The following is a 115343-nucleotide window of genomic DNA, read 5'->3' on the forward strand; positions in this document are numbered from 1 at the left end:
GCGGCGGAAGTTCCTGTGCCTGCGCGGCCAACGCCGGGATGCCGGCACCTAGCAGCCACGCTATGCCGAGGGTGGCGCGTGCCCGGCTGGACCGCCTCCTTATTGGCGCTGCCATTGCCCGTTCACCTCGCGCACCACGGCGGGCAATTCGCCGGGCAGACCCAGCGAGAGCCAGCGGCCGCTATCGTGGTTGAGCGTGATCGTGCGGGCGCGCACGCGGGCCGGGTCGATGCCGGCCTGGGTCGCCCACTGGCGGATGCGGGTGTCGTCCCCGCGACTGCCTACCATGTAGAGGTCGAACGGCGTGCCGGCGGCCTGGAGTTGCCGCACGCGCTGCTCGCAGGGCGTACAGTCGGCCTTGATGAACACCGCCATCCGCCCGGAACCTGTATTGCCGACGTTCGGCGCCTGGGTGCCGGGCAGGCTCACGCGCGGCTGGCCGGGAAAGAGCCGCCGCCAGGCCGCGTCGTAGGCGCGCTGGTAAGCCAGCGTCTTGTCCACGCGCCGAGCCTCGGCCTGCACCTGCAACTCCGCGTAGCGGTTGCGCTCCTCGACGTTGCGCGCCTCGATGCCGAGAGCGGTCAACGGGTCGAGGTTGGGCGAATAGACGCCGAGCGGTCCCTGCATCAACTGGCGGTAGCGCGCCCACTCCTCGGCGCGCAGACCCCAATCGCGCGCCTGGCGCTCGTCGAGCGCCTCGTCCGTGCTGGCCTGCGCCTGGCTGAGGTTCGTGCGGGAGGTCGCCGTCGGAGCCGACTGCGCGCTGGCAGGTAAGGACGCCACGCCCAAGGCCCAGGCAAGGCAGGCGGCGATGGCAGGCTGTCGCATCATGGCCGTCCTACGGCAGCGCCACGCGCTGCGACTGGCCGTTGACAAGGAACAGCGCGGCGTGTGCTTCGATGGATTGGAGTTGCCAGCCGCCATCGCTGTCGCCTTCGCGCAGCAGCCGGACGTTCGCCAGCGAGTTCGTGGCCGGTGCCGCGATCGACAGGAAACGCTCGCCGCCACGCAGTTCCAGGCCGACGACACGGAACGGCGGTGTCGGCACCTTGGGCTTGACTGCCACCGGCACACGCGGGCGAAGCGTGGCGGGCGTCGCCGAACGGAGTTCCTGCTGGTGGGTTTCGACGGCGCCGACGCGGTCCTGCAACGCTTGCAGGTCGCTCGCGTGGGCGGCATCGGCTTGCGCCTGTTCGAGGCTGGTAAGGCGCGTTTCCAGCGCCTGCCGTGCGGCGGCGACCTCGGCCTGGCTTGCCAGCTTGGGTTGGCGCTTGCCGGCTTCGGCCTGCTGGGCCAGTTCCGCGACCTGTTCGGCGAGCGCCTTGATCTGCGTTTCCTGCGTGTCGCGGCGGGCCTGCTCGGTGAGGCGGGAGAGTCCGACGCTGTTGACGACGGCGATCAGGCTGATGAGCAGCAGCCAGATTCCCGCGGCAATCTTGAACCAGTGTGTGCGGCGACCTGCTTCGGGGGCTTGGGGAAAGGTCATGGCAGCGCCTCCCAGGGTTGAAGTGCATCGACGGAATCGCTCTCGGATTCAGCAGGAGCGACGGCGGGTGTGGTCGTGGCCGGTGGCGGCGTGGCGCGGCGGTTGAAGCACACCTGCCGGGTGGCGTCGTCGATCGACAGATCCCAGGCGTCGGAGCCGGCGAGCGTCAGCAAGGCATCACGCAGCGACAATGGCCCGAGATGCAGATGCGCGGCCGGTAACGGCAAGGCGAAGAGCGTGCCGGCATCCGGGGTATCGCAGAGCCGATAGCCGGAGCGCAGGAGCACATAGCGCAGCGCGTCGCCCACGGTTGCGTCGAAGGCGGACGGAATGGAAATGTCCACCACTTGCTGCATCAGGTCGCGCTGCGCCTGGTCGGGAACCAGCTCGACCAGGGTGTAACGACCGTAACGGACCACCGGGACGAACTCGGCTGAAAGTGCCGGTGCGACAGCGGCTGGCGGTTCGGGCGGCGCCGGTGGCGGGGGCGTCGTCGCACAACCACTGGCCAACAACGACCACAGCAGGCCGAGGGGCCCCAGGAGCGGCCCACGGCCGGAATGGCGAAACAATGGATGGGAGGGGCACATGGCTCGGCGTCCTGAAACATCGAGCCCTCACCATCGCCGCGGCGGCTTCGCGCAGCAGCAAACAAAGCGCACCGCGCACCGTCCGATTTGCTGGCAGTACCTTCCTCAAAGAAAAGCCCCGAGCTCGGGCCTGTGAAAGTGGATTTCGTACGCTTCGTCGTCCATGTCCATGCCCATGCGCTCGCGCATTTCGGCGGCGAACGCCTCGGGGTCCATCAGGCCATAACGTGCCAGCCGCAGGGGAATGTCTTCAAGGTTGAGGTCCCCGTCGTCGATGCGCTGTCGCAGGAAATCCGCGATCTCGGCTTCGAGCTTCAGGCGAGTGTTGATGGCTTCGGAGGGTTGGGTGTTGGTCTTCATGAATATCTCCTTGGGATGAAAAGAAACGCAGCCACGTCCACGGAGACCGTGGGCGTGGCTGCAAGGTGGGAACAACGGAAAGCCGGCGGCGCGAGGCCGGCGTTGGCGTGGGGATCAGGCGGCGACCAGTTGCCGGGCCAGTGCGACCTCGACGGAATCACCGTCCTGGTTGAGCACATCCAGGCCCGATTCGGGCACGTCGCCCGATGTGGACTGCGAGACCATGATCTTCTTGGCCATCAGTTCCAGGCAGGTCATCTGCGAGGAACCGGCGTAGCCGAGGTAGATCACGCGCACCGGCTGTTTCTGTCCGATGCGCCAGGAGCGGCGTGCCGCCTGCTGGAGCGAGTACACGTTGTAGCCCGACTGCATGAAAACGATCGTCGGGAAGTCCAACAGGTCCAATCCCGTCTTGACCAGCTCGGGGTTGGTGATGAGCACGTCGATGCCACGATCCAGTTGCTCGGCGATCCAGTCCTCGCGGCGGCTGGCGTCCACGCTTGCGCGCAGCACCGCCACCCGAAAACCTTCCTGCTCCAGCAGCATCTTCAGGCGCGACGTGGTGTCGCGCGTGCCGGTATAGACCGTGTAGGCCAGGACCTTGCGGCCATGCGCCTTCTCTTCCTTGCAAATGTCGATCAGCTCGCGCTCTTTCGGCGTCACCTCGAACTCGTTGAACTGAGCCGGGATGAACGCCAAGGTGTTGCGCGTGCGCGGATGCACCACGGTCTCCGACCGGAAGCAGCAGTCCGGCCAGGCCAGCAGCACGTTGAGCACCACACCCAGCAGCGTCGTATCGCGTCGCGCCAGAGCCTGTTTCAGCTCCGCGGTCAGCCGACCCGCCAGATCGCGGTAGGCAGCGGCTTGCGCCGTATCCATCGCGACTTCACGGAACTCTTCGTCATACGGCGGCAGGACATTGCCACCGATGTCTCGGAGCTTGAGGAAGATCGTGAACGGCAGGATGCAGCGCAGTACGCCCTTGGGGCCGAAGCCCGGGGCCTTGACCGTGCGCACCGATACCTTGGTGCCCTTGGCCGTCTTGTGCGCCGTGCCGGTGCTCTCGGAATAGATGTCCTTCAAGACGCCGTGATCGCGCATGAACGCCATCGCGGCCGAAGTCATGCTCCCGCTCGTGGTCGGGCGGTAGCCGTCTTCGATCATCCGTCCTGGCAGTGCCCGGAACAGTAGGTAGAACAGGTCGTCCCCATAGCCGCCCATCAGCGTGCCGGTCAGCAGCAAGGTCTTGCGAGCCTTCGCCGCCAGCACGCCCATGGCCTGGCCCTGGGCGCTGCCACCGTTCTTGTACTCATGCGCCTCGTCTGCGATGCACAAGTCGAACGTGCCTTGCGGCAGGTAGCGTTTGATGAACTCGGACGGCTGATAGCCGCCCTCGCCAAACCCAAACTCCATGTTGGCCATCGCACGCTCCATGCGCGTGGCTTGACGGTCGGAAAACACCAGGTCGCCGTTGCTGTCCATGAGGTTGATGAACTCATGAATGTTGTCGCCCAGCATCGACGCCAGGAACCCGTCGCCGAACTTCTGCATCAGCTTCTGCGCGGTGACTTCCCCGATGGTCGGTATGCGCTTGAGGGCTTTCAGCACGGTCGAGGACTGGTCGCTGCCGGACAGGCTGCGCGGGCGGATCAGCGTCCACAGGGGCGCGGCGCAATGGCTGCACTTCCTGCGGTATTCCTCGGCTTGGAGCGCGACCGGGTTGACCGGCTCCCCATCGAGGTCGGTGATGACCGTGCCGCAGTCCGGGCACGCCGCCACGTTGCCGTGACGGGTACGCCGCTGGGTGGAGACGGGCTTCCAATGGAACCCCATCCGCATCCGCACGCGGCCCAGGACAAAGAACTCCTGGCCCGTGGACTGGACGTTCAACTGTTCGCGCAGCTTGATGAGCTTGACGAGCGTGTCCGGCCCGTTGAGCACCCACACCTTGGCGCCCGCCACCGTCTCCTGGATCTCGCGCCGCCACTTGTAAACAAGGTGCGGCGGCGAAAGAACCAGGGTGCGGCGGTAGCCTTCGGCGTTGAGCACAGCGGCCGTGGCGATGCCGACGGTCGTCTTGCCGCAGCCCATTTCGCCATTGACGATCGCGGCGCGTTCGCCACGATCGATCAGCAGCTCGGCGGCGGCGTGGACGACTTCGGCCTGGGCCGGGAACAGCTTGCGCTTGAGGCTGGCGACGACGAGTTGCCGGTGCGCCTGCGGCTGGCCGTTATAGACCGGCGGATTTGCGCTATTGAGGGCGTCGAGCAGTTCGTCGCCGAACTCGCCGACGAAATCCTGAAGGCTCAGGGTCAGAGGGGAAGATTCCGCATCGAGCAGTTCGCCCTGTACGGGCGCCGCTTCAGCGGCAGTGGTTTCGAGATCGAGGGACATGGTGATGCTCCAATGAAAAATGGGGCATGCATCACCCCCAGCGGGGCAATGGCATGCCCCGCAGTGGGAAGGAAATCGGCGCTTGGCCGAGGTGGTCGAAGTTGCCGGCCGTGGCGGCCTGCTGGTGAATCGTGCTCAGTCTTCGGACGGCAGCACGATGACGGTGGCGCTGCGCTGCGCATCGGTGACGATGCGGATGGCCAGCCCCGGATGGATCACGTAGCGGGATTCCAGCGATGCACCGGATTGCAGTGCAGTGCTGTTGGCCTGCCATTGCTGGATGTTGACGTCGCCCCAGTCGCCACGGGTGTGGCGCCTGAAGTACGGGATCGGGTCGAGGCGACCCGTGCGGATCAGGCGATCGATGCCCCTGCTGAAGATGAGCGCACCGATGGGAAACGCCAGCCTGTGGCAGTAGGTTTCAATGCGATGTGATGCCATGGGCTCCTCCTTGATGAGTCATTGAGCCACTTCACCCCTGGCGGAGTGAAGTGGCTCCGGCAGGTGGATGAAGACGACGATGGTGCTGTCAGATCATGTCCCGTTCTTCGGGAAGCTGGATCACCGTGGTCTGGTGGTCCTCGCTGGTTTTGACGATCAACACCAGTTCGGGCGTGATCCTGAAGTGGGAGATCATCGGATCGTCCGCACCGATTGCGACATCGTTGGCTTGACGGGTGGCCTCATCGGTCTCGCCCCAGTCACCGCGCACATGGCGCTGGACAAGAGCCAAGGGGTCGATCAGGCCTTTGCGGGCCAGCCAATGCACCTTCTCGCTCAACTGCAACGTACCTGGTGCGAACAACGGTTGCTTCTGCGGCGCGGGCCGCTTGAACAGGCTTGAGAACATGGGTGTTTCTCCTTCGATGTGGTACAGCAGGACGGCAGCGCGTCCGGTGGATTAACGGATGGTCAGGACCTCGCCCCGTGTAGCGGAGCCGGGCGTCATGTCCCACGCGCGGATGACAGGCACGAACTTGTCGGTGAGGATGCGGGTCTCGGCGATGGAGCCGTCTTCGCGTTCGGTGAATTCGCGTTGAAGCGTCTTGTCCTTGTGGGTGTCACCTTTGACGACGAGCACGCGCCCGGTCTTGGAGCGCACAACCCCCGAGATCGCGCCCGCGGCCAGGGCCAGGGCGAGATGCCAGTGGGACAAGGCACGCGCCGGTGGACGCAGCGACTGCTGCGCGGCCCCCAGGTGCGTGTCCTGCGACGGCCAGAGGCCTTGCAGCCGGCCGACTTCATCGGCGAACTGCTCCGGCTCCATCGTCACGCGGAAAAAATGCTCCGGCTCGGCCGGACTGGCGGGGACGATGTACGGCAGGAACGGCCATTCGCTCGGCAGCTCCTCGGCTTCGACTTCACCAAGCCCGACCTGCAGCAGCAGATTACGCACGGCCTTGAGACCATCGGGTGCCAGCTCGCGCTGACGCACCCTGCGGCCAAAGATCACCACCTGCTTGAACTGCGTCTCCACCGCTCGGTAGATCCGCAGGTCCGTGTAGTGGCGCGTCAGCCAGCCGACCAGCTCGGCGTCGAGCACGTAGCCTGGGACGATGAAGACCAGCACACCGCCGTACTGCAACAACGATAGGCTGCGCTGGTAGAACAGTTTCTCGAAGCGGGGACGGCCCTGGCCCTGATAGCCGATGTTGCCGTTGACGTCCTTGGACAGATCGCCATACGGCGGGTTGAGCCAGAGCAGCCCGAACGACTGCTTGGAGATCATCATGTCCATCAGGTCCGCATGCAGGCAGTGATCGACCAGGCCGCGGGCATGGCGTGCCCGTTCCGCGTCGAACTCGACGGCGAACGCCTTGGCCTGCTCGCGCCCGAGGGCATGAGCAGCTTCGGCGATCGCCACGCCTTCGCCGGCGCAGGGATCGAGGATGCACATCGGGCCATCGCTGGGCATCAGTGCGTTGAGGGCTCTTTCGAGCGTGGGTTCATCGGTCGGGTAATACCCGTTCTTGGCGAAATTGCGGGCGAGCCGCGGGAACATGAGAGCCATGGAAATCTCCGGGTTGGCGGGGATGAAGTGCGAAAGCACGCCTTGGCGTGCTCTCGCGGGTGGGTCAAGCCGCTACCGCTTCCGGCGTCCAAATCTTGGCCGGATAGGGATAGGCGGTGAGCACGTCACTGCGGATCAGGGAGCCCAGCGCCAGGGTCAGCGCCGGCACGTCGATGGCGAGCCGATGGCCTTCCAGCGGCCCGAGGGCGAACGGAAGACGGGCCAGCATCTCGCGGGTCTGTAGCAGCTCCAGCACGGTTTCGCGCCAGTGGTCGAGCAGCGGCAGTGGGCAGGTGTCCCGTACCAGCATCCACAGGCGGTCAAGCCGGTGGGCGCTGCCCTTGGGCAGCAATGCCAGTGCGCTGGCGTTGGCCTTGTCGGGCTTGACGCAGCGGCGATCGAACAGCCACACGTTGGACAGCGAACCGAACAGCGTTCGCCGGTAGGCGCGGGTCATGCGCTTTTCCAGGCGATCGACGTTGCTGATGAACACCGGGACGCTGCCGCCCTGGTCGGTGATGACGTGGAACTGGTCCAGGCCCTGTTCGTCGCGCCCGAGGGTCAGACGAGCGAGGAACTGCTGGACGGCGGTGTCGCGCGCCCAGATCGACAGGAAGATCAGGTTGCCCTGGTCATCGCCGACGCAAGCGTCGGCCATCACGTCGGAGCATTCGTCGATGCGATACAGCGTGGTGGAAGAAGTGTTTGCGGGCATGGTGGTGTCCTCGGATGAACGGGAACAGCACTGCCCGCTAGGGCAAGTACTGCCCCAAGGGGTGGAAGAAAGACGCTCAGTCCGGCTCGAACTGCCGGGTGTGCGGGTTGAAGTGAAGCGCCTCATCTACCGAAGTGATTGGCGTGAAGCCCTCCAGGTAGATGTTGTTGAGGTACTGGTCGCGGTAGGTCAGTGCCTGCCGCGCCTGTTCCTCGGTGAGGCCGTTGCTGATGAAGTACTGCAGCATTTCCTCGTCCGAAGAAACTTCGTCGTTGGACAAACTCCCTTCAACGAGCTTCAACAGCGCGGGCGGGAGCGCAGCCAGGATCGGGTCCATGTCGGTTCCTCCTGGCTCAGGCCATCAGCGCTGCGGTGGGTGCCGCAGGTGCCGTGGGTGTGCGCCGCCGTGCGTGGTAGGCGCGAACGCCTGCACGCCAGTCGGTGGACTGCTCCGGTGCGAGGTCCAGATAGGACAGTGGGCACGTGTAGTAGTACGGGTGCATGGACTCGTCCAGCGGCTTGTAGCCCCACCGGCCGCCGCTGCGTTCGAGCAGATCGCAGCGGATGTAGCGCAGGGATTGGCCCGGCGCCAGATGACGATGCACACCTTCGACCTTGGCCGTCACTTCCGTGACGGACCAGAGGACGTTGCCGCGCAGCGCGTGGGCGATGACCTTGACGCTGGCGCGCTCGGTCTCTTGCGGTGCGATCAGTTCCGCGATCAGTTCAGACCGCGATTGGGGGGAGAAATACCAGCCCATGAGAGGCCTCCTGAAAAGTGGAGCCGGAGGCCTCCCCGTGGGGGAGAGCCCCCAGCGGGTGATGGAATGCCGCGCGCGCGGCGATGGAGTCCGGTGCGGACTAGGAGCCGCAACCGGCTGGGCAGTAGCCCAGTTCGATGCCATGGGAGCAGTAGCCGTTTGCAGCGTTCCATTCCTGCGTTCCCTGCCGTTCGGCAGGCGTTGCGTAGTCCCATTCCTGGGTCGCGATTTCCAGGGCCCGAGCCCGCTGGCTTTCCGGCAACCGACTGGCTTGCGCGTCGATCTCCGAACTGAAAAGCGTGACCCAGTGATCCCAGGACAGGCCGCAACCACGCTGGGCGTGCTCGGCGGCCGTCTTGCAGACAGCGCGCCACGCGGGTTCGTCCAGCGTGGAATGAGGTGCATCGCAAGCGATGGTGGACATGATGGAGACCTCCAGAAGAAAGCCGGAGCCTCCCCCGCATGGGGAAGGAACCCCGGCGGGCGGATGAAGAACACCGCGGATGCGGCGTCTGCGATCACGCAGGTTGCAGTTCGGCCTGGCGGCTCCACTCCTGCGTCTTGAAGTCCAGCGCATAGCCCAGTTCACCCAGGCGGGCGATCTGCGCGCGCAGGGTGCGGCGGTCGATGGTCGAATCCAGTTTCACGGACTCTCCCAGCGGCCAGAGCAGCCCGAACAGCGCGGCGTCGCCATCTTCGGTGCTGCCGGGGGCAGCAGCCGCAGCGGGCGGCGGGGCATCCACACCAAAAGGCGTGGTATCGATCAGCGGGTCCGCAGACGCCTGCACGGGTGCGGGCTTGGCGGGTCTGGATGCATTGGCGGGCTTGGCCGGCGTTGCCGCAGGCTGCGCGCCCAGTTCTTCATCGAGCGGATCGACTTCCTGGGTGGTGAAGCTGCGTGCCTCGTCACGGCTCAGTTTGTCGATGCCGTTGAGCGTCATCCCGTCCAGGTTGGCACGGATCTCGAACCGCATGCCGTCGCCGACGGGATAGGACTTCGGGAAGATGTAGCGGATGACGAACTCTCCGTCGTACTTGCCTTCGGGGTACTGCTCCAGCTCCGCATCCTTCACCGCGAACTTGCCGATGGGGGTGACAAGTCGGCCGACGTTGAAAGGGCCGTTTCTTCCGCGGATCGTGCGCAGCGTGAGTTGGCCTGGGACGGTGATGGGCGAACCCGACTGCTCGGGCGCCGATGTGACTGCCATGATGGTTCTCCTTGGGGAATAGGAAAAAGGCAAGGCCCCGTGAGGGGCCATGCCGGATCAGAACGAAGTAGCCAATGCCGGCTCCTGCTCCTCGACTTCACCTGCGGGCTCGCGCTCGGCGGGCTCGACAGGCTGGTCGGCAGCGGTGTCGGCGGCAACCTCGGCTTCGGGCGCGGGTGCGTCCTCGGCTTGCGGCGCCTCGGCCTGCGCCTGGCTCGTCGGATAGACCTGGGTGCCGTCGATCTTGATGAGGCCGATGTGGACCAGCGTCGATTCCAGGCTCGCTCCCGGTTCCCCGGCGCGCTCGCCCTTGGTGCGGATGTACGGATCGATCTTCATGTCGTTCAGACGGAAGGCGATCAGCACCTTGCGGTCCCCTTCGATGGCCTGCACGCACCGGCGAACCAGGTGCTCGGCTTCAGGGGTGGCGACGATGGTGTCGAAGTACCGATATTCCGGTTCACCGACAGGTCCGGCCAGCGCCGCGACGCAGCACGACAGGAACGGATCGCCATCCTTGGGGGAGACGTCCTTCGGACGGCTGAGGTAGCCGATGCCGCGGGTGATCAGCTCGTGCTGCTTGATCGAAGCCAGTTCGGCCCGGTCAAGCGGCTCGGCCTTCAGCAGTCGCGCCTTCAGAGACGCGGCGGCCTGGCCCTTGTGCTCACCCTTGTCGCGGATGTACGCATCGCCCCAGAGGTCGCCGAGGCGGAAGCGCACCAGCGGCCGCTGCTTGGGATCGTCAACGCCGATGTAGCGCTCGACCAGTTTCTTGGCCTCGGCACCCGAGACCTTGACGTCGAAGTACCGGTAGCTGGGGTCCTTGGCGGAACCGACCAGCGCGGCGATGGTGCATGCCAGGAAGGGCTGCGCACGGCGGCCGCCCCGGACGGGAACCTCGCGGGCACGCTGGATGTAGCCGATGCCCGAGGTGTGGAGGTCGAAATACGATTTCTCGTTGGACGTGGTGCTCATGGTGAATCTCCATTGGGATGAAGCGGAGACACACCGGCCCCACGCATGCGGGGAAAGGTGCGTAACCCCGCGGTGGGTTGATAAGGCGAAAGCATCCGCCACCAGGACTGGTGGCCGCTCGCGGATGGATGCGGTGCGAGCTGGCTCGGTCACGCAGTGGGAACTGCGCGGCAACCTCGAAGACCGATGGTTGCCTGGCATGTCGCTGACAACGTCAGCAGGCATGGGGGCAGCATGTCCAGGCCTCGCGCGCGCGGCAGCAATCAATCGGCATCCGGGTGTTTCCCTTTGTCCGGGTCGCCAAGTTCTGCCAAAAAGAAAGCCCCCAAACTGGGGGCTTCGAGGGGTATGCAGAGATTTTTTAGCTATGCCGATTCCACCGCCACCAGTGACAGGTACGTCGAGGTGGCGGACAGCTCCAGATCATCCGAACTTTGCAGAATACGGGTGAAAACGCGGTCCTTCGGGTCGAAGAATTCGCCGAAGTCGTCGCCACCCAGCTCGGCGCGCGCCAGTTCCCACCAGTCGTCAAACGGGTCGGTATCCGGGTTGCAGCCGACGGCATAGGCCAGCAGCTTCACGCGGCCATCGGGACGGCGCTCTCCCTGCTCGGCCAGGAAGTACACGCCCTGGTCCTTGGCGAGGACGACGCGGCATTGGTTGGCAACGGCCTCGGCCAGCACGGGGCGCAGGTCGGAACCTTTGAATCGCAGTGACATGGTTGATCTCCTGAAGAAAAAGGCCCTCCACCCGAATGGATGGAAGGCCTATGGGGGCAAGTCGCCGATAGGCTGCGATCAGCCGTAGCGCCGCTTGGTTGCCTTGGCGTCGATGACGCTCACGTCGATCAGGCGCCAGTGCCCGTCATCGATAAGCCGCTCCAGCACTTCACCGAGCATGTCGAAATACACCTCGTCGTGCCGATCGACCAGTTCGCCGTCGCGGCGCAGCTCCACCACGTAGGTGTCGCCGCCGCGGTCATAGAGGATCGTCACCTGGCCCTCGAACTTCGAGGTCGAAACCGAGAAGCTGATCGCCGGGGGCGTCTCGATGATCTTGGACGGCTTCGGATCGACCCAGGTGAAGTCGCGGGCGCCCGCATCGACCAGCATGTGGGTGATGCGCCGGAACCCATCGGGAGCCGGCATTTCCTCCAACTGCTGGATGAGCTGCCCCAGTTCCATGCACTGCGGCTCGGGGATGGGCAGCTTGGCAGGCGCGGAGCCGAGGATGTGCCTGGTGATGGTGTAGGGAACACCGTCCGCGGTCTTCTCGGTGATTACTTCCGGGGTGTCCGCGCGCAGGCCGTCGAAGCGGCGGCGGGCATACGGTTGGACATGCACCTTGGCGCCTTCGCTGGGAACGGTAGTCACCAGGTGGGGATCGAGCACCGCGAACTCGCTGGGCTTGAGCTTGACGACGATGGCGTCGTCGTTGGCCGCGACCACCTTGCCGTCGAAGGGCTGGGGGTCGATGGCGAAGCCCAGCGTCGAGGACTGTGGCTGATCATCGAACACGCGATACTTGAACGACCGCACGTTGCGGGGCACATGGCCTGCGACAAGCGAAGGCATCATGGATTTGATGAGGGAACGGTCCATGGGAATCTCCTTGAGGAAGAACAAGGGATTCCCCGCCCGCAAGGGAGAGGTCCCTTGTGGGTGGATGGACGCGGTGCGTCCGTAGGAAGAAACGACCAGCACGGCTTCCCGCGCTTGCAGCCTCGAAGGTCTCGGCTGACTGGGCATGTGTCGGCAACGCCGACGAACATGGGGGCAAGGATGGCTCTGGGCCGGGCTACCCGCCCGCATGAAACGGCACTGCGCCGCCCCCGGTTTTCCTGCGCTGAGGGCAAGAAAAAGCCCCTCGAAAGGGGCTGGTTGGGTCAGGCTTCGTACACGAAGTAGTGCTCACGCTGACGCGGGAAGAAGACATGCTTCCACGTGTCGCCGCTGGTGTTGCCACCGTCGAACACGACCATCTCGTAGTCGTCGATGTCGGTGTCCACCAAGTCGGCGCTGGCGATATGGCGCATGTGCAGCGTGCCGTGCGTGCGCTCGAATACCAGGATCTGGCCGATGGCGTCGTCCTGGCCCATGGCGGTGACGCAGGCCCCGAGCTGGTGCTCGAAGTCGGGTGCGCGGGAAATGAGATCGGGGAACATGAGGTTGCTCCTATGAAAATGGACCAGCCCGGCTCCTGGCGGGAGACGGGCTGGCATGGGGGACAAAGAGGAAGGCTGGCGCGTCGCGCGGCTGCTAGGGCTCGGCCAGCGGCAGGCCCAGCAGCGCGGGGGCGTCCGCATCGATGATCAGGATGCGCACATCGGCCTGGCCAGCCAGGTCAAGGATGTTCGCCAGGTCGTCCGGCATGCCCTTGCTTCGGTGCTCCTGCCGAAGCTGCTCGGCGGTGATGTTCTCGGCGTGCTCCAGGTTCTGGTCAGTCCAGGGCGTGGAAATCAGCTTGACGCCGATCGCCGGGCTGTACGGCACCCGGAAGGCGATGAACAGCATTGCCTCCGGCGTGGCGAGGTCCGCCAGGTTGGCGAGGTAGTGCCAGGTATCGACCGTGATGTGCTCACGACTGATCTCCCAGCACCGGCTGTAATAGCCGGTCTCGAAACTCAGGCGCTGCACGGCTTCCCGCGCGGCCTCGGCCGAATAGGCATCACCGACGTGGACTGGGCGGCCGTCGAAGTCCTCGCCATGGATGGCATAGACCACGGCTCCGATCACGCCTTCGCCGCTGACGCCTTCACCGGCATCGCATTCAGCCGATCCCTCGGCGCTCAGGGGTTCAGGGCCATTCGTGACCACCGCGAAATCGCTGGTGACGATGCAGGACGATGAAACCAGTTCCTCGTCGGAGAGGTGCTCTTGGCTCGCGTGGATGTTTCGCCAGACATGTGGGCTTCCATCGTCATGGCTGATGCACAGCGTGCGGACGATTTTCAGATTCCAATAGCCGCGAAGAAAGGGATTAGGATTCTGGGACATGGGATCTCTCCAGATTGAATAATGGAGCCAATCCCCGCCACCGGGAATTGGACCCGGTGGGTTGAAATGGGAAATGCTTCAGGCGGCGCTGACCTTGGCGTTGTCAGCACTGCGCGGGACGACGAAAGATGAATTGAGGGACATGGCCTCATGGGCGCATGTCCCTCATTGGGAGTAAACGAAAACGCAGTGGTATGCCGGAGACCGGCTCACCAGCCGCAGTAGTTCACCAGCAGGTCGGCAATGACCTTGCGGCGTTGCAGATCGAGACCGTCGAAGTCCGACAGTCCGTGGAAGTGGCAGCGCTTGAGCATGGCACCGCCCTCGCGCGCGTTGTAGAAACTGACCATGGCGGACAGGAACATGCGTTCCCCGCTGCTCAGGACGCCAAGGGCATCGTTGAGCTGCAGCATGTTGGGACGAAGATCCCACTTGCCCTTGGCCTGGCTCAGATCTTCACGGGTGCCGTCGCCGAACCATTCGGGGCCAGCGATCTCGACGCCGCGCTTCCAGGCCTCGAAAAAGGCTTGAGGCGCGGCAGCGAAATGCTGTTCTTCCCGCACGATCTGATCGACGACTTCCCGCGGCAGTAGCTGGTTCATGACGTGATTCCTCCAGTTGGATCAGGGAATGGCGAGCTGGGACCAGCCGCCTCTTTCGAGGGCACGTTGAGCCGCGGCGTAGCTGCGGAAGTACTCGCGGGATTCCCGCGAAACGGGGCCTTCGGTATCGCGCGTGCCGATGTAGTGGCCGGCGGCGCTTTGCAGGACTTCGAGCGGCAGGAACTTGCCGCAGTAGGTCAGGGCCAGTTGGCCGAAAGAGGCTTGCTGGGACATGGACGGGCTCCTCGGAAAAAGCGGGGCCACGTCCCTCACGGGATGGCAGCTCCCGCACGCGGTTGATAAAAAAGCATCGACGTCGCGGGGACGCGCGTCCGTGACTTGATGCGATGCGGACTGGTGGGCAACGCGGGAGAGACCCGCGGCAGCCTGAAACCCTGGCTGCTGGCATGTGCTGACGAATCAGCGAACATGCGGGCAGCTTCGTGTGCGGGCCGCGCTGCGTCAGTTGGAAAACGGCATCCGGCCCACCCCCGATTGATGCGCACAGAGAAGAAGAAACCCCGCATCGAGTGCGGGGCTGTCAGGAGAGTGCGTCGGTGCTGGGTTAGTCGGGCTTGTCGCCCAGGACATGCTGCTTCCACAGCTCGAATGCCTGCTCGGGCGCAAGCTCGGCGAGGATGACGATGGGCTGGGCCTGCCGAGCGCGCAGCGAAGCGAAGTAAGCCTTGCGGTCGGCGATGGCCTTGAGCTTGATGCCCTTGATGAACAGCAATTTGCCGTCCTTGATGAACAGCACCTTGTTGCCGATGTCGCGGTTGAACGCGGCTCGCACCTTGCGTTCCGCGTGCATGGCGTCGGCCAGTTCATCGACCAGGAAGTCGAGCGTCATGTCGATGTAGTGAGGGTCTTCGCCCTCCTGGCCGAGGTCGAGCGGCGCAGGCGGCAGGCCCTTGGCGAAGGCTTCGGCCTGCGCCAGCAGCAGCGCCTTGCCGTTGAGCGCGTGGAGGAAAGTCGAGCCGCCGTGGCCGTCGTTGCGGGCCTCGGCGATGGGAGTGCCGTCGAACACGACGGTGGCGCTGAAGCACATCGTTTCCTCGCTGGCGAAGTCGGCCACCTTGAGGTTCTTTAGCGTGATGCGGTCTTGCATGGTGATGTTGTCCATGGGAAGTCCTGAAATCGACCGGGTGGCGACATGCCCCCGACGGGACGTGGCGGCCATCCCGTGGGTTGGAGAAAAGAGGCATCGATGCCCCGGTGGGCAGCGTTCGCCGGTGAGATGCCGAGGCGAACTGGTGGGTGGCACGGGTGAAACCCGCGGCAGCCTTGACACCCTGGCTGCGGGCTGCTGCCGATACATCGGCAATGCAGGAGGGAGAATGGCGCGGCCCGCAGGCTGCGTCGCCGATCAATCCGAAGCGGTCGAGCCCGTCTTGTGCAGGCACTGCACTAGGCGCTGGCCCAGCCATGCCATGCACGGGACAGCCATGGAGTTGCCGATCGCCTTGTAGCGTGGAGCGTCGGCGGCGGGCTTGCCGCGATACGGAATCAGCGTGTAGTCGTCGGGCATGCCTTGCAGCCGCTCGCACTCCACGGGCATCAGCCGCCGCACCCGCCAATGCGACCAGTCGCCGGGGCCAGGGTCGTTCCAGTCGTAGCGGAAATGCGCCTCGAAGTCGGGAGCCAGGACATAGGGCTTGTCCGCGCCGCCGCCGCTGGTACGCAGTGCGCCCGCTACGGTGCCGCCCAGCTCGGCGGCAAGACCCTGCTCGCGGCCGCGCAGAGACACGCAGGCCACCATCGGCACGCCGTAGCCCGGCTTGCCGTTGGACAGCACGGTGCAAGCGACCTGGCCATGGCCCGACTCGAAGCGCACTTCACCGCGGTTGTTCTGCGCGAACGCGATGGCGGGCACGACCCCGGCGTTCGCATGGCTGTTGCGATGGCCGCCAGCGCGCAGCGTCGGCGTCAGGTCGAGTGTGGCATCCGCGCCGCTGCCCTGGGCGGTGAAGGCGATGATCGGAACGCCCTTGCCGGTGCCGTCCTCGCTGCTGCCCTTGCCGTTGTTGGCGGTGTCGAGAGTGTGGGTGATGCTGCCGGCGACCGACTGCACCATGAACGTCTCGGTGCGAATGTCGTGCTTGGGGCCTGCGGCCATCAAGCATGCGGCCACATCGACGGGGCCAATGCCGCCGCTGAATCCGAACGTCGTCGTGACCTTGCCGTAGGGCTGCTTCAGTCCTGCGAATCCTGCAGGTCCTGCGCATGCGCCTGCTGCTTCAGCACCCGGTCCAGCATCGTGGGCAGCTTCTTGCCACGGCGCGCGGCCCGCACAAGAATCCCCGAGCAGGCCTGCGCGCTCAAAAAGTACTTCTGCGGGATCGAGGTCATCTCCACCACTTGCCACAAGAAACACGCGCTTGCGGCGTTGGGCGACACCGAAATATTGAGCGTCGAGCACGCGCCACGCGATGCGGCGGCGGGGTCCAGACACACAACCAGCGTGCGCCCACCGATCCCCTGGTGGCTGGAGCGTACGGCTTTCTCCGGCCAGTGCCCCCAGGAAATGCCCAAAGGCATTACTGCGGTCGTTGAGGACGCCGGGGACGTTTTCCCAGACGAGCGTTGCCGGTGGGCGGCGGTCTTGGCGGCGGATTTGGTCAATGGCATTGGCAAGCTCCACATAGGCAAGGGTCAAGGCGCCGCGCGGGTCATCCAGCCCGCGCCGCGCGCCGGCAACGCTGAACGACTGGCAGGGCGTGCCGCCGACCAGGATGTCAGGCGCCGGCACGGTGCCGGCGCGCACCTGGCGGGCGATCGCAGTCATGTCGCCCAGGTTGGGCACGCGGGGGTAACGGTGGGCGAGCACGGCGCTCGGGAACGGCTCGATCTCGGCGAACCACGCGGCTTCGAGGCCGAGGGGTTGCCAGGCGAGGCTCACGGCCTCGATGCCGCTACACACGCTGCCGTACAGCAGTGGCGCGGCCTGGGGCGCACCGCGTGGGGTGCGAGGTTGCGGGTTCATGGCGGGTCTCCTGTTCGTGTGGCCCTGAACCGTGTGGCCGGGCCGGGACGTTGATCGGCAGGAGAAAGGCGCCGAAGGCCTTGCGGCCTCCGGCTCGGGAGGACGGAACCACCCGTGGGCTGATTGGCAGGCCCGGTCGTCGCTAGAACCGCCTGCTGTCAGCAATCGCACCCGGCGCATGTCGTGGTTGGCGCCGGCATCTTCTGGCGCACATCCGCGCACAAAAGGAGCCCAGTTTTTCGCCGTTGGGCACGGCATCGAATACCGCGGACCACGAAGGGTCTCCGGGTGACTCGCAGACTGGCAAGCCATCGGGGGACCCTTCGTAGAGGCGGAAAAATGCAGATCAGCAGAACGCGCGGGTGGCGGTTCGCGGAGAAGCTACCTTCAGGCCCCGCAGCCGGGGACGGCTGGGCGGGACGCGCACACGGACAGGAGAAGGCGTTGCGCGCTGGGTGTCCCGCAGGGCGTGCGGGACATGGGCCACGCCGCCGATGGCGGGCACGGCTCTCGGGGAGCGGGGTCGGTCAGGAGCCCTTGCGGCCGCTAGTGCGCGGGCGCGAGGCACCGCGCTTGGACGTGCCGGAATCGACCGGCAGCGTGCCTTTGCAGTCGGGGTAGCGACTGCACGACCAAAAGGGGCCGGTTTTGCCGGTGCGCTGGCGCGTCGTTGCGCCGCACTGCGGGCAAGCGGGTCCCTGGGGAACCTTGATGGACAGCGAAGTGCTGCCGTACTGCGCGATCAGTTGCGAAATCCATGCGGCCTGCTTGCCGATGAACACATCCAGGGTGAGCTGTCCGGCCTCGATCATGTCGAGCGCCTGCTCCCACACGGCGGTGGTTCCGGGGTCGGCAATCGCCGTGGGCACGGCGTCGATCAACGTGAATGCTGCATCCGATGCGCGAATCGAGCGTCCTTTCTTCACGAGGTAGCCGCGGGCGATCAACCCACTGATGATGTTCGCCCGTGTCGCCTCGGTGCCGATGCCGACCGTTTCCTTGAGCTTCTGCTTCAGGCGTGGGTCCGTCACCAGCTTGGCGACCCCCTTCATGGACTTGACCAGTTCGCCTTGCGTGTACGGCTTGGGCGGCATCGTCTTGAGCGCCTTGATTTCGGCCTCGGCCACCTGGCACGCCATGCCCTCGCGCAGCGCGGGGAGTACCTGGCTGCGCGCGGCGTCGTCGCCATCCTCGTCCGCTTGCGGCTCGGCCAGCACCAGACGCCAACCCTGGGCGACCACCTGCTTTCCGGTGGCCGCCAGCTTCTGCTGGCCGCAGGACAGCTCGGCGACAGTGCGGTCGAACTCGTGGTGAGGGAGGAACTGCGCGAGGTAATGCGCGCGGATCAGGCGGTACACCGCCAGCTCCTTCTCGCTCATCACAGAGAGGTTCGCGGGTTCAAGCGTCGGGATGATGCCGTGGTGCGCCGTCACCTTGCCGTCGTTCCAGGCGCGTGAGCGCTGCGAGCGATCGAGCTGGCCCATGATGGGGCGCAGCGAGGGATCGGTCTTGAGCAAGCTGTCTAGGACAGTCGGTACTTCTGCGAACATGCTTTCGGGCAGGTAGCCCGAATCGGAGCGTGGGTACGTCGTGGCCTTGTGCGTCTCGTACAGGGCCTGGGCGATCTCCAGGGTCTCCTGCACATCCAGTCCAAGCTGCTTGGAACAAACCTCCTGAAGTGTTCCCAGGTCGAACAGCAGCGGTGGGCCTTCGCGCACGCGCTTTGTCTCGACCGATACCACCTGGGCGCTGCCCGCAGCGCGGATCTGCTGCGCGGCCTGCTGGGCGACCGGCTGCTGCAGGCAGCGGCCTGCGTCGTCGATGCAGCCGTCGGGCGGAACCCACTGCGCGCTGAAAGCCTGTCCACCTGCGGACAGGGACACGTCGATGGCCCAGAACGGCACCGACTTGAAGGCCGCGATCTCGCGGTCGCGGTCCACGACGAGCTTCAGGGTCGGCGTCTGAACGCGGCCGACAGACAGCACGCCGTCGTAGCCCGCTTGCCGCCCGAGCACGGTGAACAACCGGCTGAGGTTCATGCCCACGAGCCAGTCGGCGCGCGAGCGCGCCTGTGCCGAGTAGTACATCGGCAGCGTGTCGGAAGACGGCCGCAACTTACCGAGCGCGGTGCGGATCGACGCATCGTTGAGTGCCGACAGCCATAGCCGCTCGATGGGGCCGCGGTAGCCGCACAGGTCGATGATCTCGCGGGCGATCAGCTCGCCCTCGCGGTCGGCATCGGTGGCGATGACCAGATGGGTCGCCTTCGCCAGAAGGGCCTTGACGACCTTGAATTGCGTGGCGGTCTTCGGTTTGACCTCGACCCGCCATTGCTGAGGAATGATGGGCAACTGCTCCAGCGACCAGCGCTTGAGCGCCGCGTCATAGACCTCGGGAGCTGCCGCTTCTACGAGATGGCCGATGCACCAGGTGACGATGACGCCGGAGCCGCTGAGACAGCCTTCACCGCGCTGCGTCGCGCCGAGAATCCGGCCGATGTCCTTGCCCTGGGAGGGCTTCTCGCACAAGAACAGCCGCATGTCCGTCCATCCGATTTCCGTGGTTCATTGAGTTGCTGGAATCGAGGATGCCGAGCACCACCAGGGGCGGCAGCAAACAAGCCGCATGCGGTGGCGACCACTTTCACGGGATGGAATGGCTGCGACGGGAGTGGCGTGCGGCCGGGGATGTGCGGGCCGGGAGCCGCGATTTGGGGAGCGCGTGGAAGCCGGTGGACGTTGATGGAGCTATCCCCTGGGGATAGCTCGCAAGAGCATGGGGCGGCGGACAGCGACCGCCCCATGTCGGGTTACTTCTTGCGCTTCGTCTCCTTCGGTGCCGTCGATTCCTGGGCAGCCTGGGCAGGCTGATCTGCCTCCTGCGGCTTCGGGCTGAGGGCCACTGACTCGATGCGGTATGGGAGGATTCCGACGCTGCGCGCGTTGATCTGCCAGGTCTCGCGCGGCTGATCTTCGTTGTCCGTCCAAGGTTCGCGCTCCATGCGGCCGACGACCAGTACGCGCATGCCTTTGTGGTAGAGGTCCTTCCAGTGATCGGCGTCGCGGTGCCAGATTTCCACCGGCGCCCAGAAGCCGCCGCGGTCCTCGAAGTCGCCGCCCTTGGTAGGAACGGGGTTGTCGAAATAGACGTTCAGCCGCAGCAAGCGCCGCGGCTCGTCGTTGCCGTTGGGAAACTCCCGGTAATCGGGGGGCGAGCCGATGTTGCCCTCGCCAGAAAAATGCGTGCTCATGTTGCAATCTCCGTGGTGGTTGAAATACCCGCACCTGGTTGGCGGCGGGCGCGTGCTGGGGGGCCTGGCGCGATCACCGATCGCGCATGGCGGATGGCATGGACTTGAGCCGGCGCAGGTAGGCGTCTTCCGCGTCGGCGGCCTTGCTGGCGCACTCCTGGGCCTGCCTGCCCAAGGTGTGCAACAGGCTGATCTGCATGTTCAGCGTGATGCGCTGAAGCTCGATCGCGTGCAGGTCGGCCAGGAGGTTGACCGGCGTGCTGGTGCTCGCCATCAGTTCTTGCCACAAGGCGACGCCCATGGCTGACCTGTCGTGCTTGCGCCAGCGCAAAAACACCGTGCCTGCGCCAGTGGTCTGCTGGGCCAACTCGATGGGAAGCAGGTGGAAGGGATGCCCGACCGCCTGTGGCAGCACCTGTCGCTGCGCCAAGCCAATCAACTCGTCGCGCATGGCGAAGCACTGGCTGGCCCAGACCTCCAAGTCCCCTTTACCTTTAAAGGGCTTTAAAAGGCCTTTTAGAGAGCCTGCGTGTTCCAGCCGCATGAAGGCGGTCTGTTGCAGCGGGCGGAAGTAGCGGCTGTCGCGGTCCGGGTCGCTCATGCCTGCGCGTCCTCGCCCGCGGTGGTCTCGGGTGCCTCGGTGGTGGCGGCCTCGTCGCTGGGCGATGCGGCTGCGGCAGGACCGTCGCTGCGCTGCTGCTGACCACGGCGCACGATCGGCGGCGCGAACTTCGAACGGCGCGTGCCTTCCAGCACGTCCTGCGGCAACTCGCCGTATTTCTCCAGCGCTGCCCGCGCTGCGGCATTCTTGGCGGCGAAGTCGTCGCGTGTGCAGCCCGAGTAGCGGTACTGCTGGGCCAGCGAGAACAGGCTGCGCAGCGCGTGCGCGCCCTCGTTGAGCCAGCGCTCCAAGGTGTTGCGATCGATGAGTGCGGTGTGGTGCGCGAGGATCAGCTTGCGGGCGATGTCGTCGTAGTCGGCCAGCAGATACACCGCGGCAAAGCCCAACTGCGCATTGACGAACAGCGGCAGCTTGACGGGCTGCACGTTGAGGTTCTCGCCCAGGGTGAGTGCCGGCGGCACGCTCGCCAGGGCCTGGTCCACCTGCTCGCGCAGCGATTGCAGCGTAGCCTTCGTCTGGTCGAGCTTGTCCTCGATGCGCAGCATCCAGAAGTCGCTGTACGGGTCGTCCTGCTCCGAGCCGCGCCGCATCTTGTTCATCTGGGCGATGTAGCCGTTCAGGCCGACGATGCCCGGTCGCCCCTCGGCGGCGGCGCGGCCGTGCCAGATGCGCGAGGCGTGGTGCGTGTGCAGCGTCAGCGACATCGCGCTGCGCAAGGAGCCGAGATTCAGTTGCAGGGGTTCGTTGGTGGTTGCCATGGTGTCCGCTCGTTGTTGGAAAAGAGCGGACAGCTTCGGCAGGTGGCGGAAGGCAGTCAGTCAACAAACCGAAACCCGCCCGTCCCCGGTTCAGGGCGCGGCGGGCGCATGCGGCGCGAGCTATCCCCAGGGGATAGCTCCATGGAACGCCAAGGAACGCTGCATGCCCGGATCAGTGCGGACAAGGCCGATCCCGCGGCAGGCGATCGGGGCGTGGCGTGTATCGGTTCGACGTCGTAGCCATTAGTGGAACTATCCCCAGGGGATAGTTCTGCTGAAAGCCACCGGCATCCACTTCACCGCCTTGCACATCCGATCACTTGCTGGCGAGCAGATTGCGCAGTCGCTCGATGTGCTGCTTGGCGACTTCTGGCGGCACAGGCTTGCCCTGGGACTGGGATGGTGGCGGTGCTGGTGGTGGCCGCTCATTGGGTGGAGCAGGTGCCGACTGCGCGTCTTTCTTGGCCCAGGCGTTGAATTCACCATGAATGGCCCGCTGGATGATGCCGAACAGATACCCCGCAGGATTGCGGATGCCGTGGCTGCTGCATCGCGTGGCCCATTCGTCCAGCACGGCCTGCCTCAGCGAGGCATCGACCTGCTGCAATGCCACCCTAGCGCCTGTCTGCTGCTCTGCCTTCAGTTCCGCGAAGCGCTTGGGCCATTGCAGATCGCCTAGCGCGTGCGCCTGCGCGGTAGTACGTACTTCATTAATACGGCTACTACGTACTGTACGGGCCTGCTTCGGATTCCGAAGAGAGGCGTCTGACGCGGGTTTCAGCCCTGCTTCGGATTCCGAAGTGGGGTCATCGGGATTCCGAAGAAGGTTCGTCGGCCCTTCTTCGGAATCGTGAGTGGCATCTTCTTGTGGATAACTTTCGGTCGCCGTGCTGCCTTGGCTGGCGAGGCGTTCGGCCAGGACCTGCAGCCGTGACGGCAGCGTCCGGCCGGACAGCAGCGGGTCTTCCGCGATTTCCTTGAGCGTGTTCAGGCCGACCATCTGGACGGCCTTGGCCGAGTGGCCAAGGGACTGGCTGACCAGCGCCAGGTAATCGGCGTCGAGCTGCATCGCTTCAAAGGGCGTCAGCGGCTCGTCGTGCAGGACATAGAGGTTGCCGAGGATGCGGCCGGTCTTGGGGTCGCGGCGGCGCCGCACCAGGCTCAACCATCGGGTGAGGCGCAGAAGCGTCAGGGCTCGCGCCACGGTTTCGTGCGAGGCTTGCCCGGCGCAGGGCATCGACGCCAGCCAGGGCCGAAGCTGTTCATACGTCGGGAACGCCGTCACGCCATCGTCGTTGAGCATCAGCCGGAAGACCTGCCAGGCGTTGCGCTCCAGCGGCGTCAGGCGACGGTCGAGGAACAGCCGTCGCGGTACGGTCTCGTGCCGGTTGCCGCTGAACAGGAAGGCATCGCCAGACGCCGGGCCCGTGGGCATCGCGACAGGCGTGGCTGTGGGCGGGGGCGCGTCGGCGTTGGGCTTGGGCACAAGGTCTTTCAGCGCAGCGTCGAACAGATCTGCGAGTGCGATGGGGCCACGACGTGGTGCGGTGTCGTCCACGGCCATGGTCAACCCAATCCTTGATCGACCCAGCTCTTGATCGAAGCCCAGACCACCGACAGAGGCAGCGACATGCCTTCGGCCAAGTCCATGGCGGCATCGAGGATGGAGGTGTCGTCTTCGAGATCGACGTTCCTGCTGCTGGTCACGGCTTTCCATTGCCGCCACAGCTCCGTGTCCTGCTTCTCGTCCAGCACGGGATGGCGACCCTTGCGCTTGGGCAGGCCGAGGATTTCACGGCGAAGCGCCACTTCCTGGTGGGTCAGGCCGTAGAAGCGGCTGACCATTTCGGTGCTCGCGCCGAGGCGCAGCATGCGATCGACCGTGGCGATCTCCTTCTCCACGTCCTGCGCCTGCCTGAGCAGACGCCGGAGCACTTCGCGGTTGACCGTCACGGAGCACCACGAGACGTTGGCGTTGGCCAGCACGCTGATCAGCGCGGGATGCTTGAGGGCGTCCAGCTCTTCCTCGCCAAACCCCATCAGCTTGCAGCGGCGCAGTTGCCCATTGCGCAGGTCATAGAGGGCCTGCGCAATGACGGCTTGGTTGAGTGGGTGTGGTGCGGACATGCTGGCGTCCCTCGGTCACGTTCCAGGGTCCGCAGCGCCGGCGTCCAGGTCGAGCAGACGGCGGGCCAGCCGCAGCAGCCGGAACAGCTTGACCAGCGCTGTGTCGCTCAGTCGCCGGGTTGCGTCGTCCTGTCCGTGCAGCAGCGCCGGCAGGTCGATGACGAATTGCCCGTTATCCAGGCCAACGTCGGCGGGCTGCTGACCGGCCAGGCACGCCAGCAGCGCCAGGGCGGCACGGCTCAGCGGCCCCAGGTCTTGGGCGCGGGCATGGCAGGCGAAACCGATGCCGACTGGACGGTCATCGATGCACTCGTCCAGGCCGGCTTCACCCGCGATCTCGCGGGCGAACTGCGCGACATGAATGCGCAGGCGCTCGGGCGTGTCCAGGCTCGCGTCGATGTACCAGACATCGGAGATCGGATAGAGCCCGCCGGCCTGCACGGGGATGGACTGCAAGACGTTCGCCGAGAAGTCAGGCGGCAGCGCATCGCCCAACTGGTCGGCGACCATGCGCTGGATGGACTGGAGCCGTTCGGTCGTCGGTGCCGGCGAGACGACGTGCTTCTGAAGCAGATCGTCATCCGCTGTCGGACTGGCCGTGCCCGCCTCGTTGGCATCTGCGTCGCTCTCCGGCGTTGAGGTGGAAGACGCAGGGCCTGCAGGCGGCGCTACCGGTGCAGGCCCTGTGATGGGCGGCGAGGCGTTGGCAGGTGGGCGCGCGATAAGCCCAGCCTTCGGCAAGGCGGGCGGTGTCGAGGATGGCGTCGGATCGCTGAGCAGAGCGCGCTGGCGGCTCTCGGATTCGGTCATGTCCAGCGCGAGCACGTCGTAATCGACGCCCAGCAGCTCGGCCATCTGACCGATCAGTTCGTCCTGTACGCGCTGCGCGGAGAACTCGTCGGCCTGCACATCAAACTGAGACAAGACTTCCTGGAAGAATTCGTCGAAGTCCTGGACCAGCGTGCGGCCCTTGGCGTAGCGCTCCCACGCGAATATGCAGGCCTTGCGCATGACCGACAGGCGTTCGACCTGGTGGCGGCCGAGGCCGCCATAGAGCACGGCGGGGATTGCCGGCAGCAGATAGCGCACCGCGTCGTTCATGCGGCTGATGTGCGACTGCTGGACCGGGAAGCCATCGGCGGCCAGGCGGCGGGCCAGTTCGGACTGGCTCAGGGCGGCGCCGCTTTCCTGCTCGTAGAACTCGCGCGCCTTCTCGACGCCGAGGGCGCGCTCGATGAAGGTGAGGCCGCCGCGCAGTTCGTTCTCGGCCAGGTGGCCGGTCAGCATGACGACTTCGCCGCGGCTGGGCCACGGCCGGAACAGGCACGATATGCGGAAAAACTGCTCGTCCTTGGTCTCCGACCACAGTTCACGCAGGATCGCCAGCCGCGTGTTGCCGCCGTTGCGGATGATGTAGTGGTCCTCGCCAGGCCGTCGGGTGATGGCCGGTGCCGCATCCAAGCCGCGCTCGCGGATAGACGCCTTGATGTCCTCATAGGCCGGATTGCGCTTCTTGCGCGGGTCATGGTCGTAGGGGCGTAACTGGTCCAGGGTCACGACCATGGGTGTGTCGGCGATCGGGTCGCTCAAGGCCGACGCGGCCGGGCCGCTGCGCTCGAACCCGGCCGCGAGCAGCTTGCCGGCCATTTGCTGGGAGGTGATCTCAGCCATGGCTGCCTCCCTGCGCCTGGGATCGGGCCTCACGCTCGGCGCGGCGGATCTGCGCTCGGGCATTGAGGGCGGCGCGGTGGTCGCTGGCCGTCGAACTGGTGTAGATCGCGGCGCAGCCTGCCTTGGTGAATTTGAGGTGGCCGCCCGGCGTGCGCTTGACGTGCCAGCCTTCACCGACAGCGAACTCGATCAGGGCGCGCAGCCGTTTGTGGCCTCGGGCCAGTTCATGTGCGTGCGCCATGGGGCCTCCCGGTATCAAGAGGGACTGGCGGACGGCCGGACACCGTGGCAAATCGGTGTTGCCATTGCGGGAACAGCTCGCCAGCGAGGCCGCGCATGGTGTCGAGCGCGGCGGGGGCGACTCTGCCCGGTGGCTGGCGGTGCTCGACCCGATGCACCGGCAGGCCGTGCGTCGCGGCGCGCGGATAGGCTTCGATAGCCGGCACGTCGGTGGCCAGCACGCGGATGCCGGCGTGGTCCTGGAACAAATCGCGCAAGGCCTGCTGAATCAGCCGGGCGTTCGTCGACACCGGGTGGACGCGGTTAATGAGCAGGTGCAGCGGCGGTGGTTCGATGCCTAGGTGCCGGTACGGCGCGATGTCTTCGAGCAATTGCACGGTGCCGCGCCGCAGCTCGCGGGCCGCGAGGATTTCCGGGGTCACGGGCGACAGCGCAACGTCGGAGGCGAGAACCGCCATCTCCAGCAGCACGGAGCGCGCGCCCTGGGTGTCGATAAGCACCAGGTCATATAGGGAGGCCAGGACCGGCAGCAGGTGTCGCAGCCGCAGGCGCCCATCCGGCGCGTGCAGCAGCAAGGTGTTCAACTCACCCCGGTGGTCGTTGGACAGCACCAGGTCCAGGCCCGTGATGATTGTGCGGGACACGAGTTGGCCGAGGTCGCGCTCGTTGAAGGCCAGCAGCTCATAGATGCCGCCAGGCGCGCGGTGACCCAGCTCGTAGTAGGACGACAAGGTGGGCTGAACGTCGAGATCGAGCAGTAGCACGCGCAGCCCCGCGTCGGCGGCGAGCCCGCCCAGGTTCGCGGCCGTGGTGGTCTTGCCGACGCCACCTTTCGTTGAAATGATGGATACAACCTGCATGGCGTTCTCCGTGTGAGCATGGAAGGTCCGCGGAAGAACGGGTCAGGCCCGGTTGTTGACGCGCTCGGCGATCCATTGATCGATTTCGATGGAATCCCAGCCGACGGCGCGCACGCCCAGGCGCAGCGCCTGCGGGAACTGGCGCTTTTTCATCAGGTTGTAGATGTGGGCACGCTTGAAGCCGGACTTCGCTTCGACTTCTTCCAGGCGCAGGATGCGGCGCTCGTTCGGCGGCAGTACGGGTGTTTGCGACATGGCGGTCACTCCTGAACGCTCAGTGGCGTTTGTTGGCGTGACCTCTATTCAATAGACATGGCTGCGGAAAGACATTGCAAATGCAATCTCGCCGACTGCACATACATGCTGGTATGCCGCGTCACACCGCGCTATGGAGGCTGCGCCGCGCGATGGCGAACTTGCCATTGAGTGTCCGTTCTGTGATACCCATGCTTCCCCTGTAGTTCGCGACTAGTGCGCTGACGATGGCTTCCTGTGTTCGAAATCTCGAGTATGCGACGCCCGACGGGGACCGCCCGAGCATCAGTTCGACCATGCCACCGATGATGTGCAGATACGTCGTTTCAGCACGGTCACTGACGCCACATGGATTGCACGTGGCATTGATGGACGGGTGCCGCAGCAACGCTCCGTGCTTCTCTTGAAGTTCGTGCAGTTGATGGCGGCAATAGTCGAGTTCGCTCTTGATCGCCTGACGTTCGACAAGCATTGCTTGGCCGGCTTCCAATGTGATGATCGGATGGGCAATGCGCTCGCAGCGGCTGAACAGAAAGGGTGGCCGGTGTTCGGGATAGTGCGCGCGCATCCAGCGTTTCAAGTCCAGATGGCGAATGGTCAACTCGGGTGAACGGAGGAGGGATTCGTCTTTAAGCGTGATTCCATTACGCCCGAAAGGCAACTCGCCATTGTCGATGGCGTCGTATATTCGATGAGTGTACAGCCGCAACTCGCGCCATCGCGGACATTCGTGTCTAAGGGGCAAGTCCCTCGGCGAGGGAACGGCGGCTAAGATTTCCCATTCGTGCTTTAGCAGACCGGCCCAGCGTATTGCCGCTTCAATGGGTCGGTAGAAAACCTTTGATATCGCTGGCTCCATATGCATGCGTCCGTCTCCTTTTGGGAGTGCTACATCACCGACTCCTCTTCCCGCCAATCGCTGGACTGCCCTGTAGCGACTGCGTGGCTTGACGCGTCATAGCGCGAGACTGGGATGGTCAATATCTGTTGCCGTTCCCGGCGCGGCCGATAGCCATGGCGCGATGTGTATGGGAAAATCAACCGGCCCAGCGGAGAGCAGTCAGGAACGCTCTTTCTTCAGTCTTTTCGCGTCCCGTGAGCGTCACGGATCTATGCAATCTCATCAAGCCCGATTCGTTATCACTTGTGCTTTATCAGGTCAGAGCACAGGGCGAAGCAGCGGCTTCTTCGCCTCATTCCCAGACATGAGGACAGCCTGGCGGGTGATGTGAGACCTATCCGAAATGCTGATAGACCGACATAGCAATTGGTACGCGTCCAAGCAGCTGTCGCCGTGAAGCCGGCAGGTTGGGCGCGTGTCAGTCGGGTATGGTTGTATCCGGTCAAGGATCAGTTGGTCCTGACTGCTCTTGCTGGGCGGTCGCGTCGATAGCACTCAGGGCAGTGGACTTGAGGAGCAGAAGCGGCGTTTGTTCGGTAGCTGCCCATAGACGTTGCTAGAACTTTATGGACGGTGTTCGTTGACGACATGCGAAAACAAGGCTAGAATTGAGGTCTTCGCTGCTTGAGGTGGCGAAGAGAAGCATTGGGAAACATAGACTTAGCGCTCCAGTGTTAGTCTCGTTTCCCGCTCCAGTTTATGATCTACAGACCTCAGCTGACGTCTGTAAGACATTGAAAAAAGGACCTTCGGGTCCTTTTTTCGTTTCAGCGCTATCCACTGTAAACCATCTGCAGCCACGACTTTTAAGTCCCATCAATACGGGAGTGGCGGTTTCCGGATAGTCCCTGGTGGAGCGAGGTCGACGCGGCAATGATTTGGTCCTGACCGAAAGTTCAGGAGCTGGAGCATCGCACTCTCCGATCTGGTTGTCCGGCAGGCGAAAACGACCGGCAAGGCGTACACCCTCAACGATCTCGACGGGCTGTCTCTGGCCGTCTCACCCACTGGCGGCAAGTCGTGGCACTTCCGCTACTACTGGGCGGAAAAGCAGAAGCGCATGTCACTGGGCACATACCCCGAGGTCAGTCTCCGGGATGCACGGGTGTTGCGCGACGGCGCCCGGGTTCTGTTGACCAAGGGCGTCAACCCCCGCGTCCACCGTAAGCAGAAGCGGCAATTCGTCCAGCTCGCAGACCAGAGCACGTTCAAGGTGGTGTTCGACAAGTGGGTGGTGCACCGCAGCCTCGTGCTCAAGGAAGGGCGGCAAAGTACGCTGTCGCAAATCCAGCGCATCTTTGCCAAAGATGTGTTGCCCGCGCTCGGACGTTGCTCAATCTACGACATCCAGCGCCCTGACCTGCTGGACGTCCTGGCGAGGATCGAGCGCAGAAAAGCGCTCACCACGGCTGAAAAGGTCCGTACCTGGTTTCGCCAGATCTTCCGTTATGCCCTGGTGATCGTTCCCGGGCTGTCGCAGAACCCTGCCTTCGATCTGGATGTCATCGCGCTGCCTCAACCTCCCGTGCGCCATAACCCGTTCCTGCGCCTGCCCGAGCTACCGGCCATGCTTCAGAAACTCCGCCAGTATCCTGGTAAGCTGCAGACCCAGCTGGGTCTTCGCTTGCTGCTGTTGACCGGAGTGCGCACCGGAGAGTTGCGGCTGGCCACGCCGGACCAGTTCCATCTCGACAAGGGTCTCTGGATCATCCCGCCTGAAGTGGTAAAGCAGTTGCAGCTCGAACTGCGCAAGGAGGGTAGGGGATCCCGCGATATCCCGGCCTACATCGTGCCGCTGTCAGTCCAGGCCCTGGAGGTCGTTCGCCACCTGCTCGGTCAAGTCAAGCCGGCCCAGACTTACCTGCTTGCCCACTACAGTGACTTGAAAAAGCGCATCAGCGAAAACACCCTCAACGCCGCGCTGACAAGGATCGGGTACAAGGATCAGCTGACAGGGCATGGCATCAGAGGGACACTGTCCACCGCCCTCAACGAAATGGGTTATCCAAAAGTCTGGATCGACGCGCAACTCTCGCATGCCGATCCTGACAAGGTGAGCGCGGCATACAACCATGCCGAATACGTGGAGCAACGCCGCAGGATGATGCAGGATTGGGCCGACCGTCTCGACTTGCTCGAACAGGGGCACGTGGGGAAAGCCAGCCGGCATCTGACCATTCAGATTAATGGCGTCCCGGCTTTGCTTGACGCAGACCCTGGTGCGGTGTCACACGGGGCTGATCGGAGTGAGGATGAGAGGTCGTCCTTGGACAGGTCTAAAACCCAGGTGCCGCTGAAAGGCGACGGGGTTGTGGTCCGGCGGCTGGCCGCCGTGCAGGTCAAGCCTGAACCGGTGGCGAAGTTGCCAGTTTCCAACCTGCAGCGCGAGCGTATGGAAATGCTTGAAACCTACGAGGCGCCTGGCAATCTGCCGGTGTCGCAGTTCGCCAAGCTGGCTGGAAAATCCCGGGACCAGGTCAATCGCGAGATCAAAGCAGGCAAGCTGCTGACGCTCACCATGGGCAATCGCGGTCAGCGAATCCCGGAGTGGCAACTCGATCCGCTAAAACATCAACTGATCCATGGGGTTCTCCAGCAGACTGCCAGCGTCGATACCTGGCTGGTATACAGGACCTTGTCGCAGCCGATGGATTGCTTAGGTGGGCGGTCAGCCGTTGAGGCTATCACTCCGGATAATTTCCGCGAGACCACCGAAATGGTGTGTGATGCTCTCAGCATTTAGGAGGGTTATTGTGGCGATGTGAGGATTACTCCGCTCGTTCAATGAAGCGGCCGCTAGGGCGGCGCTGCAAAGAGTCATAATTTATCTGCGCGACCACTTGTCGACCAGTGAAGTAATGACCGCTTCAGCAGCGACGTGAATAGAAAATTTGGTGAACTCTTCAGCCCTGACGCGGCCATCAAACTAACTCTGTATTCTGGGAGCCGTGAAGAGCTACAGAACTTCAACTTCAAACTGGTTGAAGGAAAGGAAATTTTTTGCCAAGGATGGCAGCCTCCAGCAAGACTGGTTTATCGCCAACTGGATGTATCCGAAATGGGGGCTAGTGGCGTGGACGCGTTCTGCAAGGATGAGCCTAGCTAAAGTATTCGTCTTCCGCTGACCTGCTTCTCCTGCAGCCCGAAGCTAGCGGGTCAGCCCTGCTGGTAAAATCATGCGAATTCAAAAACACTAACGAGACATCGAATGACAGATTTAGAAGAGGAAATGCGCCGAGCGCTTTTCGGCAATGCAGAGGTCTCTGCTCCAATCATCCCCATTGCCGTAAAAGAAACCATCCCGGATGTCATAATCGCGCCGGCAGCTTCAGCCGTTGCGAAAAAGAAAGTGGTGAAGGCTTTCACCCCGAGGCTCCGGGTGACGCTGCGAGTAGGGAACGAGTTTGAAGGTGAGACGCAAGAGATGACTCATGAAGCAGATACTCTGAGCACTCTTCTCGCTGAGCAAGAGGCGGTGAAGGCAGCCCGGAAAAAATTCAGGTACGTGGAAATGTTATCGGTGAAATCGATGTAACAGCACTACCGTTTATGACACCGGTGCCATGCTACTTGCCTTACAGCTCGCCCTTAGATCGCGATGTATCCAAGGGCTGGGAAACTGACTGAGGTGTAGTTCGCCATACCACTATTCGCCATACTGGAGTCGGCGCTGGCAGCGTTTTAAAGATGCTTTTGGACGGTGGACGAAAGAGGAGTAACCGAATGAGAAATGAACTGGACTGGGAGCTTGTTGATGTCCTGAGGCGAATCGACTCAGGCGAAACTCACTTCGAACCGGCGGACTCTTCAAGGCAGGCAATGAAGGATTTCCAGCCATTGGCCTGCACCATCGTCGAGGCCAAGCGATTAGGCTACATCGAAAATGTCTTCCCTAACCAAGAGTCCAACGGCGGCTCTCTGGAGTACAACTGGGTTTTGACCGCTGGCGGACTGACCCACCGGGGTAGGCAGCTGCTCAAAGAGGCCCTAGGCCACGCAACACCCACCGATCTATCGCTGGACGATATTTTTACGCGCTTACCCGACCAGCATTTACGTTCGCAGTGGGAGAAAACTTTGAGTCGCCGACATACTGATCCCAGCGGAGCCGTCACTGCTGCCAGGAGCTTTTTGGAGTCAACACAGAAATGGATTTTGGCACAAGGTGGCAAGCCAGAACCTAAACCGAACCAGCTATTTTCCGCAACTATTCAGGAGCTTGGTCTGACGGACCAGGCGAAGGCTATGCCTGAACTGCTTCAGAACATCGACAATTTGCTGTTGAGCATCAAGAACGTACGACACAAACATGGGGATGCACATGGCCCAGGCGATGGATCTCTGAACCTTTCAAATGCTGACGCAGCATTATGCGTCAATCTTGCTGGAGCTCTTGGTCTTTTCTTACTTGAGTGCCATGAGTCGCAGTCGAGATAATGTGGGCTTCAAGCTCGCATCGTTGAAGCCTCGGTTCATGTGAGGATGACCCTTGGCCGAACATCTACATCCTGTAGCTCAAAATGATTAGACTCGATGCATTTGTTCTGGCCCGTTTGTCTTTGCAGATTATTCGGCGCTGAGCGCGCCGAGGTACTCGCTTATAAACTCTGCTGCGGCCCCTAAAAACTCGTTTGATCGTTCAAAAGGCAGTTTGCCAGCACCGAGCTATGCTTCCCATTCCGCAGTATTTCAAGGAGAGATCCGATGTCTGCCGTTCAGGACCAAGGCGTACCCGTTGTCAACGAGTTTGAAGCATGGCTTGGTGAGCGAAGCCGTTGGTTGCAAACAGCAGCCAAGAACCTCATCGATACCAAAAGGCCTCCTACGGATGACGAAATTGCAGAGCTGGCTCGGCTTTGCATGATCGAATCAAGCAAAGCTGACGACCCAGGGTTTGGCATCGTGGCGCCGGGCTCCCTGGCCCTAGCTGCAAACCGTCCACCCATCCGAATCGACGGCATTTCAGAGGTATATGGATTAAACGCCATAAAAGCTGGAGCAGAGCTCCCATTTGGCGCTGGGAACATCACTGTGTTCTATGGCCAGAACGGCTCAGGAAAAAGCGGCTACGCACGACTTCTAAAACAAGCTTGTGGCTCCAGGTCGAAGGACGACATTCACCCCAACGTGTTCACCGAGGAACCAGAGCCCTGCCGAGCTCACTTCCATCTTTCAGTTGGAGGAAAAGCTGGAACAATCGAGTGGACTCTCGCAGACGGAGCGCATTCGAAGCTTCGCCACTCTCAGATTTTTGACTCTAGAACAGCCACCCAGTACATGGGCAAGAACGAGGCAAGCTACGAGCCTAGCCAGATGAAATTCGTGGCAGCGCTGATCGCGGTATCAGACCGAGTGAGCGACCATTTAGGAACACAAAAAAAAGCACTGGTAAGTTCGTTGCCCCAATTTCCATTGGATTTAGGCGTTACCGAAGAAAGTAAATGGCTTGTCGGACTTAAGCCAGCAACAACTACGGCAGTTGTCGACAAAACCTGTCTGTACACCCAGGAGCAGGACTCGGAACGAGTAGGTATCGAAGGTGCATTGGCACAGAAAGATGTAGCCGGACGATTGGCTGCAATCACAAAAGAAAAACAAGGGTTGGCTAATGTTCAGTTGTCGATGAATTCGCTCAAGAGCAAGCTTTCCGATGACGCTGCCCAAGCAGTTATAAATGCTCGATCCGACGCGAAAGCTAAACGTGAGGCAGCACAGAAATCAGCTCAACAACTATTCGCTGAAGCCCCTCTCGAAGGTGTAGGTGAAACGATGTGGCAACAGCTATGGGCACAAGCTCGACTGTTCTCCCAAACGCACGCCTATCCAGGCGAGGCATTCCCTGTTGTTGGTGATGAGGCGAGATGTGTGCTCTGCCAACAGGAGCTCAAAGACGGCTCTGCTGATCGGTTAAGGCACTTCGAACAGTTTGTCGTCGACGGCCTGGAACGTGCGGCAAAGGATGCGGAAGACAAACTCAAAGGCTTGCTGCGCGCACGCCCACAATCACCTGCCGAGCAAGATTGGTTGGCGCACATGTCACTACTCAAGATAGACCATCAACACGCCATTGATCTGCACGCGGCGTTGGTAAAAAGGCGGGCCGATTTGGATACGGCAGAGCAAATAAAAGCCGTTGCTGGGTTCGATTGGTCGACTGTAGATCAGGCATTGGCCGAACAATTCCAAACGCTAGGTACGGAAGAAAAATCGCTAAACGAACTGCTTCAAGATGGCCAACGTCAGCATATGGAGGAACGAGTCCGCCAACTGAAAGGGATTCAATGGTTGGCTCAGAACAAGCAGTCAATCCTGGCTGAGCGAGATCGGCTGATAGCCGTTGACCTCTACGGAAAAGCGATTCGGCTGGCCGCGACAAACTCGCTCACGACAAAGAATAACGACCTGGCAAGATCCGAGGTGGAGGCTGGCTATCAAACTCGTTTTTCCGCCGAACTCAAACTACTAGGTGGTTTGAGGCTGCCTGTAGCTCCGCAAAGTAAGACAGTCGGCAAAGGTCGAACTACTTTTGGCTTGGCGCTCGTCGGAGCCAAAGGCGTCCGACCGCCGGAACAAATCCTGAGTGAAGGAGAAACACGGATTGTTGCGCTCGCTGCCTTCTTGGCAGACATCACCGGTTCGAACCAGGTAGCTCCTTTCATCTTCGACGACCCAATCTCGTCACTCGACCAAGACTTTGAAGAGCGAGTTGTCGCGCGCCTCGTAGATCTTGCACAGACCCGCCAGGTCATCATCTTCACGCACAGATTGTCATTGGTCACCCTGCTAGACGCCGCTGTGAAGAAAGTAGCAGATCATCCGGATATTCCGAATATTGTCCATGAGGTTAAAACCCTTCGACGTCTCGACAAAACATCAGGAATTTTGACTGGACAAAGCGCCCGTGACTCAAAACCTAAGACAGCTATTAACAAGCTCTTGAATGAGTATTTGCCCAAGCTAAAAAAACACCAGGTCGATGGCGATGCAGAGAGTTATGACCTAATGGCCAAGAGCGTTTGCAGCGACTTCCGGATAATCGTAGAGCGTGCTGTCGAGATAGTCTTGCTGAACACTGTCGTGCTGCGGTTTAGGCGCGAGGTGATGACCAAAGGTCTCATCAGACAGCTGAGTAATATTACCCAGAAGGACTGCGATCTGATCGACGATCTGATGACCCGATATTCAGTCTACGAACACTCACAATCAGATGATCTGCCGGCCGTTCCACCGGAGCTAGACCAGCTCGAGTCAGATATGAAATTGCTCTCAGATTGGATGGGAGAATACTCAAAACGAGTGGCATAACCTCTCTCCAAACGAATCGGCCACAGACGAAAAATCTGTGGTTTTTTTGGTGTCAAAATCTCTGGTACCGCTCGATATTTTGGATGTGACCGGACGGGTAAGTGATCTACCTCCTACGTGGATACGCGTTCACTTGTCGTTGCAGCCGCGCCGCTTTGTATTATTCCGCGCTGCCACAGTTCGCGGTGGCAGTCTATAGAAAATTAGATAGTAATCTTCGATGGGGGAGCGGCGAGGGAACACCGTGCGGTTTTGCCTACTAACGTAGAAGGAGTCTTGAAATTCGGATGCTCATAGCCATCGCTTGCACGCGAGCTTAGCTTTTTTTGGCGAAAGCGGCAGATTTTGGACAAATTAACGCAGCAAGCCATCTGACTCGCTGATAAATAATTCCCAACCATCAATTACTCATGGACTATAGGCACCATTTGGCGGCCTCTTCATGAGGCCAGCGCTCGTAGCTCCAGGAGCCCGTGAATGAATATCAAGATTGAGGCGCTGATCGCCCGCAAGATCGGCTTCGCCTCCCACCAGAACGCCGTTCCGCTTGTACGTGAACTGAGTCTCTGGAACCAAGAAGAAACAAACTTTGAAAACCTGATCCTGACATTGAGCACTGACCCAGATTTCGTCGAAAGTCGAACATGGCACATCGACCGCATCCACGCGGGTGATCGCCTCAGCATCTCTGAACGCGACATCAAGCTCAGTGCTGGTTACCTGTCGGGATTGACTGAAAGCCTGAGCGCCGATGTGGTCATGCGCCTTTCCCAAGGCGATAAGCTACTCGTCGAGCAGCGCTTCCCGACTGAACTGTTGGCCCGCACTGAATGGGGCGGTTTGAGCGCCATGCCGGAGTTGCTGGCTGCTTTCTGCATGCCCAACGATCCGGCTGTAGATCGGGTTCTCAAAGCAGCCTCTCAAGTCTTGCGACGTGGCGGGAAGAAAGACGGCATTGATGGCTATGAAAGCAAGTCACGCACACGCAGCTGGGAACTTGCCTCCGCCATCTGGTCTGGGGTGTGCAGCTTTCAATTGAGCTATGCATTGCCGCCAGCCAGTTTCGAGCAACAAGGCCAGAAGGTCAGACCCCCGAGTGTGGTTCTGGAGAATGGCGTTGCAACGTGCCTGGATACCGCATTGCTCTTCGCGGCGGCTTTGGAGCAGGCTGGACTCAATGCCCTGCTTATCATGACCAAGGGGCATGCGTTCGCAGGCGTTTGGTTGCAGCCCCAAGAGTTTTCCCAACTGCTGACCGATGAAGCGTCGGCAGTACGCAAGCGTCTCGATTTGAAAGAGATGGTGGTTTTCGAAACCACCCTTGCTACTCAGGCGCCTGCGCCTAGCTTTTCCCAAGCCGTTGCGGCTGCTGAGCGGCAACTCGATGATGAACAGTTCATCATGGCCATCGATCTGCACCGTGCCCGGATGCAAAAGATTCGCCCGATGGCACTAGTGTCGGCCGTGAATGCATCCGACGCGACCGATGATGCGCCACCGACCGCTGAAGGGTTGGAGGAAGCCCCGGCACTCCCGGGCTTCGATGTCGAGATCAATGAAGGTAACGAAGGTTCTGCCGGCAAGCTCACTCTCTGGCAACGCAAACTCCTTGATCTGACGACACGCAACCGTCTGCTCCATCTCCCGGACAGCGCTAAAGGAGTGCGTCTTCTCTGCCCGGATCCAGCAGCGCTTGAAGACCTCCTCTCCAGTGGCGGTCGCATTCGGGTAATGCCAGTACCTGACCTGAAAAGCAGTGGCCGTGATGTGGCCCTGTACGAGCAGCAGAATAATGAAAGCCTGGTCGATGAAGTGGCTCGTCAGGCACTCGCACGGGGTGAAGTGCTCGCCAGTCTGGAGAAGGTCAAGCTCGAAGCGACGCTGATCGATCTGTTTCGCAAGGCGCGCAGCGATTTGGAGGAGGGTGGCGCAAACACTCTCTTCCTGGCCATCGGTTTCCTCAAGTGGAAGAAAACCGCAGAAGACCCTAAAACCTACTCCGCGCCATTGATTTTGCTGCCCGTAAAACTGGAGCGCAAAAGTGCTCTGTCTGGCGTGACGCTGAGCCTGCTCGACGAGGAACCGCGTTTTAACCTGACGCTGCTTGAATTGCTACGCCATGATTTTGAGTTGGTGGTTCCAGGCCTGGATGGTGAACTGCCTAGCGATGAAAGCGGCATCGACGTAACCGGCATCTGGAACATGGTACGGCGAGCGGTACGGGATGTTCCTGGATTCGAGGTGAGCACTGAGCTAGTTCTGGGCACATTCTCGTTTGCCAAATATTTGATGTGGAAGGACCTGAATGCCAACGCCGCGCAGCTGCTGCAAAGCCCATTGGTCAGGCACCTGCTGGAGCCTAACGAGGCAGGTGAAGGCTTCTCTGGCTCGGACGAATTCCCCAAGCCAGAGCGGTTGGACTCGACAGTAACGCCCGCACAGCTTTTTGCTCCATTACCGGCTGACTCATCACAGTTATCAGCCGTCGTGGCATCTGCCAGCACCCATAGCTTCGTCATGGACGGACCTCCCGGGACCGGCAAGTCGCAAACCATTGCCAACATAATTGCCCACAACTTAGCCCTGGGCCGTCGCGTGCTGTTCGTGGCCGAAAAACGCGCCGCTCTGGACGTGGTTTATCGTCGCTTGGCCGAGAAGGGGCTGGGCGAGTTCTGTCTGGAGCTGCACTCAAGCAAGGCATCGAAAGTTGAAGTGCTCAAGCAGTTGGATCGTGCCTGGGACGTTAGCGACGCATTTAGTGCTGAGGAATGGGAGCGTGAAGCCGCTCGATTGCAAACGCTGCGCTCGCGTCTCAACCAACTGGTCGAAGTCCTGCATCGCCGCTGGGGTAATGGCCTTACCCTGCATCAATCGATAGGTCGTGTCGTTCGTGACCATGGCCTTCAGACGCCAAGATTGGCCTGGCCTGCAAACACCGAACACGATGCGGCTGAGTACGGTCAGCTCCTCGACTTATCACGTCGACTTGGCCTGAATGGCGCCGCTGCACGCGACCTGTCAGGGAAGTTCGGCGCTCTGGCGCAGACGCAATGGTCGAACGCCTGGCAGGCGCAGATCGCCAGTGCTTCGCGTGAGTTGCCTCAGGCGCTTGATGCGCTGAATGCTGCCAGCGAAAGACTGGTTGGCCTGACGCACCTGTCGTTGCCTATCGCTGAAGTGATACAGGTCCAGCAGCTCAGCGATTTGGTAGCCCTGGTTGTGGAATCTTATGGCCAGAACCTGTCATTCGCTTTCGCCCCCGACGCTGTCACGCGTATCGAGTCAGTCCGTCGTGCCTGTCAGTTGATCGAAAGTTACCGCGAGCTTGAAGAAGGCCTGTCCTTGGATTACGCCGATGAAGCTTGTCGTCGCATTCCGTTCGAACAAATGCGCAGTGAGTGGAAAGAGGCTGAGGGCAAGTTCTGGTTCCTGGCGACATTCGCCAAGAAAAAAGTGGCGAGGAAATTAGCGTCTTTAGGTGGCGCAGCGGGTCTTCCAGATACGCTTGCCGACCTCGCCATTTTCGAGCGCTTGCATTCACAGCTACTGGAGCTGGACGCATTGTCGAGTGACATGCAGTCGATCCCCGGCTGGCAAGGACTGACTAGCGATACCTCCCGCACACTGCGCGCCGTCATACTGGCCGAGAATCTGCGCGGGTTACTGAGCAGCCTGGCTGGATCCCCAGACCACCTGGTTTCATTGCGCGGCGCAGTCGCGCGTCTGGTCGTCGATGCCAATGACATGCTAGCGCCGGGCGGGCAAATCGGTGCTGCACTAACGACGTTGCAACAGGCCTTGTCCCGCTATGACGATGCAGCCCGACTGTTCGCTGGATTAGCTGGAACGAGTCTAGGCGCGCATCCGAGCTTTGACGCATTGCGGACCACTTCACTGTCCATCCAGCAGCAAGAAGAACAGCTCAAGGCCTGGTGCGATTGGTGCCGAGTGCGCGAGCAAGCTACCGCGGTTGGTTTGGCCAGCCTGGCCCAGGCATTGGAATCAGGAAGCCTGCTGCCAACGGCAACTGAAGAAACTTTCGTCACCGCCTATGCGCAGTGGTTTGCCACTCAGGGCATTGACAGCGAACCGCTGCTGAGGAACTTCGTCGCAGCCGAACACATGAGTGATATTGGCGCTTTTGCTCGCCTGGACGATGAGCTGGCAAAACTGACGGTACGTTACATCCGGGCAAAACTTTGTGGCCTCATCCCGTCCAAGAATGACATCCCAAAAAGCAGCGGCTTCGCAATTCTCAAGCATGAATTGCAGAAGTCACGCAGGCACAAACCTGTCCGTCAGTTGGCTATTGAGATGGGCGATGCATTGAATCGCTTGGCTCCGTGCATGCTCATGAGTCCGCTGTCGATTGCGCAGTTTTTGCCCGCCGATCAGCCGCCGTTCGATCTCGTCATTTTCGATGAGGCGTCGCAGATTGCGCCATGGGACGCCATCGGTTCGATAGCTCGTGGCAAGCAAGTAGTGATCGCTGGTGACCCGCGTCAGATGCCACCGACGAACTTCTTCAGCCGTGGCCCGAACGCCGGGGACGACGATACCGCCGAAGACATGGAGAGCATCTTGGACGAATGCTTGGGGGCAGGGGTGCCAAGCCACAGTTTGAGCTGGCACTACCGCAGTCGCCACGAAAGCCTGATCGCGTTCTCCAATCACCGTTATTACGACAGCAACCTCATCACCTTCCCTGCGGCCGAGACCCGTGCCAGCGCTGTTGAATGGCGCCGAGTCGAGGGCGTGTACGCAAAAGGCAAGGGGCGCTATAACCAGGCCGAAGCAGAGGCCATAGTCAGTGAGACCGTCAAGCGTCTTACCGATCCAGCATTCATCGCTGCCGGCCATTCAATCGGGATCATCACGCTCAACTCTGACCAGCAAAAACTGATCAACGATTTGCTGGACGCTGCACGTAAGCAATACCCGCAGATCGAGCTGTTTTTCCAGGACTCCCAGACCGAACCGGTAGTAGTGAAGAACCTGGAAACGGTCCAGGGCGATGAGCGCGATCTGATCATGCTCGGGATAGGCTATGGCCCTACTGAAGCGGGTGCGTCGGTCATGTCCATGAACTTCGGCCCGCTCAACAAAGACGGTGGATGGCGCAGGCTGAACGTCGCCATCACCCGATCTCGACGAGAGATGTTGGTATTCACATCGTTCGACTCGTCGATGATCGACCTTAATCGGACCAACGCTCGTGCCGTTCGCGATTTGAAGCATTTCATTGAGTTTGCGCAGCGCGGTCCAAAGGCCTTGGCCGAGGCGATACAAGGCTCTGTAGGTGGCTACGACTCGCCGTTCGAGGAAGCCGTCGCCCAAGGGCTGCGGCGTCTCGGTTGGCAGGTAGTCCCTCAGATTGGCGTGTCACGTTTCCGCATCGATTTGGGCATTGTTCACCCTGATCGTCCGGGCGACTACCTGGCGGGTGTTGAATGCGATGGTGCTACCTACCATAGCGCTGCCACCGCGAGGGACCGCGATAAGGTCCGGGGTGCGATCCTCAAGGGCCTGGGCTGGAACCTGGTACGGCTGTGGTCGACAGAATGGTGGGTCGATAAAGAAGGGGCGTTGCAGAAGCTGCACGCAACTCTGAACGACCTTCTGGAGCAATCTCGGATCGAGGTTGCTGCCGGTCAGGTAGCCGAGGAGCCGTCGGTAGCTCCACTCGTGATTGATTTCACGACCGACATCGTTGTCAACGACGTGGTGCCTGAAGCTCCCCTGGCATCCGAGAGTGAATTGCCAGCGGAGATTGGAGAGGTTCGCATCGCACGGGCCCACAACGATCAGTCGATTTCTCTGGGACAGAAGGGGGAGTATCGCGTTGCGGACCTCTCGTCTCTAGCGGCCATGATCCAGGCAGACCAATTTCACGTTCCTGAGTACACACCGGTGCTGCGACAGATCATCGAAGAAGTGCTGCGCCAAGAAGCGCCAATTCTCGACGCTCTGCTGGTCCAGCGGATAGCTCGTGCACACGGCTTCCAACGATCTGGGCGGCTCATTCGGGACCGAGTGTTAGAGTTGGCCGAGCAGCACCACCACGTTCAGCAGGCGGGATTTGAAGAGGTATTCGTTTGGCACGCCGAAAGCGATGTGATGGAGTGGTCGACATACCGCGTTCCGGCTTCGGCCAACGACGCGCGTTCTATCGAAGAGATTGCGGCTGAGGAGCTGCGGATCGCAGCCAGCATCATTGACGCAGGTGACCCTGCATTGGAGGTGGCGCGGTTGCTTGGAGTCAAACGGCTTACAGGGGCTGCAAGACAGCGTATAGAACGGATTTTGGGTGCGTAGGTCGGATCGGTTATCGCGGTGGCTCCGCTGAGCTTTAAAGGACGCCACCTTGACTACCGGCGATTCACCCAAGGATATCTTGGGCACGCATGCGCGCTTCGATTAGGTCCACTAAAGCAGCATTGGCCACATGGATAGCTGGATCACCATCGGCCAGAAGCGGACAGTTGAGGTGGACCTTTCTCTCAGCTTATTCTGCGTAGGGTTCCGGGAGATAGCGGGATCGTCATTGAAACTAAGTAGAATCGCATACCCCTACGCTACGTGCAGGCGGTCGTTGCCCTGAGGTGACCACCCTCCCTAAATGAAAATGGAATTTCTTTGCTAATGCGTAAACTCAATCCTTCAAGCCGCTGTGTGCACCTGTTTTTTATGCTGTTCAGAAAGACAATCATTGCCTACGCAGCTGCTGCAATGGTCTCCACGGCATATGCTCAAAACTATCAGGTTAGCGTGACACGCAAGGGTGCCAATCTCTACAAAGTAGATGGACAGCAGATTTATATTCGTACCAATTATTGCTACGAATATGCTTACGGTGAATCCGCAATCCTTGAGGCTACTGGAGGTACGGGGGATCTGAAGTTTCTGGAATCAAAAGACGAGTGCCCCGTTAAAGCGATTCTTGGCATGTCACAACAGGCCCCAGGAAAATACCAGGTCGAGGTCACCCAAGAGGGAGACGACTGGTATGAGATCTTCGGCCAGAACCTGTTTGTACACACCAGCGACTGCTTCAGCATGGCTATGAACGAAAATGCCATCCTGGATCTGTACGCGAGCACCGCCGGATCGCTTGAGATCGAAGGAGACGAATGTACCGTTGATGGCATCTACGCGAAGCTCAGACTCTGACAGCATGGTTTCTGACATTAGCTGGTGGCGTTACAAACGGCGCATAGCCGAGCCAACGCCCAGAACTGAATCAGGTCTCAATCTGCCCCTGAAGTTCTTTATAGGCTCGTTTGATGTCCCAGCGAGACAAAGTTGCCCTCGCTTGATGGGCAGTTGCATGGAGCCTACAGCCGGCGAATCGACGGCCACATCCGCATGGGCACGGGAGCTTATTAGCCCTTCTGCGCTTCATTGAAAGCAGTTCAAGCAAACCCATGAGGACGCTCGCATCCTCGACCCTGAAAATCATCCTGTAGTCGTCAATCAGCCCTTGGGAACCATGTGCAAGCTCTCCGAAAGGAAATTGGGCAATGCCCCCCTTCCTTAACGACTGCGCATACAGAAATGGCACCAAGCACAGCTCGACAAACCGTGTGAGCGTCGGCGTAGCGCCCAATTGCAGCCGTTGACTCAGCGGTGAACCTAGGCACAGTGAGCCATCCCCGTTTACGTGATTGTCTAAGGAAGAGGAAATTCGCCCCTCGGTCTCGTAGATGACAGGAAGCGCCTTGTCTAACTGATCAACGATGTCGATCCGTATTCGATACTCGTCAGCTAAATCGGGAAGCCCCTCAGCTGACGCAGAAAATGGCAATCGGCCGACAAGTGAAATTGTTCCGTCCACCGTCGGCCGAAACCTCATACGCGGGTAGTCAGCCAAGAATGATTCGATCATCGAATCATACTTAATCAACCGTTACTCCCCAAGGGCGAGGCGGCTGGGAAACTACGATGGCTGGGGCAGCGACCTGAGCGGGTGCTGAAGCAATGCCCAAAGCGGCAGTCGAGGTGGGGGTTTCGAAGCAGTCCTCGATGTGTTCCACCAGACGATGTCCATCCAGATCCCTGATTTGCCTGAAATCTTCAAGAGCTTGGCGAACCCAGAGGTGGAAGTGCTCTTTCAATCGATCTTTTTGCCCGTCAGGCATCTTCCAGCGATCGGCGAAGTTTTCTTTAGGGTTGACCGGGTTCGGCACAGTGTCGGAATTACTGGCCACGAAAGCGCTCAGGCCGGCGAGACACGACGCGACCGCATCCTTCAACGAGCCGCCTGGTCGATAGGCTTGCGCTGCCAGCGTGGTGATGATGATCGAGATTGGTTTTGAGTCGGGATTGTCACGGTACATCACATCACGATGACGTTTGAGCAATTGAATGGCCCGCTGAAGATTCGTCTTTCGTTGATAAAACGGTACCTCATCGACTTGCGCTTCGAGCGCGATCAGTCCTTTCTCATACACTGGCTCCGATTTGGATTCGAACCATTTGCAATAGCCGTCCGGATTGCTGACCATCCAGCCAGCGTTGACGTCCTCATAATCTGGACGCCGCCTGTCAGTGATGTAGACAGCGAGATTCGAAACGTCCCGAGCCAACACTTGCTTGACACCATAGCTCTCCATGGTGATAGCCAGCTCTTGGCGCCTGCCCTCCTCGACGGGAACTCCTGGGACAACGTCCATGTGGAAGCTGACGCCATCCTGGTAGTAGAGACGCCAGCACCGATTCTTCTCCTCCAGAGCTTCCTGAATTCGTTTGGCTTCGCGGTACCCCTCCAACTCAATTCCCACCAGCTCCTTTAGATCCGACTGGCTGTGAGTCTGCGGGTAAACACCTTCCCTCAGTTTGCATGAGAGATCCAAGTCGTAACTCTCTCCTGCAAGTAGTGGACGGATGGCCGTCCCCAGAGCGAACGACCCTTGAACAAAGATGTGGGGATCGTTCTTGGCGACGGTTGACTCGGGTCGGCTGAACCACTCGCCCAGTGATTTGTATCGCTGCACCGCTTTCTCATAAGCACTAGGTGGAAGCTCTAAAGTCTCTACTGCGACAAGCAAGCTGCGTTCTTCGATGTCCATGTGAAAACTCCTCATGAATTGAGATGTTGAATAGATGATGCGTGTACTCAGCAGGCATCCAACTGCAGCACGCTGCCGGGTGCATGCGGCGGCACGCTAATCGCGTGCCTGTTCAATGTGAAGGCGTGGAAAGGCAAGGCCATAGGGGCCATCTGATACATGTGGATTGGCGGATGCAAACGCGACTGGAGTTTCATTCCGAGAGCAAAAATTGCTGTAGCCGGAGCGATGGTACAAATTGAAATTTCTGTGGCGTGGAGCACATCAACCGCATAAGCCCATGCCTCCTGGCAGGTATTTCTGAATCTCTCCATCGCCCCTTTGGGTGCCACGACATCAACACCATAGGTGCTTGGAAAAATCCGAATACGGGGCATGTTAAGCATTTCCGCCGTTAGCGCTTCATCAGTTATTTCTGAGGTGATCTCCAAAGTGATCAATATATGCGAGCCAACTTCCGCATCGGGGGTCTTAGTCCACTCGAATTTCACAGGAGGTTCGGAATCTTCAGGACGCCCCCAGGTTCCCGGGTTACGCCGAAAGCTAAACAGCTCTACCCGTCTCGCTTCTCCGACCAGCCACCCGCCCAGCAGCATTGCCGGCATGTTGCCCAGCGGGAAGACGGCGAGCTCCTGGGCTTGAGCGCCGAACGCACCATCGCCCCTGATCGCGGTATGGATGTGGAGAATTTGCGCCCGGAAAACTCGCAAGAAGTTAGCCCAATATCCGGGGTCGTTTACATCGTTTCCACCTTGGACATCACGCAAAAAATATTCGGCCACACGCTCGCTCACAGGTGTCAGGTGCGCGGCCAATAAGGCCTTTCGGGCATCGTGTTGTGAGAATGTTGTTGTGCGACCGGCGATGTCACCTATGAATGCCAAGGCATGCACAATCGGGTAAGACAATGTCGCAGCTTGGTTGATACGCCAGTTGACCCTCGTGGCGACCATTGCCTGAAGTCGTTCCTGGCTAAAGCTATCCGGATCAACTTTGTCGATCAGCCGGTGATGGATGTCACAACACAGCATGATGTTCAAAGGTGACTGCGCCAGCTCTGCTGACAGGTGATCATCACCACGCGGACCTTTTGGCTTGGCTGCAACGATGTGGGCTAGGTAACCGTAGTACCCATAATTGCCCAAGTTGTCCCTGAACAGCTCAGCAGGGCAGCCCTCGAACTCACAGATCCCGGCTGACCGTGCGTAAACCCAATTGATGACTTCACTCGGCAGATTGGGGCGCTTCATGTCCTCGAGCAGAGAATCGCGCTGTTTCAGAAATACCTGGATGGCTCTCTTGGTTGCCTTAGCGGGTACGAGAGCGAGCAATTGAGCCGCAAACGATTCAGTGTTAACAGATACATGCGGGACGTCGTGCACCACCGTGTGTTCAAGCTTGGGGACGATTTGCTTGTCGCTTGCCCATTGCAATACTAGGTCTCTGGATAAGACTCCAATATCCCCAGTAATGGCCTCTAGCGGATCAGCACTGGTTGTGTCGAACCGAAAAAAAGCGAATCTCCAGCCATCGGTTTCCGTCGCCAGAACCACGCGGTTGGTCGAGGAGTGCTGCCAAGCCTCAAGCGCGGCACGCAGCTGTTGGTCATACAGAGCATCGAGAGGTACTGACACACACACCACCCTACTACTGGCCAAAGATTATGGACCTAACCAAAGTCTTCTACTGAAAAGCGTAGGGGCAGAGATCAGCTAGATTTCTGCAGAATATGCCTTTTCGGAAAAAACACAACATATGCCAATAATATTTTAAAAAAACACCACATATGGTGATCTTTTGCCAAAAACGAGCAATCCCATAGGGATTCAATCCACAGTGCCACTACTGTACATGCAACCATGGCTAAAAAGGAAAATTATTGGATCCATAATCCTATGCGTTTGAACACTTCTAATGGGGATATTAGATTCTGTGCCCTTTTCAGGAATGCAGTGGCGATTAGTGAGTGAGCTGATGGACGCCGGGCGAGCCGTGAAGGCCGCTAGGCCACAGGTGACTTAGGACACATGAAGACTGCCCGCGCGGCTGTACAGGTTGCCAAAGTGGCCCTCGGGGAGCGTGGGCCGATTTGGTGGGATCGCGGAGCGCCGGACTGAATAGGCATGTGGTTGAGAGCACGCCGTACGCGGTCTGGTATCAACAGCTGTGCGATAAAAAGTTATTGAATGACCGAAAGGTAGGGGTTGTTTGGCGGTACGTCATCGAATAGATGTTTATGCTCCAGCAGCAGATAACCGTGCAGTCGACGCGACTTGCGCGGCCCTGTTACGTTGCAGGTCCAGATATTCAACCCGCTCTCCTGCTTGTGGTGCAGATGCAGCCGCTCAAACTGTTTCTGTACCCATTGCCATTCCGACACGTTCTCCAGCTTCGCCAGCTCGGTGACCTGTGGATGTTCCTGGGCGTACCGCTGAAACAGCCCGGGGCTCACCAGGTAGGCCGTATTTGCCACGGTATGCACCAGTGCCTTTGCATCATTGATGATCAGCCGACGGCCACGAACGCTCTGCCGAAGCCACTGCATAAAGTGCTCACCAGAGGGGGCTTCGGGATCGACAGCTTGATGTTCCGCCTTAGGTGTGATCGCGACCGCTGCCACGGGCGTTGCTGGTTCGGCGGCGGTCGAAGACCTAGGTGGATTATCGGGATCTTCCGCCTCATTCCCGGCAGTTGGCTGCGCGCCGGTTGTGCTGAACAACGCTAATAGATCGTCGACACCATCTGCGGCCCCGGGTTTTTCAACAGCGCCAAGCGTTAGATCAGAATTCGGCAGAGAGGAAGAGCTGGAGATCGAAAGCGGTGTTTCCATGGCGGCCTCGGTCGGTGCGTGCTCTTCCTCAGACGAGCTATCTTGCTCCACTTGTACGGTTCCAGTGAACGGTATCGGACCTTCCTCCGAGTCCCAAATCAGCGCCGGGGAGAGCCTGAGGAATGTAAAGCTGTGCGACCAGCCTGCGTCACTGGTGATCGTGGCCTTCCAGATAGCCTGGCGTTGCTGTTCATGATGTTCAACCAGCTAAAGGACGGTTTGCTGGTGTTCACCGGCATCCCCTTCGCGTTGACTGGCGGGGTCCTGGCGCTCTGGCTTAGAGATATTCCATTGTCTATCTCCGCAGGGGTAGGTTTCATCGCGCTATCAGGTGTGGCGGTACTTAACGGACTGGTAATGATCGCGTTCATTCGCAATTTGCGCGAAGAGGGCCGTTCATTGAGTGATGCGGTTAACGAAGGTGCTTTGACACGGTTGCGTCCAGTGTTAATGACCGCATTGGTGGCTTCGTTGGGGTTCATCCCTATGGCGTTGGCGACCGGCACAGGCGCTGAAGTTCAGCGCCCGTTGGCCACGGTGGTCATTGGCGGAATACTTTCCTCTACCGCCCTGACGTTGCTTGTCCTTCCCGCACTGTATCAATGGGCTCATCGTCGTGAAGAGGACTGATAGCACCGGGTGCTCCTGATATGAAAAGCTCGCGGCAGGTAGTGGCCCAGAGTGTGTAAAAACTACTGCGCTTGGCAATGCTGCGTTAAAAACGGGCTAAAAATGCTCATTTAGAGCAACTAGACTACGTTTTTCGCCCGTTCTTGTCTTGCCTTCGCTCGTGACGTTATTACACACCCTGGGCCGCGAGCTTTCATGAGTGATGTTCATGGCCCGGCTCTTCATGCTCATCATCATGAAAGCCATCGTGTTCAAGCTGAATAGTGCAATGACCGATTTCAAAGTTCTGGCTGACTGACGCGGTAACCTGGGCAAGGATGTCCTGTCCATTCAGCGCTGCCTGCGCAATTACCACATGAACGCTCATCACGTTTTTACCGCTGGTTACCGACCAGACATGCAGGTCGTGGATGGTTCTGACGCCCTCAACCTCTAGAATGGCTTGCTCGACTTTTTGCAGATCGATACCGTTTGGAACCCCTTCCAAAAGTACATTCATGCTCTCACGCAAAAGTGTCCAGGTTCTCGGCAATACCCATAGGCCGATCCCTGCCGCAACGATTGAATCCACCCATGCCCAACCGGTAAAACGGATAACCAGCGCAGCTATGATCACCCCGATCGAGCCCAGCATATCGCTCCAGACCTCAAGGTAAGCACCCTTTACGTTCAGACTTTCCCCGCTTGCGGCCCCGAGCAAGCGCATGGATATCAGGTTGACCACAAGACCCAGAACCGCGATAACCAGCATCCCGGTGGACTGAATAGGTGCGGGCGTCAGGAGCCGTTGATACGCCTCATAGAGGATGTAGATCGCGACAAAGAAAAGAAGGATAGCGTTGAACGCCGACGCCAGGATTTCAAAGCGCGCGTAACCAAAGGTGCGGTTACGATCAGCAGCACGTTTGGCGATCTGGAACGCCATGAGGGAAATGGCCAATGCAGCTGAATCGGTGAACATGTGCGCGGCGTCGGAGAGAAGGGCCAGGCTATTAGTGATCCAGGCGGCAATGATCTCCGCGATCATGAATCCCGTGGTCAGTCCCAGTGCGAGTAGAAGCTTTTTCTCATGACCGGCGCGTACTTCGCCATGGCTGTGACCTGAGCTCATCATAGAATCCTTGAACAGTGGGAAAGATGTGAACGGGGGATGTGGGCTTGTGACATATAGAGTTGAAAGACCGTTCAAGTCAGTCTACAAAAAATACGCAAAAAAAAGCGCCCTGGGGGCGCTTAAAGTATTCACCTTAACCAAAGGAGCTATTTTAGCTACTAAAGGCGAATCAGGTTGAAGGCAAGGATTTAGCCTTTGGATTTGTTTAGCTGCTCAGTGCGAGATTTCTCATCGACGCTGCCGTCCTGGACGCTGCTGCAGCGCGACAGCGCAGGCACCTGCCAAAGTCATAGACGTAATCGGATTAATCATTAGCTGAAATGGCAGCGCTTGCGCGTCGTTCAAGCCACCCTCAGGAGTTAAGATTGATAATACGTTGAGCCGGTTAACAGGAAGGTGAGCGAATAATTACAATATTGTTATGAGGCGAGAGGAGGGCGTAGCTGAAGTTTAGGTTTCTAAATAGTAATTTTTGCGCAACCTTCCAGTCGGTGGTCGCTTGTTAACTTCAGGTGTCACTCATCTGGAGATCTAATATGCGTATTGCCAAATTCATGATTTTTCCCCTCGTCATCCTTTCGCCAGTGGCATCGTTTGCCTTTGCGGCTGACGACGCAGCTATAAGGGAGTCGCTTGATAAGCATCAGCTGAATATTCAAAAGTATGCTGAAAAAACGCAGAGGGCGGTTCCGCCGATTGTTAATTATAAATACGGCATGAAGCTTGACATCGTACACGTCGTTCGCACTTCCCCAGAAATGAGAGTTTGTAAGGTCGTGCCGCAACGCATGACTTACGAGGACGCCAAGGGTGAACTGAACACTATTCAGTACCCAATCATGAGTGGATGCAGAGGCAAAAATTGACGCCGATTTTAGGAGGGGGGCATTTTCTCAATATGTGATGAAAAAAAAGCGTCCCTATTTGAGGGACGCTTAAAAACCACCTTCATGATGGGCGGGAGCTTCTAAAGGTGGTTGTTACTTTAAGTTAACGGATGGGTTTATATCGATCAGGATCGGCCCGCGATTATCACAATACGCTGAGAGGGTACTCGACGATCAGTCTGACTTCATCCAGGTCTGACTCAAATGCAGTGGCTCGGGTAGTCGCCTGCCGAACGCGCAGCGACAAATCCTTCATGCTTCCGGTCTGAACGACGTATTTGGCTTCAATATCGCGTTCCCAGCGTTTCTGATCCTTGAGCGGATTACCCTCGGAATCTCGTCGCATGTACGTGCTGTTCGCGCTGGAGTAATCAGCATCCGTACCTTTACCATAGCGAGTCATGAACGAAAGGCCGGGTATGCCAAAGTTGGTCATATCCAGGTTATAAGTGACCATCCATGACCGTTCCTTTGGCGAGTTGAAGTCGGTGTATTGAATGGAGTTGGCCAAGTAGATCGAATCCGATTGTCTTAGATAATCAAAGTCGTCATCGCTCTGGTTTCTTTGATGCGACAGCGACACTGTATGAGCGCCATATTTCAGGCCTATTTTTGCACTCCAGATATCGTTATCGAATTCGCCAAGGAGTTTTTTGCCTTCGTCGGTTGCGTTGTAGTAGTTCAGGTCTCCCGTTAATGCCATTTGGTCAGAGATCGGTAGGACGTAAGAGACTGATGCGTATTTCTGATCCCAAGCGTCTTTCAATCGGCTCGTATACAAGGCCAGGGTCAACCTGTCGGTTGCCTCGTAGTCGCCTCCGAAATAACCGATCCAGGGCGAGTTGACCGGCCCGGCATAAAATGTCGCGAAATTGTCGCTCAGTGAAGTGGACTGGGGTTGACTCATCGAATGGAGGCGGCCGCCTTGGACGGTCAAACCGCTGATGCTTTTGTTGATAGCGGTTACCCCTCGGAAGCTTTCGGGAAGGACGCGAGAGTCACCAAAAGACACCACCGGGGTCGAAGGAAACACGTCGCCGACGTTCACGACGGTGTCGAATGCCCGTGCTTTCACAGAGCCACCCACTTTAGTGTATTCGTCTTCGGCCTTGCCGTCATTATTGACAGGCAGAACGTCGAATGAGCTTTGCAGACCATTTCGGCCTCCGCCCGTGTCAAGCTTTAATCCCATCATGGCAAATGCATCGACCCCTACGCCGAATGTGCCCTGGGTAAAGCCTGATTCGAATTTACCAATGAATCCTTGCGCTGTTGCTTCGGAGTAGCCGTTCTCTGTTGGAGAGGACTGTCCTTTGCGGCTGTCGCGGTTCATGTAGAACGTGCGACTCAGGACATTCAACGTACTGCCTTCGATGAACCCTTCCTGTTGCTCGTCAGCGAAGCCAGCAAGCGGGGTAGTACTGGCAATCGTTGAGAATACAGCGAGGTAAATCTTTTTAAGGTAAGCCATGTGCGCTCCGTTCGAATCGGCAGATTGTTTTTAGACGCGTCGACCTGGCTTATATTTGTATATGTGAGAGCTGCCAGTGAGAGTCGATCTTGACGAGTCGAAGATAACGGCGGGGTGACTGAAAAATTACAAATATGAAATCTTTAATCGTCATTTGGATCTGCTGGCATAACTACAGGTAGCGTCTCGATACTTTGCGCCGCAGAGAGACCGTTATGCTCGGCGCTGTGACTCGGTGCCTGATTTTTATGGCGAATATATTTAGCATGAGTTCGCCGTAAAATTACAAATATGTAATCCTGTCGCAACCTTGTCGATAACCTCTAATTGATATGCTGAAACCTCGTATACATGAGGTGTAGAAAATGAAGAGTTATCAGATCGCAGCCTTTACAGGGACATTGATTCTGTCTTCTGCGGTGTTGGCTGAAAGCGGTGGAGATATAACGTTTGCAAGAATGATGGAGGCAAGGGATGTTGCCATGGAGCGGTATGCCGCCAGGGAGGTACACCGGGAGAATGAACCAATGGTGGCCAGTGACGCGAAGGATAAGGATGAAGCCGCTGATAAAGAATAGCGTTACCTGTAAAAAGCCCGCTCTCGATCTGGAAAGTGGGCTTTTTTATCGTCGTGAATTGATTGAAAAATACGGGGACTTAATTTCAAAAACGTAATTCTCTTGTCATTCTCGTTACTCCAGGTACGGAGTCATGTTGAGATAGTTGGTTGGGTCGATGCAAACTTGCCGCACGATTTCCCGGTCCTATCCATTGATAACGTCTCCGATGCGAAACGAGCACCGGGTTCACGCATAATCGTATTTGTTATTCGTAATTTACCGAAGGGTTACGGCTTTAGGGACCCGAGGCGCTATGAACCTCAACCTTTTGAGGTTGTAACAACTTTGGCTGCGGGTTGCCGTGGCAATTAGCGAATGGCAAAGGGTCACCGACCATTGCCTCAGCGGTGACTGACCTCATAGCCATGGTGCGACTTACGCAATCCTCTACGGGAAGGCAGCATTTTTTCGTTTTGCTGCTAGATTGTAGGCAGGAGATGGCATTCCTCCTTGAACCGCCTTCGCGCTGATGATGCCTACGTAACCCTGAACAGGGTGCGTAGGCGCGCATCCTGTTCCCGACCGAGGACAGGACATGATTTCCAATCCGCAATTGATTTTCCCTCCACCATCCCTCAGCTCAATGACTCCGCTGCTGTCCACCGGTTGGGGTTGAACCATGCTGAAATCACTACTGGTAATAGCCATCGGGGCATCCCTTGGCGCGTGGACACGCTGGGGCTTGGGAGTGCGCCTGAACAGCATGTTCCCGACAATACCGCCCGGGACCGTGGCAGCCAATTTCATCGGTGGCTACATCATCGGGCTTGCACTCGGTTTCTTTAGCTCAAATCCGTCGATTAGCCTGGAGTGGCGCCTGCTGGTCATGGCCGGCTTTTGTGGCGGGTTGACGACCTTTTCCACGTTCTCCGCTGAAACACTGACATTGATTCAGGAGGGCCGAATTATCTGGGCGCTTGGAGCCATCGGCATCCACGTGATCGGCTCATTGGTCATGACGGCACTCGGATTACTCACCTATCAACTGCTAAGCCCTAATTGAGGTCTTCATTATGAAAGGCGTTCTAGTCGTTTTCTTCACCCAACAAAATCGCCGGTATCAGGGAAAAATGCTGGGTGACTGGGTCGTGGACTTGGCCAAGGACCTGGGGTTGAGGGGCGCGACCCTTTCGACCGGAATCGAAGGTTTCGGCCATACAGGAGAATTACATTCTGCGCATTTTTTCGAGATGGCTGATGAGCCTATGCAGATTCAGCTCGCGGTCACCGAGGAAGAATATGGCCGACTTTTCGAAAGGCTTGATGCAGAGGATATTTGCCTGTTTTACATCAAAACGCCCATCGAGGCAGGCACGGTCGGTGGTGGGCAGGACAACGTAGATCACCTGAATCGCACTGGAGATAAAGTATGAGCTACTCCGACATTCCTGCTGGCAACGCCATTCCCGATGATTTTTTTACCCTGATCGAGATTCCGGCCAACCACGCACCGATAAAGTATGAGCTGGACAAACAGAGCGGCCAGTTATTCGTGGACCGGTTCCTCAGCACACCCATGTTCTACCCGGCCAATTATGGCTTCATCCCTAATACGCTGAGTGAAGACGGCGATCCTCTGGACGTATTGCTGGTGACACCTTGCCCGGTCTCTCCTGGTGTGGTTATCCGTAGCCGGCCAGTGGGAGTTATGTACATGACGGATGAGTCGGGGCCTGATGCGAAAATCATCGCAGTCCCTCATGAGAAGCTCAGTAGCCAATACGGAGGGGTCAAGGAATATGCAGATCTGCCCGCTTTACTCCTGGCTCAAATCCAGCATTTCTTCGAAAACTACAAAGCCCTTGAACCTGGCAAGTGGGTAAAGATGGGGCATTGGGGCAGCGCCGATGAAGCCAGGGAAGAGATTGTGAGATCGGTCAACGCGTACAAACCAGTCTGATCTGCGGATGAGGCACTTCACATGCGACCAGACCCGGTAACACAATTTTACATTTTGGTTGGAGCTGGCTAAGATCGCTGCATTGGAGATGGCATTCCTCCATTAACCAACCGCTGCGCCCCTAGCAGCTGATGATGCCTACAGACACCTGATCAAACCAGGTCTGTAGGCGCTCGCGCTCAGAATCCCTTTTTTTGGTCAGGTCCACTTACTCTTTGTGGCTGACCAAATGTCTAGACTCCGACGACCTGAACAACTCGATCTACTTCCGTATATCGCAAAATGGCTTGCACTCGCAGGTCTGGTTGCGCTGTTGGCAGGCTCTGCTTCTGCACTTTTCCTTTTCTCTCTGGATCACGCCACGCAATGGCGCGAGTCGCACCGTTGGGCTGTGTGGCTTCTACCGGTGGCCGGATTTGCGGTAGGGCTTGCTTACCATCTGATAGGCAAACCGGTTGATGCGGGAAATAACCTGATCATCGATGAGATCCATGACCCTAAAAAGATCGTGCCGTTGCGCATGGTACCCATGGTGCTTGTCGGGACAGTGTTCTCTCATTTATTCGGTGCATCGGTAGGCCGCGAGGGCACTGCCGTGCAGATGGGCGGAGCGCTCGCGGATCAGTTGACTCATGTGTTCCGCCTGCGTCGTGAGGATCGTCGGGTGATTCTCATGGCGGGTATCAGCGCAGGGTTTGCATCAGTGTTTGGCACGCCGTTGGCCGGAGCATTGTTCGGGCTTGAGGTATTGGCTATCGGTCGCATGCGTTACGACGCGCTATTTCCTTGCGTCGTCGCGGCAATTGTCGCTGATCAGGTAGGGCAAGCCTGGGGCGTGATTCATACGCACTATGCCATCGGCGAAGTCGTCCCCGTTCAGTTCTGGAGTGTCATGGCGGTGGTAGCTGCCGGAATCGTTTTCGGCCTCACTGGCCTGCTATTCGCAACGGCGACCCATAGGCTCGGGGCCTTGGTCAAACGACTCATTACGTATTCACCCTTGAGACCCTTCGTTGGCGGCATCGTGATTGCCGTCGCAGTATGGGGCCTCGATGTGAATCAATACATCGGCCTTGGCATTCCCAGCATTGTTCAATCCTTTCAAATGCCGATGGCGCCATGGGACTGGTTCGGAAAAATGGTGTTCACCGTTGTTTCCCTGGGAACCGGCTTCAAAGGCGGCGAAGTCACACCGCTTTTCTATATCGGCGCCACCTTGGGGAACGCGTTAGCGCCCCTGTTACATCTTCCCTTCGCCATGCTGGCTGGCATCGGGTTTGTTGCCGTCTTTGCCGGTGCCGCCAATACGCCGCTGGCAACCATTGTCATGGCCATGGAGCTATTCGGTCCTGACATCGCCCCGCTTGCGGCCATCGCCTGTATCGCAAGCTACCTCGTGTCCGGGCATACCGGGATCTATCACGCCCAGCGTGTAGGCCACAGCAAACACCACCGCTCTCTGCCGGAAGAAATCCGGCTCTCCGATATCAAGCAATACCACGCACAAATCAGATCCGCCCACGAGCGAAAAGTGGCTCTTGAGGTGGAAGAGAAATGAAAGAAACACGTCCAGATCGATTGACTGCCTTACAGCTCTATTTCCCCGGTGCCAGCCGCGCTCGGGTAACAAATTTCTGGCACCACTTGAGTGCTCCAGCACTGGCTCAGCACCTCCTGAAGGCTGCTCTCAAGGCCAAGATCGAACAGGTCATGCTCAAACCTATTTCGGCAGGCTATCTGCCAGGGCATCGTCTCTCGCATCACCACCCCGAACTGGGCGATATGCGTCACCCCCAGTGTCTGGAACTACTGGATACGGAGGAAAAGTTACGCACTTTCTTGAGCGAGCACGCTGATGAATTATGCAAGGTGCGCGCAGTGCTGCTGTTGTGCGAACTGCCGCTTTGTGATGCGTCGTAATGCCCTGTCGGCAATGCATCCGGGTGATGGGCTCGGCTTGAACCGGTAATTCGATATCGAAAGAAGGCAGCCGAACTGAAAGATTCGGTTGGCCTTCTCCACAGTGGAGGAAGTAGTCATGAAAGGCTTTCAACTGACGTTTTTCACCGAACAGAGTACTCAGTACCAACACCTTCCGCTCGGAGAGTGGCTGATGGACTTCGCAAAACGCGAAGGCGTGTTGGGTGCGACGTTGGTGAGTGGCACGGAGGGGCTCGATCATCTGGGCCATCTGCATGTCGCCCACTTCCTCAGCGGCGCCGATCATCCCGTCATGGTGACGATATCCACTGATGAGGATGGGTGCAGCAAGTTGCTGGACGCGCTGGCCAAGGAGTCGATTTCCCTGAGCTACCTCAAATTACCCATCGAGTACGGCCGGGTCGGTCGAGCAAAAAACTGAAGACACACGCCTCCAGACAACCAACAACAACAAGGATAAGCGCCATGTACCGGGTTTATAACCTTCCTTCACAAACAACGACCGCTGGATGGGCTCGCGACAATAAACGGCTGCTGACAGGACTGATTTTTTGGTCGTTGATCGTTGCAGCCGTCGCGGACAGCCAGCGGGTTTCCAGCGAGGGCTGGTACACCGTCACCTCGCTGGAAGGCGCGTTAGTCACGTTGCGCATGCCCAGCGAGAAGTCCTGCAAAGCGGATCTGTCGCACACCTGCGTACCCGGCTACGAGCTAAGAGCACAAAGACGTTGAGAATGATTGACCTGTATCCCTTGGAGAAAACGAATGAGCACTCGAATTCAGGCTATTCACGCACGCGAAATTCTCGACTCTCGCGGTAACCCTACCGTTGAAGTCGATGTCGTCCTGGAAGGCGGAGCACAAGGACGTGCTTCCGTACCCTCCGGTGCGTCCACGGGCGCTCACGAAGCCGTTGAGTTACGCGACGGCGATAAAAAACGTTATTCCGGCAAGGGGGTACTCAAGGCCGTTGGCAACGTCAACGGCGAGATATTCACCTCATTGAGAGGTGCGAATGCGCTTGACCAGCAACGAGTAGATCGTCTGATGATCGAGCTGGATGGAACGCCTGACAAATCGCGGCTTGGGGGTAACGCTATTTTGGGTGTGAGCCTGGCGATCGCCAGAGCAGCGGCTTCTGCGTCGAACGTTCCATTGTTCCAATACCTCGGGGGCGACCAGGCGGCGAGAATGCCCGTCCCAATGTTCAATATTCTCAATGGCGGGGTTCACGCCAATTGGCAAGGCCCTGACTTTCAGGAGTTCATGATTGCACCCACTGGTGCTGGCAGCTTCAGAGAAGCCTTGCGTTGGGGCGCTGAGGTTTATCACGAGCTGAAGGTCGTATTGAAAGAAGCTGGTTACTCGACAGCGGTGGGCGATGAAGGCGGTTTTGCACCCGCTCTCAAAAAGAACTCGGATGCAGTTGAGCTGATACTTCGGGCAATCGAAGGCGCTGGCTATGTACCTGGATCTCAGATCGAGATCGCCATTGATCCAGCATCCAGCGGCTTTTATGAAAACGGCCTTTATCACCTGCGCTCAGAAGGGCGCAAGGTGGATGCCGAAGAGTTGATTGGCCTGTATTCCAGCTGGGTAGATAAATACCCGATCGCGGTGCTGGAGGATGGGCTGGCCGAAGATGATTGGGCTGGCTGGAAGCAGCTGAATAATGCGCTGGGTAACAGGATCGAGCTGGTCGGAGATGATCTGTTTGTCACGAACGTTGAGCGGATTCAGCGTGGTATTACTGAAAACATCGCCAATGCCGTGCTGATCAAACCCAATCAGATTGGGAGTTTGACGGAAACCAGAGCAGCCATCGAAATGGCCTACGGCGCCAAATGGGGAGCAATGGTTTCTCATCGCAGCGGGGAGACCATCGACAGCTTCATTGCCGATCTGACGGTTGCAATGGCTACGGGGCATCTTAAGACCGGTGCGCCTTGCCGGGGTGAGCGAGTGGAGAAATACAATCAGTTTTTGAGAATAGAAGAGCATCTGGGCAGTCATGCTTTTTATGCAGGGCATGAAGCATTTGTACGCTGATGTTCTGAACCCGCGCAGATTCAGCATCTCGGCGGGAACTACAAGGTGCCGGGCCCCGGCAAGCAGGCGGAGATCATCACTGAGGGAGCGCTGGAGAAAGAGGTACAAAAAAACAAGTGACCGTTTTTTTCCCAAAAAGATTTGGCACCCCCGTGCCCATGACGAACTGTCGAACAGCGTTGGAGTGAGATCGTGGAAAAGTGGATGGCATACGCCTTCATTTCAATGTTTTTTGCAGGTTTCACTTCAGTGATTGCCAAAATGGGGCTCGTCGGTATTTCAGGCGAGCTGGGTCTGACAATCAGGACACTGTTTGTCTGTGGCTTCGTCCTGGTATTCGCCTGGTGGGCAGTACCATCGTCCGAGGTGGCCAGCGTTGGTAGCCGAAACCTGTGGTGGCTGGGCTTATCCGGGGTGACGACTGCGCTTTCATGGATCTTCTATTACAAAGCCTTGAAGGTCGGCGACGTGGCCACTGTGGCATTGATCGACAAAGGCAGTGTTGTAGTCGCGATGGTACTGGCAGGTCTGGTTTTGCGGGAAGTGATCACGCTGCGCATGGTTATGGGAGCAGGCCTGATAGTCATCGGGTTGCTGGTGATAGCCAGGAAGCTCTGACGATGGCGACATACAGTTGCGGCGCGCCGAAGATGGTCACCTTCAATTTGATACTAGGCTGCGTAGCGTCGAGGTGTATCAATTGCCAGATGTTTTCACCCCGGCTATTACAAAAGGACGGGAAAAAATGTGTCGCCGCAGGGCCGCGAGTGAGATTGAACAATCTGCTATCACATCAGTGGTTTATCTCTCGATTTACGCAATTCCGTACTACTTATTGGAGCTTTATAGATGCGTGCTTTGGTCGAATGTCCCCTCGAAAATTTCAAGGATATCCGTTTTGTTCTTACTGACATGGACGAAACCCTGACCTTCAAGGGGCGACTCGCTGCTAATACGTATAACGCGCTGGAGCGCCTGCAACACGCCAATATTCGCGTGATACCGGTTACCGCAGCACCTGCGGGCTGGTGTGACCAAATGGCTCGAATGTGGCCTGTGGATGGCGTGATTGGAGAGAACGGTGGTTTATTTTTTCGCCGAGGCATTCAGACTCATGACCTGGAACGTGACTACTGGCATCAGGGGCAAGCTGCTGAATTGGCACGCCAGCAGAGAGAAGTACTGATATCAACGATCTGCGAACAACTCCCGTGGGCCAGGCTGGCAGCCGATCAAAGCTTCAGGCAGACGAGCGTCGCCTTCGATATTCCGCAGGAAAGTGAAAAACGGGAACAACTGAGCCAGGTGATGATCGACGCTGGCGCCGAGTACACCTTCAACAATCTGTGGGCCCTTGCCTGGTTCGGACGCTATGACAAGCTGACTATGGCTCAGCGAGTATTGCGGCAGGTTTATGGTTTGGCAGCTGGCCAGGAACTCAGCCAAGTGTTTTACAGTGGAGACTCGTTGAACGATGCACCCATGTTTGGTCACTTCAAGCACACGTTGGGTGTCAGCACTGTCCGCGATTGCCTAGAAGAGCTGCCCTTCAAACCAGCCTGGATAAGCGCTGGAGCTGGGGGAAGCGGTTTTGTCGAAGCAGCAGATGCAATCCTGAAGGGGCAGACCTCATGGAGACAATCATAAACTCAATGTCCTGTTATCGCCGATGGCCTTCGGCGTCTTTGTAGAGGCTTTTCCTGGTAAGGCTGGCCACTTGCCGATGCTAAGGAGCAACGTTCAGCGTCGGCAGTTACACTGCTGGGCAAAACCGGCTGCAAAGAGAAGCCGCTAATCTCATCTTCGGCGACCCACGCCGCAACCGTCTGTTCATCACCGCCAAAACCTCGCTGTATTCGATATGTGTGGCGGTGGCAGGCGCGCAACAGCCGTGATTTTCAGCTCCCCGGCTGTTCTATGATGCGCTCAGGGTTTGGTGATGCGGTACTGACTTGCGGAGTGAGTGGCCGCCAGCCTCGGTCCTTGCGCAAGCAGTTTTTCGCGCAGGGTGCCGGGCTGATAGGCGGCTTTGTAGGCCCCGCGTTTTTGCAGTTCGGGTACCAGCAATTCAACGATATTTTTAAACGTCCGGGTCGATTCAACATAAGCAAGGTTGAAGCCATCGATGCCGGTGTCTTCCATCCACGCCTGCAAGGCGTCGGCGACCTCCTGCGGATTGCCCGACACCACCGGACCTCGGCCGCCCAGAGCGACAAATTCGACAGCATCCCTGACCGTCCAAACGTGTTGAAGATCAAGCTTGCTGAAGGAGGCCAGCGCGAATTGCCCGGCCTCGGTGTCGACATAACTTAGTGTGTCGTCCGGCTGGTAGCGGGACAGGTCAACTCCGGTCCAGCCCCACAAAAGCGCGCGGGCTCCTTCATAGCTGATCCGCCCTCGCAATTCTTCCAGGCGCTGTGCTGCGAGGCTGCTGGTCGCTCTACGATGACGGTGAACATGGCGAAGAAACGCACGCTATCAGCCGGTCGGCCCTGTGCCTAAAGCGCAGTGCGTAACTCATCGACACTTCGTTTAAGACCGTTGCGCGTTGGCGCGCCGACGAAGATGCATTCCGCGTGAGTGGCTGCGAAGGCCTGGCCCCGGCGCGATCCGCCTGCTTGAAACAGTAACGGTGTACGCTGCGGTGAAGGTTCGCATTGGTAGATACCTTCGCTTCGATAGTAGGGCCCTTCATGCTCGATGCGATGGACTTTTGCCGGATCGGCATACTGTCCGTTGTGGCGGTTGGCAAGCACGGCGGTATCTTCCCAGCTGCCTTCCCACAGTTTGTAGCAGAGCGTCAGGTAATCGTCGGCGCGTTCATAACGGTCGTCATGTCCCACCTGGGTGTGAAGCCCCAGGCTGCGCGCGCCGCTTTCAAGGTACGACGTGACTATGTTCCAGGCCACACGCCCGCGCGTCAGGTGGTCCAGGGTCGTAAAGCGCCTGGCCAACAGATAAGGTGGCTCATAGGTGGCTGATGCGGTATGGATCGTTCATCGGGACTTGCGCAGCATTGCGAATGGCCGGCTCGGCTGATTGCGAATCGACATCGTAGACGCCCAGAACGTCCCCCAGGAACAGTGCGTCGAATAGCCCACGCTCCAGCAGTTGAGCGAGTTCAACCCAGTAGTCGGGGTCCAGATAACGAACCGAGTTGTCCTGCGCCGCAGTCCATTGACCGGGTGCCAGGTGGCCTACACAGTTCATCATGAACGCGTTGAAGCGGATCTCTTTGCTAATGGGGTTTCCGGGGCGCTTGGGGTGGCTTGTGTGGTATGCAGGCAATGTTCGCGGAGCATGCCTTGTGGGCGAAAGACCATGATCAGAATCAGCCCGACATTAATCAAGAGCAGTCGTAGCGAAGCGAGATCGGCGGCACTGAGCCAATCAATGTAGTCATTGAGAAGACGCGAGCTTTCCAGCAGCAGAACGACTGTGAAGGCACTCAGGAGCACACCTTTGTTGCTGCCACGACCACCGATGATCACCGCCATGAAAGCGTATCCGGTAATGATCGGACCAAATCGTGTTGGGTCGATGTACTGGTAGTAAAAAGCGTGAAGTGAGCCGGCCAGTCCGAGCGCCGCCCCACCCAGTGCGAACAGTCTCACGCGGAACGCCAGCACATTTTTGCCCATCGCGGCCACCACCAGAGGGCCATGGCGCAGCGCTCTGGCAACCCGGCCGAAGGGCGAGTGAGCGACACGTTCCATCACCACAAATACGAGCGCCAGTGCGATCAGGCAGACCATAACGAATGCGCCGTCGCCACTCACCGGACGCGCAATGTTGGCAATGCCCAGGCTGCTGCGGGTCGCCCACTGCTGATGGGTGATGACCAGGCGCAGGCACTCGGCAAATCCAAGGTGACAATGGCCAGGTAGTCGTCGGCCAGGCGTATGGTGGGATGAAGGTGAACACCCGAGCCCGCACCGCGCCTGAGTCGTCGTCCCGCACAAACCGTGGCAGGGCCTTTGCCTTGGCGCCGACATCCGTACCCGCCATGTCATTCAGGCGAGTGCAGCGGGTACTGGCGATGGCTTGGCTGGTGTAGCTGATGGCTCCGTCCCTGGCTTGGCACTTGGATGAAATGAGTGATCCAGGATCGAGCGCTGCCGTTGTGATGTCAGACACTGTCGACTAATTTCCCCTCATTCATCCTGCGCTTGTATGCACTGTCCCGATTTGCCAACCAGAAATACAACGGCGAAGTCACCACCAGCCCGACCACCCAGGACAAGTCCGCGCCGTTGATGTGTTCTGAAATCGGGCCTACATACAACGGTGTGTTCATGAAAGGAATCTGCACCGCAATACCGATCGCGTACGCCAGCAAGGCCTGCGGGTTGTAGCGCCCATAAATCCCGCCATCCACGCGAAAGATCGAGGCAATGTCGTACTTGCCTTTGTGGATAGCGTAGAAGTCGATCAGGTTGATTGCCGTCCACGGCACCAGCACTACCAACAACACCAGCACCATATCGACGAAGTGGCCGATAAAGTCTTTAGAGGCGAAAACCGCTGCAATCGAACAGGCTGCCAGTACGATGGTGGAGATCACCGCTCGGCTTTTCGCAGTGGGGATCCAGCGATACGCAAAGGTCTGCACCAGGGTGATGATCGACAGCACCGCGCCATACAAATTGAGGGCGTTGTGGCTGATCACGCTGAGCAGGAACAGCACCAACATCAACGGGCCGATAGAGCCGGTGGCAAGTTTGACGGCGTCCATTGTGTCTATGCCGACCGGGGTGGCAAGTACCGCGACGGCGCCGAAGATGAACGCCAGGCTGGAGCCCAGTGCCGAGCCCAGGTAAGTGGTCCAGAAAGTGGACGCGACCGGAACGTCAGCCGGCAGGTAGCGCGAGTAATCCGACACGTAGGGCGCAAAGGCGATCTGCCACAGCGCAGCCAGAGACACGGTAGCCAGCCAGCCGGAAATGTTGAATTCACCGCGGGTCAGAAAGTCCGTGGTCTGGATATGGGTAAAGATATAGCCAAACCCCAATACGATCCCGGCGCCCAGTACCCAAGTACCGATGCGGTTGAGCACATGGATAAAGCGGTAACCGATGATCCCGATGATCCCGGAGCCGATGGCGCCGATCACGATGCCCACGGGCACGGGCACTGCGTCGACCACACCGTGCAAGGATTTACCCGCCAGCACGATGTTGGAAGCAAAGAAACCGATGTACATGACGCCGGCGATCACCACCACCAGCAATGCGCCGAGGGAGCCGAACTGGGCGCGGCTCTGGATCATTTGCGGAATGCCCATCTGTGGGCCCTGGGCCGAGTGCAAGGCCATCAACACGCCGCCGACCAGGTGGCCGACGAGGATGGCGACGATGCCCCAGATCAGGTTCAGGTGGAACAGTTGCACGCCCAGTGCGCCAGTCACGATCGGCAACGGCGCGATGTTGCCGCCGAACCACAGGGTGAAAAGATCTCTTACCTTTCCATGGCGATCTTCAGGGGGCACGTATCCAATCGTGTGTTTTTCAATAAGCGGAGCGGGGGATGTCGCAGTGGTGACCATGAGGAACTCCAAGGCAAGGTGAGTACGTGGACGTACTTCGCAGTGCGCCGCCTGCGCGACGCTTTGTTGTTGGAGTGATCATCTGTAATGGCGGCAGGCAGGTAAATTAGTAAGTTTGTTGCTATAGACCTTAAAAAAAGTATCTCGCCGGCCTTTTTGCTCCGGTATGTTGCACGCACCGTGATCGCTGAAGAAAACAGCTTTTTTCTTGCGCTTATTTAGAGCGAAATCCCACGTTTAACGAGGTTCCGATGGCTGCCTACAACCTGCGCCAACTCAAATATTTTGTTACCACGGCCGAGTGCGGCAGCGTCGCCGAGGCGTCGCGCAAGCTTTATATCGCGCAGCCGTCGGTCTCCACCGCGATCAAGCATTTGGAGGACAGCTTTGGAGTGCAGCTGTTTATTCGCCATCATGCTCAAGGTGTGTCGTTGACACCCAGTGGTGCACGGTTTTATCGCAAGGCGCAGGAGCTTTTGCGGGTGGCCCATGAGTTCGAGCAGAACGCCCTGGCGGACAACGACGTGGTGGCGGGGCAGATCGATATCGGCTGCTTCGAAACCGTGGCACCGCTGTACTTGCCGCTCTTGATCGCCGGCTTCAAGACGCGTTGGCCGGGGGTGGAAATTCGGATTCGCGATGGTGAGCAACAGGAACTGGTACAGGCGCTGACGGCAGGTAGTATCGATGTAGCCATGCTGTTCGAGCATGACTTGGGCGGCACTATTGAAACCACGCCATTGATGCCGCCGCAACAGCCGTATGCGTTGTTGCCGGCGGATCACCGTTTTGCACAGCAGCCCAAGGTGTCGCTGGCTGACCTGGTGCTGGAACCGATGATTTTGCTTGACGTTCTGCCCAGCCGGACCTACTTCGTAAGTATCTTTGAAGAGCGCGGGTTAACGCCGAATATCGTGTTCAGCTCGCCGTCGATCGAGATGGTGCGGGGGATGGTAGGGCGGGGGTTTGGCTTTTCGATATTGGTGACCAAGCCGTTCACCGAGTACACCTACGATGGGCAGAAAGTCGTCTGTGTGCCGTTGGCCGAAACCGTAACCGGTTCTGGTTTGTCGGCGGTGTGGTTGCGCCGTTCGCCCCTGACCAAACCGGTGCAGTTATTTGTCGACTACTGCCGCGAAGAACTCGCACGACTATTGGGCTAAATGCAGGATTAAAAATGTGGGAGTTGGCTTGCTCCCGATTGCAGTGGTTCAGTTGATGCAAACGTTGACTGTCACACTGCTATCGGGAGCAAGCCCCCCCTCCCACATTTGATTTTTGGTGTCTGGTATGTGGGCGGCTCAGGCGCGGATTGATTCCAGCATCCGCAGTAGCATCGCATCGCATCCCGCTAGTTGCGCCACACTCACAAACTCATCCGGCTTATGCCCCTGGTCCATGCTCCCGGGCCCGCACACCACGGTGGGAATGCCCGCTGCATCGAACAACCCGCCCTCAGTACCAAACGCTACCGTGCCAAATTCCCGCGAACCGGAAAACGCCGCGATCAATTCTGCGGCCTGGCTGCGTTCGTCGGTAACCAAGCCTGGGTAAGCGGACAACTCGGTAAAACGAATCGCGCTATGGCGACTGATTGCCTGCATGCGCGGCAGCACTTGTTGCATGGCATATGCCTGTAACTCCTGAGCTACCTCACCCGGATCCTGCGACGGTAAAGCACGAATCTCGAAATCAAACCGACAATCTGCCGGCACGATATTCAGTGCCTTGCCGCCACTGATCACCCCAGTCTGCACCGTGCTGAATGGCGGATCGAAACGCGCATCCTGGGTGTCCCGCAGGCGTTGCCCAATTTTTTGCAATTCACCAATTAATTCCGCCGCATGCTCGATGGAGTTCACCCCATACGGCGCATAGGCCGAGTGACATGCCTCGCCATGCACATCACAGCGCATGGCCAACTTGCCCTTATGGCCGAGCACCGGCTTGAGTTCGGTCGGTTCGCCGATAATGCACAGAATCGGCTTCACCGGCCGCTGCTCAAGCACCTTGAGCAAAGAACGCACACCGAGACAGCCGACTTCTTCGTCGTACGAAAGGGCGATATGCACCGGGATCCGCAGCGGCGCCTTCACCAATGCAGGCACCAGCGCCAGCACACAGGCTATGTACCCCTTCATGTCTGCCGTACCACGGCCAAACAGCTTGCCGTCGCGCTCAGTTAGCTTGAATGGCGGTACTGTCCATGGCTGCCCATCCACCGGCACTACATCGGTATGTCCTGAAAGTGCGATGCCCGGCAATTCCACCGGGCCGATGCTAGCAAAAAGATTGGCCTTGCTTCGCTCCTCGTTGTAGACCAGCTCGCTGGTCACACCGAAACCCTCCAGGTAATCGCGCGCAAACTCGATCAGATGCAGGTTGGATTCGCGGCTGGTGGTATCAAACCCCACCAGCGTCTGCAGCAGTTCGCGGCTACTGCTCATCGGTCATCACCGGCCACGCCGTAGCCCAGGGAGGTATCGGGGGCGAGGGCGCGGTCGATGTAGTCTTGGACTTGCGGGCGATAGGCATCCCATAGTCTTTGAAGGTCACCGATAGGATTCTCGTCGGCCCAATCCACTCGCAAGTTGATGATCGGCCATGTCAACTCACCGACTACCACCAGCGCAGCAGAGTGCACTGGACCTGCCTCGCCGCCACCAGCGATGGCCGCATGCATCGCGGCCAGCAGACGATCAGCCAACTCGCCTTCGCCTTGCTCGAATGCGCTGACCATCGCCTCGATCACCCCGCGGTCGGCGAGCATGTTGCCCGCCGCCACACACTGCTCGCCCGACACCGCATTATGGGTGCCGAGGGTTTCGCTGCCGCTGAAATGCGCGGCGCGCCCTAGGTGATCTATCGCCGTAAGCTGTCGGTACTGGCTGTAGCCATTGCTGGTCAGGGCCTTGTCGATCGCTTCGGCCGGAGCGAGGCCCTGTTCCAGCAGGTCGAGCACGTCAGGACCCAGGGCCGGCAAGGTGATGTTCTGGGTCGACACCGCGCCGACACCAGGGCGCAGCCATGGGCAGCGGGCACCCACGGCGATGCTTGATGAGCTGATGGCAATGCCCAACTGGCCAGTGTCTGCACACCGGGCAACGATTGAAAAGGTCATGAGAAGCCTCCTTATTCCGGGATAACCGCGATTACATCGATTTCCATCAACCACTGCGGCTGACCCAGAGCCGACACCACCAGCCCGGTGGAGATCGGGAATACACCCTTGAGCCATTTGCCGACTTCCTGGTACACCGGCTCGCGGTAGCGCGGGTCAATCAGATAGGTGGTGGTTTTGACGATATGGCTCAGGTCGCTGCCGGCTTCTTCCAGCAGTTGCTTGACGTTCTTCATCGCCTGTTCGGTCTGGGCGCGCGGGTCGCCGAGGCCAATCAGGTTACCCTCGAAATCAGTGCCTACCTGGCCGCGCACATATACGGTATTGCCGGCGCGTACGGCCTGGCACAGGTCGTTGTCCAGGGTTTGGTTAGGGTAGGTTTCCTTGGTATTGAACATACGGATACGAGTGTGAGTAGGCATCAAAAAACTCCGGAATAAAGGGATCAGGCGTTGGCAGGGGACTGACGAACCACCGGGGCGGCGTCGCTGTACTCAAGGTATTGGCGCTGAATGGCGATATGGTCGGCGACGTACTTGGCGTCGTGCCACACGCCCCAGATAAACGACGAGCCACGGCGCGACTGCCACGGCAAACCGAGGAAATAGATCCCGGATTCGCTGGAGACGCCGCGCTGATGCCGGGGCTTGCCAGCGGCGTCAAAGGCATCGACCTTCAGCCAGCTGTAGTCCGCGGCAAACCCGGTGGCCCAGATGATCGAGGTGATGCCGGCTTTGTTAAGGTCCAGCTCCAGAATCGGGTTCTTGATACAGTCGGCGTCGGGAAACACGCGACGGGCTTCAGGCTCCAGCGGCAAGTCCAGGCCGTTGCGCTCCACGTAGGCGTCGGCCGCATCCAGCAAGGCCAGGTAGTTTTCATCGCCACGCGCCAGGTTTTCCACCAGGTTGGGCTGGAAGCTGGCGAGGTTGCCGCTGAAGGATTGCGTGAGGCCAACCAGGGTCATGCCTTGCTGGGCCAACTCACGGAAATCGATTGTCTTGCCGCCGTGTGCACCGCTCACTGCAATGGTTACGTGCTCACGGCCGGGTTTCATCGCCGCTTGGTCCCACTCGCCCAACACCCCCAGCCACCAGCAGAAATCCCGGTTGCGATAAGCGCGGGGCGGGCGGTCGTGGGCGCCGACCGACAGATACACCTGGCGCCCGGAACGTTGCAACTCATCGGCAATCTGCACACCGGAAGAGCCTGCACCGACCACCAGCACGGCACCGGCCGGCAGTTGGGCAGGGTTGCGATAATCGGCAGAGTGGATCTGATGCAGCGCGGGGTGTTCAGGTGCAATGGGCGGAATCACCGGCTTCTGGAACGGCCCGGTGGCTGCCACTACTCGGTCGGCTTCGATCACGCCTTCGCTGGTGTGCACGGTAAAGCCTGGACGGCCGACATTACGCACCACCGAGCGTACATCTACGCCAGTACGGATCGGCGCATTGAACTTGCGGGCATAAGCTTCAAAGTAATCGGCGACGCGTTCTTTGGGGGCGAAGCCATCGGCGGCGACGTCGTCGAATTTCAGCCCAGGAAAACGGTCATGCCAAGCCGGACCGTTAGCCACCAACGAATCCCAGCGCCCGGTGCGCCAGCGCTCGGCAATGCGGCTGCGCTCCAGCACCAGATGCGGCACGCCTTGTTTGCTCAGGTGCTCACTCATGGCCACGCCAGCCTGACCGGCTCCCACTACCAGGGTGTCTGTTTTTGTTATTGCTTCAGTCATGTGTCTGTCCTTGCGTAATGCGATTGGATTCAGTTCGTGCATGACTTCAAGGCTAGGGGGAGGGGGGCTGTTAATAAAATATTATTAAGCTGGGAAGTGAGCATAAATATCGGATGCAGGCTCCCCCTATCGGGTGATTTCGGTGGTTTCCCGGGTGTGGGAGCATCTCTAACGTTCTTTCAGCGAGTCTCCGAAGTGGAAAACGACCGGCTTTCTTCTGCGCAATGGTTTGAACAGATCGCCAAGGTAACGCAGAGCATCGGGCAAGCGGGCTTTGCCGCCACTTTGTTCGAGGCCCTGGGTTGTATCTGGCCCATCCAGGCCACCACGCTCTACCTGTATCCGCACGGTGGCATGCCCAGCGCATTGTTTGAACTGGAAGGCCCATGGCTGCCGCAGGGTAATGTGCGTCAGTACCTATCGGGCTACTATTTGCTCGATCCGTTTTACGGCGCGTGCGTAGAGGGCGTCGGCTCCGGGTGTTACGACCTTGCCGATGTTGCCCCCGATCATTTCGAGCTCAGCGAGTACTTCCAGTCGTTTTACCGACATTCGCACCTGGAGGATGAGTTGAACTACATCCTGCAGTCCAACAACGGGTTGAGTCTGGCGGTATCACTGGCATTTACGCAGAAGCTGGACGTGGCCACCACCCAACAATTCAAGCGTATAGCCCCCTGGGTACTGGCGGTGTTGGGCAAACACTTCGTTGGTCTGGAAGCGCAGGGTTCCCGCTTCGAAAGCCTGCTGGAGCAGCGTATTCACTCGGCGCTGAACAATTTTGGCTCGTCGATCCTGACCGAGCGCGAATGTTGTATCGCCCAATTGATCCTGCGTGGGCACTCCACCCGCTCGCTTGCCGAGCGCCTGGGTGTATCTGAAGACACCATTAAATCCCACCGCAAACACATCTACAGCAAGCTCGATATCGGTGCGCAATCGGAACTGTTTTCGCTGTTCATCGATTCGTTGGCCGAGGCACAGGGGGGGCTGAGCAAGGACCCCCTTGAAAGCTACATGAACAAGATCCGCTGAGCGGATGACGACTAACAAGAGAGGAAAAACATGAACCTGCCATTCGAACCCAAACGCCAGACCCAGGACTATCAGAAGTCCGACGCGGCCCACCACATCCACGCGTTTCTGGATCAAAAGGCGCTGAATGCCGAAGGCCCGCGCGTGATGGTGCGTGGTGAGGGCCTGTATCTGTGGGACAGTGAAGGTAAGCGCTACCTAGACGGCATGTCGGGTCTGTGGTGCACCCAGCTCGGTTATGGGCGAAAGGACCTGACCGCCGCCGCCGCCGCGCAGATGGACCAGTTGGCGTACTACAACATGTTCTTCCACACCACTCATCCGGCGGTGATTGAGCTGTCCGAGCTGCTGTTCAGCCTGCTCCCGGGCCGCTACAGTCACGTGATCTACACTAACTCCGGCTCCGAAGCCAACGAGGTGTTGATCCGTACTGTTCGGCGCTACAGGCAAGTGGTCGGCCAACCCAAGAAAAAGATCATGATCGGTCGCTGGAATGGCTATCACGGCTCCACCTTGGCGGCTTCTGCGCTGGGCGGTATGAAGTTCATGCACGAGATGGGAGGCATGATTCCGGACGTGGCGCACATCGATGAGCCCTACTGGTACGCACAGGGCGGCGACTTGACTCCGGCCGAGTTCGGTCGTCGCTGCGCCTTGCAACTGGAAGAGAAGATTCTCGAACTGGGCGCCGAAAATGTTGCGGGCTTTATCGCCGAACCCTTCCAGGGCGCAGGCGGGATGATTTTCCCGCCGCAAAGCTACTGGCCGGAAATCCAGCGCATCTGCCGTCAGTACGATGTGCTGCTGTGCGCCGATGAGGTGATTGGCGGTTTTGGTCGCACGGGCGAGTGGTTTGCCCACGAGTACTTTGACTTCGAGCCTGACACTCTATCGATCGCCAAGGGCCTGACCTCCGGTTATATCCCCATGGGCGGCCTGGTGCTTAGCAAACGCATTGCGGATGCGCTGGTGGAGCGGGGCGGCGTGTTCGCGCACGGCCTGACCTATTCCGGACACCCGGTCGCGGCGGCGGTTGCACTCGCCAACCTCAAGGCGTTGCGTGATGAAGGCATTGTTCGCACGGTGAAGGAAGATACCGGGCCGTACTTGCAGCAGATCTTGCGTGAAGTGTTTGGCAACCATCCAATGATCGGCGAGATCCAGGGAACCGGTCTGCTCGCGGCCATGCAGTTCGCCGAGGACAAAGAAACACGCAAGCGCTTCGACAATGAAAATGACCTGGCCTGGCAGTGCCGCACTTTTGGTTTTGAAGAGGGTGTGATTATTCGCTCGACACTCGGCCGCATGATCATGGCGCCGGCACTGGTAGCAACGCGCGCGGAACTCGACGAACTGGTGGACAAGACCCGTATCGCGGTAGACCGCACCGCACGGATCGCGGGAAAACTGTGAAGTGAGCGGTTTTCCACTCCCGTGCAAGGGGTGGAGAACCGCATCGTTACATTGCTCTGCATGCACGTAGGGCAGTCCACTTTTCAACGGATAACGGTATCGATTTCATCGGATACCGCGGCGTCCTGCATGCCCATTTCCAGGAGTCAGCAATGAATACAATAACAAACGTGGCCGACACTCCCTCCCATCATTCCCCATCGCAACCCACTTCATCGCGCAGGTTTAGACAGGCCCTGGGGCTCGTCGGACTGGTACTTTTCGGTCTGGCATACATGGTCCCGCTGGCGGTGTTTACAACCTATGGTCTCGTCACCCAGATGACCAAAGGGCACTTGCCCACAGCCTACCTGCTGACCCTTGCGGCCATGTTGCTGACCGCTTACAGCTATGGGCGCATGGTCCAGGTGCACCCCTATTCAGGATCGGTTTATACCTATACGCGCAAAGCATTTGGCGCGTATTTCGGCTTTATTGCCGGTTGGACCTTGTTACTGGATTACATCTTCTTGCCGTTGCTCAGTTATCTGCTGATCGGCATCTACATGTCGGAATATTTTCCCGCTGTGCCTACTGCCGTGTGGGTGCTCGGTTCAATTACGCTGGTCACCGTTCTAAATCTGTTCGGCATCGAGTCCATCACTCGGGTCAACTGGATACTCGTGGTCGCCCAGTTGGTCTTCATCGCTGTGTTCGTCGGGTTATCGCTTCACAACTTAAGTGGACATTCCGCCCCGCTTTCGCTGCTCGCACCTTTCCATCATGAAGGTTTCAGCGTCCCGCTGATCATGGCGGGCGCTGCCGTGCTCTGCCTGTCGTTTCTTGGCTTCGATGCCGTGTCGACCATGGCCGAGGAAACACCCAACCCGCGAAGAACTATTCCGCTCGCCATTATGGTGGTGTCGTTGTTCGGGGGGCTGTTGTTCCTGCTGGTTTCGTATTTTGCCCAGATGGTGTTTCCGGAATGGAACAGTTTCGCCGACCCTGATTCAGCCTCAGTGGACGTGATGCGCCGCGTCGGTGGTGAACTGCTGGTGACCGCATTTACCGCGACCTATGTAGCGGGCTGTTTCGCTTCGGCAATGGTCTCTCAGGCGAGTGTCTCGCGCGTGTTGTTCGCGATGGGGCGCGATGGTGCATTGCCGAGCGTGTTCGGCAAGCTGGTCACGAAAAAGCGCGTGCCGGCCACCGCGATCATGCTGGTCAGCCTGTTCTCGCTGATTGCCTTGTTTATCACCCTGGATACCGTCGCCAACATGATCAGCTTCGGCGCGCTCTTCGCGTTCTCGGCGGTGAACCTGGCGGTGATCAAGCATTACCTGGTCGACCAGAAACTACGCGGCACTCGCAACTACCTGATGTACGCGGCGCTGCCGGCCCTGGGGTTTCTCAGCACCATCTGGCTGTGGACGAGCCTGTCCGGTATGGCGTTCACGATTGGTCTGTGCTGGATGGGCTTGGGGATGATTTGTTTGTTGGGTGTCACGCGTGGGTTCAGGGTGAAGATGCCGGACTTGCAGATGGCGGAGTGATACATCCCAAACACGCAGGTTTTGACAGCAGGTCATTGCGGTTTGAGTCGGCTCCATAACCTGTATCAGGCCGCAGCCCCTGAGTTGAAGGGGTAGGAAGTATTTACCTGAGCAGCAACAAAACATGAATCCAGATCAATAACAACTGACCGTGTAGACGGTCAATGTGGGAGTACAACGTGTTCGACCTTAACTACTGGCAGCAGCGTGTTGCCCGCCAACCCTTCATCGACACCGCTTTGATCGGCGGCAAGCCAGTGTCGTCGATATCCGGATTGACATTCGACGCCATCAACCCTGCGACCAATCAATTGCTCGCGCGTGTTGCCGCATGCGGCGAAGAAGACGTCAACCTGGCAGTGCGCTCCGCACGCCGGGCTTTCAATGCAGGCCCTTGGCGGCGTATGCCCCCCGGCGAGCGCAAGAAAATTCTGATCAAACTTTCCGAGTTGCTGATGGTGCACCGCGAAGAGCTGGCGTTGCTCGATTCGCTAAACATGGGCAAGCCGGTGATGGATGCTTACAACGTGGATGTGCCCGGCGCCGCACACGTCTTCGCCTGGTACGGCGAAGCGCTCGACAAGGTTTACGATCAGGTCGCGCCTACCGCCCAGAACGCGTTGGCCACCATCACGCGGGAAGCGTTGGGGGTAGTTGCCGCAGTAGTGCCGTGGAATTTCCCGCTGGACATGGCTGCGTGGAAACTAGCGCCTGCATTGGCGGCTGGCAACAGCGTAGTACTCAAGCCCGCCGAACAATCGCCGTTTTCGGCCCTGCGCCTGGCTCAGCTTGCCTTGGAGGCAGGCATTCCAGAGGGCGTGCTGAACGTGGTACCGGGCTTGGGCGAGAGCGCCGGTAAGGCACTGGGGTTGCATCCGGACGTGGATTGTCTGGTGTTCACCGGCTCCACTCAGGTGGGCAAGTACTTTATGCAATACTCGGCGCAGTCCAACCTCAAGCAGGTCTGGCTGGAGTGCGGCGGAAAGAGCCCGAACCTGGTGTTTGAAGACTGCCAGGATCTGGACCTGGCTGCGGAGAAGGCCGCCTTCGGTATTTTCTTCAACCAGGGTGAAGTGTGCTCGGCCAATTCCCGCCTGTACGTGCAACGTTCCATCCATAACGAATTTGTTGAGCGGCTGATCAGCAAGTCGCGTGCGTGGATGCCCGGCGATCCACTGAATCCTGCGAGCGCTGCCGGGGCAATCGTCGACAGTGAGCAAACCAGCCGAATTATGAAAGCGGTCGCAGAGGCACGTATTGACGGGGCCACGCTGCTGTCCGGTGGCGAGCAATTGACCATCAAGGGTTCTTCAAACTTCATTCAGCCGACGATCTTTGGTGACGTGACCAGTGGCATGCGCATTTCACGGGATGAAGTGTTTGGTCCGGTTCTGGCGGTCAGCGCTTTTGAAACTGAGGAAGAGGCGGTGCAGCAAGCCAATGACAGCATCTACGGACTGGCTGCCTCGGTGTGGAGCGATGATCTGAACCGCGCGCACCGTGTGGCCCGTGCCTTGAATGCCGGTACTGTCTCGGTCAACACCATCGACGCGCTGGATGTGTCGGTGCCGTTTGGCGGAGGTAAGCAGTCAGGCTTCGGTCGCGATCTATCGCTGCATTCGTTTGATAAATACACACAACTGAAAACCACCTGGTTTCAGTTGCGTTAAGTACGGATGTGAGCGGGTCGAGGGGGTAGTCATCGGAAACCGATCCGAAGGTTACGCTGCGCATGACCATGTTCGTGCCGATAGCGATTTCTGCACGCGAGAAGTACGCGTTGAATTCGTCGGCGGTCGACGCCTGCATCTCGCGGCGGACGGCAAGGGAAATTGGTTCGATATGATCAGCGCGCATCCTGTGCCGCATCCTGGCGGGATGCCTGGATGTCGACATATGTTGACCGGCTGCAACTGGTAGTCGAGCCCCAACTCTTCCAGAGCGATGGGGACTTTGACGCTGTTGGGGTGGCAAACGCATGAACGATCAACATGGGGCTTGCTCGATTGAGAATGAGTCCAACGGAATAGTGCTTCGTGCCGAATGGCTGCGATGGAGGTCATTCTGCTTAGGAGCGCAGTAATGGGGCAGACAGCTTGTGACGATATGAATCATTCCCGGCTGGAATGGGCCTCGCTCGCGGAGGGTGAGTCGCGAAGGGCATTCCTGATGGGCATATTTCCTATGCTGGCCACCTCTCTACTGACCGAATGGCGATGTCGCGATCATGAACCTCGACCTATCAACCACTCGAGGAAACACTCATGACCCTTCAAGCCAAACTGGATGCGTTCAAGGCCGACTTCGTTGCCGGCAAACCTCCCTACAATGCTCCGGCACCCGTGCACGCCGTGATGCACCGAGCCACCGCCGAGCTGATCGCCAGCGGCCTGGCTGAACGTGCACTCAAGGCCGGTGATCTGGCGCCGGTATTCAGCCTCCCTGATGCTCAGGGCAATCTGGTGTCTTCGGCGGAGCTGCTTGCGCGCGGGCCGCTGGTGATCAGCTTTTATCGCGGCGTCTGGTGCCCGTATTGCAACATGGAGCTGCAAGCGCTAGAGCAAGCACTGCCGGCCTTCCAGCAACGTGGGGCAAGCCTGGTCGCGATCTCGCCGCAGAGCCAGGCCAACAGCCGCAAATCGCAACGCCAAAACGGCCTGGGGTTTCCTATCCTCAGCGACAGCGGCAATGAAGTGGCGGCTGCTTTTGGCCTGCGGTTCACGCTGCCGGACTACCTGGCGGAACTCTATCTGAGCCTGGGCAACAACCTGCCCGTCATTAACGGTGACCAGAGCTGGACCTTGCCAATGCCTGGCCGGTTCGTCATCGGCCAGGACGGCATCATTCTGTACGCGGAGGTCAATCCCGACTACACGCTGCGTCCAGAGCCCACTGAGTTGCTGCCTGCATTACGCGGATGATATCGAGTTCCTCAAGGCCGCCTTCGGGCGGCCTTGCTTATTGTCGGCCGAGCAAACCCTCGACGAACTCAACGAATGCGCGCGCCTTGGCGCTGGCAAGGCGCCCCGTGGGAAACACCGCCCAAAGATCCAGCGGTGGCAACTGCCAATCCTCTAGCAGCGGCACCACTTCGCCACTGGCCAGCTCCGCCGCAAACATCCACTGGGACGTCAAGGCCACGCCAAGACTCCCCAGCACTGCGGCACGCACGCCTTCTGCCGCGCTTACCCGTACCCGTCCGCTGACGGTCACCGACTGCACCGTGCTGCCTTGTTTGAAGGCCCAGTGCTCACCACCGCCTGCCTGGGCGTAAATCACCGCTTGGTGCTGTGCCAGATCAGTAGGGTTGCAAGGCTCGCCATAGGCTTGAACGTAGGCGGGCGTGGCCAGCACCAGTCGCTGACATTCACCTATCTTGCGGGCAATCAGGTTGGAGTCGGCCAAGGCCCCCATGCGCAAGGCAACATCGATGCCTTGCTCGACGAGATTGACAGTGCGGTCATCCAGCACGATATCGATGTTCAGCTCGGGGTGTGCATCGAGGAACGTTCCCAGGTACGGCAACACATGCAGGCGCGCAAAGGTCACCGCCGCACAGACCCGCAAGGTGCCGTGCAGCCCACTGCCCGCACCGCGTGCGGCGAGGTCGGCTTCGTGGGCTTCCTCGATGGCACGCTTGGCACGTTCGTAGTAGGCGGTGCCGGCTTCAGTCGGTGTAAGTCCGCGAGTAGAGCGCAGCAATAGCCGCACGCCAAGGCGATCTTCGAGTTGTGCGATGGTTTTGGATACAGCGGGCTGGCCGAGATTGAGGCGCCGCGCCGCCGCAGAAAACGACCCCGCTTCGAGCACGCTGACAAAAGTTTCCATTGCCGCCAATCGATCCATCGTTGTTCCACCTGAACAGTTAAGAACTCATAGCAAAAAAAGCGAGCGAAGCAGGGGGCTTCGCTCGCAGCGAGCGGTTTATCTCAACAAGTAGTGCGCAAAGCAACCCAGTCTAGAATGCGGCTTTGCCGATTGATGCTCCGCCATCGACGAACAGCGTCTGGCCAGTGATGAAACCGCTGCTTTCGGACAACAGAAAGGCGATGGCTGCCGCTATTTCCTCTGGTTGACCAAATCGCCCCAGAGGAACGCCTGATAGGTAGCGCGCTTCACCTTCGCTGCCGGGAGGATTGTTTGCGCGGAACAGTTCGGTCTCGGTCGGCCCTGGCGCAACGGCGTTGACGGTGATACCTGTGGCGGCCAGTTCGAGCGCCCATGATCGAGTAAAGCTAATGAGCGCGGCCTTGGCGGCGGCATAGGCGGTGCGATGGGTAATGCCCAGTACGGTCAGGCTGGAGATATTGACGACCCGGCCCCAGTGACGCGCGCGCATGCTGGGCAGCAGCGCCTGAGTGGCCTGAAGCGCCGAATGCAAGTTCACCCGCATCACCGCATCGAAATCGTCCAGATCCACTTCGCCCAGCAGTTGCGGGTGAACCAGACCGACATTATTCACCAGCCCGTCGAAAGCATATTGTTGGGCCAATTTCGCCAACGCCTGTTCGGTCGCGCTGCGATCACCCAGGTCGACCGATACCAAGATACCGGGGAAGTCGACACCCTCGCTGTGTCGGGCGATGCCCACGACGCGGTGGCCTGCGTTTGCCAGCGTCTGAGCCAACGCCAAGCCGATGCCCTTGCTGGCGCCGGTAATCAAAAAGGTCCGCTTGTTCATGAGTGCTCCTGGGACCAGCCCGCGCAGGGGCTGGTCGAGTGAAGGACGAAGGCAGGTTTTAGACAGGCTTAGTCCATTCATTACCTTTCATGAACGGATCGAGCTGGGTGTGAACCAAGTGATTGGTGTAGTTGCTCATGACCTTGGTGGCGACGCCCAGAACCACTTCCAACACGTTGCGACGCGTGAATCCCGCAGCCAGGAAGGCTTCGACACCGGCGTCGCTGACGAAGCCGCGCTCACGCACGACCGCCGTGGTGAAAACGTGCAAGGCTTCGAGCCGGGCATCGGGAATCACGCTGCCAGCGCGCAGGGCGGCAATGACTTCGGGCCTCATCTCGATCATCTTGGCCAGAGTGGTATGCCCGGCCATGCAGTAGTGGCAGTTGTTTTCGAAGTTGGACGTCAGGTACACCACTTGCTGCTCGTGCGGGGTCAGAGTGCTTTTGCCGAACAGGTCCCAGAGTTGGCTGTAACCGGCCAGCAGCTCTGGCGATTCAGCCATGTTGCCTTGCAGGTTGGGTACGAAGCTGAAGGCCTTCTGCACGGATTCCAGAACAGGCTTGGAGGCAGCAGGGGCGGTGTCGAGGGTGTAACGAGTGAAAGTGGTCATCGCAGTTTCCTTGAGTGGGTCAGCAAGAGTGCTGGGGCTATCTTGCTGCTCTCGGCAGGACTGCGGAACGTAGCGGCTGGGCATATGATTCATGCGATTCGGGAATAAAGCAGAACACGGATTTGCGCGCCAGAGCGCTCGTGCCACACGGTAGCGAAAAAGTACGCGTCTGCGACCGTGAATTTATCGCCAGTCAGGAAAGCACGGCCGTCTGCAAGGCGAGCATCCAGAGTGGAGTAGGTTGCAACCAGTTTGGCACGGGTCCGGACGGTACCTTCTTCGGTCAGCAGCTTACGCCTTAGAGGGATGTGCTTCGGAGCAATTTCCGTAGCGATGAAGGTCAGCAGCTACTCGACTTTTGCGCGTTCCAGAGCACCGCGAGGAGGATCAGACCTGCTTCAGGATGCTGGTCGGCCAGGTCGGAGGTCACAAGTATTGAACAATCCGATTACTCGGTCTGGACGGGATGTTGTTTTCGATACTCGGCCGGGCTGATGCCGACGTGTTTCTTGAAGACTCGACGCAGCGTATCGGTATTGGCGAAGCCGCATTTGGCTGCTACGAGCTTGGGCGTGTCATGCCCGTTCTCTAATAGGTTACGGGCAGCAGCCACACGGGTTGCTTCGACCCAAGCGCCTGCGGTGATGCCGACCTCGGCATGGAACAGACGCGCAAAATGCCGCGGACTCAAACCTACATGCTTCGCCATGCTTGCTACGCTGTGATCGAGTTCGGGGTTCGCGGCGACCCAGCGTTGAACTTCCTGTAATGCTGACCGCCCTGTGGGGACTGCTCCCCCTTTGCGACTGAATTGCAATTGGCCGCCCGGACGCTTGAAGTACATGACCAGTTGCCCGGCGACCCGTCTTGCGATATCGCGCCCAAGATCTTCCTCGACCAGAGCCAAGGCGAGGTCCAGTCCCGCGGTCACGCCCGCTGCGGTGCGTAATTTCCCATCGCGCACGTAGAGCGCATCTTCATCGATTTGCAGCGAGGGATAGGTATGGAGCAATGCCTCGACCGCTGCCCAATGGGTCGTGATATGGCGGCCATCCAGCAAACCCGCTGCCGCCAGAATGAACGCGCCCGTACAAACCGACCCATAGCGCCGGCTGCGCATGGCCGTTGCGCGGAGCCACTTCAGAACGTCGGGCGACAGATTCAGCTTGCCAGCGTTTGGCGCACCGGCGACCAGCAGCGTGTCAATGCGGCCCGTTTCTTCTGTTGCGATTGTATCCGGCAGCAGACGCGCGCCCGATGAACTGCGCACAGGACCGGCCTCGCAGGCAATGACCCGCAGCGTGTAGACCTCCCGGCCTGCCTCTACGTTTGCCTGGGCGAATACATCGAGCGGGCCGGCGACATCCAGCAACTGAACGCCGGGAAGTGCAAGAACGCTAACCACCTTACTCATTTTAGGAACTCTCCCAAGTGCGTCCGCGCAACGCGCAAGATGGCAGTATATGACGTATAAAGCCAATTGATGACAGATATCACGTTCGGCAAAATGGAGGTCGTTCTCTAGGGAGGTTCATCATGTCTTTGAATATTGAAGGTATTTCTGTTCCCGACAGCCAACTCGCCCGCGAAATCACGGAACTGGTTCGCGATACCGAGTCGCCGCTGCTGTTTCATCATTCAAGCCGCGTGTACTACTTCGGCGCATTGGCCGGCAAGCATCGTGGCTTGAAATTCGATCCCGAGCTGCTCTACTGCGGCTGCATGTTCCACGACATGGGCTTGACCCATCAGCACAGCAGCGCGTGCGAGCGCTTCGAGGTGGACGGCGCGAATGCCGCCCGTGATTTCCTCAAGAGCCACGGCATCAGTCAGCAGGACATCGACACGGTGTGGACGGCTATCGCGCTGCACACCACGCCGGGCATTCCGCAGCACATGCACCCTGTCGTCGCACTCGTCACGGCTGGCGTGGAAATGGATGTGCTGGGTTTGACTTATCATGACTACAGCGATGCTGAGCGCGAAGCCGTTGTTCGAGCACATCCGCGCGGGGACAACTTCAAGGAAAACATCATCCAGACGTTCTACGACGGTATCAAGTACAAGCCGGATACCACTTTCGGCAACGTCAAGGCCGACGTGATCGCCGACAAAGCGTCCCATTTTCATGCTGGTAACTTCTGTAGCGTGATCCGGGCTTCAGCCTGGCTTGCCTGATTTGTCCTCTATGCCCATGTAGTCTGCCTGGGCTGATAGCTCAATGCCGTTTTGCGGAACTGATCCGGCTGGGGGAAATTCGGGTTCATGCGCAAAATGCCTTGCTCAAGCTCAGTCAGCCCGTGGGCGCATAGAGTTCGCCGGTGACGATGTCCAAGCCGACACAGGTCGAGCAGATCAGGAAGGGTTGATTCCATCTTTCGCTGAATGCAGAGGCGGGTCATCCGCGCCAAACCGATCCGCGAACCACAGATGAACACGTGCCTGGTTTCTCAATTCCAGCTTGACGTCCAGATCCTGAAAGAGCGTCTGTGCAGTGATCAGCGCGCCAAGGTGCCGTGCAATGGGTTCCATCCACCCCGATGTTTTCTGACATGTCGCCTACCTGCGGAGATTAAATTTCGGGGCATCAATATGCGGTATGCGCGTGCCCGAATCTAATATCGATGGGCATACACGACAGACGGCTCACGGCAGGGGCTCGGCAGGAGAACCTGGTGCTTGGGTGAGCAGCGGCCATTTTGTTTCCCAGGCCTTGGCGCGGCGGCGCGCTTGATAGACGCGAACTCGACGAGGGGTACCTTGCAGGCCATCTCACCAATATCGAAGTCGCCGCCGCAGATGGACTGTATTACCGCGGTCTCCACCACAAAGACATCGCCAGGATGCTGGACGATATCCCGGTCATTGACGATATCCGCGCGACGGTCAATTGGCTGCGATTGCGAGGCATTCCCTCGGTGATCTGCACCTTGGCCTGGCGCCGTTTAGGGGAGGTGCTTGCCGAGCGTTATGGTTTCGTCGGATCCAGCGGACCCGTGTAGAAAACCGACACATAATTCCGGGGCTTCGCGCAGCCCCAAGGCGTCGCTGACTTCGGCTTTCAGCCTATTGGGCAGATGTGTGAAGCTGTTTTTCAATGACCAGATCAACAGAAAGATCGGCATGGTCATTTGCAGTACAGCCACGGCGCGAGGCGCTGGAAAAAGTACGCGCATCCTTACCGTGTAACTTCCGGACTGCCAGCGTAATTGTCAGGTTTTTTATGAGTTGGCATACCAATTGCTCAATATCTATAACGTGTTGTTAAGCGTTGGCAGCCGTGCGAGCGCGAAAAACTTCAGAGAGGAAGTTGAATGCAGTCGCTCAATCTACGGCAGATCGAAGTATTTCGTGCAGTGATGATCACAGGCTCAATCAACGGCGCTGCGCAGTTGCTACTGGTGTCACAACCTGCGGTCAGTCGCATGCTCTCGCACACCGAGGCGCGTATCGGTTTCCAGTTGTTCGAACGGGTCAAGGGGCGGCTGTATCCGTCGCCCGAGGCGCGGCGTTTGTTCGCTGACGTCGAATCGGTCTATCGCGACATCCAGCGAGTCAACACCACGCTGCACGATCTGGTACAGCAGCGCCACGGGGTGCTGCGTATCGCCAGCAGCCCCAGTCTTGGGCATCAATTGGTGCCTGATGCGATCGCGGCCTTCCGACGATGCAACGTCGACATTCGAGTCAGCCTCGAATGCCTGCGTCATGTATTGCTGCGCGACCGGTTGCTCGATCAGCAGGCGGACCTGGGGATTTCCCTGTTTCCGATTGATCACCCCAATCTACGTGCGGTGCCGCTGAGCGATATTCGGGTGCTGGTGGTATGTCCCGCCGATCACGCATTAACTCGTGTGCCGTTGGACGAATTACCCAAGGCTATCGGCGATACGCCCTTTGTGGGCTATCCCGCCGATACGCCTTTTTTCAGTTTCATGAAGCCGGCTTTCGAACGGGTAGGGCTGCCTTATCACCCCGACATCGATGTCGATTCTCCGCACCACGCCTGTGCGCTGGTAAAAAATGGTGCCGGATTTTCTGTGGTTGACGAGATTTCTTACCGGGCCTCGGGCACCGAGCGGATGGCCGTGCTGCCGATCCTCACGGATGAACGCTTGACCGTGAGCCTGGTTCATCTACGGCGTGAACCCTTGGCGCAGTTCGCTCAGGGCTTTGTCGAGCAGTTGCGAAATACCCTTGCAGGAAGTGGTTTTGACCTGTTCGGTATGGATTAACACAAGGTTAACCAATAGCGACGTATTGGCATGCGACAGCGCTATTTGATCCTCCGACAATGCGCCCATGTACCGCGGAGTGTTCACTGGCACCGCGACAGGTTTGTGAGGAGTAAATGTGACATGCGCGAAATTATCATCGGCGGCGCTCAATTGGGCGCCATTCAGAAAAGTGACTCCAGAGCGAGTGTGGTCCAGCGCATGTTGGTGTTGCTGGAGCAGGCCCGGCAGCAGGGCTGCGAGCTGGTGGTGTTTCCCGAACTGGCGTTGACCACCTTCTTTCCACGCTGGTTTATGGAAGACCAGCAAGAGGTCGACACCTGGTTCGAGCGTGAAATGCCCAGTGAGCTCACGCGTCCGTTGTTTGATTTCTCTCGTGATCACGGCATTGCGATGTCGTTCGGGTATGCCGAACTGACCTGCGAAGGACAGCATTTCAATACCTCCATCCTCACCGACCGCCAAGGCAACATCGTGGGTAAATACCGCAAGGTTCATCTACCGGGGCACGTCGAGTTCGACACAGCGCGTGATTTTCAACATCTGGAAAAACGCTATTTCGAGCCTGGCGACCTGGGCTTTCCGACATGGGAAACCCAGGGTGCGGTGATGGGCATGTGCATCTGTAACGATCGCCGCTGGCCGGAGACCTATCGCGTCATGGGGCTGCAAGGCGTCGAGCTGGTCCTCCTGGGCTACAACACCCCATCGGTCAATTCGCAGAACCGCGGCGAAGGCGAGGCGCACCGACTGTTTCATTCCGAGCTGTGCATGCAGGCCGGCGCCTACCAGAACGCAACCTGGGTCGTCGGCGTGGCCAAGGCTGGCATCGAGGACGGTTTTCCGTTGATGGGTGGCAGCGTGATCATCGACCCCAACGGTTTTGTGGTCGCCAGGGCCGAGGGCCAGAGCGATGAACTGATCGTCCATGCTTGCGACATGGACCTGTGCAATTTCGGCAAGTCCACCATCTTCGATTTCGCCCGCCACCGACGTATCGAACATTACGGCATCATCACGCGCCAGACCGGCGTTCAGCGGCCCTGACCTGGAGACAACGACCCATGCGCACCGTGTACCTGAACGGGGAGTTTGTCCCTGAAAGCGAAGCGAAGATTTCAGTCTTTGACCGCGGCTTCATGTTTGCCGATGGCATCTATGAAGTGACTGCGGTGCTGCAGGGCCGGCTGGTGGACTTTGATCTTCATCTGGCCCGGCTGGCCCGGTCACTGGGCGAAATGGCTCTGCAACTTTCCCTCGACCGTGAGCAATTGCTGGCGATTCATCAAGAGCTGATCACGCGCAATCAACTGCAGGAAGGCCTGGTATATATGCAGGTCAGCCGTGGCGTCCAGGACCGTAACTTTCTTTATCCGCCGGTTGGCAGCCCGTTGACGGTGGTGCTCTACACCCAGGCCAAAGTGGTGCTCGACAGCCCGTTGGCCAAGCGCGGCATGAGCATTATCGGCCTGCCGGACTTGCGCTGGGGCCGCAGCGATATCAAGACCACGCAACTGCTCTACGCCTGCATGGCCAAAGAGCAGGCGCGCGCGCAAGGCGCCGACGATGCCTGGCTGGTGAAAGATGGCTGGATCACCGAAGGCACCTCCAACAATGCGTTCATCATCACTCACGACGGCGCGGTGGTAACGCGAGAGCTGTCCCGCGCATTGCTGCCCGGCATTACGCGCGGCGCCTTGATTGCACTGGTCAAGGAACATGACCTGCGTTTAGAGGAGCGCGCCTACACGCTGGAAGAAGCTCAGGGCGCCACCGAAGCATTCATCACTTCATCCACCTCGTTCATCTACCCGGTAGTGAACATCGATGGCCATCCGGTGGGCGACGGTAAGCCCGGTCCACTGACCCGGCGTCTGCGTCAGTTGTATATCGACCATGCACTTGCGGTGATCGCCTGATCGCCACAAGTCACGGCCCCAGGCGCCCATAGAGGCGCCGGGCCTTGCCACATCCTTTCGCACGACACAGGAAGACTGCCGACACCGAACGTTGCCATTTGTAAGGAGTGTTGAGCATGAAATTACGTCAGCCCCGTTCCCTGGTTGCCCGTCTGTTATTACCGATCGGTCTTGCTACCGCACTCAATGCGCCCTTCGTCCTGGGGGCCGAGAAAACCCTGCATGCAGTAATGTCCTCATCTCTGCGCGTGCTTGATCCCATCGCGACGACGGCGCAGATCACTCGCAACCATGCCTATATGATCTACGACACCCTGATCGGCATGGACGAACACTTTGTGCCAAAGCCGCAAATGGCCGACTGGACGGTCTCGCCAGACGGCCTGACGTACACTTTCACCTTGCGTGACGGCCTGCTCTGGCACGATGGCAAACCCGTCACCGCTACCGATTGCGTGGCCTCGCTCAAGCGCTGGGCGCGGTTCGATATCGGCGGTCAGTTGATGATGAAATACACCGCAGGCATCACCGCCACCGATGACAAAACGATCACGCTGACCCTGGCCAAGCCCTTCGGCTACGTCCTGCAATTGCTCGCAAAGCCTTCTTCGGTGACAGCCTTCATGATGCCCGAGCGCGTCGCCAACATTCCTGACGGAAAAGCGATCACTGACTACACCGGTTCCGGGCCCTACGTGTTCGTTGCCAGTGAATTCGATCCGGGCAATCGAGTGGTCTACGAGAAATTCAAGCAGTACGTTCCGCGCAAGGAACCGGCCAGCGGCACCGCCGGCGGCAAGGTGGTCAAGGTGGACCGCGTGGAGTGGATCAACATGCCCGACCGCATGACCGCGATCAATGCGCTGTCTTCCGGCGATATCGACTTCATCGAACAACTGCCAATTGATCTGCTGCCGATGGTTCAGGCCGACGATCACCTCAAGTCCGGGGTATTGAGCAAACTGGGCTCAATGACCGGTGGGCGCATGAACTTTCTCTATCCACCGTTCGACAACCCTGAGATTCGTCGCGCGGCATTGCTGGCGATGAATCAGAAAGACGTCCTGGATGCGCTCGTCGGCAACCCCGAGTATTTCCGACAGTGTGCTTCGGTGTTCGGCTGTGGCACCACGCTGGAAACGGAAGCGGGGGGCGAGTCGCTGATCACGGGGGGCAATCTGGAAGCCGCCCGTGCGCTGTTGAAAAAAGCCGGTTATGACGGGACGCCGGTGGTGATCATGCAACCCACCGATGTACCGAGTCAGGCCCCGCAACCTGTGGTCGCGGCCCAGGCATTGCGTAAGGCGGGCTTCAACGTCGATCTGCAACCCATGGACTGGCAGACCCTTGTATCGCGTCGGGCCAATCAGAACCCGCCTGCGCAGGGTGGCTGGAATCTGTTTTTCACCTACTGGAACGTTGAGTCCATCTGGAATCCGGTGGTCAATCCGATGCTCGACGGTGGTGGCCAGAAAGGCGCGTGGTTCGGCTGGCCGACAGATGCTGCGATGAATGATCTGCGGCTGGATTTCGCCACCGCGACCGACCCGGTCAGGCAGAAGGAAATCGCCGTGCAGATCCAGAAACGTGCGATGGATCAGGTGAACTACATCCCTCTGGGGCAGTATTTCGACGTTTCCGCCTGGAACAGTCACATCAGTGATTTGATGACCGGCACCTCCACGGTGTTCTGGAATGTCGAAAAAACTGACTGATCACCGCGACATGTTTCTTGCTCTCGGAGGCTTCGATGCTGGGTTACTTCTTGCGCCGCGTTCTGGCGGCCATTCCGGTCATGCTGGTGGTGGCACTGTTTGTCTTTCTGTTGCTGCGCCTTTCACCGGGTGATCCTGCCGCGATCATTGCCGGCGACATGGCGACGCCACAGCAGCTGGCAGCCATTCGTGAAAGCCTGGGTCTGAATCAACCGTTGTACCGACAGTTTTTCGTGTGGATCTGGCAACTGTTGCAGGGTGACTTCAGCACTTCACTCATGGCCCACACCCCGGTGCTGCACATGATCATCCAGCGACTCGAACCAACGCTGAGCCTGGCGCTGGTGGCGATCGCTTTCACGATCCTGATCTCGGTGCCGCTGGGTGTACTGGCAGCGTGGAAACACAGGAGCTGGATCGACAAGCTGGTGATGTCGACGTCGGTACTGGGTTTTTCCGTGCCGGTGTTCGTGATCGGTTACGTGCTGATCACCGTCTTTGCCCTTGAGCTGAAATGGTTGCCTGTCCAGGGGTTTCGCAGCATCAGCGACGGCCTGGGTCCGTTTGCCCAACGTATCGTGCTTCCGGCGTTGACGTTGTCGTCCGTGTACATCGCGCTGGTGGCACGTATGACTCGGGCCAGCATGCTTGAAGTGCTGGGTGAAGACTACATCCGCACCGCCAGGGCCAAGGGGCTGGCTGAAATTCACGTGCTGTTCCGGCATGCATTGCGCAACGCCATGATCCCGATCCTGACGGTCATCGGCACGGGTTTCGCGCTGATGATTTCAGGGGTGGTGGTCACCGAAAGCGTGTTCAACATTCCAGGCCTGGGCCGGCTGATCGTGGACGCCGTGCTGGCCCGTGACTACCCGGTAATCCAGGGCATGATCCTGCTCACCAGCGGTGTGTATGTCGTCATCAATCTGCTGATCGATCTGTCGTACGCGATCAGCGATCCACGCATTCGTTATTGAGGGCAAGGTCATGAGTAAACCTGTTTCGCTGATGTTGCCAGCGTCCCGACGCCGCCTGATCAGGTTGCCGCAACTGCCGTTGACCTCGGCTCTGGCCTTGATCTGCCTTACGCTGATCATCGGCATGGCCATCTTCGCGCCATGGGTGGCCAACCATGACCCGGTGGCGTTGACCCCCGCATTGCGCCTGAAGCCGGCCAGCGCTGAGTTTTGGTTGGGCACCGATGCTTATGGCCGCGACCTGTTTTCGCGCATCGTCTATGGCGCCCGGATTTCACTGACGGTCGGGGTGGGAGTGACAGTGCTGAGCCTCATCATTGGTTTGCCGTTGGGGCTGATCGCTGGTTATTTCCGGGGCCTCGACGCGCTGTTGATGCGGGTGATGGACGGTCTGATGGCGATCCCGGGGATTCTGCTGGCCATCGCCATCGTTTCTCTGAGCAGTGCCGGTATCTGGACCGTCATGATCGCGATCATGGTGCCGGAGATCCCGCAGGTGGTGCGCCTGGTTCGCGCCCGAGTGTTGTCGACCCGCGAGGAGCCTTACGTTGAAGCGGCGGTGCTGATGGGCACCCCGACCTTCAGGATCCTTACTCGACACCTGATGCCCAACACCCTGGCCCCCTTGATCGTACAAGGCACTTACATCTGCGCCTCGGCGATTCTCACTGAGGCGATCCTGTCATTTCTGGGCGCGGGCATCGGCACTGAAATCCCGACTTGGGGGAACATCATTTCCGAGGGCCGGGTGTATTTTCAGCTCAAGCCTTCGCTGGTGCTTTGGGCCGGACTGGCCCTGTCACTGTGCATTCTGTCGATCAACCTGTTGGGTGACGCAGCGCGCGATGCGTTGGACCCACGCATGAAGAAAAGGGGGGCGGCATGAGCGAGCAGCAGAGCGATACGCTGCGGGTCGAACACTTGTGCGTCAACACCGCAGAGGGCAAACCGATTCTGCAGGACATCTCGTTCGAGATCCTTCCGGGCGAGACGTTGTGTCTGGTGGGCGAGAGCGGGTCAGGCAAGTCGGTGACTTCGCTGGCCACTCTCGGACTGTTGCCCAAGGACGCACTTGATGTCGTCAGCGGACGCATTCTGTTGGATGGCGAAGACGTGCTGCAGGTCAGCAATGGCCGGCTCAAGGCGCTCCGCGGCAGCCGTATGGCGATGATTTTTCAGGAGCCGATGACAGCGCTGAATCCAGTGTTGAGCGTGGGGCGGCAAATCGACGAAGTGCTGCAGACCCACACCGACCTTGGCGCTGCACAACGCCGCGCACAGGTGATGAACGCGCTGGCCCAGGTGCACCTGCCGGACATCGAACATATTCATGATGCTTACCCGCATCAACTCAGCGGCGGGCAGCGTCAGCGCATCATGATTGCCATGGCGCTGGTTCTGGAACCTCGTCTGCTGATCGCCGACGAGCCGACCACCGCGCTGGACGTGACGACCCAGCAACAAATCCTCAAGTTGATCCGCGAACTGCAACACAAGCACGGCACCGCCGTGTTGTTCATCACCCACGACATGGGTGTAGTGGTGGACATCGCCGATCGTGTTTGCGTGATGCGCCACGGCCATATCGTCGAGTCCGGCACTGTGCAGGATGTCCTGTCGCAACCGCGCGAAGACTACACCAAAGCCCTGTTGGCGGCGGTGCCGGGGCTCAAGCCGCGTGCCGCGCGCCGAGAAGCGCTCAGCGCGCAGGTGGTGCTGGATGTCAGCGAGTTGGGCAAGGTCTATCCGCCCGCTGGCGGCCGATGGCGCTGGTTTGGCAAGCCGCGCGAAGGCACCCGCGCCGTGCACGATGTGTCTTTTACCCTCAAGCGTGGCCGGACGTTGGGCATCGTCGGTGAAAGCGGGTCTGGCAAATCCACCGTAGCCCGTTGCGTGATGCGTCTGCTGACGCCAAGCCATGGCGCCGTGCGTGTCACCGGCAAGGATATTTCCGAATTGTCGGCGGCTGGGCTCAAGCCACACCGCAAGCGTATCCAGATGATCTTTCAGGACCCCAACCGGTCGCTCAACCCCAGGGTGAGCATTGGCAAGAGCCTGGTGGAAGGTCCTGTGAACCATGGTGTTCCGTTCGCCCAGGCCTGGACTCGTGGTCAGCAATTGCTGGAACTGGTAGGGCTGCCAGCCGACGCCATCGACCGCTATCCGCACCAGCTTTCCGGCGGTCAGCGACAACGCATCGCTATCGCCCGTGCATTGGCCATGGAGCCTGACGTGATTGTTGCCGACGAAGCGGTCTCGGCCCTTGATGTGTCGGTGCAGGCGCAAGTGCTGCAACTGCTCGAAGACATCCAGCAGCGTATGGGCGTGGCGATTCTGTTCATCACCCACGACCTGCGGGTCGCCGCGCAACTGTGCGATGACGTGCTGGTGATGCAGCGTGGTCAGGTCATCGAATACGGACCGGCAGCCGATGTGCTGGCCCGACCGCAGCAACCCTACACCCAGCAATTGATGGACGCGGTCCCCGGCAAACGTTGGGATTTTGCTGCGGGCCAGAGGATTTGAGCATGACGTTTGATTTACTGTTTCGCGACGTTACCCTGGTCGACGGCACAGGCGCCGAGCCGTACGTTGCTGACCTGGCGACCCAGGGTGACCGGATCGTCGCCATCGGCAGGCTCGCAGGTCACGACGCGCTGCGGGTCATCGAAGGCAATGGCCGTTGTCTGATGCCAGGGTTCATCGATGTGCATACCCACGACGATACCAATGTCATTCGCACCCCCGAGATGCTGGCCAAGCTCTCTCAGGGCGTGACCACGGTGATTGTCGGCAACTGCGGCATCAGCGCCTCGCCGGTCACGCTGCCTGGCGTACCACCGGACCCGATGAACCTGTTGGGTCCACGGGAAGCGTTTGTATACCCGACGTTCAAGGCCTACGCCGATGCAGTCGAACGCGCGGTGCCGAGCGTGAATGTCGCAGCGCTGATCGGTCACACCGCATTGCGCGCCAACGTCATGGACGAGTTCGACCGCCCGGCGCTGGACAGCGAACTGGATAGCATGTGTGAAGCGCTGGAAAGCGCTCTGGATGCAGGCGCCATTGGTCTCAGTTCGGGCCTCGCATATACCAACGCCAAAAACGCGCCGATGGCAGAAATGCAGCGTCTGGTAGATATCGTCGGCGCTCGTGGCGCGTTGTACACCACGCACATGCGTAACGAGCATGCCGGTTTGCTGGACTCGCTGCAGGAATCCTTCAGCACCGCACGCAATGCGGGCGCGGACCTGGTGATTTCGCACCTCAAATGTGCCGGCGCCGATAACTGGGGGCGTGCGCCGCTGGCCCTCGCAGCCCTCGAAAAGGCCGCCAGCGAACAATCCTGCAACTGTGACTGCTATCCGTATTCGGCCAGCTCCACCACGTTGGATGCCTGGCGCGTCGATGGACAGATGAAGATCTACATCACCTGGTCCGATCCGCACCCGGAAATGGCAAAACAGACGCTCAAGGACATCGCCGCGCAATGGGGCGTTTCGCAACTGGAGGCCACGGAGCGACTGCGTCCGGCCGGCGCGATTTACCACATGATGAGCGAAGATGACGTGCGCCAGATTCTGGCCCACCCATTGTCGATGATAGGTTCGGATGGCCTGCCCAACGATCCCAATCCGCATCCCCGTCTGTGGGGGACGTTTCCTCGTGTGCTCGCGCATTACTGCCGCGACCTGAAGCTGTTCGATCTGGCCGAGGCGGTGCGCAAGATGACCAACCTGTCGGCAACGCGTTTTCGTCTGCACGACCGCGGTGTACTGCGCGAGGGCGCGTTTGCCGACCTGACGCTGGTGGACATGGTGCGCATCGAGGATGTTGCGACCTATAGCGACCCGTGCCGGCAGGCGCCGGGAATCGATCTGGTGGTGGTCAATGGAGTCGTCAGTTACGAGGACGGTCAAGTGCAAGGACGGCAGGGGCGCCTGCTCAGGCGCCAACTTGCCAGCGTGGCCAGTTAAGCGCCTGTGGCTGCGGTCAGCATGATCTCGACCAACACGTCTGGCGACGCCAGATCTGCCTGGACTGTGGCGCGTGCTGGCGCAGCACCTTCGGGCAACCATGCGCTCCACACTTCATTCATCGCGGCGAAGTCGGCGCTGATGTTCTTGAGCCAGATCTGTGCGCTCAGCAATCGCGATTTGTCGCTGCCAGCCTGGGCCAGCAAGGCGTCGATCTTTGCCAGCACCTGGCGGGTCTGGCTGGCGCAATCCTGGCTGCGGTCATCAGGCACCTGGCCGGACAACCAGGCGACGCCAGCATGCACGACAGCTCCGGCAAGGCGTGGATTCACGGAAATTCTCTGGATGCTCATGGCAACTCCTGATGGGATGGTGGACCGGCAACGCTAACCAACCTTGTGGTCCGGCGCCATGACCAATTTGGACGTCAGCCATAACCTGGTGCTAAGGCTGGCAATCACAGTTATCAATCGAAGGGGTAATGCTGTGCAGGTAGTGGTGATAGGGGCGGGTGTCGTTGGCCTCGCCAGCGCTTGGTATCTCGCGCGGCAAGGGCTGCAAGTGACCTTGGTCGACAGGCATGCCGATGTCGCGCAGGAAACCAGTTTCGCCAATGGTGGACAGCTCAGCTACAGCTATGTGGCGCCGCTCGCCGATCCTGGTGTGATCAGCAAGCTGCCGCAGTGGTTGTTGCGGGCAGACTCGCCGTTGCGTTTCCGGCCGCGTCTGGACCCGGCGCAATGGCGCTGGTGCATGGCATTTCTGCGGTCGTGCAACGACGCACAGGTGCGCCGTACCATCGGTGAGATGCTCAGCCTGTCGTTTCTCAGTCGCGACGCGCTGGATGAGCTGCTCGGCGAGCATGCGCTGGATTTCGATCTGATTCGCACCGGCAAACTGGTGGTCTATCGTGATCCGGGGGCGCTGGCTGCGGCAGCGCCGATGGTCGACTGGCAGCGCTCGCTGGGGGCTGATCAACGTATTCTCGACGGCGCGGGTTGTGTTGCGTTGGAGCCGGCGTTGCAGGCCATTGGCGGGCAATTGGCCGGTGGCATCTTTACGCCGGGTGAGGCAACCGGCGACTGTCTGCGGTTCTGTCAGGGCCTTAAGGCATTACTCGCGCAATTGCCTAACGTGCACTTGGTTTTAGGGCGCGAAGTCAAGGCGCTTGTGCACGAGCGCAATCGTGTGGTGGCAGTGCGCACCGATCACGGTGATTTGCCCGCCGATGCGGTGGTGATGGCAGCTGGCATGTTCAGTGTGCCGTTGCTCAAACCGCTGGGAATTTCGCTACCATTGTACGGCCTACGCGGGTACAGCCTGAGTGTGCCTCTGGACGCGGCAATGCAGGCACCTCGTTTGAGCGTGACCGACGCTGCGCGCAAGGTCGTCTACGCGCCGTTGAATCAGCACCTGCGCATCGCGGCGATGGTCGACATGGGAGTGGCTCGCGCCGATATCGATCCTGCGCGAATCACCTTACTCAAGCAGCAGGTACTCGAGACCTTTCCACATCTGGAGCTGACGAACGCCAAGGCCTGGGCAGGTTTGCGACCGAGCACTGCACACAGCAAACCTATCGTCGGACGCGCTGGCAACTTCAGCAATTTGTGGTTGAACGTCGGGCAGGGGGCTTTGGGATTCACCCTGGCATTGGGCAGCGCCAGGCTGCTGGCAGCGCAAGTGATGAACGAGGCTCCTCCGATAGACCCGGCGCCCTTTCAATTACGCTGAGTGAGCCCGAATCAGCCGCCGATGATGAGCCAGGTCACTCTCGGCAGCTGCTGGTGATGCCTTATTTCGGCAATACGATTGCCGAACGCGTGTCGCTGGCCAATGCACGCAACGCGACCGCCACCTCCTCAAGCGCCGGGCCTTGCAGGTCCAGTAACGGCTGGCGAACCGAACCGCCTTTGAATCCGCGCAAATTCATGATTGCCTTGGTGGTCTGCGGCTGACCGTATTTGCGTGCCAATTCGCGCAGCGGGAACCAGAGACGATGCAATTCGATGGCCATCTTTGCATCGCCTTTTTGCAAGGCGCGGAACGTCGCCAGAATGAGTTCTGGCAAGGCGCCGCTGTTGGTCGAGCTGATGCCGTCGAAGCCGGCCATCATCGGGCCGCTGAAGACCAGATCGGACGCGCAGAAAAGACGGATTTTTTCGCTCAGCTTATTGGCGATGCGGTCGATCACCGTTGGCGTCAGGTCTCCTTGTTTCAAGCCCACCACACCTTCGATCTCGGCCAGTTGCTCAATGACCGGAACGGAGAGGGTGATACCGATGCCGGGCGCGTTGTAAATCAGGATTCCGGTTTTCGACAGCGGTGCCATTTGTTTGAAAAAGCTGACGATCTGTTCGTCGGTAATCTCCGACACAAAGGGTGGAGTGACCATTGGCAGGCCACCCAGGTCGCCTGCCAGTTGCGTCAGCTCGCGAACCACTCGGCTGTCCGAGCCGGCAGTGCAGAGCATGACGGGTACACGGTCGCCGACGATCTTCATCACCTTGCGGAACATGTCGGCGCGCTCATCACAGGTCATGACGGGAAACTCGCCGTAGGTCCCGCCGATCAGCAAACCGTCGTAACCCAGTTCGATAACGCGCTCGATGTTCTCGGCCATCGCCGCATAGTCGAAGTCGCCGTCCTGGGTGAAGGGGGTGACGGTGATGTTGAAGATACCGTGAAGGCGTTCGCGACACTCTTGGATGGTTTGCATGCGTAGTTCCTTGGGGAGGCTGTTTATCAAGCGCACTGATATTGTATTATTTGTATTCACATGTACAATAAATTTCATTGAGCGTCGATATCACACCTTTCGAGTACTCGTGAGCGGACAGGTGGGCGTCCTTGTTAGGATGTGCGCACTTTTTATTTGTCGAGGTTCACTTTCCATGGCGTCGTTACCGGGTCAGAACAGCCGTCGTCTGGCTAACCAGATTCTTGATTTTGTGCGTAAGGCGCGCTTCGAGCCTGGTCATCACCTGCGTGAGCAACAGATCGCCGATCTGCTCGGCGTTTCACGCACGCCTACCCGTAACGCCCTTAAATTGCTGGTCGAGGAAGGCATTGTCGAAACCCGTCGTAACCAGGGATTCTTTCTGCTCAAGGCGTTTGATGCGCTGCAGCGAGTGGAACTGAGCGTGTCTTCCAGCGTTGAAGAATCGCTTTATGAACGCTTGGTCAATGATCGGCTCAGCGGTGCGATTGCCAACTCAATGACTCAAACGGAAATCGCCAAACGCTACGATGTCGATCGGGTCACGTTGATGAAAACCCTGACGCGCATGGCGGAAGACGGCCTGCTGACCCGTAACAAAGGGCATGGCTGGAGCTTTTTGCCGACGCTGGACAACGACGAGGCATTGCGCAGCGGCTATCAGTTTCGCCTGATGGTGGAACCGGCCAATTTTCTACAGCCGCAGTTCAGGCCCAACACCGCAGCACTGGAGCGTTCGCGATTGCAGCATTTGTATCTGGCCAGCCATTCGGATTCCGCGGCTGTTAGCAATGCCCAGCTGTTTGAAACCGATGCCCAGTTTCACGAGATGTTCGCCGAGTTCGGTGGCAATACCTTTGTGATCCAGGCCATCCAGCAACAGAACCGATTACGCAAGTTGCTCGAATTTGCTGGCTATGCCAATCGGCGGCGCGTGCGCGACTGGTGCGCCGAGCATTTGGCGATCATCGACGCAGTGGCAAGCGGTCGATACACGGATGCCAGCGAGCTGATGCGCAAACACCTGACTCAAGCCGACACTGCCACGCAGCCGGGTAAAAAACTGGCGCGAAAAGCACCGGTTAAAGGTCGCAAGCCGCACAAGGTGGCGGATATCCCCATTTCTGGTTAGCTCCCCTTGAGGGGGCTGACCCTTATGTTCAGAGAGGTCTTCATGGATTTAGGTTTGCGAGGTAAACGTGCGCTGGTGCTTGGTTCCAGCCGTGGTCTGGGGCTGGCGATTGCCCAGGGGCTGGCTGCCGAAGGCGCTGCCGTTACGGTCTGCGGCCGCAGTCCTGAAGTGCTCGCCGATGTTGCAGGCAAATTGTGCGATACGGGTGCCGAAGCCGACTATCTGGTGCTCGATCTGGCTGACCCCCACCAGCGCCGTTTTGCTCTGGATAAACTGTTGGCCGATGGACGCGGTTACGACATTTTGATCAATAACGGTGGCGGTCCTGCGTCGGGTTCTGTTTGTGCGGTTGGAACCAGGCAGTGGCAAGAAGCGTTCGACAGCATGGTCAGCGCGCTGTTTGAAGTGACCGCCAGGATCCTGCCCGGCATGCGCGAACGACGCTGGGGGCGCATCATCAACATAGTGTCTTCAGGGGTAGTGCAGCCGATTCCAAACCTGGGGATTTCCAATACGCTGCGCGCCAGCATCATTGGCTGGGCAAAGACCCTGGCCGGCGAAGTCGGCGCCGAAGGCGTAACGGTCAATTCGGTCATTCCAGGACGTATCGCGACTGCCCGTGTCGGTGAGCTGGACGAGGCAGCCGCCAAACGCACCGGGTCGACCATCGAGGCTATCGCTCATGCCTCGCGCAACACCATCCCGGTTGGCCGTTACGGCGAACCCGCTGAATTCGCAGACGCGGTGACCTTTCTTGCCAGCGTCCGCGCAGGCTATATCACCGGCACCAGCTTGCGGGTCGATGGTGGCCTGATCCGCAGCATTTAAATACCCATACCGACCTGATTCGTCCTGAGCTGATTGTGCAGGCGGTTTTACCCATGTCACCTGTTGATTAAGTTGTATCAACAGGTGCAATTATTGAGAGTGACTGAAATGTTAAAGCCGATCCTGGCTCAGCGAATGCGCCGTGTACGTCCTTCACCAACAGCAGAGATCTCCGACAAGGTTCGTACGTTAATGGCAGCGGGTCATTCGGTTATCAATCTGGGTGAAGGTGAGTTGGACTTCCCCACGCCAGCACACATCGCTCAGGCGGGTATCGACGCGATCAACGCCGGCGAAACCAAGTACACGGCAGTCCCTGGCAGCGCACGTCTGAAACAGGCGATCATCGACAAGTTCAGTCGGGAGAACGGCCTGGCCTATAGCGCTGGCGAGGTGATTGCTGGGGCAGGGGCCAAACAACTGATTTTCAATGCCCTGATGGCGACGCTGAATGTGGGTGACGAAGTAATTGTCCCCGCGCCTTATTGGGTCTCGTACCCCGACATGGTGTCACTGGCCGAAGGCGAGACCAGAATCGTCCAGTGCCATGAGGCCGATGATTGGAAGCTGCAGCCTCAAGCGTTGGAAGCGGCCATCACGCCACGAACCCGTTGGGTGCTGCTCAACTCGCCGAACAACCCGACCGGTGCGGTGTACAGCGAAGATGAAATCAGAGCGCTGACCGATGTGTTGTTGCGCCATGAGCACGTTCTTGTCTTGGCTGATGACATCTACGAGCACACTCGTTTCGGTCAACCATTCTTCACACCCGCGCAGGTCGAGCCGCTTCTGCTGCCGCGCACGCTGACCGTCAACGGGCTTTCAAAAGCTTTCTCGATGACTGGCTGGCGCATCGGTTATGCCGGCGGCCCGAAGTGGTTGATCGATGCCCTGCAGGTCCTGCAGTCGCAAAGTACATCGAACCCCAGTTCTATCTCGCAGGCCGCTGCCATTGCTGCGCTCGACGGTGGAACAGCGTTTATCAACGACTGGATTGGTCGGCTGGCTGAGCGGCGTGATCGGGTGCTGGCCAGCATTCGACGAATTGCAGGGCTGGAATGTGCGATGCCGCAAGGCGCGTTCTATCTGTTTGTGAATTGTCAGGGCATGTATGGCAAGCAGAGCACGGATGGCAAACTCATCGCCGATGACTTCGACTTCGCCAGCTATTTGCTGGAGGCCGCGAAGGTCGGCACTGTGCATGGCTCGGCATTTGGCGCGCCGGGTTATTTGCGCATTGCCTATGCGGTGGATGACAAAGCTCTGGATGATGCCTGTCAGCGGCTCGAACAGGCCTGTGCGCAGTTGAAATGAGCATATGACAGCCCGGTGGCGCGGTAGCCACCGGACTGTTTATTTGTGCCAGTCAGATTTGCAGCAACGGGCGTTCAAGGGTGCCCAATACGCGGTAACCCGTTTCGGTGATGACCACGGTTTCGCTGACACCAACGGTGAATTCGCCGTATATGCGCAAGGCCGGCGGGATGTGAAAACTCATGCCCGACTGCAGTTCGGTTTTCACGCCGCTGTACAGGCTCAGAATCGCCCCTTCGCCCCAATCGGGCGCGAATGAAATACCAACCGAGTAACCCGTACGTTTCTTGAAAGCGTCGGTGAAGCCGGCGCGATCAATAACCGCCTGACACGCATTGTGCGAGGCCTCACAAGGCTCGCCCGGACGCAAGGCGTCCAATGCGGCCTGCAATGCTTCCTGGCAGACCTTTTCCATTTCTTCTGCGATGGCCGGCGGTTTGCCGAGCCAGGCACAGCGCATCAACGCGGCGTGATAGCGGTCATGGCTGGCCGCCATTTCGAGAAACGCCGGTTCCCCGGCTTGCAGTTTCCGTCGACGCCATGTGCCATGAGGAATGCCGGTGCGCGGTCCACTCGAGACCAGCGGTTCCATGCCCATGTACTCGGAGCCAGCGCCAATCGAGGCGTGCAGCATCGCTGCCACCAGATCGTTTTCGCTGGCGCCTTCTCGCACCGCGCTCATGCCTGCGCGCATGCCAGCATCGACATAACGCGCTGCGAACTCGAGTTTCTCGACTTCGGCCGGCGATTTCACTGCACGCAGTTTTTCAATAAGCCCGGCGGCGTCGTGAATAGTACCCAGCTTGCCTTGCAGTGCCTCGTAGACCGAGATAGGCAAGAACCAACCCCGTTTGTCGATGGCAATACGTCGACGGCTCCAGCCTTTTTTCTCGATGGTCGCCACCAGAAAACTCACCGGATCGTCGCCGTCCAGGTACACCGATGCATCGCTGATAAAGGTGTTTGCGATGAAGTTGAAATATTCCAGTTGTCGAATCACGAACATCGGTTCGCCGTCTACCGGCAGAACCAACGCTTGAAAGGTGTAGTAACCCGGTGTCTGTTGGCCCGTGAGATAGAAGATGTTCTCCGGTCCGGTGACGATCATCACGTCGATACCCGCTTGAACCAGATTGGCTCTGGCGCGGCGAACCCGCTCGGTGTATTCGGCGGCAGCGAAAGCCGATTCGCTGCCTTGACGTCCGTTGGTTGGAGGCGCTTGGTTCATCAGAAACTCCGAATCAGTTCAGTTTTTTCGAGGTTGAGGGTGATGCCCAATCCGGGAGTCATGGGCAATTGAGCGTCGCCGTCGAAATAGAGCAGGGGCCCTGCGGGGTCATCACACAGGCCATCGGCGCCGTACAGTTCGGCGAAGCGCGGAGTGCTTGCGCAGGCGACATGCAGCGCCGCAGCAGTGGCTGCAGCGCCTTCGTTCATTTGTCCGATCATGCATGGGACTGCGGCATCCGCCAGTTGCCGGGCTGCCGAGAGACAGGGCGCGATGCCGCCCATTTTCACCAGTTTCAGGTGTGCCCAAAGTTTGCCACCCAATGCGCACAGCCGGTCCACGTCTGCGCTGCCCGCCAGCCCTTCGTCGACCATTAGCGGCAGCGGACTGCGCTGTGCGAGGTGTTCCAGCGCAACCCAGTCACCTGCGGCGATCGGTTGTTCGACGTACGCAAGGTTGAACCGGGACAGTGCTTCGAGGTTTTTCAGCGCTTGCTGCCGCGGCCACTGACCATTGACGTCGACGGCTATTTTGAGGGTGTCGCTGAAACGGTCTCGCAACGCTTGCAGGCGAACAAGGTCCTCCTCGAAGGTGCCTACCGCGATTCGCACCTTCAGGTCGCGAAAGCCTCGTTTTACATAAGCATCGGCTTGGGCGATGAAGACCTCGAACGGCGACCAGAACAGTGTCTGGTTGCTGGCGTAGCGAATATCTGAGGCAGGGGCACCCAACCATTGCGCCAGCGGCAGGCCCGCACGGCGCGCAAGCAGGTCGTGCAGGGCGCAATCGACCAAGGTGCGCACCGGCATGCTCAGGTCCGCCGCCCACTCCGGCATCTTCGCCAGCAGCACTGCCGGGTCGCTGTCCCAAGGCAGCGCGCAGAGAGCCTGCAACGCTTGGGCAACCACCTGCTCAGGGACGTATCCATTGAGATAGGTGATGTTGATCCGCACTTCCCCTACGGCCTGATGCTGGCCGTCGTCCAGGCACAGATACAAGGCCTGGAGTTCGCCGACACTGCCGGATGCCGCCGTATGTAGCTGCACGCCGTTGCTGTAGTGAAGGTCGGCGCGACGCAGGGAGGCCTTGAGTCTCATATCGATTCCAGCGCCAGCATCTGCAGGGCGATATCCCGGTAGATCAAACTGGCGGCGATGAATTCATCGATGGGCACGAACTCATCGGGTTTGTGAGCGACGGCAAGGGTGCCTGGACCGATAACGGTACCGGTCGTGCCCAGGCTGCGAAAATGCACCAGGTCGCAGCCCCCCTGGAAACCGAACGGCCCGGCGTTGCCATGGTTGTGCTCTTGGCAGGCGGCCAGACTGGCTTGAACGATAGGCTCGGCCAACGCAGTTTCTGTTGCACCGCCCGTGGTGGGGATGTATTTGAGCACCTCGGCACGGACGCCGAAACGCTCCTCTGCCAAGGCCAGCAGTTGCTTGATTTCGGCCTTGACCTCATCTTCGTTTTCGCCGGGCACCATGCGCCGGTCCAGCAACAGATCGCAGGCGCCGGGAAGCACGTTATCGGCATGGCCGCCATTAATTCGCGTGACGGTCAGACTGGCTTCACCCACCAGCGCGTGACAGTGGCATTTCACTGAATGTTCATGATGTTGCTCGATCAGCCCTAACAACTGGCCGGCTCGGTAAATGGCGTTCTCACCCAGATGCGGGGTGCCGGAGTGGGCTGTTACGCCGTGAACCCGAACGAGTGGGCGAAGACTGCCTTTGTGCGCGGTGAAAGCGGTGTTGGAGGTTGGCTCTCCAATCACTGCAAAGTCGATATGCGGAGGTTGATGGGCAACGTAATGCTTGGCGCCTTCGCTGGCGATTTCTTCGTCTGCGGTGAACACCGCCATCAGCGTGCCGGACCACTGCTCGCGGCGGGCAATCAGCATGCGAGTGGCTTCGATCATGGCGACCATCGGCCCTTTGGCGTCACAACTGCCGCGACCATATAACTTGCCGTCGGCTTCATGCAGCACAAACGGGTCACTGCCCCAGCCTTCACCGGCCGGCACCGTGTCGATGTGGGTGTTGAAGGCGAAGGTCGGGCCAGGGCCATTGGCATACGTGGCGATGACATTGACGCGCCCGGGTTTGTATTCCGACAAAGACAGGTCGAAGCCTTCTGTTTCCAGCAGCACCTGTAAATAGCGGGCGGCTTCGAGCTCGTGACCCGGTGGATTTTCAGTGTTGATCGCCACCAGTGCGGCGAGGTCGCATTTCATGCGGGCAAAGTCGGGTTGCTGATTCATTGCTGGGATCTCAGTGCAGGATCTGATCGAGGAAGTGACGGGTACGCGGGTTGACCGCGCCGCCGAAAAAGTCGGCGCTGCTGGCGTTTTCGATGATCTCGCCGCTTTCCATGAAAACGATGCGGTCTGCCGCTCGGCGGGCGAAACCCATTTCATGGGTCACGACCAGACTGGTCATGCCTTCGCTGGATAGCTCGGCCATGACATCGACCACTTCGCGAATCATCTCCGGGTCCAGCGCCGAGGTCGGTTCGTCGTAAAGCATCACTTTGGGTTTCATGGCCAGCGAGCGGGCGATGGCGACGCGCTGTTGCTGGCCGCCGGAAATCTCGTCAGGGTAGGCGTCAGCCTTTTCCGGGATGCGCACCTTGCCAAGGAGTTCAAGGGCAATGTCATGCGCATCGGTGCGACTCATGCCGAGCACTTTCATGGGCGCGAGCATGATGTTTTCCACCACGGAGAGGTGCGAGAACAGCTCGAAGTTCTGAAACACCATGCCGATATCGCGCCGCAGCAGATGCACGTTGCGTCGGTCGTAATCGATGCGCCGACCTTCAAAGAACAGGTCGCCACCGTCGGCCGGCTCCAATTGATTGACGCAGCGCAGCAGGGTGGACTTGCCTGATCCCGAAGGGCCGATAATCACTACCGTCTCGCCACCGCGCACGTTCAACGAGCAGTTTTTGAGGACTTTGAAAGGGCCGTAGCTCTTATCGATACCAATGAGTTCCAGCAGCGGTTTGCCATTGCCAGAGGACGAGAGAGTTTTTTGCATGATCGGTTTCTCCTAGCGAACGGTTGCGCCGCGCGATGTGCCAAGCATGCGTTCGGTCAGGCTGGTACGTGGGCCTTTACGTCGCTGTTTCGGGTCGAGCCGACGCTCGATCAGGGCCTGTATGCCCATGAACAGGGTGGTCAGGGCCAGGTAATAGATGCCCGCCGCGGTGAGTGCTTCGAAGTAACGGAAATTCGAACTGGCGGTCTGGTTGGCGACCAACATCAGTTCCTCGACAGCCACGACCGAGACCAGTGCGCTGAGCTTGAGCATACCGACCATCTGGTTGCCAATGGGCGGCAGGATCATTCGGGTTGCCTGCGGGATTACCACGTGGCGCATGACGGCGAAGGGTTTCATGCCCAGCGCAAGGGCAGCGGTGCGCTGTCCTTTTTTCACGGCTTGCAGGCCGGAGCGAATGATCTCCGCCATGTAGGCGCCTTCGTTCAGCGACAACGCCAATATGGCACTGACCATCGCCGAAAGACGTATGCCGAAGGTGGGCAGAACGTTGTAGATAAAGATGATTTGAAACAGCACCGGAGTGCCTCTGAACAGCCACAGATAAACCAGTGCCAATGCACGGCCCAACCGCGTGTTGCTGTCCTGCAGTAACGCGATGATCACGCCGACGCCGACGCCGAATACCAGCGAATAGAGTGTGATGAGCAAGGTGGTCAGGGCCCCGTGAAAGAACGCGGGGGATATCAGGTATTGCAGGACCAGTTCGAATGACATGATGCCTCCTCAGTGAGCGCGGCCTGGCGCCGAATACACTCGGCGCGCTGGCTTTCTTGGTGGATTTGGCATCAATCGAACAGCGAGACGGTCTCAGGAAATTTCCATTTTTCGATGATCTGTTTGTAAGTGCCGTCCGCGACCATCTCCTTGAGCGCGCCTTGCAAGGCGGCACTCATGGCCGTATTGCCCTTGGTCACGGCTATACCGATGCGTGTGTCCGATTCGAACTCGGGACCTGCGGTTTTGTAGACGTCCGGCACCTCGCGCAGCAACTGCACAACGCCGGGCGTCGAATCGAAAATGGCGTCGGCGCGGCCTTGGCGCAGGCTCAATGCTGTGGCCTGCGCGGTCGGCAGGGTTTGCACTTTCACCGGTTGCAGACCTGCGCTGCGACAGCGCTGGTCATCCTGGCGCGCGTAGGTTTCTTCGATGCCACCCAGCGTGACCGCAACGGTCTTGCCACACAGTGAGTTATCCCGGCCCGTGACTTTTTCCGGATTGTCCAGGGTGACGACGACCTGATTGCCAATTCGCAGGTAGGGAACAAAATCGACCTGTGCGGCCCGGGCTTCATTCATGTACATCGCCGAGTTGATCAGGTCTATGCGTTGCCCCTGGAGAGCCGGAATCAGCCCCTGGAACTCCATATTCATGGCAATGGGCTTAAGCGCCAGCTTTTTGCCAATGGCTTCGATCAGGTCGATATCGAAGCCGGTCAGCTTGCCGCCAGCCTGAAATTCAAAGGGCGCGAAGGTTGCCGCAGTGCCATAGGTGAGCTGGCCGGCGGTGATCACCGGCGGTGCAACGTCTGTCGCGGCGTTGACAAACTGCGCAGCCAACAAGGCGGATATCAAGGGAATGGAGCGCAGGCTCAGGCGGGGCAATGTCGTCATGTGAATCTCCAAAACTGTAAATTTATTGCACTAGTTGTATCAATTAGTGCAAACAAGCCAGAAGCTGTAGTGAGCCTTTAGAGGGCGAGCCGCTCTGAAATGATGCAGCGGATTTGACTTTCGGCGTATTAAGCAGGAGGGGTGAAGCCCAATTGGGCCCCAAGGTTATGGAGCAATATGCGTTCCATGTTTTTAGTGATTTATTGTATGCAATGTTGCAACAGCGATCTGTCTACCTGGCGTGGGCTTTGCTGACGCCCGCGCGGCGAGTAAAAAGTCCTCAATCAGTGGGTGAGGTTTTCCCGCTCTGGAACTGAGTTCCGGGTGGCCTTGCATGCCTTGGTAGAAGGGGTGTTGCGGCCAATCGATGGCATCGACGATCTGCCCGCTGGAATCGGTGGCAGTGATCATCATCCCGGCGGTCTCCAGCGACTGAGTGAGGTCGGGGTTTAGCATAAAGCGGTGGTTGCAGCGTATCGTTGGGTGGTTCTGAAGCCTGTGTTCAAGTGCCGCGTGCCTGAAATGCAGGCGTTGCTCGCCCAGGCGGTGGATTGCCAGCCCAGGTATACCGGCCATGGGTAAAAAGCTTTGAATCGCAGCGTCCGGCGCCGCTTCAGCCATGTTCGCCTGCTCAAGCCCCGGCACGCTTTGCGCCAGGGCAGTGGCCATCGACTGCATGCCTAGACAAAGGCCCAAAGTAGGAATACCTGAAGCCAGCCCCTGTTGCGCTGCCCGTATCTGCCCCGGCACATTGGCCATGTCCGACCCACCCGGTAGAACGATTCCGTCGACTGAGTTGAGCTGTGAGACATCGAGCCGCGCAGGCGCAACAAAACGAACGTGCAGGTCAATGTTCGCGGCTTCGGCAGCATCGCCAAGGGCGGCCAGGGTCGCGGGATACACATCCCTGTGATCCTCCTCGGTCCCCAGCAGCGCAATACGCAAGGTCTCTACGAATGTGCGCGGCGGTGTGATGGACGCGGCGTTGGTCCAACGCCCGAATTCGTCACGGCGCCAGCGACCATGTGCGGTGGTGATGCCGTCCTGGTCTTCCAAATGCCAGCATCCGTTCTGATGTCGGCCCGCCAGATGACGCACAGACAGCCCTGCGGCGTGCGCTCGCATGAGCAACGCGTCACGCAACGGAGCGGGTTGAAACGCGCTATGCCACGGCACGACGACGGCATGCTGCCTGGCCGCATCAATGATCATATCGATGTCGCTGGCCGGCAGGATTTCACGCCCGGTGATCCTTTCGTACCAGACCAGCCCACTGGCTACCAATGCCCCCTTGGCGGCAACCATCTGCACGCTGTCCGCACCCTGCGCGGGATAAAATTCGGCAGGCAAATGCATCAACAGGGCATCTTCTGCCTGCGCAACAGATGCGGCCAATGCACCGAACAGGGCAGGAGAACAATGTGAATGGCTGACCAGCGTGAGTGTCATCAAGGGGTCCATCTGATAACGCGTAATCGCGGCGTTGCAGTGGACTAAGACTGTCTCTTTCCTACCGATAGAGATAGCATGTTTTTTTTGTTTCAATCGAAAGTATTTCTTATGGATACCCGATACCTGAAAAGCCTTCTGGCGGTGATCGATTGCGGCTCCATTGCGGATGCTGCCCGAGTCGAAGGCATAACCGCGGCAGCTGTCAGTCAGCGCATTCAAGTGCTGGAGCGTTTGCTGGGGTTTGCGCTGCTGTCGCGTGTGGGGCATTCGGCCAAAGCCACTGAAGCCTGTCTGGCCCTGCTTCCGCGGGCACGCCATATCGTCAGGGAGGTCTCGTTACTGGCTGGCGACGCCGACTTGAGTGGATTGACCGGTTCGCTGCGCATTGGCGCGATTTCTACCATGCTGACCGGACTTCTACCCAGTGCTTTGCTGGAACTGAGTCGTTTGGCGCCCGGTATAAAAACTTCGATCCTGCCTGGGACTTCCCGCTCGTTGTACCTGGCGCTGCAGAGTGGTGAACTCGATGCGGCGGTGATTGTTGCACCTCCGTTTGAGCTGCCGAAAATGTTCCGGGTTGCGCCGTTGCATCTGGAAAAATTGGTGCTGGCCTCCAAAGCGTTGCCGACAAACGGGATTGCCGACGTGCTGCGTTCCCATCCTTATATTTGCTACGAACCCAGCTCATGGGGCGGACTGCACGCCGAGCGCTACCTGAGCGATAACGGCCTCGCATTGACGCCGCTGTTCAGCCTGGATGGTCTTGAAGCCATTGCGATGCTGGTCGCCGATGGTGTGGGAGCGAGTCTGGTACCGCTGTGGTCCGGGTTGGAGCGTCTGGCCCAGGATTTCAATATCACGCCAGTGGGCGAGGGCTATGATCGTGAAATCGTCCTGGTCACATTGGCGCACACAGACAGGCCGAGGATGCTGGAGGCGTTGCTTCAGGCATTGGCCGAGCGATAGCTAGCCAATCAGCGCACGGTATCGACAGCTGAGGAATTTCTGTAGCCATGGATGGCCTCGACTGTAAAGCGAGAAATGCGGTGTAATTCGTGACGGTAAGGTACTTCAAGCCTCTCGCGATTTTCGCCGGCTCTTTCTGAGCGAACAGTGGCCAACTAAAAGAGCGTTATCGCGTCGTCAACCTGGTCTGAGCCTCGGTGGCAATGGCGCGAGTACAGGCCTGAATCGCCTCGACGGCTTTTCCCTCATCCAGAGCCTGGAAGCGATAACTGGGCATGCTGACACTTACGCATCCGACGACACCTTGGCCAGGGACCACGATGGCGCTCCCGTAGCAGCAGATATCTTCTTCATTTTCTTCCAGATCGGTGGTGTAGCCGCGTGCTGCGCTCAGTTCAATCTGCGCAAGCAATTCGTCGACTTGGGTAATGGTTTTATCGGTGAGTGGGCGCAGAGTAATCGCAGCAATCAGTTTTTTGACTTCTTCCGGGCTTTGCTGGGAAAGCCATGCTTTGCCGACTGAACTCGAATACAGCGTGACACGGGTGCCGATTCTCGACGCCATCCGTACCGTGCGCCGAGACTCCAGCTTGCTGATGTAGGCCATCTCCAAGCCGCTTCGCATTGCCAGATGAACAGTTTCATCCAGCGCGTCACGGAGGTGAATCAGATGGGGCTCAGCGATAGCACGCAGGTCCGATCCCTCCCAGGCTTTGTAAGCGAGGCTGATCAGCCGGGCCCCGAGGCCGACCCGTCCATCGGTGCCTTTTTCCACCAACATGCCTTCCGCCAACAACGCAGCGACGATGCGATGGGTGGTGGGGCGTGGATAACCCAGCGCTTTGGATAGATCACCTACAGAGGGAGGATGCGAAGCATCCGAAACGGCCTGAAGCACAGTCATGAACTTAGTGAACGCGGCTGTTCCGGGAACATCGTTTTTTGAAGCCATAAAGAGGGTCTACGCCACCAGATACCCCCCGTCCACCGGCAGGATGGTTCCTGTGATGAATGTGGCCGCCGGGCTGCACAGAAAGACCACCGCTTGTGCGATGTCTTCTGGCTTGCCCCAACGACCCAAGGGGGTGCGTTGAAGAATGGGCTGCGAGCGTTGAGGATCTTTTTGCAACGCTTCGGTTAATGGCGTTGCGATCCAGCCAGGCGCCACGGCATTCACCCGAATGCCGTCGGCAGCGTACGCAATGGCAAGCGATTTAGTCAATTGCATCACAGCACCCTTGCTGGCGCTGTAGGCGGGAACCAGGCCGCCACCAAAAAAGCTCAACATCGACGCTGTGTTAACGATCGTGCCGCCGCTGGCCGCCAGTTTGTCACGCGCCAGTCGGCAACAGCGCATGGTGCCATTGAGGTTGATATCGATCACTTTCTCGAAGACATCGATCTCATGCTCCTCACCGCGGCGAATAACCCCGGCGCAATTGATCAGAATATCCAGGCGAGGCAGTTCTTCGAACAGGTTCTGCAACGCCGGCGTGTCAGTGACATCAATCTCGACCGCCCTGACGTCCAGGTCTGATGGAACAACCAGCGCTTGGCTGTTAAAACCAATCGCCACAACGCTAGCCCCAAGCTCTGCGAGCTTCAACGCCACGCCAGCCCCGATCCCAGTCGTGCCACCGGTGACTACGGCAGTTTTACCTTTGAATAGATCGCTGTTGAATGTCATGAGTGACGCTCCGAAAGAGGGGATGAAGAAGGCGACGAAAGAGTGTCAGGGAGTTCGCTCGCTGGGATTGGCTCCTTGACCAGAAAGAAGTACGCGATGGCGCCCAGCACTGCGACCACGCCGCTCGCCACCAGGGCGCCTTCGTAAGTCCCCGTGGTTTGTACGACCCAACCTGTAATCACCGGAGCAAAGGATCCGCCCAGGTAACCGCCGAAGTTCTGAATGCTGCCGATCGACGCCACTTTTCGCTTGGGCGCGATCACGCTGACCATGGTCCAGCAAGCCGCGCTGGCCATATTGATGAAGAACATCGCGATGGAGATCAGCACCATTGCCCAGACGATGTCGGGGGTATAGGCCGCAGGAATGGTAGCCAGCGCGCCGCCCAGAAGTCCGATGCACACTGTCCACTTGCGGGTTGCGATCACCGGGAGGTCGCGGCGCACTAGAAAGTCAGCGATCTGGCCGGCCGAGATCATGCCTAAAGCGCCGAACACATACGGAATGGCAACTACCCAGCCAGCGTGGGCCACTGACAATCCACGATCATGCTCCAGATAACTGGGCAACCAGGTAAGGTACAACCAGACCATATAGATGACGCCGGCAAAACCAAGCAGCATGCCCCAGGTGGTGCGATGGCCGAAGAGTGCGCGCCATTCTTTCCAGTTCATTTTCCGAGAACTGTGTTCGACTTCTTCATGTTGTGCCAAGTGGCCCAGATCGCTGTCGTCAAGGACGGATTCGCTACGATTGCGATAACAGGCATACCAGCCGATCCCTACGAGCAGACCGGCGACACCGGTGAACACAAACATCCAGCGCCAGCCGAACGCCAGCATGATTGCCGTGAGCAAAGGTGGCGCAAGACAAGGCGCGATGCAGCTTGAGGCAATGAATATGCCGGTGGGGCCCCCGCGCTCGCGTACAGTGAACCATTCACTCACAACCTTGGCGCCTGCCGGAAAAAGAGGGGACTCACCGATTCCCAGAATTGTTCTGGCGATCATGAACTGTGAGAAGGAGTTGACCAGACCGCAGCAAAGCTGAGCGACCGACCAGAAGCAGATACCAGCCCCCAGAATCAGTCGATTACCCAAGCGGTCGATCAACGCACCAACCGGAAGTTGGGAAAATGCGTAAGCCAGAGAGAAGGCCGAAAGCAGCAAGCCCATCTCTGTCGGACTGAGTGCCATCTCCTCGCGAATGGACGAATTGGCAATGGAAAGGGCGCTGCGGTCAATGTAATTGACGAAGCCGGCCACGGTCAGAAAGCTGATAGCAATAATCTGGATACGCTTGAGCTTCGCCGATTTGGCATGTGAGGTATTCATTTGGCTTAATCTCTTTATCGTTATTTTGAGATGCAAGCTGACAGGACGCGGCTGGGGGGGCGCTGGGCGCGATCAGCCGCTCCACAGGCCTAGCGGATGAATTGGTCTACGTAATCGGCTCCCAGGCCAACCTCTTCGTAATACTTTCTGCACATGTCTATTTTGGTGAATACGTCCTCGTAACCGACATTCGCGCCCCATGGGTCCACGTAGTACATGCATCCCTGGACGTTGAAAAGGGTGATCATTTCTTCAACCCCCTCATCCACAACCAGAGTGTGGGTCTCTCCCGGTGGCTCGAATGCATAGCTGCCTTCGGTGGCCTCCCAGTCATGTTCCAGATAGTGCCAGCGACCCTTGATCACGTAGGCGTGAACTGGCCCAGGGTGGCGATGGCGACTGAGTACGCCGGACTGACGCACACGAAGCAGGTTTATCCAGTAACCCGCCGAGCGATTGAGGCACAGCGGGCGAAACCAGACATTTTCCGCTTGGGGCACCCAGACTCGTTCGTCCACTGGGACCGCATTCGGTACCACCAGGTCAGGCAATATTCCTTGCGGCTGCGGATGCTGGAAAGGCATGCGTTTGAGTTCGTCGGCCGTGTAGACCGTGCGTTCGGTATTGGAATCAGGCATTTTTATTGTATGTCCATATTGTGGATGTATAGTCCACAATATGATTGCAGCGAAAAAGTCTTCATGTCAACTGACCACAAAGTGCTTTCCGCCGCTCGCCACTGCCCTCGCGCAACCTAGGCCAGCCCGCGTTGCAATTCACGCCATTGTCTGGGCGACATCCCGTGCCACCGCATGAAGGCCCGGGAAAATGTGCTGACCTCGGTGTAACCCAGGCGAACCGACAGCTCGGAGATCGACAGACGTTCTTCTTGCAGGTAGGTGTGGGCGAGCTCGCGACGGATTGATTCAATCAGTTGCTTAAAACACTCCTTTTCTTCCTTGAGTCGCCGTTGGAGGGACGCTGGGCCCAGCGCCAAGCGCATGACGTTGCAGAACTGCGTCAGCGATAGCTCGGCATCCTGCCGGCGGCTGGCGATGGCAGCGTCCTGCAGGCGGTATTCCAGGCGGCAGATTCCTTGCGCTTCGCATAGACGCAACAGGCTGCTTTGCTGGTACACCGGAAAGTACTCGACCATGTTGCGCAGGGCCTGGCCCAAATTGGGCGAGGAGGTTGCCAGGTAGCCCAGCAACCCCAGCGACTGAGGTGCAAACTGGTGACCAAACCACAGGCCGAAATTGTCATTTTGAGTGCACCGGGCAGCGTCATCCATGGCGCGGCACAAGCTGAACAGCGCAATGGGCGCACTGGGCTCCAATGGGTCTGTGCCAAGCCCGGAGCGGTGCAATATGCCTTGGGCGTCAGCACCCGGGTGCTCTATGAACTGGGCGAAGCCGCTGATCGCAGTGGCCATTACCGTGGGCCCGGCGCTGCGGCGGGGGGCTAGGGGAAAGCATTTGGGTCATAGGGGGTACTCGATCCGTGGAGCGGTGATCGGTACTTCTGGCTGGATGTCTGCAAGGCTTGTGCCTGACCGCTTGGTGCAAGACATAAATGCGCCGTGACACCCCTCAAAGCACACACCATGACCGCGCCGGTTTTCTGTATTCCCCTAACAACAATCTGTTCGCTGCTGCCAAGAACTGCACTCTGCTCATGGCGATAATCACGGCGGTACATGCTGGGGCCGATGTACCGTCGGACTGGGTTCGGCGACCATGGCTTGCCCATGGCTGCGCCCAGCGTGGCTTATATGTGCACCCGCGACATAACTGGTTTGTCTCCACCGCCATTGGTGAGAAGTTGATGGATGAGGTGCTTGGGATTACGGGAGAGGTAATGGGTGGGTTATAGGTAGCTTGAACCCTACATCGTAGAGACCAGCCCTCCAGCGAACTGCGCAAGGAGGGCAGAGGGGTCGCGATATCCCGGCCTACATTTCGCCGCTGTCAATCCTGAGCCTGGAGGTCTTTCGCCCTCTGCTCGGCCACGTTGATAGCGGTAACTGAAACTTGTTAATACTTGCGAGCAACTTTTGAAACCATCGAGCAACGGCGCAGATCCATTTCGCCTTCGAGTACGTCGGGAAGCGCGGCGACGAATGCTTTCATGTAGGGCAACTCGAAATGCGCCGCGAGATCAGAGGCAGCCTTCCAATTCTCGTAGAGTACCCAAACGTCGGCATCGTCGTTCGAGCGGTGCAAGTCGTAATTGATGTTGCCGGGCTCAGCACGAGCGGGCTCGACAAGCTTAGCGAGGCGGCGGCCCAACTCGTCGCCCAAACCGGGTTTGGCGCGGATAAAGGCAATGAGAGTTAGTTGCGTGTCGCTCACTGGAATCGGCGTTACGGGAGAAGTTTGTGTAGTCATGTTGTTTCTCTCAACCTTTGAGGTTTTAGGTTACAAGCGCTCTTGTGCTGCGACACCCGCAGCCAGGCAGCTCGGCTCAACGGCACTCTGCGACCGATGCGGGCTCCGTCTTCGCCGGGGCCTTGCGAACCTCAGGCTGGAGGTCCTGCACGAAGCGCAGGCCGCCTTCGGAGAGCGGACGGGCCAGATTGCGGTCGAACATCGAAAACAAGGCAACGGTGTATGGGCGGGCGAAATGGCTGTTCACCGCCGCCTCGTTGCGCCAGACCTCGTAGAGAACGTAGTTCCGCTCGGTGCCAAGGATTTTGTGGACGTTAAAGGTGATGTTCCCCGGCTCCAGTCGCGAGCAGGTTACCGAACGGCGAAATACCTTCTCGAATTCCGCTTCGGTGCCGGGCTTCACCTCGAAATTGACGATGAGCGCAACTTCACCGTTCGGGCTCGGCTCAAGCACGATTTCCGCCATCGCTGCTTGCGACGAGATAAACGCGGTCGCGGCAATCAATGCACCGAGTGAATATTTTTTGAGACCGTTCATGATGTTTTTCCAATAGACGGCTGAATAGACAGGGTGGGCCATCGCAGTGGACGGCGTTCCGCTGCGATGGAAATTCTGATAATTCGGGTTATGTTCGCGGTGGTTAGGCGATCGAATAACCGCCGTCGATGAGCAGGCCGTGGCCGGAGACGAATGAAGCGTCATCCGAGGCGAGGAAGGCGACGACGGTGGCGATCTCTGCCGCCGAACCTGCCCGGCCGGGAACGGTCGAGGCGGCGAACGCGTCCTTCGCTTCGGTGCTCGGCCAGATGCGGTCTTGGAACGGTGTATCGATGATGCCGGGATTGACCGCGTTGACGCGCACGCCCTGCTTGAACAGTTCGATTGACGCTGTCTTGGTCAGTCCCAGGACTGCATGCTTGCTGGCGATGTAGAGACCCGCATTTGCGAAGCCGATGACGCCGCCCATCGATGCGTTGTTGATAATCGTACCGCCGCCTTGCGCGAGCATGGCCTTGGCCTCGTGCTTCATCGACCAGAAGACGCCGCGCACGTTCGCATTGAAGATCGTGTCGTAGGTCTCGTTAGTCTGCTCGATGAAGGGCGAGAACGCGCCCTCGGTGCCGGCATTGTTGAAGGCGATGTCGATGCGGCCGTAGGTCGAGATCGTTTTGGCAACCAGATCGATCACATCCTGTTCGACGTTGATGTCAGCGACTACAGCGGTGGCTTCGTAACCAGCCTCTTTAATGTCAGCTACGAGAGCTTCAAGTTCGGATTGACGGCGTGCGCTGGCGACGACTTTGGCGCCGCGACGGGCGAGTTCGAGGGCCGTGGCACGGCCGATACCGGAACTTGCACCGGTCACCAGGGCGACTTTGCCAGTAAGTGTTTGGGGGGCTACGAGAGTGCTCATAAATTTCTCTTGATTCAGCGAATGGGAAAACGAATGGAAGAGGAGGGTTTCCCCTATTCCATTTCCTGCCAGCGATTCTGCGGTCCATGATTGATATGATAAAGTAGAGAATATTGCTTACGATGATGAATGAGGCTCACTAATGGAAAACGCTGAATTGGCCGAGCTTGCCGTATTTGCATCGGTTGCGAGACACCTCAGCTTCCGGCACGCAGCCACTGAACGAGGGACATCTTCCTCGGCGACAAGCCATTCGATACGCAGCCTTGAAGCACGGGTAGGAGTACGCCTTTTTCATCGTACAACCCGCAGTGTTTCACTGACGGAAGCTGGGGAGATGTTGTACGCCCGGCTGGAACCGGCACTTTCAGACATGCGAGCAGCAGTGGATGAATTGAACTGGTTTCGCGCTACGCCTTTTGGCACTGTCAGAATCAATGTTCCGAACTCAATCGCGCCCTATTTGTTCACTGAAGCAATGGGGCTGTTGGCTGCCAATCCAGGACTGAAGTTGGAGATCGTTGCTACTGATACCCTTGTCGATATTGTGGAGGAAGGGTTCGACGCAGGGATCCGATTCGGTGAGGTGCTTTCCCAAGACATGGTCGCGGTTCGGCTTAAATCGAAGTTTCGGTTTATCGTCGTCGGATCCCCCAACTATTTTGAAAGGAATGAACCGCCAGGAACGCCTCACGATCTCCGGCGTCACACGTGCGTTCGATATGCATTCCCCAGCGGTAAACTCCTGGGATGGGAATTCGTCAAGGATGGAGAGACTGTGAAGGTCGACGTGACAGGGCCATTAACAGTCGATAGCCAGGAGCTCATGGTAGTCGCTGCATCAAGAGGTGTGGGTCTGGCGTATGTATGGGAAGACCGAGCCGCGCCGTACCTCCATGATGGCCGGCTCCGGCAATGTCTCGCCGACTGGTGTAATGTTGACGAAAGCCTGTTTCTTTATTTTCCTAGTCGTAGACATCAGTCGGCAGGGCTTAGAGCACTGATTGAGGCGATGAAAGAGTAGGCTATTGTTTACGACTACTTAAATGGTTATCAGGAAAAACCGAGCCTGTCTCTCTATTATTCTCGCCGAAGTGACATAAAGTTGGCTCGACACAACATATGATAGGACTCTTCTGATGCGCTCTCTTATTTTTACTTATGTCGTTCAACTTAATCTGCTTGACGTATGGCGCTGATAAATACGATTCGGTGATCACCCGGAATCAGATTAGGTATAAGTGGCTGCCTGCGGTCAGCCACTGCGTGGAGTGTCATCCCGGCGGGTTCAGGAACTGTAATTTATGAAGGAGTCGAAGGTCGCACTGGGGAAGATGCATCCAAACCAACCGTAGTATGCCATTTCCTCACATACCATTTTTTGACCAGCCCGTTTTGAACATATGGATCATTCAGAGCAAATTGCTCTGCGGCCTCTGGGCCTTTGGCCGAAAACAAGATGAGCGCGCTATCAATTGGGTCAGTCAGCGCCCCCGCAAGGATCAGCTCTCCTCGTTCAGCCGCTTCCCATGCCTTGGACAAGTGTGCGTTTCGAACCCCGTCGCGCTTCTCCAGGTATGAATCACCGAACTCGAGAAATAAAATGTAGTGCTCCATTGGCACTCCTATCAATTAATGGATTGTTGTCACGCGACGGAAGTCACGAAGGGCTTACTCACGACCCACGCCGATACGGGCGACGGATACCCATGACACTCCTCAATGACGGGCGACGCTCGTGTTGGGTTTGGTTCACGGTCTTCGGCTTTCTATCTTCCGATTTATAGCTCGACCTGGAATTGCTTCCAGCGCGTCATGCGTTGACGCAGGTCGATACGTTCGCCATCGGCGGTGAAGGTGCCATCGCCATGGTGATGCAGGCAGCGACGCTCCTGTCGTTCGTCGTTGACCCAGATGGCCACGGCTTCAAGGATGAAGAGCTGGTACTTTTCAACCATCCCGTCGTCATGAATGACGCATTCAATGTTGTAGAGGCAATCGCTCAGCAACGGCGCGTCGACCTTGGCTGCCTTGGCAGTGGCCAGGTTGAAGCGCGCGAACTTGTCCGTTTCCGCGCCGCTGCAGTTACCGATGTCAACGACCGTTTGCGCCAGGTCGAAACCTGGCACTGCGATAACGCATTGGCGTGTCCTGCGCAGAGCGGCGAAGCTATGGTCCCAGGGGCCGATGACGCAACCGATCAAGGGCGGTGCGTGTTGGACCATCATATGAAAGCCCATTGTCATGACGTTTCGACGCCCTTCATCCTGGGTGCACACCATGACGATGGGGCCGGATTCAAGTATCCGGTACGCCATTGAAGCATTGATCTTACGCATCACACCCTCTGTCTTTCAGACTGCTGCTTGTGTAAGTTGCGACTCCGGTGCATCGACGCCTTCGAGCATTGGCAGTGGGAGAAATTGCGCCAAATGTTCTCGAAGGCTTGGGATATCCTGGGCAATCTTCGGATCCTTGACGACGTTGAAACACGAGAAGGAGGGAAGAGGCTGTGCACCGCAGAACCGGTAGTTGGCAGTATTGCCGATCATGACCTCGTCAACGGACTTCCCGGCAAACAGATACTGGTCCTCGTCATCGAAAGCTGCCCTAGGGGCATTCCAGGTCAGGGACAGCATGTACTTCTTGCCCTGCATCAAGCCGCCCGTTCCGTACTGTTTGGCCGGATCGATCCGAGTGCGTCCATCGTCCACGATCAAGCGTTTCTGAAGTAGACCTGCCGTGAATACTTCGTCGGCATACTTCTTGTATATCCATGGAGCACCGAACCAATGGATAGGAGTCTGCAGAAAGATTATGTCTGCCCAGACATGCTTTTCGACCTCCTCATCGACAATATAGCCCTTTTCGATATTCGTCGTTCTGACGTCGTAGCCTCTGCGCTCCATTTCTTCCTGAATCACATTGGCCATCGTCTCATTGAGCTCTCCCTTGGAGAAGTCTTCGTAAAGTTGGAACGCGTTTATAATCAAAGCTCTCTTCATAACAATCCTCTGGGGCACTCGCATTGCCCACACATGGCGTTTGTGGTTGGAACCAAGGACACATCGACCATGTAAATAGATGGGGCGATCAGGAGTTAGTCCGGTTCCAAGGGTGATGCCGAGTATTCGTGAAAAGGGTCGTGCCAAGCTGTCCGTTTTGCCGAAGTTAGTGCATAAAACTCCGAATCAGCGCGTCGCCTTTCCTGCCTGGGCCTGAGCAGCTGAGTGTTTTCGGGTATTTGATTCGGCGGGATAACATGCGAACTGTGAATTAATACCTCGTGAAACGCGAGGAGGTAGTGAGCAACTGTCGTGCTTAAAAAGGGAGGCCTCAGCGGTGTTATCACTCAGAGCACGTTCGGATTTTTGTGCATTATTAATCGTTAATCGTACAGCTTGGCATCTGGTTGGCGGCAGATAATCCGTTAGCTGGGGAGGGGATCACTCTATTGACGCTTCTTAAGAAGTGATTGCGAGAGGGGCCAGCAGTGACATTACCTTTCCCACTGATTACATGGCAGTTACTCCTATATCATCAATTTATTTACCAGGATCATTATGAGCCAGAATGCTAAAACTTGGTTTGTCACCGGCGCCTCAAAAGGCATCGGCCTTTCGCTTGTGCGCAAGCTTCTGGAAGATGGGGCCAACGTGGTCGCCACTTCGCGCACGTTGGCTTCGCTCGTCGAGCTAATTGGACCTGCTTCCGAACGGTTTTTGCCCGTGCAGGTGGATCTCGTGGATGAGCGCAGTGTGCAAGTTGGCATTGAGCAAGCCATCGCCAAATTCGGGCGGATTGATGCGGTCGTCAATAACGCAGGTTATGGCCTGCAGGGCACGGTAGAGGGGGCATCCAACGACGAATTGCGTCGTAACTTTGAAGTCAACGTCTTCGCGCCGTCCAATGTGCTGCGTCACATACTGCCTCATCTGCGTCAGCAACGGGGTGGGCATATCTTCAATGTGGGTTCGATCGCCGGCTTCCAGGGAGGTTATGCAGGGTGGGGCATCTACGCCGCCACCAAGTTCGCCCTTGCGGGGCTGACGGAAGCGCTTGCGGCGGAAGTCGCGGAATTCGGCATTAAGGCAACCCTGGTCTATCCGGGGCCTGTTCGCACCGAATTCC

Annotated in this window: 110 protein-coding genes, 4 pseudogenes and 2 riboswitches (2 of these 116 running past the window's edge); of the genes and pseudogenes, 42 read left to right on the top strand and 72 right to left on the bottom strand. The window is 58.8% G+C overall.

Translation table 11 applies throughout. The features are described from left to right. From ACRER8_RS11250 to ACRER8_RS11415, 34 genes are all read right to left on the bottom strand, one after another. Positions 1–115 carry the beginning of a hypothetical protein gene (locus tag ACRER8_RS11250; protein ID WP_016253269.1) on the bottom strand. Its footprint begins 485 nt before the window's first position, so the window shows 115 of its 600 coding nt (coding positions 1–115); it begins with the start codon at positions 113–115; the stop codon falls past the left edge of the window. Further along, complete coding sequence (locus ACRER8_RS11255; protein WP_425595013.1) at positions 100–828, bottom strand: TIGR03759 family integrating conjugative element protein; 729 nt, start codon at positions 826–828, stop codon at positions 100–102. Before ACRER8_RS11255 ends, ACRER8_RS11250 begins: the two co-directional genes overlap by 16 nt. A 10-nt stretch (positions 829–838) precedes the next feature. Further along, positions 839–1486 carry a hypothetical protein gene (locus tag ACRER8_RS11260; RefSeq protein WP_016253271.1) on the bottom strand — a complete coding sequence of 216 codons (648 nt, stop codon included), beginning with the start codon at positions 1484–1486 and terminating at the stop codon, positions 839–841. Continuing rightward, on the bottom strand, positions 1483–2076 hold the full coding sequence (locus ACRER8_RS11265; protein WP_016253272.1) for a PilL N-terminal domain-containing protein: 594 nt from the start codon (positions 2074–2076) through the stop codon (positions 1483–1485). The genes ACRER8_RS11260 and ACRER8_RS11265 overlap by 4 nt, the downstream gene beginning before the upstream one ends. A gap of 105 nt (positions 2077–2181) precedes the next feature. Next, positions 2182–2436, bottom strand: a complete 255-nt coding sequence (locus tag ACRER8_RS11270) for a hypothetical protein (protein ID WP_016253273.1) — start codon at positions 2434–2436, stop codon at positions 2182–2184. A 114-nt stretch (positions 2437–2550) separates the two neighbouring features. Continuing rightward, positions 2551–4830 (bottom strand): helicase-related protein, encoded by a 2280-nt coding sequence (locus ACRER8_RS11275; RefSeq protein WP_016253274.1) that lies wholly within the window; start codon positions 4828–4830, stop codon positions 2551–2553. A gap of 135 nt (positions 4831–4965) precedes the next feature. Next, entirely contained in the window at positions 4966–5271 is a 306-nt protein-coding gene (locus tag ACRER8_RS11280) for a hypothetical protein (protein WP_016253275.1), read from the bottom strand. A gap of 88 nt (positions 5272–5359) precedes the next feature. Further along, the gene (locus tag ACRER8_RS11285; protein ID WP_016253276.1) at positions 5360–5680 is read right to left on the bottom strand and encodes a hypothetical protein; all 321 of its coding nucleotides are present in this window, start codon (positions 5678–5680) and stop codon (positions 5360–5362) included. A gap of 51 nt (positions 5681–5731) precedes the next feature. Next, on the bottom strand, positions 5732–6865 hold the full coding sequence (locus tag ACRER8_RS11290; protein ID WP_373557512.1) for a DUF6094 domain-containing protein: 1134 nt from the start codon (positions 6863–6865) through the stop codon (positions 5732–5734). 40 nt (positions 6866–6905) lie between these two features. Beyond that, the gene (locus ACRER8_RS11295) at positions 6906–7556 is read right to left on the bottom strand and encodes a hypothetical protein (RefSeq protein ID WP_016253278.1); all 651 of its coding nucleotides are present in this window, start codon (positions 7554–7556) and stop codon (positions 6906–6908) included. Positions 7557–7632: 76 nt separating this feature from the next. Beyond that, positions 7633–7893: a hypothetical protein gene (locus ACRER8_RS11300; protein WP_016253279.1), complete on the bottom strand. Its 261-nt coding sequence runs from the start codon at positions 7891–7893 to the stop codon at positions 7633–7635. A 16-nt stretch (positions 7894–7909) separates the two neighbouring features. Then, positions 7910–8317, bottom strand: coding sequence for a hypothetical protein (locus ACRER8_RS11305; protein WP_016253280.1), 408 nt, complete (start codon positions 8315–8317; stop codon positions 7910–7912). A gap of 100 nt (positions 8318–8417) precedes the next feature. Continuing rightward, positions 8418–8741 (bottom strand): hypothetical protein, encoded by a 324-nt coding sequence (locus ACRER8_RS11310; RefSeq protein WP_016253281.1) that lies wholly within the window; start codon positions 8739–8741, stop codon positions 8418–8420. Positions 8742–8835: 94 nt separating this feature from the next. Further along, positions 8836–9525, bottom strand: a complete 690-nt coding sequence (locus ACRER8_RS11315; RefSeq protein ID WP_016253282.1) for a DUF3275 family protein — start codon at positions 9523–9525, stop codon at positions 8836–8838. Positions 9526–9582: 57 nt separating this feature from the next. Next, the gene (locus ACRER8_RS11320) at positions 9583–10500 is read right to left on the bottom strand and encodes a DUF3577 domain-containing protein (RefSeq protein ID WP_016253283.1); all 918 of its coding nucleotides are present in this window, start codon (positions 10498–10500) and stop codon (positions 9583–9585) included. A 365-nt stretch (positions 10501–10865) separates the two neighbouring features. After that, positions 10866–11219: a DUF3085 domain-containing protein gene (locus ACRER8_RS11325; protein ID WP_016253284.1), complete on the bottom strand. Its 354-nt coding sequence runs from the start codon at positions 11217–11219 to the stop codon at positions 10866–10868. Positions 11220–11297: 78 nt separating this feature from the next. Next, a complete protein-coding gene (locus ACRER8_RS11330) occupies positions 11298–12101 on the bottom strand; it encodes a hypothetical protein (RefSeq protein WP_016253285.1) in 804 nt (267 codons plus the stop codon). Between the two features lie 284 nt (positions 12102–12385). After that, positions 12386–12664 (bottom strand): hypothetical protein, encoded by a 279-nt coding sequence (locus ACRER8_RS11335; RefSeq protein ID WP_016253286.1) that lies wholly within the window; start codon positions 12662–12664, stop codon positions 12386–12388. A gap of 94 nt (positions 12665–12758) precedes the next feature. Continuing rightward, entirely contained in the window at positions 12759–13496 is a 738-nt protein-coding gene (locus tag ACRER8_RS11340) for a hypothetical protein (protein WP_016253287.1), read from the bottom strand. A 209-nt stretch (positions 13497–13705) separates the two neighbouring features. After that, on the bottom strand, positions 13706–14098 hold the full coding sequence (locus ACRER8_RS11345) for a hypothetical protein (RefSeq protein WP_016253288.1): 393 nt from the start codon (positions 14096–14098) through the stop codon (positions 13706–13708). A 21-nt stretch (positions 14099–14119) separates the two neighbouring features. Continuing rightward, entirely contained in the window at positions 14120–14332 is a 213-nt protein-coding gene (locus ACRER8_RS11350; RefSeq protein WP_003290186.1) for a hypothetical protein, read from the bottom strand. A 331-nt stretch (positions 14333–14663) separates the two neighbouring features. Then, complete coding sequence (locus tag ACRER8_RS11355) at positions 14664–15221, bottom strand: hypothetical protein (protein WP_016253289.1); 558 nt, start codon at positions 15219–15221, stop codon at positions 14664–14666. Positions 15222–15464: 243 nt separating this feature from the next. Next, positions 15465–17081 carry a DNA cytosine methyltransferase gene (locus ACRER8_RS11360; RefSeq protein ID WP_016253290.1) on the bottom strand — a complete coding sequence of 539 codons (1617 nt, stop codon included), beginning with the start codon at positions 17079–17081 and terminating at the stop codon, positions 15465–15467. 527 nt (positions 17082–17608) lie between these two features. Next, entirely contained in the window at positions 17609–19621 is a 2013-nt protein-coding gene (locus tag ACRER8_RS11365) for a DNA topoisomerase III (RefSeq protein WP_016253291.1), read from the bottom strand. 269 nt (positions 19622–19890) lie between these two features. After that, positions 19891–20331 carry a single-stranded DNA-binding protein gene (locus ACRER8_RS11370; protein ID WP_016253292.1) on the bottom strand — a complete coding sequence of 147 codons (441 nt, stop codon included), beginning with the start codon at positions 20329–20331 and terminating at the stop codon, positions 19891–19893. A 73-nt stretch (positions 20332–20404) separates the two neighbouring features. After that, positions 20405–20932, bottom strand: coding sequence for a DUF3158 family protein (locus ACRER8_RS11375; protein ID WP_016253293.1), 528 nt, complete (start codon positions 20930–20932; stop codon positions 20405–20407). Further along, on the bottom strand, positions 20929–21711 hold the full coding sequence (locus ACRER8_RS11380) for a PFL_4669 family integrating conjugative element protein (RefSeq protein ID WP_016253294.1): 783 nt from the start codon (positions 21709–21711) through the stop codon (positions 20929–20931). Before ACRER8_RS11380 ends, ACRER8_RS11375 begins: the two co-directional genes overlap by 4 nt. Positions 21712–22027: 316 nt before the next feature. Then, complete coding sequence (locus ACRER8_RS11385; RefSeq protein WP_016253295.1) at positions 22028–23275, bottom strand: STY4528 family pathogenicity island replication protein; 1248 nt, start codon at positions 23273–23275, stop codon at positions 22028–22030. Positions 23276–23277: 2 nt separating this feature from the next. Further along, positions 23278–23838: a DUF2857 domain-containing protein gene (locus ACRER8_RS11390; RefSeq protein ID WP_016253296.1), complete on the bottom strand. Its 561-nt coding sequence runs from the start codon at positions 23836–23838 to the stop codon at positions 23278–23280. Positions 23839–23853: 15 nt separating this feature from the next. Beyond that, on the bottom strand, positions 23854–25509 hold the full coding sequence (locus ACRER8_RS11395) for a ParB family protein (protein ID WP_016253297.1): 1656 nt from the start codon (positions 25507–25509) through the stop codon (positions 23854–23856). Beyond that, positions 25502–25750 carry a hypothetical protein gene (locus ACRER8_RS11400; protein WP_016253298.1) on the bottom strand — a complete coding sequence of 83 codons (249 nt, stop codon included), beginning with the start codon at positions 25748–25750 and terminating at the stop codon, positions 25502–25504. Before ACRER8_RS11400 ends, ACRER8_RS11395 begins: the two co-directional genes overlap by 8 nt. Continuing rightward, positions 25734–26609, bottom strand: coding sequence for a ParA family protein (locus ACRER8_RS11405; RefSeq protein ID WP_016253299.1), 876 nt, complete (start codon positions 26607–26609; stop codon positions 25734–25736). The genes ACRER8_RS11400 and ACRER8_RS11405 overlap by 17 nt, the downstream gene beginning before the upstream one ends. 42 nt (positions 26610–26651) lie before the next feature. Further along, on the bottom strand, positions 26652–26864 hold the full coding sequence (locus tag ACRER8_RS11410) for an AlpA family transcriptional regulator (protein ID WP_011347600.1): 213 nt from the start codon (positions 26862–26864) through the stop codon (positions 26652–26654). A 121-nt stretch (positions 26865–26985) separates the two neighbouring features. After that, positions 26986–27729, bottom strand: coding sequence for a hypothetical protein (locus ACRER8_RS11415; RefSeq protein WP_016253300.1), 744 nt, complete (start codon positions 27727–27729; stop codon positions 26986–26988). 946 nt (positions 27730–28675) lie between these two features. On the opposite strand from ACRER8_RS11415, the gene ACRER8_RS11420 reads away from it, so the two are divergent. From ACRER8_RS11420 to ACRER8_RS11445, 6 genes are all read left to right on the top strand, one after another. Next, entirely contained in the window at positions 28676–30508 is a 1833-nt protein-coding gene (locus ACRER8_RS11420) for a tyrosine-type recombinase/integrase (RefSeq protein ID WP_431746565.1), read from the top strand. A 465-nt stretch (positions 30509–30973) separates the two neighbouring features. Then, the gene (locus ACRER8_RS11425) at positions 30974–31300 is read left to right on the top strand and encodes a hypothetical protein (protein ID WP_431746374.1); all 327 of its coding nucleotides are present in this window, start codon (positions 30974–30976) and stop codon (positions 31298–31300) included. Between the two features lie 188 nt (positions 31301–31488). Continuing rightward, positions 31489–32202 (top strand): abortive infection family protein, encoded by a 714-nt coding sequence (locus ACRER8_RS11430; RefSeq protein ID WP_431746375.1) that lies wholly within the window; start codon positions 31489–31491, stop codon positions 32200–32202. A 267-nt stretch (positions 32203–32469) separates the two neighbouring features. Beyond that, positions 32470–35070 carry an AAA family ATPase gene (locus tag ACRER8_RS11435; RefSeq protein WP_431746376.1) on the top strand — a complete coding sequence of 867 codons (2601 nt, stop codon included), beginning with the start codon at positions 32470–32472 and terminating at the stop codon, positions 35068–35070. A 477-nt stretch (positions 35071–35547) separates the two neighbouring features. Then, on the top strand, positions 35548–41385 hold the full coding sequence (locus ACRER8_RS11440) for a DUF3320 domain-containing protein (protein WP_431746377.1): 5838 nt from the start codon (positions 35548–35550) through the stop codon (positions 41383–41385). A 327-nt stretch (positions 41386–41712) separates the two neighbouring features. After that, positions 41713–42240, top strand: coding sequence for a hypothetical protein (locus tag ACRER8_RS11445; RefSeq protein ID WP_431746378.1), 528 nt, complete (start codon positions 41713–41715; stop codon positions 42238–42240). A gap of 725 nt (positions 42241–42965) precedes the next feature. On the opposite strand, the gene ACRER8_RS11450 is transcribed toward ACRER8_RS11445, so the two are convergent. The 3 genes and pseudogenes from ACRER8_RS11450 to ACRER8_RS11460 form a co-directional block, all read right to left on the bottom strand. After that, positions 42966–44138 (bottom strand): nucleotidyltransferase domain-containing protein, encoded by a 1173-nt coding sequence (locus ACRER8_RS11450; RefSeq protein ID WP_431746379.1) that lies wholly within the window; start codon positions 44136–44138, stop codon positions 42966–42968. Between the two features lie 47 nt (positions 44139–44185). Continuing rightward, positions 44186–45772 carry an SAVED domain-containing protein gene (locus tag ACRER8_RS11455; protein ID WP_431746380.1) on the bottom strand — a complete coding sequence of 529 codons (1587 nt, stop codon included), beginning with the start codon at positions 45770–45772 and terminating at the stop codon, positions 44186–44188. Between the two features lie 545 nt (positions 45773–46317). Further along, positions 46318–46707 (bottom strand): annotated as a pseudogene (locus ACRER8_RS11460) (conjugal transfer nickase/helicase domain-containing protein); the annotation flags it as partial. 444 nt (positions 46708–47151) lie between these two features. On the opposite strand from ACRER8_RS11460, the pseudogene ACRER8_RS11465 reads away from it, so the two are divergent. Then, positions 47152–47598: pseudogene (locus ACRER8_RS11465) on the top strand (efflux RND transporter permease subunit); the annotation flags it as partial. Positions 47599–47791: 193 nt separating this feature from the next. Here the strand turns inward: ACRER8_RS11465 and ACRER8_RS11470 are convergent. Beyond that, positions 47792–48709, bottom strand: coding sequence for a cation diffusion facilitator family transporter (locus tag ACRER8_RS11470; RefSeq protein ID WP_431746381.1), 918 nt, complete (start codon positions 48707–48709; stop codon positions 47792–47794). Positions 48710–49248: 539 nt separating this feature from the next. Here ACRER8_RS11470 and ACRER8_RS11475 point away from each other — a divergent pair. Further along, positions 49249–49578 (top strand): DUF2790 domain-containing protein, encoded by a 330-nt coding sequence (locus ACRER8_RS11475; protein ID WP_431746382.1) that lies wholly within the window; start codon positions 49249–49251, stop codon positions 49576–49578. A 166-nt stretch (positions 49579–49744) separates the two neighbouring features. Here ACRER8_RS11475 and ACRER8_RS11480 read toward each other — a convergent pair whose 3' ends face one another. Next, a complete protein-coding gene (locus tag ACRER8_RS11480) occupies positions 49745–51070 on the bottom strand; it encodes an OprD family porin (RefSeq protein WP_431746383.1) in 1326 nt (441 codons plus the stop codon). Between the two features lie 365 nt (positions 51071–51435). Between ACRER8_RS11480 and ACRER8_RS11485 the strand changes: the two genes are divergently transcribed. The 11 genes from ACRER8_RS11485 to ACRER8_RS11535 all read left to right on the top strand — a co-directional run bounded on the left by ACRER8_RS11485 (position 51436) and on the right by ACRER8_RS11535 (position 59227). Continuing rightward, positions 51436–51648 (top strand): co-regulatory protein PtrA N-terminal domain-containing protein, encoded by a 213-nt coding sequence (locus tag ACRER8_RS11485; RefSeq protein WP_431746384.1) that lies wholly within the window; start codon positions 51436–51438, stop codon positions 51646–51648. 466 nt (positions 51649–52114) lie between these two features. Beyond that, positions 52115–52176: riboswitch (Fluoride riboswitch) on the top strand. 133 nt (positions 52177–52309) lie between these two features. Continuing rightward, entirely contained in the window at positions 52310–52693 is a 384-nt protein-coding gene (crcB, locus tag ACRER8_RS11490) for a fluoride efflux transporter CrcB (protein ID WP_431746385.1), read from the top strand. 10 nt (positions 52694–52703) lie between these two features. Continuing rightward, the gene (locus ACRER8_RS11495) at positions 52704–53063 is read left to right on the top strand and encodes a DUF190 domain-containing protein (protein WP_431746386.1); all 360 of its coding nucleotides are present in this window, start codon (positions 52704–52706) and stop codon (positions 53061–53063) included. Beyond that, positions 53060–53590: an inorganic diphosphatase gene (gene ppa / locus ACRER8_RS11500; RefSeq protein ID WP_431746387.1), complete on the top strand. Its 531-nt coding sequence runs from the start codon at positions 53060–53062 to the stop codon at positions 53588–53590. The genes ACRER8_RS11495 and ppa overlap by 4 nt, the downstream gene beginning before the upstream one ends. A gap of 75 nt (positions 53591–53665) precedes the next feature. Then, a riboswitch (Fluoride riboswitch) is annotated at positions 53666–53738 on the top strand. 81 nt (positions 53739–53819) lie between these two features. After that, a complete protein-coding gene (locus ACRER8_RS11505) occupies positions 53820–55148 on the top strand; it encodes a voltage-gated chloride channel family protein (RefSeq protein ID WP_431746388.1) in 1329 nt (442 codons plus the stop codon). Beyond that, positions 55145–55510, top strand: a complete 366-nt coding sequence (locus ACRER8_RS11510) for a hypothetical protein (protein ID WP_431746389.1) — start codon at positions 55145–55147, stop codon at positions 55508–55510. Before ACRER8_RS11505 ends, ACRER8_RS11510 begins: the two co-directional genes overlap by 4 nt. Before the next feature lie 118 nt (positions 55511–55628). Next, a complete protein-coding gene (locus ACRER8_RS11515) occupies positions 55629–55952 on the top strand; it encodes a DUF190 domain-containing protein (protein WP_431746390.1) in 324 nt (107 codons plus the stop codon). Between the two features lie 44 nt (positions 55953–55996). Beyond that, on the top strand, positions 55997–56263 hold the full coding sequence (locus ACRER8_RS11520) for a hypothetical protein (protein ID WP_431746391.1): 267 nt from the start codon (positions 55997–55999) through the stop codon (positions 56261–56263). Positions 56264–56296: 33 nt separating this feature from the next. Further along, positions 56297–57580: a phosphopyruvate hydratase gene (gene eno, locus ACRER8_RS11525; RefSeq protein ID WP_431746392.1), complete on the top strand. Its 1284-nt coding sequence runs from the start codon at positions 56297–56299 to the stop codon at positions 57578–57580. Positions 57581–57772: 192 nt separating this feature from the next. Beyond that, the gene (locus ACRER8_RS11530) at positions 57773–58198 is read left to right on the top strand and encodes an EamA family transporter (protein ID WP_431746393.1); all 426 of its coding nucleotides are present in this window, start codon (positions 57773–57775) and stop codon (positions 58196–58198) included. A 231-nt stretch (positions 58199–58429) separates the two neighbouring features. After that, a complete protein-coding gene (locus ACRER8_RS11535; protein WP_431746394.1) occupies positions 58430–59227 on the top strand; it encodes an HAD family hydrolase in 798 nt (265 codons plus the stop codon). Positions 59228–59506: 279 nt separating this feature from the next. On the opposite strand, the pseudogene ACRER8_RS11540 reads toward ACRER8_RS11535, so the two are convergent. The 4 genes and pseudogenes from ACRER8_RS11540 to ACRER8_RS11555 form a co-directional block, all read right to left on the bottom strand. Beyond that, positions 59507–60823, bottom strand: a pseudogene (locus tag ACRER8_RS11540) (LLM class flavin-dependent oxidoreductase). After that, positions 60790–61575 carry a branched-chain amino acid ABC transporter permease gene (locus ACRER8_RS11545; RefSeq protein ID WP_431746395.1) on the bottom strand — a complete coding sequence of 262 codons (786 nt, stop codon included), beginning with the start codon at positions 61573–61575 and terminating at the stop codon, positions 60790–60792. Before ACRER8_RS11545 ends, ACRER8_RS11540 begins: the two are co-directional and overlap by 34 nt. Further along, a pseudogene (locus ACRER8_RS11550) lies at positions 61490–61666 on the bottom strand (lytic transglycosylase domain-containing protein); the annotation flags it as partial. The pseudogene ACRER8_RS11550 and the gene ACRER8_RS11545, both read right to left, overlap by 86 nt. Positions 61667–61709: 43 nt before the next feature. Beyond that, on the bottom strand, positions 61710–63125 hold the full coding sequence (locus tag ACRER8_RS11555) for a purine-cytosine permease family protein (RefSeq protein WP_431746396.1): 1416 nt from the start codon (positions 63123–63125) through the stop codon (positions 61710–61712). A gap of 251 nt (positions 63126–63376) precedes the next feature. On the opposite strand from ACRER8_RS11555, the gene ACRER8_RS11560 reads away from it, so the two are divergent. Beyond that, on the top strand, positions 63377–64288 hold the full coding sequence (locus tag ACRER8_RS11560) for a LysR substrate-binding domain-containing protein (RefSeq protein WP_431746397.1): 912 nt from the start codon (positions 63377–63379) through the stop codon (positions 64286–64288). A 138-nt stretch (positions 64289–64426) separates the two neighbouring features. On the opposite strand, the gene argE is transcribed toward ACRER8_RS11560, so the two are convergent. Genes argE through ACRER8_RS11580 form a run of 4 tightly spaced genes read right to left on the bottom strand, consistent with a single transcriptional unit; the run spans position 64427 to position 68023 of the window. After that, positions 64427–65572, bottom strand: a complete 1146-nt coding sequence (gene argE / locus ACRER8_RS11565) for an acetylornithine deacetylase (RefSeq protein WP_431746398.1) — start codon at positions 65570–65572, stop codon at positions 64427–64429. Further along, positions 65569–66246 (bottom strand): DUF1028 domain-containing protein, encoded by a 678-nt coding sequence (locus tag ACRER8_RS11570; RefSeq protein ID WP_431746399.1) that lies wholly within the window; start codon positions 66244–66246, stop codon positions 65569–65571. The genes argE and ACRER8_RS11570 overlap by 4 nt, the downstream gene beginning before the upstream one ends. A gap of 11 nt (positions 66247–66257) precedes the next feature. Beyond that, the gene (locus ACRER8_RS11575; protein ID WP_223513339.1) at positions 66258–66668 is read right to left on the bottom strand and encodes a RidA family protein; all 411 of its coding nucleotides are present in this window, start codon (positions 66666–66668) and stop codon (positions 66258–66260) included. A 23-nt stretch (positions 66669–66691) separates the two neighbouring features. Then, positions 66692–68023, bottom strand: coding sequence for a flavin-containing monooxygenase (locus ACRER8_RS11580; RefSeq protein WP_431746400.1), 1332 nt, complete (start codon positions 68021–68023; stop codon positions 66692–66694). A gap of 153 nt (positions 68024–68176) precedes the next feature. On the opposite strand from ACRER8_RS11580, the gene ACRER8_RS11585 reads away from it, so the two are divergent. From ACRER8_RS11585 to ACRER8_RS11605, 5 genes are all read left to right on the top strand, one after another. Beyond that, positions 68177–69016, top strand: a complete 840-nt coding sequence (locus tag ACRER8_RS11585) for a response regulator transcription factor (protein ID WP_431746566.1) — start codon at positions 68177–68179, stop codon at positions 69014–69016. Positions 69017–69046: 30 nt separating this feature from the next. Then, positions 69047–70429, top strand: a complete 1383-nt coding sequence (locus ACRER8_RS11590; RefSeq protein ID WP_431746401.1) for an aspartate aminotransferase family protein — start codon at positions 69047–69049, stop codon at positions 70427–70429. 152 nt (positions 70430–70581) lie between these two features. Beyond that, the gene (locus tag ACRER8_RS11595) at positions 70582–71961 is read left to right on the top strand and encodes an APC family permease (protein ID WP_431746402.1); all 1380 of its coding nucleotides are present in this window, start codon (positions 70582–70584) and stop codon (positions 71959–71961) included. 179 nt (positions 71962–72140) lie between these two features. Next, on the top strand, positions 72141–73631 hold the full coding sequence (locus ACRER8_RS11600; RefSeq protein WP_431746403.1) for an aldehyde dehydrogenase: 1491 nt from the start codon (positions 72141–72143) through the stop codon (positions 73629–73631). 594 nt (positions 73632–74225) lie between these two features. After that, entirely contained in the window at positions 74226–74882 is a 657-nt protein-coding gene (locus ACRER8_RS11605) for a peroxiredoxin-like family protein (RefSeq protein ID WP_431746404.1), read from the top strand. A 37-nt stretch (positions 74883–74919) separates the two neighbouring features. On the opposite strand, the gene ACRER8_RS11610 is transcribed toward ACRER8_RS11605, so the two are convergent. The 5 genes from ACRER8_RS11610 to ACRER8_RS11630 form a co-directional block, all read right to left on the bottom strand. Continuing rightward, complete coding sequence (locus ACRER8_RS11610) at positions 74920–75807, bottom strand: LysR family transcriptional regulator (RefSeq protein ID WP_431746405.1); 888 nt, start codon at positions 75805–75807, stop codon at positions 74920–74922. A 112-nt stretch (positions 75808–75919) separates the two neighbouring features. Then, positions 75920–76642, bottom strand: coding sequence for an SDR family oxidoreductase (locus ACRER8_RS11615; protein ID WP_431746406.1), 723 nt, complete (start codon positions 76640–76642; stop codon positions 75920–75922). Positions 76643–76700: 58 nt separating this feature from the next. Continuing rightward, entirely contained in the window at positions 76701–77255 is a 555-nt protein-coding gene (locus ACRER8_RS11620; RefSeq protein ID WP_431746407.1) for a carboxymuconolactone decarboxylase family protein, read from the bottom strand. Positions 77256–77344: 89 nt separating this feature from the next. Continuing rightward, entirely contained in the window at positions 77345–77602 is a 258-nt protein-coding gene (locus ACRER8_RS11625) for a glutathione S-transferase C-terminal domain-containing protein (protein ID WP_431746567.1), read from the bottom strand. A gap of 101 nt (positions 77603–77703) precedes the next feature. Next, positions 77704–78669 (bottom strand): GlxA family transcriptional regulator, encoded by a 966-nt coding sequence (locus ACRER8_RS11630; protein ID WP_431746408.1) that lies wholly within the window; start codon positions 78667–78669, stop codon positions 77704–77706. 122 nt (positions 78670–78791) lie between these two features. Between ACRER8_RS11630 and ACRER8_RS11635 the strand changes: the two genes are divergently transcribed. The 10 genes from ACRER8_RS11635 (at position 78792) to ACRER8_RS11680 (ending at position 90078) form a co-directional block, all read left to right on the top strand. Next, complete coding sequence (locus ACRER8_RS11635) at positions 78792–79433, top strand: HD domain-containing protein (RefSeq protein ID WP_431746409.1); 642 nt, start codon at positions 78792–78794, stop codon at positions 79431–79433. Between the two features lie 665 nt (positions 79434–80098). Further along, on the top strand, positions 80099–80257 hold the full coding sequence (locus tag ACRER8_RS11640; RefSeq protein ID WP_431746410.1) for a hypothetical protein: 159 nt from the start codon (positions 80099–80101) through the stop codon (positions 80255–80257). 312 nt (positions 80258–80569) lie between these two features. Continuing rightward, on the top strand, positions 80570–81490 hold the full coding sequence (locus tag ACRER8_RS11645; protein ID WP_431746411.1) for a LysR family transcriptional regulator: 921 nt from the start codon (positions 80570–80572) through the stop codon (positions 81488–81490). 123 nt (positions 81491–81613) lie between these two features. Beyond that, positions 81614–82537 (top strand): N-carbamoyl-D-amino-acid hydrolase, encoded by a 924-nt coding sequence (locus ACRER8_RS11650; RefSeq protein ID WP_431746412.1) that lies wholly within the window; start codon positions 81614–81616, stop codon positions 82535–82537. A gap of 17 nt (positions 82538–82554) precedes the next feature. Beyond that, positions 82555–83409 carry a D-amino-acid transaminase gene (locus ACRER8_RS11655; protein ID WP_431746413.1) on the top strand — a complete coding sequence of 285 codons (855 nt, stop codon included), beginning with the start codon at positions 82555–82557 and terminating at the stop codon, positions 83407–83409. A 116-nt stretch (positions 83410–83525) separates the two neighbouring features. Further along, positions 83526–85124 (top strand): ABC transporter substrate-binding protein, encoded by a 1599-nt coding sequence (locus ACRER8_RS11660; protein ID WP_431746414.1) that lies wholly within the window; start codon positions 83526–83528, stop codon positions 85122–85124. Between the two features lie 35 nt (positions 85125–85159). Beyond that, on the top strand, positions 85160–86101 hold the full coding sequence (locus ACRER8_RS11665; RefSeq protein ID WP_431746415.1) for an ABC transporter permease: 942 nt from the start codon (positions 85160–85162) through the stop codon (positions 86099–86101). 10 nt (positions 86102–86111) lie between these two features. Beyond that, positions 86112–86987 carry an ABC transporter permease gene (locus tag ACRER8_RS11670; protein ID WP_431746416.1) on the top strand — a complete coding sequence of 292 codons (876 nt, stop codon included), beginning with the start codon at positions 86112–86114 and terminating at the stop codon, positions 86985–86987. Further along, the gene (locus ACRER8_RS11675; RefSeq protein WP_431746417.1) at positions 86984–88627 is read left to right on the top strand and encodes an ABC transporter ATP-binding protein; all 1644 of its coding nucleotides are present in this window, start codon (positions 86984–86986) and stop codon (positions 88625–88627) included. The genes ACRER8_RS11670 and ACRER8_RS11675 overlap by 4 nt, the downstream gene beginning before the upstream one ends. Positions 88628–88629: 2 nt before the next feature. Then, entirely contained in the window at positions 88630–90078 is a 1449-nt protein-coding gene (locus ACRER8_RS11680) for an N-acyl-D-amino-acid deacylase family protein (protein ID WP_431746418.1), read from the top strand. Here the strand turns inward: ACRER8_RS11680 and ACRER8_RS11685 are convergent. Continuing rightward, positions 90075–90431: a RidA family protein gene (locus ACRER8_RS11685; protein ID WP_431746419.1), complete on the bottom strand. Its 357-nt coding sequence runs from the start codon at positions 90429–90431 to the stop codon at positions 90075–90077. The two genes, ACRER8_RS11680 and ACRER8_RS11685, sit on opposite strands and share 4 nt — an antisense overlap. Before the next feature lie 58 nt (positions 90432–90489). Here ACRER8_RS11685 and ACRER8_RS11690 point away from each other — a divergent pair, with 58 nt between their 5' ends. Continuing rightward, positions 90490–91812, top strand: a complete 1323-nt coding sequence (locus ACRER8_RS11690; protein ID WP_431746420.1) for a D-amino acid dehydrogenase — start codon at positions 90490–90492, stop codon at positions 91810–91812. 61 nt (positions 91813–91873) lie between these two features. On the opposite strand, the gene ACRER8_RS11695 is transcribed toward ACRER8_RS11690, so the two are convergent. Next, the gene (locus ACRER8_RS11695) at positions 91874–92797 is read right to left on the bottom strand and encodes a dihydrodipicolinate synthase family protein (RefSeq protein ID WP_431746421.1); all 924 of its coding nucleotides are present in this window, start codon (positions 92795–92797) and stop codon (positions 91874–91876) included. 175 nt (positions 92798–92972) lie between these two features. On the opposite strand from ACRER8_RS11695, the gene ACRER8_RS11700 reads away from it, so the two are divergent. From ACRER8_RS11700 to ACRER8_RS11710, 3 genes are all read left to right on the top strand, one after another. Next, complete coding sequence (locus tag ACRER8_RS11700) at positions 92973–93929, top strand: GntR family transcriptional regulator (RefSeq protein WP_431746422.1); 957 nt, start codon at positions 92973–92975, stop codon at positions 93927–93929. Positions 93930–93971: 42 nt separating this feature from the next. Next, positions 93972–94757 (top strand): SDR family oxidoreductase, encoded by a 786-nt coding sequence (locus ACRER8_RS11705; RefSeq protein ID WP_431746423.1) that lies wholly within the window; start codon positions 93972–93974, stop codon positions 94755–94757. A gap of 108 nt (positions 94758–94865) precedes the next feature. Further along, complete coding sequence (locus tag ACRER8_RS11710) at positions 94866–96071, top strand: pyridoxal phosphate-dependent aminotransferase (protein WP_431746424.1); 1206 nt, start codon at positions 94866–94868, stop codon at positions 96069–96071. Between the two features lie 52 nt (positions 96072–96123). Here ACRER8_RS11710 and ACRER8_RS11715 read toward each other — a convergent pair whose 3' ends face one another. From ACRER8_RS11715 to ACRER8_RS11745, 7 genes are all read right to left on the bottom strand, one after another. Then, on the bottom strand, positions 96124–97299 hold the full coding sequence (locus ACRER8_RS11715) for a M24 family metallopeptidase (protein ID WP_431746425.1): 1176 nt from the start codon (positions 97297–97299) through the stop codon (positions 96124–96126). After that, positions 97299–98396 (bottom strand): mandelate racemase/muconate lactonizing enzyme family protein, encoded by a 1098-nt coding sequence (locus ACRER8_RS11720; RefSeq protein WP_431746426.1) that lies wholly within the window; start codon positions 98394–98396, stop codon positions 97299–97301. The genes ACRER8_RS11715 and ACRER8_RS11720 overlap by 1 nt, the downstream gene beginning before the upstream one ends. Next, entirely contained in the window at positions 98393–99562 is a 1170-nt protein-coding gene (locus tag ACRER8_RS11725; protein ID WP_431746427.1) for a M20 family metallopeptidase, read from the bottom strand. Before ACRER8_RS11725 ends, ACRER8_RS11720 begins: the two co-directional genes overlap by 4 nt. Positions 99563–99572: 10 nt before the next feature. Continuing rightward, positions 99573–100337: an amino acid ABC transporter ATP-binding protein gene (locus ACRER8_RS11730; RefSeq protein WP_431746428.1), complete on the bottom strand. Its 765-nt coding sequence runs from the start codon at positions 100335–100337 to the stop codon at positions 99573–99575. 12 nt (positions 100338–100349) lie between these two features. Further along, entirely contained in the window at positions 100350–101075 is a 726-nt protein-coding gene (locus tag ACRER8_RS11735; RefSeq protein ID WP_431746429.1) for an amino acid ABC transporter permease, read from the bottom strand. A gap of 71 nt (positions 101076–101146) precedes the next feature. Then, positions 101147–101971 carry an ABC transporter substrate-binding protein gene (locus tag ACRER8_RS11740; protein ID WP_431746430.1) on the bottom strand — a complete coding sequence of 275 codons (825 nt, stop codon included), beginning with the start codon at positions 101969–101971 and terminating at the stop codon, positions 101147–101149. A 192-nt stretch (positions 101972–102163) separates the two neighbouring features. Next, positions 102164–103516, bottom strand: a complete 1353-nt coding sequence (locus ACRER8_RS11745; protein WP_431746431.1) for a glutamine amidotransferase-related protein — start codon at positions 103514–103516, stop codon at positions 102164–102166. Between the two features lie 15 nt (positions 103517–103531). On the opposite strand from ACRER8_RS11745, the gene ACRER8_RS11750 reads away from it, so the two are divergent. Beyond that, a complete protein-coding gene (locus tag ACRER8_RS11750; protein WP_431746432.1) occupies positions 103532–104389 on the top strand; it encodes a LysR substrate-binding domain-containing protein in 858 nt (285 codons plus the stop codon). A 166-nt stretch (positions 104390–104555) separates the two neighbouring features. Here ACRER8_RS11750 and ACRER8_RS11755 read toward each other — a convergent pair whose 3' ends face one another. The 8 genes from ACRER8_RS11755 to ACRER8_RS11790 all read right to left on the bottom strand — a co-directional run bounded on the left by ACRER8_RS11755 (position 104556) and on the right by ACRER8_RS11790 (position 111212). After that, positions 104556–105341, bottom strand: coding sequence for an IclR family transcriptional regulator (locus tag ACRER8_RS11755; protein WP_431746433.1), 786 nt, complete (start codon positions 105339–105341; stop codon positions 104556–104558). A 9-nt stretch (positions 105342–105350) separates the two neighbouring features. Continuing rightward, positions 105351–106076, bottom strand: coding sequence for an SDR family NAD(P)-dependent oxidoreductase (locus ACRER8_RS11760; protein ID WP_431746434.1), 726 nt, complete (start codon positions 106074–106076; stop codon positions 105351–105353). Further along, positions 106073–107446 (bottom strand): MFS transporter, encoded by a 1374-nt coding sequence (locus ACRER8_RS11765; protein WP_431746435.1) that lies wholly within the window; start codon positions 107444–107446, stop codon positions 106073–106075. Before ACRER8_RS11765 ends, ACRER8_RS11760 begins: the two co-directional genes overlap by 4 nt. 53 nt (positions 107447–107499) lie before the next feature. After that, a complete protein-coding gene (locus tag ACRER8_RS11770; protein WP_431746436.1) occupies positions 107500–108048 on the bottom strand; it encodes a 2,4'-dihydroxyacetophenone dioxygenase family protein in 549 nt (182 codons plus the stop codon). A gap of 116 nt (positions 108049–108164) precedes the next feature. After that, the gene (locus ACRER8_RS11775; protein ID WP_431746437.1) at positions 108165–108842 is read right to left on the bottom strand and encodes an AraC family transcriptional regulator ligand-binding domain-containing protein; all 678 of its coding nucleotides are present in this window, start codon (positions 108840–108842) and stop codon (positions 108165–108167) included. Positions 108843–109443: 601 nt separating this feature from the next. Then, positions 109444–109797, bottom strand: a complete 354-nt coding sequence (locus tag ACRER8_RS11780) for a putative quinol monooxygenase (RefSeq protein WP_431746438.1) — start codon at positions 109795–109797, stop codon at positions 109444–109446. Between the two features lie 76 nt (positions 109798–109873). Continuing rightward, positions 109874–110335: a putative quinol monooxygenase gene (locus ACRER8_RS11785; RefSeq protein ID WP_431746439.1), complete on the bottom strand. Its 462-nt coding sequence runs from the start codon at positions 110333–110335 to the stop codon at positions 109874–109876. Between the two features lie 103 nt (positions 110336–110438). After that, positions 110439–111212: an SDR family NAD(P)-dependent oxidoreductase gene (locus tag ACRER8_RS11790; RefSeq protein WP_431746440.1), complete on the bottom strand. Its 774-nt coding sequence runs from the start codon at positions 111210–111212 to the stop codon at positions 110439–110441. Between the two features lie 142 nt (positions 111213–111354). Between ACRER8_RS11790 and ACRER8_RS11795 the strand changes: the two genes are divergently transcribed. Next, complete coding sequence (locus ACRER8_RS11795) at positions 111355–112236, top strand: LysR family transcriptional regulator (protein ID WP_431746441.1); 882 nt, start codon at positions 111355–111357, stop codon at positions 112234–112236. Between the two features lie 278 nt (positions 112237–112514). Here the strand turns inward: ACRER8_RS11795 and ACRER8_RS11800 are convergent, their stop codons facing one another. The 3 genes from ACRER8_RS11800 to ACRER8_RS11810 form a co-directional block, all read right to left on the bottom strand. After that, positions 112515–112829, bottom strand: coding sequence for a YciI-like protein (locus tag ACRER8_RS11800; RefSeq protein WP_431746442.1), 315 nt, complete (start codon positions 112827–112829; stop codon positions 112515–112517). A gap of 164 nt (positions 112830–112993) precedes the next feature. Continuing rightward, positions 112994–113551: a flavin reductase family protein gene (locus ACRER8_RS11805; RefSeq protein WP_431746443.1), complete on the bottom strand. Its 558-nt coding sequence runs from the start codon at positions 113549–113551 to the stop codon at positions 112994–112996. Between the two features lie 15 nt (positions 113552–113566). After that, positions 113567–114217 carry an NAD(P)H-dependent oxidoreductase gene (locus ACRER8_RS11810; protein WP_431746444.1) on the bottom strand — a complete coding sequence of 217 codons (651 nt, stop codon included), beginning with the start codon at positions 114215–114217 and terminating at the stop codon, positions 113567–113569. A gap of 558 nt (positions 114218–114775) precedes the next feature. Here ACRER8_RS11810 and ACRER8_RS11815 point away from each other — a divergent pair. Then, positions 114776–115343 carry the 5' portion of an SDR family NAD(P)-dependent oxidoreductase gene (locus ACRER8_RS11815; protein WP_431746445.1) on the top strand. It continues 281 nt past the right edge of the window, so the window shows 568 of its 849 coding nt (coding positions 1–568); it begins with the start codon at positions 114776–114778; the stop codon falls past the right edge of the window.

Source organism: Pseudomonas sp. (assembly GCF_050739935.1).
In the GTDB taxonomy this organism is placed as follows: domain Bacteria; phylum Pseudomonadota; class Gammaproteobacteria; order Pseudomonadales; family Pseudomonadaceae; genus Aquipseudomonas.

Coding starts and splice junctions, on each gene's coding strand:
- ACRER8_RS11255 (WP_425595013.1), bottom strand. CDS start 828: ATGCGACAGCCTGCCATCGCCGCCTGCCTTGCCTGGGCCTTGGGCGTG.
- ACRER8_RS11260 (WP_016253271.1), bottom strand. CDS start 1,486: ATGACCTTTCCCCAAGCCCCCGAAGCAGGTCGCCGCACACACTGGTTC.
- ACRER8_RS11265 (WP_016253272.1), bottom strand. CDS start 2,076: ATGTGCCCCTCCCATCCATTGTTTCGCCATTCCGGCCGTGGGCCGCTC.
- ACRER8_RS11270 (WP_016253273.1), bottom strand. CDS start 2,436: ATGAAGACCAACACCCAACCCTCCGAAGCCATCAACACTCGCCTGAAG.
- ACRER8_RS11275 (WP_016253274.1), bottom strand. CDS start 4,830: ATGTCCCTCGATCTCGAAACCACTGCCGCTGAAGCGGCGCCCGTACAG.
- ACRER8_RS11280 (WP_016253275.1), bottom strand. CDS start 5,271: ATGGCATCACATCGCATTGAAACCTACTGCCACAGGCTGGCGTTTCCC.
- ACRER8_RS11285 (WP_016253276.1), bottom strand. CDS start 5,680: ATGTTCTCAAGCCTGTTCAAGCGGCCCGCGCCGCAGAAGCAACCGTTG.
- ACRER8_RS11295 (WP_016253278.1), bottom strand. CDS start 7,556: ATGCCCGCAAACACTTCTTCCACCACGCTGTATCGCATCGACGAATGC.
- ACRER8_RS11300 (WP_016253279.1), bottom strand. CDS start 7,893: ATGGACCCGATCCTGGCTGCGCTCCCGCCCGCGCTGTTGAAGCTCGTT.
- ACRER8_RS11305 (WP_016253280.1), bottom strand. CDS start 8,317: ATGGGCTGGTATTTCTCCCCCCAATCGCGGTCTGAACTGATCGCGGAA.
- ACRER8_RS11310 (WP_016253281.1), bottom strand. CDS start 8,741: ATGTCCACCATCGCTTGCGATGCACCTCATTCCACGCTGGACGAACCC.
- ACRER8_RS11315 (WP_016253282.1), bottom strand. CDS start 9,525: ATGGCAGTCACATCGGCGCCCGAGCAGTCGGGTTCGCCCATCACCGTC.
- ACRER8_RS11320 (WP_016253283.1), bottom strand. CDS start 10,500: ATGAGCACCACGTCCAACGAGAAATCGTATTTCGACCTCCACACCTCG.
- ACRER8_RS11325 (WP_016253284.1), bottom strand. CDS start 11,219: ATGTCACTGCGATTCAAAGGTTCCGACCTGCGCCCCGTGCTGGCCGAG.
- ACRER8_RS11330 (WP_016253285.1), bottom strand. CDS start 12,101: ATGGACCGTTCCCTCATCAAATCCATGATGCCTTCGCTTGTCGCAGGC.
- ACRER8_RS11335 (WP_016253286.1), bottom strand. CDS start 12,664: ATGTTCCCCGATCTCATTTCCCGCGCACCCGACTTCGAGCACCAGCTC.
- ACRER8_RS11340 (WP_016253287.1), bottom strand. CDS start 13,496: ATGTCCCAGAATCCTAATCCCTTTCTTCGCGGCTATTGGAATCTGAAA.
- ACRER8_RS11345 (WP_016253288.1), bottom strand. CDS start 14,098: ATGAACCAGCTACTGCCGCGGGAAGTCGTCGATCAGATCGTGCGGGAA.
- ACRER8_RS11350 (WP_003290186.1), bottom strand. CDS start 14,332: ATGTCCCAGCAAGCCTCTTTCGGCCAACTGGCCCTGACCTACTGCGGC.
- ACRER8_RS11355 (WP_016253289.1), bottom strand. CDS start 15,221: ATGGACAACATCACCATGCAAGACCGCATCACGCTAAAGAACCTCAAG.
- ACRER8_RS11360 (WP_016253290.1), bottom strand. CDS start 17,081: ATGAACCCGCAACCTCGCACCCCACGCGGTGCGCCCCAGGCCGCGCCA.
- ACRER8_RS11365 (WP_016253291.1), bottom strand. CDS start 19,621: ATGCGGCTGTTCTTGTGCGAGAAGCCCTCCCAGGGCAAGGACATCGGC.
- ACRER8_RS11370 (WP_016253292.1), bottom strand. CDS start 20,331: ATGAGCACGCATTTTTCTGGCGAGGGCAACATCGGCTCGCCCCCCGAT.
- ACRER8_RS11375 (WP_016253293.1), bottom strand. CDS start 20,932: ATGAGCGACCCGGACCGCGACAGCCGCTACTTCCGCCCGCTGCAACAG.
- ACRER8_RS11380 (WP_016253294.1), bottom strand. CDS start 21,711: ATGGCAACCACCAACGAACCCCTGCAACTGAATCTCGGCTCCTTGCGC.
- ACRER8_RS11385 (WP_016253295.1), bottom strand. CDS start 23,275: ATGGCCGTGGACGACACCGCACCACGTCGTGGCCCCATCGCACTCGCA.
- ACRER8_RS11390 (WP_016253296.1), bottom strand. CDS start 23,838: ATGTCCGCACCACACCCACTCAACCAAGCCGTCATTGCGCAGGCCCTC.
- ACRER8_RS11395 (WP_016253297.1), bottom strand. CDS start 25,509: ATGGCTGAGATCACCTCCCAGCAAATGGCCGGCAAGCTGCTCGCGGCC.
- ACRER8_RS11400 (WP_016253298.1), bottom strand. CDS start 25,750: ATGGCGCACGCACATGAACTGGCCCGAGGCCACAAACGGCTGCGCGCC.
- ACRER8_RS11405 (WP_016253299.1), bottom strand. CDS start 26,609: ATGCAGGTTGTATCCATCATTTCAACGAAAGGTGGCGTCGGCAAGACC.
- ACRER8_RS11410 (WP_011347600.1), bottom strand. CDS start 26,864: ATGTCGCAAACACCCGTACTGCCGCCGAACGAGCGCCGCATCCTGCGC.
- ACRER8_RS11415 (WP_016253300.1), bottom strand. CDS start 27,729: ATGCATATGGAGCCAGCGATATCAAAGGTTTTCTACCGACCCATTGAA.
- ACRER8_RS11425 (WP_431746374.1), top strand. CDS start 30,974: ATGACAGATTTAGAAGAGGAAATGCGCCGAGCGCTTTTCGGCAATGCA.
- ACRER8_RS11430 (WP_431746375.1), top strand. CDS start 31,489: ATGAGAAATGAACTGGACTGGGAGCTTGTTGATGTCCTGAGGCGAATC.
- ACRER8_RS11435 (WP_431746376.1), top strand. CDS start 32,470: ATGTCTGCCGTTCAGGACCAAGGCGTACCCGTTGTCAACGAGTTTGAA.
- ACRER8_RS11440 (WP_431746377.1), top strand. CDS start 35,548: ATGAATATCAAGATTGAGGCGCTGATCGCCCGCAAGATCGGCTTCGCC.
- ACRER8_RS11445 (WP_431746378.1), top strand. CDS start 41,713: ATGCGTAAACTCAATCCTTCAAGCCGCTGTGTGCACCTGTTTTTTATG.
- ACRER8_RS11450 (WP_431746379.1), bottom strand. CDS start 44,138: ATGGACATCGAAGAACGCAGCTTGCTTGTCGCAGTAGAGACTTTAGAG.
- ACRER8_RS11470 (WP_431746381.1), bottom strand. CDS start 48,709: ATGAGCTCAGGTCACAGCCATGGCGAAGTACGCGCCGGTCATGAGAAA.
- ACRER8_RS11475 (WP_431746382.1), top strand. CDS start 49,249: ATGCGTATTGCCAAATTCATGATTTTTCCCCTCGTCATCCTTTCGCCA.
- ACRER8_RS11480 (WP_431746383.1), bottom strand. CDS start 51,070: ATGGCTTACCTTAAAAAGATTTACCTCGCTGTATTCTCAACGATTGCC.
- ACRER8_RS11485 (WP_431746384.1), top strand. CDS start 51,436: ATGAAGAGTTATCAGATCGCAGCCTTTACAGGGACATTGATTCTGTCT.
- crcB (WP_431746385.1), top strand. CDS start 52,310: ATGCTGAAATCACTACTGGTAATAGCCATCGGGGCATCCCTTGGCGCG.
- ACRER8_RS11495 (WP_431746386.1), top strand. CDS start 52,704: ATGAAAGGCGTTCTAGTCGTTTTCTTCACCCAACAAAATCGCCGGTAT.
- ppa (WP_431746387.1), top strand. CDS start 53,060: ATGAGCTACTCCGACATTCCTGCTGGCAACGCCATTCCCGATGATTTT.
- ACRER8_RS11505 (WP_431746388.1), top strand. CDS start 53,820: ATGTCTAGACTCCGACGACCTGAACAACTCGATCTACTTCCGTATATC.
- ACRER8_RS11510 (WP_431746389.1), top strand. CDS start 55,145: ATGAAAGAAACACGTCCAGATCGATTGACTGCCTTACAGCTCTATTTC.
- ACRER8_RS11515 (WP_431746390.1), top strand. CDS start 55,629: ATGAAAGGCTTTCAACTGACGTTTTTCACCGAACAGAGTACTCAGTAC.
- ACRER8_RS11520 (WP_431746391.1), top strand. CDS start 55,997: ATGTACCGGGTTTATAACCTTCCTTCACAAACAACGACCGCTGGATGG.
- eno (WP_431746392.1), top strand. CDS start 56,297: ATGAGCACTCGAATTCAGGCTATTCACGCACGCGAAATTCTCGACTCT.
- ACRER8_RS11535 (WP_431746394.1), top strand. CDS start 58,430: ATGCGTGCTTTGGTCGAATGTCCCCTCGAAAATTTCAAGGATATCCGT.
- ACRER8_RS11545 (WP_431746395.1), bottom strand. CDS start 61,575: ATGTCGGCGCCAAGGCAAAGGCCCTGCCACGGTTTGTGCGGGACGACG.
- ACRER8_RS11555 (WP_431746396.1), bottom strand. CDS start 63,125: ATGGTCACCACTGCGACATCCCCCGCTCCGCTTATTGAAAAACACACG.
- ACRER8_RS11560 (WP_431746397.1), top strand. CDS start 63,377: ATGGCTGCCTACAACCTGCGCCAACTCAAATATTTTGTTACCACGGCC.
- argE (WP_431746398.1), bottom strand. CDS start 65,572: ATGAGCAGTAGCCGCGAACTGCTGCAGACGCTGGTGGGGTTTGATACC.
- ACRER8_RS11570 (WP_431746399.1), bottom strand. CDS start 66,246: ATGACCTTTTCAATCGTTGCCCGGTGTGCAGACACTGGCCAGTTGGGC.
- ACRER8_RS11575 (WP_223513339.1), bottom strand. CDS start 66,668: ATGCCTACTCACACTCGTATCCGTATGTTCAATACCAAGGAAACCTAC.
- ACRER8_RS11580 (WP_431746400.1), bottom strand. CDS start 68,023: ATGCACGAACTGAATCCAATCGCATTACGCAAGGACAGACACATGACT.
- ACRER8_RS11590 (WP_431746401.1), top strand. CDS start 69,047: ATGAACCTGCCATTCGAACCCAAACGCCAGACCCAGGACTATCAGAAG.
- ACRER8_RS11595 (WP_431746402.1), top strand. CDS start 70,582: ATGAATACAATAACAAACGTGGCCGACACTCCCTCCCATCATTCCCCA.
- ACRER8_RS11605 (WP_431746404.1), top strand. CDS start 74,226: ATGACCCTTCAAGCCAAACTGGATGCGTTCAAGGCCGACTTCGTTGCC.
- ACRER8_RS11610 (WP_431746405.1), bottom strand. CDS start 75,807: ATGGATCGATTGGCGGCAATGGAAACTTTTGTCAGCGTGCTCGAAGCG.
- ACRER8_RS11615 (WP_431746406.1), bottom strand. CDS start 76,642: ATGAACAAGCGGACCTTTTTGATTACCGGCGCCAGCAAGGGCATCGGC.
- ACRER8_RS11620 (WP_431746407.1), bottom strand. CDS start 77,255: ATGACCACTTTCACTCGTTACACCCTCGACACCGCCCCTGCTGCCTCC.
- ACRER8_RS11630 (WP_431746408.1), bottom strand. CDS start 78,669: ATGAGTAAGGTGGTTAGCGTTCTTGCACTTCCCGGCGTTCAGTTGCTG.
- ACRER8_RS11635 (WP_431746409.1), top strand. CDS start 78,792: ATGTCTTTGAATATTGAAGGTATTTCTGTTCCCGACAGCCAACTCGCC.
- ACRER8_RS11640 (WP_431746410.1), top strand. CDS start 80,099: ATGCTGGACGATATCCCGGTCATTGACGATATCCGCGCGACGGTCAAT.
- ACRER8_RS11645 (WP_431746411.1), top strand. CDS start 80,570: ATGCAGTCGCTCAATCTACGGCAGATCGAAGTATTTCGTGCAGTGATG.
- ACRER8_RS11650 (WP_431746412.1), top strand. CDS start 81,614: ATGCGCGAAATTATCATCGGCGGCGCTCAATTGGGCGCCATTCAGAAA.
- ACRER8_RS11655 (WP_431746413.1), top strand. CDS start 82,555: ATGCGCACCGTGTACCTGAACGGGGAGTTTGTCCCTGAAAGCGAAGCG.
- ACRER8_RS11660 (WP_431746414.1), top strand. CDS start 83,526: ATGAAATTACGTCAGCCCCGTTCCCTGGTTGCCCGTCTGTTATTACCG.
- ACRER8_RS11665 (WP_431746415.1), top strand. CDS start 85,160: ATGCTGGGTTACTTCTTGCGCCGCGTTCTGGCGGCCATTCCGGTCATG.
- ACRER8_RS11670 (WP_431746416.1), top strand. CDS start 86,112: ATGAGTAAACCTGTTTCGCTGATGTTGCCAGCGTCCCGACGCCGCCTG.
- ACRER8_RS11675 (WP_431746417.1), top strand. CDS start 86,984: ATGAGCGAGCAGCAGAGCGATACGCTGCGGGTCGAACACTTGTGCGTC.
- ACRER8_RS11680 (WP_431746418.1), top strand. CDS start 88,630: ATGACGTTTGATTTACTGTTTCGCGACGTTACCCTGGTCGACGGCACA.
- ACRER8_RS11685 (WP_431746419.1), bottom strand. CDS start 90,431: ATGAGCATCCAGAGAATTTCCGTGAATCCACGCCTTGCCGGAGCTGTC.
- ACRER8_RS11690 (WP_431746420.1), top strand. CDS start 90,490: ATGACCAATTTGGACGTCAGCCATAACCTGGTGCTAAGGCTGGCAATC.
- ACRER8_RS11695 (WP_431746421.1), bottom strand. CDS start 92,797: ATGCAAACCATCCAAGAGTGTCGCGAACGCCTTCACGGTATCTTCAAC.
- ACRER8_RS11700 (WP_431746422.1), top strand. CDS start 92,973: ATGGCGTCGTTACCGGGTCAGAACAGCCGTCGTCTGGCTAACCAGATT.
- ACRER8_RS11705 (WP_431746423.1), top strand. CDS start 93,972: ATGGATTTAGGTTTGCGAGGTAAACGTGCGCTGGTGCTTGGTTCCAGC.
- ACRER8_RS11710 (WP_431746424.1), top strand. CDS start 94,866: ATGTTAAAGCCGATCCTGGCTCAGCGAATGCGCCGTGTACGTCCTTCA.
- ACRER8_RS11715 (WP_431746425.1), bottom strand. CDS start 97,299: ATGAACCAAGCGCCTCCAACCAACGGACGTCAAGGCAGCGAATCGGCT.
- ACRER8_RS11720 (WP_431746426.1), bottom strand. CDS start 98,396: ATGAGACTCAAGGCCTCCCTGCGTCGCGCCGACCTTCACTACAGCAAC.
- ACRER8_RS11725 (WP_431746427.1), bottom strand. CDS start 99,562: ATGAATCAGCAACCCGACTTTGCCCGCATGAAATGCGACCTCGCCGCA.
- ACRER8_RS11730 (WP_431746428.1), bottom strand. CDS start 100,337: ATGCAAAAAACTCTCTCGTCCTCTGGCAATGGCAAACCGCTGCTGGAA.
- ACRER8_RS11735 (WP_431746429.1), bottom strand. CDS start 101,075: ATGTCATTCGAACTGGTCCTGCAATACCTGATATCCCCCGCGTTCTTT.
- ACRER8_RS11740 (WP_431746430.1), bottom strand. CDS start 101,971: ATGACGACATTGCCCCGCCTGAGCCTGCGCTCCATTCCCTTGATATCC.
- ACRER8_RS11750 (WP_431746432.1), top strand. CDS start 103,532: ATGGATACCCGATACCTGAAAAGCCTTCTGGCGGTGATCGATTGCGGC.
- ACRER8_RS11755 (WP_431746433.1), bottom strand. CDS start 105,341: ATGGCTTCAAAAAACGATGTTCCCGGAACAGCCGCGTTCACTAAGTTC.
- ACRER8_RS11760 (WP_431746434.1), bottom strand. CDS start 106,076: ATGACATTCAACAGCGATCTATTCAAAGGTAAAACTGCCGTAGTCACC.
- ACRER8_RS11770 (WP_431746436.1), bottom strand. CDS start 108,048: ATGCCTGATTCCAATACCGAACGCACGGTCTACACGGCCGACGAACTC.
- ACRER8_RS11775 (WP_431746437.1), bottom strand. CDS start 108,842: ATGGCCACTGCGATCAGCGGCTTCGCCCAGTTCATAGAGCACCCGGGT.
- ACRER8_RS11780 (WP_431746438.1), bottom strand. CDS start 109,797: ATGACTACACAAACTTCTCCCGTAACGCCGATTCCAGTGAGCGACACG.
- ACRER8_RS11785 (WP_431746439.1), bottom strand. CDS start 110,335: ATGAACGGTCTCAAAAAATATTCACTCGGTGCATTGATTGCCGCGACC.
- ACRER8_RS11790 (WP_431746440.1), bottom strand. CDS start 111,212: ATGAGCACTCTCGTAGCCCCCCAAACACTTACTGGCAAAGTCGCCCTG.
- ACRER8_RS11795 (WP_431746441.1), top strand. CDS start 111,355: ATGGAAAACGCTGAATTGGCCGAGCTTGCCGTATTTGCATCGGTTGCG.
- ACRER8_RS11800 (WP_431746442.1), bottom strand. CDS start 112,829: ATGGAGCACTACATTTTATTTCTCGAGTTCGGTGATTCATACCTGGAG.
- ACRER8_RS11805 (WP_431746443.1), bottom strand. CDS start 113,551: ATGCGTAAGATCAATGCTTCAATGGCGTACCGGATACTTGAATCCGGC.
- ACRER8_RS11810 (WP_431746444.1), bottom strand. CDS start 114,217: ATGAAGAGAGCTTTGATTATAAACGCGTTCCAACTTTACGAAGACTTC.